Here is a 115343-nt window from a genome sequence, read left to right as displayed (position 1 = left end):
ATTGGCCTTTATCGGAGTTCAGGCACAAACCAACACAGAAACAAGAACGCTCAGTGCTTTTGATCAATTGGATGTAAGCGATGCCATAGAGGTTGAGCTCCAAAAAGGGGAAAAGCAAGAAATTACTATCACAGCTTCGGGAATAGGTCTTGATCAAATCATTTCTGAAGTAGATAAAAGACGATTACAACTAGAAGTGGATGGAAGTAAACCCAAGTCAAGTGCTGTCAAAGTTGTAGTTACTTATCTTCAAATAAGCGAAATAGAAGTGTCTTCAGGAGCAAAGGTTTTTGTAAAAGAACCAATCGAAAATAAAGACATAAACCTTACAGTTGCCAGCAATGGCTACCTTGAAATTGAAGTGAAAGCAGAAAATTTGATGTTGGAAGCAGAAACCAACGCCAAGATGTTTGTCAAAGGAGCTGCTGTTAACCTTGACTATAACGCATTTACAAATGCAGAAATTGATGGAGAAGAGTTGGTAGTTGATCATGCAGAGATTAGAACAAATACAAATGCAAGTGGTGTATTTGAGGTGAAAGAATCTCTCAAAGGAACAGCAGCTACCAGGGGTAGAATAAATTATAAAGGAGAGCCGAATATCATTGATGTCAAAGAAAGTATTGGTGGTTCCATCGAGAAACTTTAATATTTGGATTTGATATTGAAAAATAGCTCCTCCTTTTTATTGCTATTTTTCAATGCCAATCTCGGAAAACCTATCCATTACCGATTTTGAAAAGGTTGTTTTGCTTTGTTATTGGTAATTCGGTTTAAAGAAACATTCAAGTCTTTGCTTTTCTGGTGCTTTACACTAGCCTAGATGAATTTATCGAGTGTTTTTGATAATATATGACTAATTCCAGACCTAATTAATTCCTTGATAAATGTCTTGAAGGAACTTGTTAGGGTGGTATTCAGTTTTTTAATCTTTATTTAATAAGGGATTTCTAATCTAAAAAACTTGTGATATATAAAATTTGTCATTAGAATTGTCCCTTCAAACGATCAATCATGGTTTTCGCAGTAAACAAAATTCAAGAAATTTCATTCGCCGAATCTTTTCGGTCAATCAACTGCAGTCTATTTTTTAGTGGCAATACCACCACAACTACAGGCATTACGGGGTAATCCCGTACTTTCCTACATATTGCCCCCGACAAAGGAGGCCTTTCACAGGCTTCTGTTAACCGTTTTAACTGATAAAGAATAGCAATGAAAATATTAAAATTTGGAGGTTCATCCATCGCAAATTTGGAAAGAATTAAGAATGTTCTTTCTATCGTAAAGCAAGCATCCACAGATGATCAGATAGCAGTCGTCTTTTCAGCTTTTGGTGGAGTTACTGAAGACCTATTAAAATGTGCAGATCTTGCCAAAGAAAATGACATGGCCTACCAAGCCCTTTTACTCTCCTTGGAAAAGCGCCATCTTCAGCTTGTCAAAGAATTAATACCTGTTAGGAAACAGTCTGTTGTACTAACTTTTGTTAAGGTCAGGTTCAATGAGTTAGAAGATTTGTTTAATGGTATTTTCTTAATAAAAGAGTTTTCTCCCAGAACGTCCGATTACGTCGTTAGTTTTGGTGAGCGGATTTCCACCTATGTGATGTCCGAAGCCTTGCGTGAAAATGAAATAGACACGCATTATTTAGATGCTCGAGAGGTTATCAGAACCAATGATCGGTTTGGAAATGCAAAGGTTAACTTTCCTACTACCAATCAATTGATTTATGACTATTATAGCAAAAATCCGGGAGTTCTTGTTGTTACGGGCTTTGTAGCTTCTACAGATAAGGGAGAAACTACTACTATTGGTAGAAGCGGATCTGATTATACCGCAGCCATTTTTGCCGCTGCACTGAAAGCGGAAAGCTTGGAAATTTGGACTGATGTTACTGGAGTAATGACTGCAGACCCAAGGTTGGTTTATTCCGCCATCACCATTCCTCAATTGAGTTATAATGAGGCAATGGAACTTTCTCACTTCGGTGCCAAAGTTGTTTTTCCGGCAACCATGCAACCGGCGATGAGAAGGAAGATTCCTATTCATATTAAAAACACTTTCCAGCCGGAGAAGGAAGGTACCCTTATTTGTGAAAAATCTGAAAACACCAAATTGATAAAAGGGATCTCCTCCTTAAATCATATCAGCCTTCTAAACGTCCAAGGATCAGGCTTGGTAGATGTAATTGGTGTAAGTAGTAGGGTATTTGGCACATTGGCAAAAGCGGATATCAATGTGGTTTTAATTAGCCAGGCATCTTCAGAACATAGTATCTGTATTGCAATAAAAAGTGAAAACTCTGACCTTGCCCGAGAAGTATTGGAAAATGAGTTTCATTATGAAATTCTTGCCGGGGAAATGGATAAGGTTCAAATAATGCCGAACATGTCTGTAATTGCTGTGGTAGGTGAAAACATGAAACACCACCCCGGAGCAAGCGGGAGGCTTTTTCAAGCCCTTGGAAGAAACAATATCAATGTTTCGGCAGTGGCGCAAGGAAGTTCAGAGTTAAATATCTCGGCGGTAATCAAACAGTCTGATCTTCAAAAAGGATTGAATGCATTGCATGAGGCCTTTTTTCTTTCAGACAATAAAGTATTGCATGTTTTCCTTATTGGAGTTGGCCTTATTGGGAAGACATTGATTTCAATGATCCAAAATCAATTGAATAAATTACAAGAAGATTATATGCTGGATATCAAGATTCATGGACTTGCCAATTCTCGCTTCATGGCTTTTGACGAAGATGGTTTTGATCTAAGTACTATCCCTGTTCCATCCAGTGAAGACCTGCCAATGGACCTTACCGTATTTCTAAATACAATGAACAGTATGAACTTCTCCAATTCTGTATTGGTAGACTGTACTGCAAGCCAAGATGTGGCAGATACTTATGAGCGAGTACTGGCTTCTAAGGTGGCGATTGTAACTCCAAATAAAAAAGCCAATTCAAGTTCATTAGAGAATTATAAGTCTTTAAAGAAACTTTCAGGCCAAAGAAATATTAAGTTTCTTTATGAAACCAATGTGGCAGCCGGATTGCCCGTTATTAGCACTTTACAAGACCTTATATTAAGTGGAGACAAGGTGATTAAAATAGAAGGAGTGCTAAGTGGATCAATGAATTATATTTTCAGTGAGTTAAGTAAAGGTACTCCATTTAGTGAAGTGGTGACACAAGCAAAGGAAAAAGGGTTTACGGAACCAGATCCTAGAGATGACCTTAGTGGGATGGATGTTGCAAGAAAAATTCTAATCCTTGGTAGAGAAGCGGAACAGGATTTACATTTTTCTGATGTGAGTATTCAGAGTATGGTTCCTGAGGACTGTCAAGAAATAGAATCAGTAGAAGAATTTTTGGACAAGCTAAAAGCGCATGATCCCCACTTCTCGAGTTTGGTAGCTGAAGCCAGGGAAAAAGAAGAAACCCTTAGGTTTATGGCTGTATTAGAGAACGGAAAGGCTGAAGTTGGATTAAAATCTGTGGACAAAAAGCATCCTTTTTATTCTTTGGAGGGGAGTGATAATATGATTTTGTTTACAACAGAAAGGTATCACGAGTTTCCGATGATCATAAGAGGCCCTGGTGCAGGAGCAGATGTGACCGCAGCAGGCGTTTTTGCAGATATTATTAGGTTAGGTAATTATTCAAGATAATATGGACAAGCAAAAAGTTACTGCATTTGCACCTGCTACTGTAGCCAATGTTTCTTGCGGATTTGATATATTAGGTTTTGCAATAGAAGATTTAGGAGACAAAGTAAGTGTTTCGCTTTCTGATCAACCGGGAATCCGAGTGATTAAAATTGAAGGTGACAATGGGAAATTACCTTATGAATCAGAAAAAAACACCTGTAGTGTTGCTGTCAAAGCAATGGTTGACAACCTTGGTTTTGAAGGTGGTTTAGAAATAGAATTGTATAAAGGTTTGCCTTTAGGCAGCGGGATGGGGTCTAGTGCGGCAAGTGCTGTTGCTGCCTTAGTTGCCACCAATACGTTACTAGGAAATCCCTATGAAAAAAAGGACCTATTGCCATTCGGTATTGAGTCTGAAAGGATCGCCTGTGGCGCAGGGCATGCAGACAATATTTCCCCTTCTCTATTGGGTGGGTTTGTATTGATTCGTGAATACAAACCTTTGGATGTAATTCCATTAAATGTACCTAGAGGGCTTTATTGTACTTTGATTCACCCTCATTTGGAATTGAACACCTCTGATTCAAGAAGTGTTTTAAGAAGAAACGTGACTTTGCAAGATGCTACTACTCAATCGGGTAATATCGCCGGTCTAGTGGCAGGCTTGTTTCAAGAAGACATGGCCTTAATCAGCCGCTCGCTGAATGATGTAATTGCAGAACCTTCCAGGTCTATTTTAATCCCAGGATATGACGAAGTTAAGGAGGGTATTGTTCCGGCAGGTGCTTTGGGCTGTGGTATTTCAGGTTCTGGGCCTACAATATTTGTTTTGTCTCCAACCGAGGAAATTGCCTGGGAAGTAAGCAGGCTTTCCCAACAAGTATTTGATAAATTGCAATTGCCCATAGACCTATATGTTTCCGCTATCAATACCAGAGGAGCTTATATTGTAGAAGAAGAAATTTAATTCCTGACAAACCTGTCACTTTCTAATGAAATATTATAGTACCAATAATCCGAATCACAAGGTAGATTTAAAAGAAGCTGTTATAAAGGGGCTGGCGCCTGATCAGGGATTGTATATGCCTGAAAAAATTCCAGTTTTAGGTTTGGATTTTTTTTCCAACATACACAAGCTTTCTTTTAAGGAGATTGGTTATAAGGTCATTTCAGCATTGTTCTCGGAAGATTTGTCCCAAGAGCAAATCAAAACCTTGGTGGACCATACTTTGGATTTTGATGCACCCGTAGTGCCGGTAGAGCAGGATGTGTTTACCCTAGAACTCTTCCATGGACCCACTCTGGCTTTTAAGGATTTTGGCGCAAGGTTTTGTTCTAAATTGATGAGCATGCTTCAGGATAAGGGAGCAATCAAGGTGCTGGTAGCCACTTCCGGTGATACAGGTAGTGCTGTGGCCAATGGTTTCTTAGGTGTGGAAGGCGTGGAAGTTGTAATCCTGTACCCGTCCGGTAAGGTAAGTGAGCTCCAAGAAAAGCAATTTACTACCCTAGGTAAAAATATTCACGCCATTGAAATAAAAGGTGTTTTTGACGATTGCCAAAAAATGGTAAAAGAGGCTTTCTTGGATCCTGAATTAAACAGCCAATTGTTATTAACTTCTGCAAACTCCATCAATATAGCAAGGTGGATTCCTCAATGCCTGTATTACTTTTATGCGTATTCTAAATTGCCTAAGGGGAGCAAGAAGCTTGTTTTTTCCGTGCCTAGTGGCAATTTTGGTAATTTAGCAGCAGGTATATTGGCGGAAAGAATGGGGTTACCGATTGATATGTTTATTGCAGCAACCAATGTGAATAAAGTGGTGCCTGATTATTTGAGTGGACAGGAATTTACTCCCAAACCTTCTATCCAAACCATTAGTAATAGTATGGATGTAGGGAACCCAAGTAATTTTTACAGGCTGTTGGCTTTGTTTGGAGGAGATGAAGAAAAATTAAAGGAAAAGGTGCAAGGTTGTTTCTACAGTGATGAAAGCACAAACGAAGCCATGGTAAAGGTGAAAACTGAAACAGGTTATACCATGGATCCGCATGGAGCTGTTGCTTACCTTGGACTAAAAGCCTTCATGGACAAGCAGCCGGGTAACTATCAAGGAGTATTTTTGGAAACCGCACATCCGGGAAAATTTAGAAGTACGGTGGAAGATGCTCTCGGAGAAGTATTGGTTTTGCCTGAAAGGTTAGCTGCATTTATGCAAGGGGAGAAAAAGGTTACCGTTATGGAAAACGATTACGAGCAGTTTAAAAAGTATTTACTCGGCTAAAAATTACCTAATCAAAATATTTTTGGAATTCGCCTTTCTTTCTTTGATAAGGATATAAAGGAATATGATGATCACTCGATACCCTGGTTTTTTTAGGAAGTGCCGGTTTTTGTCTTAACCTGCGAATCAATCCTTTTATACCCAATAGGGGGTTACTTGAGAAAAATAGCATTGAGCCCTTATTGTCTAAAGTTGATAATAGTTTGTCATAGCTGCTCATATCATAGAAATAAGCCAAATGGTTGATGTTTTTCATGAATTGAAGGTTGCTTTTTAACCCGGATTATGTAATAGAATTCGTGATGAGTGTTGCAATCGCAAGAAAATCAGGCTGTTTGGAGATTTTAGCATAGCACCGCTATGGTGAAATTGAAAACAGCAACGAAGTGGCTGGTTTTGAAGCGATTTCAGCACGTAATAGATTGTCTATTACATATTTTGGGTTTAACATTTGATCTTGCCTGTGGAAAGGAGCTTTGGCCGCTAAAATCTGTTGTTTAAAGGTTTGTTCATCAGGTAACACACCAACAGTTACTTTATCCAGTACCACTGCCGCCGGATTAAGAAAAACAGTGATGGGGCTTTCATTTTTATCATTTATCAAATAATTTGTCTTGGTATAACCTATATGAGTGATGCTAAGCAAAGTTTTTTCTTTTACCCTAATAGAAAATTTCCCCTCTTGGTCACTTACTGCCTGAGCCTTTGACCAATATATATGGGCATTATCAATAGGTTGCATGGTATGGACATCAAGCAACCTTCCTTTGAGAAGGAAGGGTTCTATTGGATCCGTTTTAGCTAGCATCGGAAACCAAGTAAATAGTAATGAAGTCAAATAAAAGAATGGGATATTCCTCATGGTTTTAAAGAAATGGGGTCTTCGAAAGTATGAGGTAAAATTTGCAATTTAGGTGTATTAACATCTGTTAACCTTTATTATAACAAAATATAAGATTGGTATTAGTAGGTGGTATAGGTGATATAATTTTTTAAAACCGAAAAACTTTCCGGATATCAATTCTATATGGAAATCCCGTACGGAACTCATCAACAGGTGGACTCTTAATTCTACTTACACCTTTAGTTTTAGTTTTCTAGCTTGTTTTATTTTCAAGGAATGTCAATGAGGCCATTAAAATTTGTAATTTTAGGTATTATACTTGTAAATGGATAATTATTAGTCAAACCAGAAAAATCAATTATGGTAAAGTTAGTTTTTACATTCGCATTGGCTCTTTTAGGAACGCTTGTTCAAGCGCAAACCTGGGAAACACTAAAGCCTAAAGATACCTGTACTGAACGGCATGAATGTTCCGGCGCAGCTGTAAATGGGAAATTTTATTTAATTGGAGGAAGGGGAGATAAGCCTGTGGAGGTTTATGACCCGGCCAATAATAACTGGACAAAGCTTAAAAACACGCCACTCGAAATGCATCATTTTCAGGCGGTAAGTTATAAAGGAAAAATATATGTCATTGGTGCTTTTACAGGTGGTTATCCACATGAAAAACCTGTAGAAAATGTCTATATATATGATCCGAAGCAGGATTCTTGGACCAAAAGTCACGAGATTCCAGCGGATAGAAGAAGGGGAGCTGCAGGCCTAGTGGTCTACAAGGATAAATTTTACCTCTTAGGTGGTGCGCAAGATGGACATTGGGCAGACAATAGAGACTATGTGGATGAATATGATCCGAAAACCGGAGTTTGGAAAACACTACCTTCCATGCCAAGGCTTAGGGATCATTTTCAAGCTGTAGTAGTTGACAACAAGCTTTATGCAGTAGGAGGAAGGCGTTCTTTTGCGAAAGAAGGACATGGGTTTGAACTTACTTATCCGGAATTGGATGTGTATGATTTTTCTACTGAAAAATGGACAACGCTAGAAAATTATCCCCTACCAACTGAAAGAGCAGGAAGTACTACCATCCCTTATAAAGAAGGTTTTTTGGTGATTGGAGGAGAGTCTGATGCCCAAGTAAAAGCACATGCTGAAGTTGAATATTTTCATCCAAAAAAAGGATGGAAATTATTGAATCAATTAAATAGAGGGAGGCATGGATTTCCTGCAGTAACTATAAGTGAAAACGTATATTTGGCTGCCGGGTGTGGAAATAGAGGAGGAAACCCTGAGTTGAATAGCATTGAAAAATTAGCTATAGATTAAGATTTTTTTTGAAAAATTATTTGGCTTATAGTACTACATTTAATTAAAACTTATGGTAAAAGGTACACATCAAGCAGTGGAGGATGCCAGAAATGATACTGTCAAGATTTTAATCAATGGAAAGTTTCATGATCGAAGTGAGGCTAAGATTTCAGTTTTTGACAGCGGCTATTTGGTAGGGGATGGCGTATGGGAGGCTTTCAGGGTGCATCAGGGAAAGCTTATATTTATTGATCAACACTTAAATAGGCTTTGGCAATCTGCCAAAGTGATAGGGATTGACATCCCATTCTCCAAAGAGGAGTTGATAACCAATGTTCATCGAACTCTTGAGATAAATGGGATGAGGGACCATGTCCATGTCCGTGTCATGATGACCCGAGGAATTAAAAAGACGCCTTCTCAAGATCCAAGACTTACTATTTCCGGACCTAATCTTGTAATTATAGCAGAGTTTAAAGCAGCAGCGGAGGAAAGTAAAAACCTAGGAATAAGCCTTTTTACCAGCACTATTAGAAGAGGTTCCCCGGATTACCTAGATCCCAGATTAAATTGTCATAGCAAACTCCATGAAGTACAAGCTTTGATCCAGGCAATAGAGGCAGGGGCAGATGAGGCTTTGATGTTGGATGTCAATGGCTTTGTTTCAACTTGTAATGCGACCAACTTTTTTATGGTGAAAGGGGAAGAAGTTTGGACATCTACAGGGGAGTACTGTATGAATGGTATCACCAGAGGTAATGTGATTAAGGTTTGTGCTCAGCATGGGATTAAATGCCTACAAAAAAACTTCTCCCTATTTGATGTGTATGGTGCGGATGAGGCTTTTGTTACAGGGACCTTTGGAGGGCTTACTCCTGTGGTTAAAATCGATGGGAAACCCATCGGTAATGGAAGTTGTGGCCCTGTTACCTCCAATTTGCGCCAATTTTATGAAGGATTGATTGTTGAAGAGTTAAAATAATTATGTCGGATACGAATGACAAGAAAGTGTTTCTATGGTCGGGACCTAGAAATATTTCCACAGCCTTGATGTATAGTTTTGCGCAGCGGCAAGATACAAACGTTGTTGATGAACCTTTGTATGCACATTATCTTAGTTGCTCTCCGGCGAAACCACTTCATCCCGGGGCCGATGATATCCTTTCGAGCATGGAAATCAAGGGGGAGAAAGTAATTGATGAAATGAAGAGACCGGGTAAAAAGCCTGTGACCTTCTATAAGCACATGAGTCACCACCTCATAGGGCTTGACTGGGGATTTATGGAATCTGGAGTAAATGTCATTCTAACACGAGATCCCAAAGAGATGTTATTGTCCTTCTCAGCGGTGATTGAGGAACCTAAAATGAGTGATATAGGATATGCCATACAATTAAAATTGCTGGAATATTTTAAATCTATGCGCCTTCCATTTGTGGTTTTAGATGCCAAGAAGGTATTAAAGGATCCGGAAGCTCAATTGCGTAAACTGTGTAATTTTATTGATATTCCATTTGATCAGGAAATGCTTCGTTGGTCAAAGGGGCCTATCCCCGAAGACGGTGTCTGGGCCAAATATTGGTATAAAAATGTACATCTTTCTACAGGTTTTCAGCCTTACCGCCAAAGGAATATTGCTTTCCCGGATCGGTTGCTTCCCATTTTAAATGAATGCTTACCTATTTATGATAGGCTGTTGCAAGAGGCCCTTTAGTTATTGCTTGGACTTTGTTTGCACTTTTTTACAAATGCTTTTTCCATTATTTGGTTTTAAATATGTACGATTTATTAAGTCGGTGTTAGTTTGATCTGAATTGTCGGCAATTCCGAATAGCTTAGAACAAATAGGTACATCCTAACTCTGTATAATTTGAAGATATTTTTTAAAAATTCTCGAAATAGTAGGGGAGAGACCAGTTATTACAAGATAATTTAAGAAACCTTAGGGTGCTTACTTGCATTGTCGTTTATTAAAACATAATTTTGATACTTATTCCTTCCGCCTGGGATTTTAGAGATGAAAGGTAATCCTCCGGGCTAGCAAATCAATAGTTTATACATAATAGGTATCACCTACTAAATTGAAATAAGTATACAAATGGAAAACGACCAGCCTGTAGAAGTAAATATTACGCCCAAAGGGTTACTTTATCTGCCAGAGACTGCCAAAGGGTTAAAGTGTGTTTCAGAAACAAAGATTGAAACCATGTTCTATACTCCTGGACAAAACCCTGAAGAAAACCTTAATTATAAGTTTTTGTTACCGGCTTTGGATCAAATAAAAGGACAGGATTATGACTATGTCATAGGTTTTGATTCGGATTTATCCAGAACCATTATTGGCTACCCCAATGCGGAGGGAAGGTTTTTGGTTTTCAATGCCCACCAGCAAGGTGCAATTTTCACCCATACCTTTCTTGCCGGAAACTCTTTTCCTTCCATGGATGAAGAAAAAACAAAATTGGTTATTAAGGGAATTGTTCTTTCACAGCAAATTGATAAAATTGTAACCAAAAATAATGGGGCATATAAAGAATCACATGCCGGATATGAAGACCTTAAAGAAAAGATTTTAGAAATAGAAGATCCTATTGAGTCCTATTTGGCTTTCGATGAAAGAAATCACGTGATTCTGGATCTTGATAAAAATAAAAACATTGAACTTCAAATTTCAATGATTGAAGAATTGGTGAAAGAATTGAAAGGCAAGGAAAAGAGCCTTTTTGATTTTCATGTTGACCTTCAAATCAGGTATAAACTGTATGGAGAAAAAACCTTCAATATTACTTCAGAAGGTGAAAACAAGAAAATATTTGATAGATTCAGGACAAAGCCTCCTTCAGACGCCATGCATGAGGAGTTGGTTAGTATTTCCGATTATAAAAAACAGCTGTTCTTTAATAAGCTTACAGGTAGAAAAAGTGAGCCGGAACTAAGGCAGATGGATATTGTCCAGCTGGATTATAGCAGTGGTTTGAAGATCAGTGTGGAACTAACCGAAGGCGGAAGCAAACTCTTTTTACATCTAAGTGACTATACCGATTGTTATAACAAAGACTCCTTTGCCAACGCCAGAAAAGGCATCAATGATAGACTGTTGAAGATTGTGGTTTCTTTAGGGAAGATGGTTATCGATGTGAATTGATAATTCTCAGTTTGATGATCCAGGAGGTTTACAAATAGGATAATATATAAAAAGGAAAATGGGCATTATTTGTTCTTGTTTTCCTTTTTTACTTTTATCAAGGAAAGCTTTGGATAAATGGACCTTTCAATGATTTAAGTTTGCATTGAGGATGTCCTAGGGTAAAGGAGTATTGAAACAGTGGAAGGCTGACACTGGTACTGTATGGAGGTAAATTTTCAGAAAAACGCCTAAATTTTTATGTTAGCTAATTCAATGTAAATCTAACGGATTGTCACAGGGAGATTTACAAGAAATCCATTAAATTATATATTAACTAGAAATTTATAAGCTATGCTTACTATAAAAAGACGTGATTTCAACTGGATGAATCCTCCAAAGCAATGGTCTGAGGAAAAAGGTATATTGTCTTTGATGACTGATGCAGAAACAGATTTTTGGAGAAAAACCCATTATGGATTTATCAAAAACTCCGGTCATTTTTTACATACGGATCAAACCGGAGACTTTGAGTTGCTGGTTCAATTTACCGGGAATTATACGGCTCTTTATGATCAAGCCGGTCTAATGATCTTATTGGATGATGAAAATTGGATCAAAGCCGGTATCGAATATGTAGATGGCATCCAAAATGCCAGTGCAGTCGTTACAAGAGATGGTTCAGATTGGTCTGTAGTAGCACTAAATGATAGCCCATCCGCTTTTTATATCAAAGCAATAAGGGGAAACGATTATGTGGAGATCAGTTACAGTTTAGATGGTAAGGATTTTCAGTTGCTAAGACAGGCTTATTTCCCACCTGCACCTTCATTGCGAATAGGTTTTATGGCTGCATCTCCGAAAGGCAAAGGCTTTGAGCTTGTAGTGAATGATTTTAAAATATCAGAAACTAAATAGGAATAATTTATTTTCCAACATCACTGCTTAGGCGATTTGGATTTGTCTTGATTTGTTCCAGTATATATTGGGCAATATTCTCTCCTTGTTTCATGCCTACTTCTATGGCATCTCTGAAATGAATGCCTCCATACAATCTTGAAATTGCAGCTTCATTGGATGCAATTAAAAAGGAGTCAAATGCACGTTCTGGTAAGCCGAAATAAACCTCTGAGGTATCAATAAACTTGAAATTATCACCAAAATAGGAGGTGAGTAGAACAGCGGAGGTTTTAGAGATTACACTATGTCCACTGGTGTATTCCGGAAAAGGAGGCGTTTGCAAGATGGGGCGCCATTCCTCATCGATAAGCCTGTTGATGGCTGTAAGAGGCCGTATCCGGTCACTCCTATACTTCTCATCCCAGCAACTAATGAAAGCATCGTGAAGGCCCAAGGCCACAAGAGTGTGTATATAGAGGCTTTCTTTAAAGTCTAGTGCTGCTTTTTGGCTGGCAATACCTGTGATCCCCATCCAGTGGCCGCCCGGAGAAATTTTCTTTAGTCCAATGGCCATGTGTCCACTGTAAGACACATTAAAGGGGTTGCAATCCCAAAAGTTTGCGATTAATTGCTGCTCCTCTGTTAAGTTGGAAGTGACTTCATAGATTTCTGTTAATTGTTTGAAGAATGAGCTATTCTCGTTTTCTGAGTAAGCTGCAGGAGGGGCTGGGCTGAAGGCGTCTGCACTGTTGATAAAAAATGGTCTGATTGTTCTCCATTCCGGATCTATGGCTGCCAAATAAGCAGGAGGTGTAGGATACCATTTACCCTTACCCTTGGTAGGGCTATATCTTTTTAAGGTGCTTAATTGCAAGTATCCATCTTTTCTGGCGTATTCCAATACTATTGAAGCAATACTCTCAGCATAGTTTATGCCTTGTCTGATTTCTCTTTTCTTTAGGAGTCTGTTTTTTGAATAGTGATGAACCAAATCCTCTTGGGCTGCACTAAGCTTTTTTCCTGAGGGCATAATCTTTTTACCCACCTCCAGCATTGCATAGGTACCGGCAAATGCCAGGCTGATATTATTTTTTTCAAGCGCCATTTCGGGCTCTAAATCAGGCAGCGGCGCATTGAAATGCTTAACCATTGGTAAGTCATTTAAATTCCCATTATTGTTATAGGCCAAATAGGCGGCCAATAAAGAGTAACTGTAAAACCTGGCCGCTCCCGGAGGGCTAGTGACATCAGTAACCATTATATCTGTTATGGAGAACAGGTGTTCGATCATCTTGTCTCGAACAAATGTTTCCTTCTCAGCAGAGGCTTTTTGTGCAAATAAATTGCTGGTAAGGCTTAGAAAAAGTAAAGAAAGAATTATAGGGTTTTGCTTTTTTGACATATTGGGTAAAATTGTGTTTTAAATATATTTAAAAAATGGTTAAAGGCAAATATCCAATTTGATCTTTGTATCTAAATTAAGAACAGAAATATTTTATAGGAAGGATTTGGGAAGTTTAGGAATGGTGCCTTTTACAGGTCTAATGTATCAGACTGATAATTATTTGTTTAGTTTGATTAAGATGTGAAAGAGGATTATTCAGATTAAGACAAAAGGTGTATCTGTTAATTAATATAAAAAAATCCCTCCGATAGGGAGGGATATGAATGCTTATTAAACGTAAACAGAAAATATTATTTTAGCTACATTCAGGTTATAAAAATCCTTAAGCAATTGGGTTGCTAGCATTTACATTATTCTGCATATTTACCAGGTATTTATTTTCTTCTACCAAAGAGATAGCGCCAAGTATGGCTGAATCATTTGAACCAGAAACGTAAACTTTTAAATTTTCCGAGATAGGTAGGTAGGGGAAAGCATCAATTATTTCTTGCATTCCTTTTTCAAAATAAGGGAAGGCTTTTCTTATTGAACCACCAAGCACTATGGCTTCAGGTGCAAAAGTTAACAACAGCCTGTAAATAAGTGCCCCAATATGTTTTCCAAAATCATAAAATATCCTGATGGCTTCTTGATCACCTTCACTGGCTTTTTTTGCTAATTTTTTAGCACTAATATGGTGTTTTTCTTTGAAAAACTTACTGCCACAATAGTCTTCAAAGGTTCCATCCAAATAAGGTATCGCTCCCCATTCGCCTGCTCCACAAAGTTTGCCCGTATACAAATGACCATTGGCTATTATCCCTGTACCGATACCTGTGCCTAAGGTGATGCCGATAACATGTTTGTGGATATTGGAAGCGCCAAATTTATACTCTCCCAAGGCAAAACAATTGGCGTCATTGTTAATGGCCACAGGAACTCCAAACTTCTCTTCCAAATATTTTTTTAGGTTAACATTATGGAAAGAAGGAATATTTGCCAAGTTATAAATAATACCATTAGTTGGGTCGACCAAACCTGGAATCCCTATCCCTATGGCCTTAAAATTAAAATGTCTATAGGCTTCGACTTGTTGGGAAATGGTTTCTAGGATTTCGTCTTTTGGGGACTTCGCAGGAGTTTTTATTTCCCTGCTATCTGTCAAGCTTCCATTTCTAAATAATCCTGAACTAATTTTAGTACCCCCGATGTCCAAACCTAGTACCATATTGTTTACTTTCATTTTACTCCCAAAATTTCAGGATATACCTGATTACCATTAATATTAACCTTCTAATTGATCTCCAATGGCGCAAAGACATTGTGTCAATCTTTTCGATATTGAGTATCAAATTCGTCCATGAAAATTTTTCACAGACGAATTTGATTAAATTAACGAAGTGTATTAAAGCATACCTTCGGTTGATTTTTCTAATTCTCTAGCTTCAACCAAGAAGTCTTCAACATCCATTTCCCTGAAAAATATCAGGCCATGGCTGGATCTAACTTTCGCAGATTGATGTTGGTAGAAATAGTTTTTACCAAGGAGAAGTTGCACATCACTTAATTGGTCTACCCAGGTGTTTTTTGCTAGGGTACTGAATTTACCATTGTGTGCATAACTTGGGAATGAGGCATTTACCTGACTCAAATAGCAATTTGAGAAGGAATCTTCCATGACCGATATGTCTCCTAAAGAAACAGGTACAATAACGTTAGATTCTGCAGCATCAAATTTAAACCAGACATTCCTGTATCCAATGATTTTGAAATCACTTAAGTCTTCTTCTAAGCTCCACTGCCTTACAGCTTCAGCAGTTGCTTGTAATACTTTATAATGCGTATCTGGGCCACTGCCTTCAGGGTCTAATGTTAAACTAAGTTTAGTAGGCTTAATTTCTCTAAGCATATTCAAAATAGGTTCAACATCCCGTTTCTTGTCCGGCTGCTCGGTAAAGATATCCCCTGTGTAGAAGCCTAATCTTAGGTGGTGGACATTTTTTACCTGAACGCCAAAATGAGCCCATACAAGTTCTTCCTCAAACTCCCTAATCATTCCTTTTAAGGTCTGTATGTTTTTAGGGTTCTTCTCTCCATCATAAGAGTTTTTAAGGACTGTTATGATCTCGTTAATTTGTTCTCTTAGTTCTTGAGTAGATTTGATACCAAAGGTGAAAACTATTGCCCTTACCAACCGGTGGCATAGGCCTCTTAGTCTTTCTTCGGCATTATCTGAGGCTACATTGGTTAAGTAATGGTACACATCTTTGTCCATCTTTAATTTATAGCCTGAGGTATAAAAATCCTCAAAGTTAACCATTTGAATCCTACCGTTGTCCAAAAATCTTTTAGTGCTTCTTAAGGTTTCTATAACAAAAGTGTTGGTCACAGCGGTGAAACCTGAGGTCAAGACAGCAAAATGAGCATCATTGCTGATCTCATGCAATTGCTTGGTGATCTGAGGTAAAATGCCTAGTGAAATATCATCATGGTGAGGACCGGTGTGGAGAAATACTTCATTCTTCTCTTCCTTCATCCCCCTATCTATTTTCTCACTAATGCTTTTGATTACATTTTTTACCGTATGCTCGTTCAAGTCAGGTATCAGACTGGTGTATTTGTCTTCTTTTAAATCTTCAAGAGTGATTCTATGACCATATTTTTGAAGTTTCTTGCAAAGTTCCAATACTGAACGTTCCGTTTTTGTATCCGTCCATTCCCCTTTAAAATAGTATTGGTCAGTACTATCTGTTAATTTTGAACCGGCACCTTTTGTAATATAGAACCTTCCATTCTTTAGTTTCTGCAATACAGTTGCCGGATAAATATTGGTCATGGATTGTTCCAAAGATTCCTTCACTATGCCCGCTTTGGCTTCCCCTGCTGCGATGATAATGGCTACAGCATCAGGATTATGAACTATGGTGTCCAAACCAATAGTAATAACCAAACGGTTTGCAGATATTTCTATCCCACCTAAATCACCTGCTGCTACGGCTTGAGTTTCAAAGTTGGTCTCTGTAAGTCTGGTAGTAGAAAAGATATCCGAACCACGGGTGTTGAAGGCAATATGACCATCCGGGCCAATCCCTCCTAAAAAGAATCCGATTCCTCCTTTTTCACGGATTTTAGCTTCATATTTCCCACACCACTGGTCAATCAAGTAGATAGATTCTTGTTGAAGTTTTTCCAAAGGAGTTTTGTATTCTCTGAAACGTAATGATAAGTCTACTTTAGAATCCGGAAATATTTCCTTGTAACTTTTGCCTTCAGCAAGTGTTATTTCATCCGAATTGATTAGTAATGCTTTTTTTGGATCCAGACCAAAGCCCTCAATATAAAACTTATTTACATAATGGTGAAAGCTATTGTTTTGTTCTGCAGAAATAGGGTAAAACTCATCAATCTGCACAAAGTGTAAGCCATTTAATACCGGCTTTTTGCAGTCAATTAAACCGTATTTTTTTCTTATTTCCAGGCCTTTCTTCTCTTCCCAGTTTTCAAGAAGAAACTTGGTCCACTTGATAAAGTATTCCGGAGTTTTTCCTGTTGGAAGACTGATGACCCCTTCAGGGTTAGTAGAGGCCCATTCCAAAAATCTGCAGGCAGTAAGGAGTCCCAATTTTGGGAAATTATCAACCGTAAGATAGGGTATTTTGGTAGTGATCTTCTCTACATCTGAATCTTTAAAGAAGGCCTCTTCGGTCTTGGAAAGTGGATAATTCGCTAACATATGCTTGTATCTATTTTGTTTTAATTTATTGTGAATTAATAGTGTCCTCAAATATATGCTCATTAACTATGGCAATAGCTCCTCTGAGCCCTACCTCCATACCTAATTGAGAAAGCTCAATTGAAGTTTTTTCTCTTAACTTGGCCATACTATAAATATTTAAGGCTTGTTGAATAGGTGTAGTAATGTACTGCTTGGCCTCTGCTATTGCCCCTCCTAATATGATCAACTCAGGGTTGAGCAACTGTATTAATATGGCAATACCGCGGCCTAAATCAAGCCCCACATCAGATAAAATACTGATGGCCCTTTGATCCCCGGCAATCGCTGCTTCTACAACAGTGGAAGGTTCTAGATTCTCTTCCTTACCATTACTTAACTTTGCCAGAATCGAGTCTTTGTCCAGTAATATGGCTTCCTTAGCCAACCGAACTACTGCCCCACCGGAAGCAACTGCTTCTAAGCAGCCCCTTTTGCCACAGGTGCAACTTATTTCTTTGGCATCAAACAAGGGAGAATGACTGAATTCACCAGCAAATCCTGAGTATCCCCGATAAAGTTTTTCGTCTATGATAATTCCAAGCCCTATTCCCCAATCAACAAAAATTCCCATCACATTTTTATTGGAACCTTTGTTGGCAAATTTAAACTCAGCAAGAGTTTTTGCTCTTGCGTCATTTTCTATGAATACTTTCCGGGAAAATTTTTCCTCCAACTGATCTTTCAAGTTCTTTTTGCCCGATTTTAGGTAGGTGTGATTTACACCCGAAACACTGTCGACTAATCCGGGCATACTAATTCCTACCGCTATTACCTTCTCCTCTGGAATTTCGGATGAATGGATGATTTTCATTGAAAAATCATAAATTGCATCCAAGGTTTCTAGTTCATTATTAAGAGACAGTTTAATGGATTTTATATCACTTACCTTTTCATTTTTGGTATTGTAGATGGCTGCCTTTGCACCAAACCTATTCAAGTCTATACCCAATATATAAAATGAATCAGGTGCAAGACCGTAAAGATCAGGTTTTCTCCCTCCCTGGGACTGCCCTCGGCCTTCCTTGATTATAATTTTCTCTTCTAATAAGTCTGTCAGTAAAAGATTTACGGTGGGTAGACTTATGCCTACCAATTGGCAGATATTACTGGCAGTATTATTGCCTAGTGTATACAGCTCTTTTACTATCTTTAATTTGTTGATATAGTTCTTAATTTCAACTACACCTTCCTTCTTATCCAGGACAATCTTCGGGTCTATTAAATTCATAGGATAAACTTTGATGCAAAATAATAAAAATTTTATTTAATTAAGGCAACTTAAATAAAAAAATCTACATTTTCTAATAAGCAATGGTTAATTTCACTTAATATTTATTCGCCTGTACCCAACAAAATAAAGGGGAAAAAGCTTGAAAATGCTATAATGGATAGGTTTCGTGGATTAATTTATTTTAAAATAAATGCCTTTTACCTGTCAATTTTTCAAAAAAAATAATCATGTTTGTTTCAAAACTTTTTCAAAAATAAGTAAGAAATAAAAAAAATCTATGAAAAGCAGACGGGAATTTCTTCATAAAGCATTACTTTCTTCATTGGTTATTAGTCCTTTTGCAAATCAGGTAAAAGCAATTGCTGATACCGCAAAAATAAATAACAATAATAAGAAGAGTGCTCAAGTATTGTCCACCTGGAATCATGGGATGGCAGCCAACGACAAAGCTTGGAGTATTTTATCCACCAATGGTGACGCATTGGATGCGGTAGAAGAAGGAGTTAAAGTTACGGAAATAGCCAAAAATGTGCTTTCAGTAGGTCTAAACGGAATTCCTGACAGGGAAGGCATCGTTACCTTGGATGCCTCTATAATGAAAGGAGACGGATCATGTGGCTCAGTTGCTTTTGTAAGGCAAGTGAAACACCCCATCACTTTAGCTCGCCTGGTTATGGAAAAAACACCTCATGTCATGTTGGTCGGTGAAGGTGCACGACAATTTGCTATACAGGAAGGAATGCCTATTGAAAAAGAGGAGTTAAGTGCCGGTGCAGAAAAAGCCTACCAAAATTGGAAAAAAAATGCCCAATACAAACCCATAATTAATGTTGAAAATCATGATACCATAGGAATGATTGGTATGGATGCCTCCGGCAAGCTGGCAGGGTCCTGTACCACAAGTGGTCTGGGGTACAAGATGCATGGCAGAGTAGGTGATAGCCCTATTATAGGAGCTGGTTTGTTTGTAGATGAAGAAGTTGGAGCTGCCACAGCCACTGGGCTGGGAGAAGAAGTTATTCGCATTTGTGGTTCGTTTTTAATTGTAGAATTGATGCGACAGGGCAGAACCCCACAAGAGGCATGTGAAGAAGCAGTGAAAAGAGCAGTCAGTAAGTGTAAAGATATAGACAATACCCAGATTGGTTTTCTCGCCTTGAATAAAGAAGGTGATTTCGGTGCTTACGCTATTAGACCCGGGTTTAATTTTGCTCGGCACCATGCCTCTGAACAAGCCATGATTGATTCAAAAAGTTGGTTTAAATAATTAGGAACCTAAGCATGAAGAATATTTTATTAGAGTCTCCCGTATATACGTTGGAAGCAGCTTTACTTGCCGTAGAAAATGGCGTAGACAGACTTGAGCTATGTGCTGATTTTGGAGAAGGGGGGACTACCCCAAGCCTGGGATTGTTAAAGGTGTTAAAGAGTAAGGTTAATGTCCCCATTTTTGTTATGATCAGACCAAGAGGAGGTGATTTTGTGTATTCTGAGTTGGAAATAACGGTCATGAAAGAAGACGTTAAATCTTTTTTGTCACAAGGAGCTGATGGATTTGTTTTCGGTATTTTGAATAAATCCGGAAAGGTAAACCAAGCGGCTTGCTTGCAATTGATCCAAGCCGCTGAAGGCAAGCCTTGTACCTTTCATAGGGCTTTTGATGTGCTGGAAGACAAGAAATGTGCCTTAGAAGAGATCATCCAGTTGGGGTTTTCTAGAATATTGACATCCGGAGGAGAAAACAGTGTGATGGAAGGGATGCCTTTAATTTTAGATTTGTTAATGCAAGCCAGAGATAGGGTTGTAATTTTGCCCGGTGGAGGTTTAATGCTTCAGGACATAGCTGATTTAAATATGACAGGATTACTTAAAGAAATACATGCTTCCTGTAAGCAATTCAGGCCCTCAGCTATGGAGGGTGTCAATGACCATTTAAGACTCTCTCAAATGGAGGAGACGGAAGGGATGGTGTTGACTGTAGCTCCCCAATTGGTGGAGGAGCTGGTGGTTTATCTGAAAAAGTTGTAAGATTTTTATTGTTCTTCTGGGTTTAAAGTGGAGTACGGTGAGCTTATCGTTATAGATCATAATCTAAAATAACAATTGTTTTTTGGTGGATAACATTATAAAAAGGTTAATTGAATCGTCGTTTTACTTTTGATTGACCTTATTTTTATTTTATAGTTTTAATTTTTTTGGTGTCAAAGTTTGTTTTTATGAGGTAAATTTAATATATTATTCCCTCACAATAAACCCTATAAAGATGGTAAAAAGTTTTCAGGGGGTAAGACAAGCCCCACCAAAAATTAGTGATCAACCTATTTTGGTCAAGGATTTCATGACCACAAATTTGATCACCTTTAGAGCAGAGGATACCATAGATCATGTCATAACGGTGCTTACAAGAAAGAGAATTTCAGGGGCGCCGGTAGTGGATGATAATGGTGGACTTGTAGGTATGATTTCCGAAGGAGATTGTCTTAAAGAAATCATTAAAGGTCAATACACCAATACGCCTAAGTTTCCTGCATCGGTAGCGGAGCATATGACTAAAGAGGTTTATACCTTGCCACCGGAAATTTCAATATTTGATGCAGCAGATCGGTTTTTAACCATGAAGATTAGAAGATTCCCTGTGGTAAAAGACGGAAAGTTAATAGGTCAGATAAGCGTTAGTGACATTGTTAGAGCCATGCCTAAGTTAAAGGCATCCACTTGGTAAGTTAAGTGAATAACCAGCATTTTTTAAATATACCCTACAAGGGAGTAAACAGCTAATCCCACCCATTCTTTGGTTAGTTTATGCCAAGCTACCAGTGAGCCTACATCAGGTTGAACGATTGATTTAAAATTCAGCCTCGGTACTTTTCCATAAAAATCTACAGGGAAAGTATCGGGGTTTAATCCAACCTTTAAAAAACAGGCTTTGGCTCTTTTCATGTGAAAAGCGGAGGTAATCAAGAGCATCTTATCTGTGGGCTCCAGTCGGATTTTATTTGATCTAATGATTTCCTCACTAAATAAAGCGTTTTCCCTTGTATTTACTGCTTTTGTTTCTGTAATAATGTCCGATTCTTTCACTCCTGCCCAGATCATGAAATCCCTTAAGGATTCTGCTTCTGATAGAGGGTGAACCGGATCATAGCCCAAACCTCCCGAAATCAATATTTTCTTTATTTTCCCCATTTTATACAGTTGTACGGTATGGGTGGCTCTGTCGGCTCCCCTTGTAAAATAGGTCCGGTCTTTTGGGAGCATATTAAGGTTGGTGACTCCGGTCAGGACTATGCCCAGTTCATAGCTTGGCAAAGAAGAAAGCGCTTTGGGTTGGGGTTCCCATTTATATATCGCCCAATTGGCTAAATAGCCATTGGAAAAGAATAGAAGCAATATTATCCCGGTAGGTAATAGGGTTTTACCCCAAGATTTTTGTTTAAAAACAAAGCCTATAAGAATGAGCATTAAGCAAATATTAAAAGGCATTATCAAAAAACTAAATAATTGTGAGATATAAAAAAACATTGACGCTTATTTTTTTTAGTTTGCTTAAGGGCTTTTATTGACAGCCATTTTCAAAATTATTCAATAATTGGTTATTGTCTGACAGTTTTCTTCATAACTTCACTTTGTAGGAAAATTTTAAGCTTATATTTTTCTCATTTTAATTCCTTAAATGATTGGTTTAAATGATTACTGAAGCTCCTTTACAAATCTATAAATCCTCTGCAGGTTCGGGGAAAACCTATACCCTCACCACTGCCTACCTAAAGTTGGCCCTTGAATCCCCCACTGCTTTTACCCGGATTCTAGCGGTGACCTTTACCAATAAGGCTACTCAAGAAATGAAGGACAGGATTATCAAAGAACTAAAAAGGCTTAAGGAAGGGGTGGACCCCGATGAAACCATGCACAAAGAGCTCTTAGAAAAATGGCAATTGTCCCCCAAAGAATTGTCTGCAAGGGCTGCTAAGGTTTTGACCACTATCCTTCATGATTTTGGATCTTTTTCTGTGAGTACAATTGATAGTTTTTTCCAAAAAGTCATTCGAGCATTTGCCAGAGAAATTGACCTACAAGCCAAATTTGATGTTGAGCTAGACCTGGATGGTGTCATGACGCGTATGGTAGACAGGCTGATGTTGCGGGTAGCAGAAGACACGGATCTACACAAATGGATGGTGGAGTTTTCTATCAGCAAGATTACAGAAGGGAAATCTTGGGACCTGAGAAAATCTATTGAGGATTTGGGAAAAAAGATCTTCTTAGAAGACTTTAAAATTGTTCAAAAAGAAGTGGGAGCCTTTTTGGAGAATCCGGATACTTATAAAGAATTCAAAGAATTTATATTTGGGCAGAAGCAGGTTATTATTGATAAAGCCTTGGAACTAAGGGGTACGGCTCAGGCCATCCGTGATAAGAACGGTCTTTCTTGGGAAGATTTTTCCGGAGGATCTAAATCCTTCAGTAAAAAATTTGATCATTTGGGTAAAAAGGAAGATCCGATTCCAACGCTTACAGATGCCCAGGAAAAATTACTCCTTGGACCGGAAAAGTGGTACACCAAAACAAGTAAACTTAAAACTGCGATTGAATCGGCCTATGCAGAAGGATTAGGTGATATTTTGCATCAGTTTGAACCCCTGAAACGCAGCTGGAATACCTTGGACTCAATATCCAAGAACTTGTATACCTTTGGTTTATTTGGCTATTTATTAAGGGAGTTGAAGGAATTGAAAGAAGAGGAGAATTTGCTGCTGATTTCAGAAACAAATGATTTTCTAAAATCCATTACAAGTGACAATGACACCCCGTTTATTTATGAAAAAGTAGGCAATCGTTATCAACATTTTTTGCTGGATGAATTTCAAGACACTTCCGGCTTTCAGTGGGCGAGTTTTCGTCCGCTTTTACTGAATACGCTTTCTATGGGTAAAACCAATTTGGTGGTAGGAGATGTCAAGCAATCCATTTATCGATGGAGAGGTGGTGAGATGCGTTTGCTAATGGAGCAAGTAGAGAATGACCTTGGAGGTTTTGGCATAGATGTTAAAAAGTTGGATACCAATTTTAGGAGTTTACCCAATATTGTAGCCTTTAACAATACTTTGTTTTCAAATTTATCAAAACTGCTTAGCGATCATTTAAGAACAGTCTTGGATGATGCCTCTATGGATCGAATAGAAAAGGCCTATGGCGATGTATTGCAGAAAATTGCCCCGAGGCAAAAAGCCAAAGGAGTAGAGGGTAAGGTTTCACTGTCTTTTATTGAGACAGATAAGGAAACCAAATACGACGATGTAATATTGAATATATTACCGGAGAAGATTGAGAAATTATTAGATCAGGGCTATCAATTGAAGGACATCGCCATTTTGGTGAGAAAAAATAACCAGGCGGCTCAAATTGCAGATGCCTTGATGTCTTATGCAGAAGAAAACGGAGATAACGGCTACAGGTATGATGTATTATCAGATGAGGCATTGTTTCTTACCAAGGCATCTGTTGTAAAATGCCTTCTGGCGGCTTTAGGAATGGTAAATGATGCGGAAGACTCACTGGCTGAAAAGACCTTTTGGATACAATTGGCCAGAATAAGAACTCTCCCATTTAACCATGTTTTGTTTAGAAAAGATAGTTTGCCGGAGGAATTTAAGGGCTTAAAGGAAAGTTTTTGTCAACAACTACCGGTTTTCAGGAAGTTGCCACTCATGGACTTGGTGGAGGCAATCATCGATTTTGTAGATTTGAATGAAGGAGCAGGGGAACTTGCTTACTTGTCCGGTTTCAAAGAAGCGGTATATGATTTTATTGGCAAAAATAGGGCTGATTTAAGTGGCTTCCTTAATTGGTGGGAGCTAAAGGGCTATAAAAGAACGGTGAAAATTCCTGAGGAGTTTGATGCTATCCGTATTCAAACCATCCATAAATCTAAAGGTTTACAATACAAGGTGGTGCTATTGCCCTACTTGGATTGGAAGTTGTTCGATACGGGCAAAGAAAACATTATTTGGACCAAGTACGATTGGGATGCAGCCTTACCTCCGGCGATAGTGCCTTTGTCGGTGAGATCGCAATTAAAAGATTCGGCATTTTCAACCGCATATTTAGAGGAGAATTTAATGAATCATCTCGATAGCCTAAATATGCTGTATGTGGGATTTACCAGAGCAGAAGAGGTGCTAATGGCAATGGCACCTTTTAGTAATCCAAATAAAAAGGATAAGTTAACGACAGTTGCTGACCTACTTCGCGAAGTGATGCAATTTGGAGCCCAAGAAAATGAATTATTGGCTTTTAATAACTACTATAACAATGAGGAAAAAGAATTTGATTTAGGGGCTTGGCACCGGAATGAATCCAAAAAAGAAGCCTCGGCTCCTTCTCAACCCATGGTATGGAAATACAAACCTTGGGAAAAATCTCTGGAAGTCAAGCAGGCTTTTGGAGAATTTGAAGCCTCAGAAATTGTAACAAAAAGAGCTTTTGGAGTTCTCGTTCATCGGATTATTGAAAAATCCCGGACCAAGAAAGAGTTTTTTCTTGAATTACAAAGTATGTTTTTTGATGGGGCTATTACTGAAGAGGAAAGACAATTGTTGGAAAGTCAATTCCACAACCTTTGCCAAATAGAAATGTTTAATTCTTGGTTTGATGGCTCTGGAAAGGTACTTACCGAACAAGGCATATTCCTTTCGAGTGGTGAGCACAAGCGGCCTGATAGAATTATTTATTATAAAGAGAAAATCGTAGTTGTGGATTTTAAGACCGGTGAAAAGAGAGTTGCTCATGCTTCACAAGTTTTGGAGTATGTTAAGCTTGTAAAAGACATTGAAAAAGGAATGCCAATACATGGATATATCTGTTACATAGAAAGTAGCACAATAGAAAAAGTTGTTTAAATGGAAGGGTTTTTAAAGCGAACTGCGGCTGAATTACTGAAGAGAAGCGTAGATATTAAAAATATTCGGGTGGTCTTGCCTAACCGTAGGGCAGGTTTGTTTTTCACAAAGTATCTTGGGCAGTTGGTTTCTCGACCTACGTATATGCCTAAGGTGATCACTATAGAAGATTTTTTCTATGATATTATTGGGAAAAGGCCTGCAGATAAATTAAGCTTGATTTATGAACTGTACAAGGTTTATAAAACCCTTTCCGGTAATGAAGAGGGTTTTGATAGGTTTTACTTTTGGGGTGAAATGATTCTTAAAGATTTTAATGATCTGGATCAATTTTTGGTCAACCCTGAAAAACTTTTTGTCAATTTAAAGGAACAAAAAATACTAGAAAGCGACTGGAGTTTCCTTTCTCCGGACCAAATCGAATTGATTCAGGCCTTTTGGGCTTCATTTGAAAGTAGAGATAGGTTTCACCAAGAGAAATTCCTTAGATTTTGGGATGTTCTATTTCCCTTGTATCAAGGCTTTAATTCTTCCTTAAAAACATTGGGCTTAGCCTACGGGGGGAGTATTTATCGGGAGGTAGTAGAAACTTTGGACAATGTTCCTCCCTCTGAAATGAAGACTGTCTTTGTAGGTTTCAATGCTTTTACAGGGGCAGAGGAAAAACTCATCAAGCATTTTGTTAAAAATTTTGGAGCAGAGATCTATTGGGATATTGACCAATATTACCTAAATGCGAGCAGCCAGGAAGCAGGTATGTTTTTTAGGGATTATAAAAAAGATAAAATCCTAGGGCCTACTTTTCCTGAAATTACTCCAAACAAAATTGTTGAGAAAGAAAGACAAGTTAAAACCTATGCCGTTCCTTTAAAAATTAACCAGGCCAATATGGTGGGGGCGATATTGGAAGCCATACCCCAGAAGGAAGAAAACTGGGAAGAGACAGTGGTCATTCTACCTGATGAACAACTTCTTTTTCCTGTCCTAAACCTTTTGCCCGATAATGTGAATAAGGTGAATGTCACGATGGGTTATCCGGTCAAGCATACCCCCATTTTTACATTTTTGGAAGCTGTGGTTGATTTGCAGAGGTATAGTAAAATAGTGAATGAGGAGTTGATGTTTTATTACAAGCCTGTCAAGGAATTATTGTCCACTGTTTATTTATATGATCTTGCACCGGAATTTTCTCAACATTTAATTGATGAATTTTCCAGAAACAACACCTTGTACGTGTCTTCGAAGGTCTTAAAGGAAGGTGGGGCATTGTTTGCCCAAGTTTTTCAGCCAATGACTACGGCTACCTTGATGGATGATATATTAGGTTTAATTAAGATGTTGGCTGATTCCTTGGAGGAAAATACCATGGAGCGAACCTACCTATTTCAGTGTTTCAAACAAATGAATAGGTTAAAGGTGATAGTGGATAAAGAGATCAAAGAGGAGGTTAATATTGCCTTTTTATTAAGGATTTTTAAACAAGTCTTCGGAGAAATCAAACTTCCGTTTAAAGGCGAACCATTGCAAGGTTTGCAGTTGATGGGAGTGCTGGAGTCTAGAAACTTGGATTTTAAAAGGGTTATCATTTGTAATATGAATGAGGGAAGTTTTCCTCCATCCAATTCCATGAACTCCATGATTCCTTTTAATTTGCGCAAAGCTTTTGGTATGCCTATCCAAGAGCAAAATGATGCCATATATGCTTACACCTTTTATCGACTTTTGCATGAAGCCCAAGAGGTTCATTTGCTTTATACCACTGCGGGAGAGCAAGGTAAGGTCAATGAGAAAAGTCGGTACATTCATCAGCTTCAAATAGAGATGAATCAGGATGGCGTCCAGAAGGAAGATACCATCACCCATATTCCTGTTAATTTATCACCAACCAGAGCCATTGTAATTGAGAAGGACAAGTCAATCATGGATCACCTTAGGAGGTATACCAAGCCTTTATATGGTGAATGGGAACCCCTGTCTTTCTCACCCTCTGCCCTTAATGTTTGGCTGGATTGTAGATTAAAATTTTACCTTAGCTATATAGCAGGGATTGATGTTCCTGAAGAGGTGCAAGAAGAAGTGGATCCGGCTATATTTGGTAATCTTGTTCACAAGTCATTGGAGAACTTGTACATGGGATATATAGAAAGGAAAAAGCGTAAGGTGCTTCAGGTAAGTGATATTGAGGAGTTGAATGACTTTGTTTATCCTGCCGTGATGAAAGCAATCATGGAACAATATTTCCTAGAAGGAGAAAACCCTCAGCTTACAGGGCAGCTTGTGATAGCCAGAGATGTTTTGCAGAAATATTTACAGGGGGTATTATTGAAAGATAGACTGTCTGCTCCCTTTGAAATAATCTCACTTGAAGCCGATAAAAAATACCGTGCATTTGTCCCAATAAACTCCAATGGGGAAGAACTAACTATCGCACTGGGCGGAATCATAGATCGGGTGGATAGGATTGGTGATACGGTACGATTAATAGACTATAAATCCGGACAAGATAAAAAGACTTTTAAGTCGGTAGAAAGTATGTTTGACAGGGACAGTTCTGATAGAAATAAGGCGGCCATGCAGACCTTCTTTTATGGATTGCTGTATGAGGCCAACTTTCCGGACAATCAATATTTTCTAAAACCGGCCTTGTTTAACCTGCGTGATATATTCAAGGAGGATTTTAACCCCTATCTTCAAGAGAATTACGGGTACAGAAAATACAGTGAAGTGAAGGACTATGCAGCTTATAGGGAGGATTATGTTTCAAGTTTGAAAAGCACACTTGAAGAGATTTTTGATCAGGATCAGGTATTTGATCAAACCAATGACTTAAAAAAATGTGATTACTGCCCTTATGCAGAAATTTGTTCGCGTTGAGAGTAAGTAAAGCTATGGGTTTATTTCTTTCATCCCTATAAAAGTTTTTAGGTTTTGCTAGGAAATTATTCCCTAGAATAGTTTTATACTAAGTCAAATTATTTATCAATTTCCTTATTTTTGCGGAATAGGATCAATTTGACAAAATGTAAAAACCATCTTGCCTTTATTCAAATCCAAAAAGGTAATTCGACATAGGTTAAAAAAAACTGGATATTGGATTAAAAAGTAGCCTATGGATGTAATCGCAAATGAATTAAATTATCAATATTTTTAGGTTGAAATTGAAGTATTGGCAGGGTTTTTTCTTGATTACAACAAGTGATAACATTTATTTTGGCACGTTTTTCTATTATTTGCTGCCAATAAAAAATAAATCATGGAATATCTTTTTGGAAAAAGGGAACAAGGGGCCCTCGGTATGGGTTTAATGGTAGAATAATTTTGAGTTTAGCTTGTTAAGCGAAAATTTTATTATTAAAACTTGATGTTAATATGTTTCGTAATTGAAGAACAAAAAGGATAGAAACAAGATTTTAAGTGAAGAAAATTAAAAATACAGTAGTAGTATTTGTTGATGATGATAAGGTCCAACTCATGATCAACAAGCGCGTATTGGGAAAGTTGAATTTAAAGTTGGACGTGTATTTTTTTCAAAATCCTTTGGAGGCTTTGCATTGGCTGGGTGAAAACGATGTAGACGTTCTTATGCTGGATATAAATATGCCTGAAATGGATGGTTGGAGTTTTTTGGAGCAAATGAAACTCAAAGGGATAAAAGGAGATGTCAAAATGCTCACCGCATCCCTGGACCCTGAAGATTTGAAAAAAAGTGAAAAATTTGATCAGATAAGTGGTATTTTGATTAAGCCGATTAAAGAAGAGGATTATTTAAAAATTTTGACCAATTAAGTAGATTGGTTGACTTGATAATTTATTAACACTGAATAGATGTACAAACAATATGGCTGAAAAATTAAAAAGAAATGATAAGGTATTTAGTAGGCGAATAGATAATTTTTTTATTGGGCTGGAAAGAGCCTTTCAGTTTGTTAAGAAGTTTTTTATTGAGGTTTGGGTACCTCCCTATGAGTTTAAGGAGGTTATTCGACAATGTTACCGCATTGGATATAATTCTCTCCCTTTAATTTCCCTTACAGGTTTCATAGTTGGTATTGTGTTTACCAACCAGTCTAGACCTTCACTATCGGAATTTGGGGCAACTTCTTGGTTGCCGGCACTAATTTCTATAGCTGTGGTTAGGGCGATGGGGCCATTGGTAACTGCATTAATAGCCGCGGGGAAAGTAGGTTCTAGTATAGGCGCTGAAATCGGTTCTATGAAAGTTACCGAACAAATTGATGCTATGGAAGTTTCGGCCACCAACCCTTTCAAATTTCTGGTTGTTACCAGGGTATTGGCCAGTACATTCATGATCCCAGTGTTGGTTTTATACACAGACTTTGTTGCTTTAATGGGAGCATTTTTGAATGTTCACGTTAACGAAATGGTTAGTATAAGCACTTTCTTTGTTCAGGTGTTTGATTCAATATCTTTTCTGGACATCAGTTCTTCTATGATAAAGTCATTGGTGTTTGGATTTACCATTGGTATGGTAGGATGCTACAAGGGTTACAATTCTACGAAAGGTACAGAAGGTGTAGGTAAAGCAGCAAATTCAGCTGTAGTTATGGCCATGTTTTTAATATTTATAGAGGAATTGTTATCCTTGCAGATCACCAATTTCTTTAGGCAATTATAATATGAAAGATACAGTAATTCAAATAAAAAACCTTTCCAAATCTTTTGGGGACATGGACGTTCTTAAAGACGTAAATTTGGACCTTTATAGTGGAGAGAATTTAGTGGTTTTAGGTAAATCCGGAAGTGGGAAGTCGGTGTTGATCAAAATCATGGTTGGCTTGCTTAAACAGGACAGTGGATCTGCTATTGTCTTGGGGCAGGAGGTGAGTCAATTAAATCAGAAAAAGCTCAATGAATTAAGGTTGAAAATCGGATTTTCGTTTCAGGCAAGTGCTCTGTATGATAGCATGACGGTGAGGGAAAATTTAGAATTCCCTTTGGTAAGGAATGTTAAAAATTTGAGTAAAAAAGATAAAGATAAATTGGTAGAAGAAGTGCTGGAGGGGGTGGGGCTTATTCAAGCCATTAATCAAATGCCATCAGAATTATCAGGTGGTCAACGCAAAAGAATAGGTATAGCGCGCACCCTTATCTTAAAGCCCGACATAATGCTTTACGATGAACCCACCGCCGGCCTGGACCCAATTACCTGCATGGACATTAACAACTTGATCAATCAAGTGAATGAAGAGTACAAGACAACCTCAATTATTATTACCCATGATTTAACCTGTGCCAAAGTTACAGGTGACAGGATGGCCGTATTACTGGATGGGCATTTTGGCAATACCGGAAAATTTGAAGAGGTTTTTGAACATGCCGTTGATGGCAGAGTAAAATCATTTTATGACTATAATTTCATCGAACAATGAAGAATGATAATAAAAGATCGGTTACAGTTGGCATTTTTGTGCTAATAGGAATCGCAATACTTGTTGTAGGTATCCTTACCCTAGGTGCGCAACAAAAGGCGTTTGTGAAAAGTATACGTGTTACATCCGTATTCGACGATGTGGGAGGTTTGCAAACAGGAAATAATGTATGGTTTTCGGGTGTAAAGATTGGAACAGTAAAAAAGATAAATTTTTACGGTGAATCTCAGGTAGAAATTGAAATGAATATAGAATCGTCTGCCAAAGAATATATCAAAAAGAACTCCAAAGCCACGATCAGTTCTGATGGCCTTATAGGTAATAAAATAATTGTGATATATGGTGGCACAGGTCAGGGACCTGCCATTGAGGATGGTGACGTTTTAACTGCCGAAATGCCACTGGATACAGATGAAATGATGGAAACATTGCAAGTGAATAATAACAACTTGGTATCCATTACAGAAGATTTAAAAATTCTAACACATAAAATATCCAGTGGTGAAGGAATAGTGGGAGCTGTTCTAACAGACAGTACTTTGGTGAAAACTTTTAAAGCTACCATGCAAAATTTGGAAAGAACTGCGGCGAATAGTAATAGAATGACCGCTGAGTTGGCAAAGTTTTCGAATGGGCTTAATCAAAAGGGCGGATTTGTAGATAAAATGCTCAATGATACCACTCTCTTTGCAAGCCTACAAACTACTGCAGCGCAGTTGGAGACTACCTCTGCAGAGGCGAGCGATGCCGCGCAAAATTTTAGTAGTGTAAGTGAAAACCTAAGTGATACAGACAATGCTATAGGGATGTTGTTAAATGATAAGGAGTTTGCAGCATATTTGAAAGGAACCATGAGTAGTTTGGATACTGGAACAATTAGAATGAACGAAACACTCGAAGCGCTACGGTACCATTGGTTTTTCAGGAAATCTTTTAGAAAACGTGATAAAGCTGATGCAGCATCGGAATAAATTGAATAAAAAAAAGCGGAACTTGTTTCCGCTTTTTTTTATGGCCTTATAATTGATAGGAATAGGTTATATTAGTATATTAGGTAATATATTAAACCGAAATTAATATCCACTTTATAAATAAACCAGTTTATTTTATGACAAAAGATCCATATAAAATTATTAAGAAGCTTCCATCCGCTCAAGGTGATCTTAGTTACTGGAGTCTGGAAGAGTTAAAGAAGCAAGGATACCCTATAAATAAACTTCCTTTTTCAATCAGGATCCTTTTAGAGAATACCCTCAGAAATTTTGATGACTTTGCCATTACTAAGGAAAATATTGAGACCCTTCTCAATTGGAAACCGGAGCCATCAGAGAAGGATATTCCTTATAAACCCGCAAGAGTATTGATGCAGGATTTTACAGGAGTGCCTGCAGTAGTAGACATTGCCTCTCTTCGAGCCGAAGCAGTTAGAAAAGGCAAAAATCCCGAGAAGATAAACCCATTGATACCGGTAGACTTAGTGGTGGACCACTCGGTTCAGGTTGATTATTTTGGTACCAACTACTCCTACAAGAAGAATGTAGATGTGGAGTATAAAAGAAACGGAGAAAGATATGAGTTCTTGAAATGGGCTCAAAAATCTTTTAATAACTTTTCAGTTGTACCTCCTGGGATGGGGATTTGTCATCAAGTAAATTTAGAATACCTTGCTCAAGGCGTGATTTCAAGAGATGGAAATGTATTCCCTGACACCTTGGTAGGAACAGACTCACACACACCAATGGTCAATGGAATTGGAGTTGTTGGCTGGGGTGTTGGAGGAATTGAAGCTGAGGCGGCAGTATTAGGACAACCCATCAATTTTATAATGCCTGAGGTGGTTGGGTTGAGGTTAACAGGAGAATTGCCTCTGGGTACAACCGCTACAGATATGGTATTAACCATTACTGAGCTTCTTAGAAGGCAGAGTGTGGTAGGTAAATTTGTAGAAGTTTTTGGTCCGGGATTGGATGGACTATCTGTACCGGATAGGGCCACAATATCTAACATGTCTCCTGAATTTGGATGTACGGTTACTTATTTCCCTATAGATGATCGGACCTTGGATTATATGAAAAGGACCAATAGGGATGAAGAGCAAATCAAGCTCGTGGAGAGCTACGCCAAGGCCAATATGTTATGGAGGGAAAATGAGGATGAGATCAATTACTCTACCGTAGTGGAGTTGGATTTGAGCACTGTGGAACCAACGGTTTCAGGCCCAAAGAGACCTCAGGATAAAATTCTTTTAAGAGAGTTTAAGGATAAATTCGGTTCCCTTTTGAAAGAAGTACACGGCAGAGAATACATTCCAATTGAGAAAAGAGAAGTAGGTAGATGGCTCGGTGAAGGCGGTGGCAATCAGCCAGTGGAAAATAGTAATAAAAGTGTAGAGGAAGACTTGGAGATAAAGACCAAAGTTAAGAATGGCTTAAAGTCTGTAGGGGTAAAATTGAATAATGAAGAATTTGCGCTTTATGATGGCTCAATTGTAATTGCTGCCATTACCTCTTGTACCAACACCTCCAATCCAAGTGTAATGATAGGAGCTGGTTTGATAGCGAAAAAGGCAAGAGAGAGAGGTTTGGATGTCAAACCCTGGGTAAAAACTTCCCTGGCTCCGGGATCTAAAGTTGTTACTGATTACCTTCATCATGCAGGATTACTCGAGGATTTAGAAGCTTTGCGTTTTCATGTTGTAGGGTACGGCTGTACCAGTTGCATTGGAAATTCCGGTCCTTTACCTTCGCATATTGCCAAAGCGGTAGAGGAAAATGATTTGGTAGTAGCTTCAGTACTTTCAGGAAACAGAAATTTTGAAGCAAGGGTGCATCCTCAGGTAAAAATGAATTATTTGATGTCTCCAATGCTCGTGGTTGCCTTCGCATTAGCAGGTAGGGTGGATGTTGATTTGAATAATGAACCTTTAGGCTACGACCCGAATTTGGAGCCTGTATACCTCAAAGACCTGTGGCCTAGTAATGAGGAGATTTTTGAAGTTTCTCAAAAAGTTTTGTCTCCCGGGGATTATAAAAAAAGTTACGGGGAGATATTTGAAGGTAATGAACAGTGGAAAGAATTAAAAGCTCCTGAAGATAAAGTTTATCAATGGTCCGATCAATCTACTTATATTAAGGAAGCTCCATTTTTTAATGGGATATCTGAAGAAGTTGATGAGCCGGAAGAGATTCTCGAAGCTCGAGTTTTATTAAAATTGGGAGATTCTATTACAACGGATCACATCTCACCTGCAGGTTCTTTTTCTCCAAAATCGCCAGCAGGTAAATACTTGCTTGATAAAGGTGTAGAACAATCGATGTTCAATTCTTACGGTTCCAGAAGGGGTAATGATGAAGTGATGGTACGGGGAACTTTTGCCAATGTTAGGATTAAGAATCAACTGGCCGCCCAAGAAGGTGGTTATACCACGCATATGCCATCCGGAGATGAAATGACGGTATTCGATGCCTCCCGTAAATACATGGCTGATGAGGTGCCTTTATTGGTGTTGGCAGGAAAAGAATATGGAAGTGGCTCCTCCAGAGACTGGGCTGCTAAAGGAACCACTCTTTTGGGGATTAAAGGAGTAATAGCTGAAAGTTACGAAAGAATTCACCGCTCCAACTTAGTAGGGATGGGTGTATTACCTATGCAATATGCCAAAGGGCAGTCTGCCGAAACGCTAGGACTTACCGGTAAAGAATTGATTTCTATAGAAGGAATCAATGAAGGTTTGACACCATTGAAGGTTTTGAAGGCCAAGGCTAAAAAAGAAGATGGAAGCACTGTAAGTTTTGACGTTGTTGCCCGCCTTGACTCTTTGATTGAAATAGAGTATTACAAAAATGGAGGTATTTTACATTATGTTTTAAGGCAGTTTCTGAAAGCCTAAATTCTAAGGTTGGGAAGAATTCCAAACGTTGAAAAATAAAAAAGCCTGTTTAAAATAAACAGGCTTTTTTTGGTGATCCCGCTGGGGTTCGAACCCAGGACCCTAACATTAAAAGTGTTATGCTCTACCAGCTGAGCTACAGAATCGGAAATAAAATAGAAGTAAATTTTTTCTTCTAAAACTCTTGAATTTTAACAATGTGATCCTGTCAGGACTCGAACCTGAAACCTACTGCTTAGAAGGCAGTTGCTCTATCCAGTTGAGCTACAGGACCTTTTTTGTTAAAAAGAAAATGGCTTTTCAGCCCTTTTCTCTGTGCTTTTTCAAAAGCTTGTGCAAATGTAAGGGAGAATTTTTTAATTGCAAACACTTAACCTAAAATACTTTTTATTTCTTCAAAATGAATGGTGATCTTTGCAAAAAAATAATGTCTTTATGGTACCGGTGCACTTGACTCCCATTGATGATTTCTATATTAAAACATTAAGTGAAATACCTCTTAAAAAGGTGCTCTATTGTGGTCCTGAAACTGCTGTTTCAAAAGCTGCCCAAATCATGCGGGATGAAAAATCAAGTTGTTTGTTTGTCGGAAACAATGTGGATAATATCCTGGGGGTGATTACAGACATAACCCTAAGGGATAATGTGCTGGCAAGAGAATTATCTCCCCAAAGTCCGGTCAGTGAAATTATGGATGACAAACTAGTGGCGATTTCCAAGGAGGCACCGGTATATGAAGCTTTGTTGCTTATGTTTCGAACCAAAACCCGATACTTACTAGTGGAGGAAAGGGGGCATTATATTGGTGTAACCAGTAGAAATAAAATATTGACGGTTCAATCACTTTCTCCTTTTGTATTTATTCAATCTGTGAAGCAAGCACTCGATGAGGTGGAATTAAAAACAAAATGGAGGCAAGTGCCGGGCATAGTAGATCAACTGATTCAAAGAGGTGTTAGGGCAGAAATAATTAACCAGATAATTTCAACAATTGCAGATATTATTACTTTGAGGGTCATTGAGCAGGTGATCAAGAAAAAAGGAGAGCCTCCTGCTAAATTTGTTTTTTTTGTTTTGGGAAGTGAGGGAAGAAAAGAACAAACCTTAAAAACAGATCAGGATAATGCCATTATTTATGAAGACAAGGCAAATGAGCAAAGAGAAATGGTCCGTGAGTATTTTCTTGATTTTGCTAAAACGGTATCAGATAAATTGAATGAAATTGGTTTCGATTACTGTCAAGGAGGTTTTATGGCCAGTAATCCAAAGTGGACCCATTCGCTTTCTCATTGGAAAAATAATTATGCTAGCTGGTTTAAGGAATCCTCTATGGAGACGGTATTGAGTTATGGTACTTTTTTCGATTGTAGACCTATTTATGGAGATTTTTCCTTGTTAGATGATTTAAAAGCGTTCATGGATGAGCAATTACATTACCCTCTGGAACGATTTTTCTATAATATGGCTCAAAATTCCTTGCAATATGATACACAGCTGACTTGGCTGAAGAATATTAAAACTTTTAAAGTAGACAAGGAAGAAGTTTTTGATATCAAAAGAGCGATGACGCCAATAGTCAATGCAATGAGGCTTTATGCTTTGGCCAATAGGGTATTTGAAACCAATACAGGTAAAAGGTTGGAAATTCTCACCAAACGGGAAGTCTTTAAATCTAAAGAGTCAATAGAATTATTTCAGGCTTATTATTACCTAATGGGGCTTAGATTAGAGAAACAGGCAGGGGCTATTATAAATGAAAATAAAAAGCCCGTAAACTATATAAAAATCAGTCAACTTACCCAAGTTCAATTGGTGACCATCAAAGAAATATTTAAAGTAATTAGAGATCTTCAGCTGAAGATAAGAATACAGTTTACCAAATCATTTTGAGTGCTTTGAAGAGAATGGTGGCATTGATAGGGTATTGATATAATAATTAAAGATTTAATGTAAACAAACATTTTTTTCTGTAAGCCGTACCAAGATGTACCCTTATTTTTATGCAAAACAAAAACGACTTATTCGGTCAAGCCCCAATTGGTAATCTATTACTTAAACAAGCCCTACCTGCCGCCGTTGGCATTTTGGTTTTGTCTATTTATGGGATTGTCGATACTATTTTTGTGGGACGTTATGTAGGTGCATTAGGAATAGCCACCATAACTGTGGTTTTGCCCATCTCTTTTTTAATTTCAAGTATAGGTATGTCGATTGGTGTTGGTGGGGCTTCCATTATTTCTCGATCCTTTGGGGATGGAAATAATGAAAAAGCATACAATACTTTTGGGAATCAAATTGGCATGACATTGACTTTGGCTCTGCTGTTTGTTGGGATAGGTTATGTTTTTGCAGAAGATATTCTAAAGTTGTTTGGGGGTAAGGGGGATGTATTACAGCCGGCAAAAGATTACTTTACAATCATTCTCATAGGAATCCCATTTATGGCCTGGGCCATGATGGGAAATAATGTGATAAGAGCAGAAGGATATCCCAGAGTTGCCATGTACACCCTGATTGTGCCGGCAGTATTTAATATCATATTGGACCCTATATTTATCAATTGGTTTGATATGGGATTAAAAGGGGCTGCATGGGCCACGACGATTTCTTACATGGCCAGTGCTATCTATTCTTTGTGGTTTTTTATCATTGGAAAGTCAAGCATGAAGATGCGTGTAGAATGGTTTAAGCCGAACCTTAAAATCTCCACTGAAATTGCTTCATTGGGTGCTGTAACTTTAGCCCGACAAGGAACCGTGAGTCTATTGGCCATAGTACTAAATAATGAGCTTTTTAAATACGGAGGGGAGCAGGGCTTGTCCACCTATGGTGTCATTAACAGGGTGATGATGTTTGCCAATTTTCCGGTATTGGGCATCACTCAGGGCTTTGTCCCAATAGCCGGGTATAACCATGGGGCAAAATTAAGAAACAGGGTACAAGAGAGTATCAAATTGGCAATAAAGTCATCAACCCTGGTGGCTTTATTGATATTTATTCTGATTTTGACCTTTGCAGGAGCCATAGTTTCTGTTTTTACTGAAGATCAGAATTTGATAAATGTAAGTGTTCCAGCCATGCGAAAATCTTTTTTGGCTACCCCGTTGCTTGCCTTTAGTTTGATAGGGAGTGCCTACTTTCAAGCCATTGGAAAAGCCAAGCCTGCTTTGTTGCTTGCCTTAAGTAAGCAAGGGATATTTCTCATTCCTTTGGTGATGATCATGCCGGCCTTGTTTGGATTAGAAGGTATTTGGTATGCCTTTCCCCTTGCGGATACGGGGGCAGCCATTATCTCATATTACTTCCTCAGAAAGGAAACCAAGACATTGTAAATTATTTGCCGGGATTGTATATAAAAGTGGCATATACAGGGTAGTGGTCAGATAAAAGGTCGGGTTTTCCATGATTCAGGATCTCAGCACTGATAAGCTGACCTTCTAAATTTGGACTGACCAGAATATAATCTATCCTTTGCTGGTTTTTTTCGAAATCTGACTTTGAAAGATCTTGGCCGAGTACCAAAGTGGGGAATGACTTTTTATTCTGATCAGCATGTTTTTTTTGTACAACGTCTATCAAAGGCAGTGAAAGAAATTTAGAAATTACACTATAATCTATGGTTCCCAACCGTAAATTTTGATAAGCATCGGGGCCGTTTTTTGCCCTCCGAAGGCTATCTGAATGCTGCTTTCTTTTCAAAGATACTGTATTTTGAGCGTCATAATTTACATCGAAAGGAGATTGTGAGTTAAAATCCCCTAAAATCACCATCTTGCTATGCTCCTCCATAATGACGCTTTTTTGAGCATAATCACTTATAATTTCAGCCTCCTTTCTCCTAAATGCCCAATCGTGGGGGCTTAAATGAACCACAATAAAATCAATGCCATATGATTTTACATGAAGCATTCCATGCCATAAGCCTCCAAGCATTTTTGTTTTTAACTGAATAGGTTGTTTGGAGGTGATGCCAATTGGATAGCCATCTTCTTTGAGTAAAATCGAATACTCATGGCCAAATTCTTTTGCCCAAGCCTCTAGCTTATCTGAGGTAAAGTCGTTCAGCTCTTGAAAACCTATAACATCTGCATCTATCTCTTTTAGCCATTCGGTCATTTTTGTTTTCCTATCCAAGTCTTTCCCCCAATCAAACCCATTCCATATATTATAACTAAGAATTTTTAGGCTGTCATTTTGGGCCATAGTAGGTTGGTTTAATAGGCCTAGCATGAGAAACAGAGGGCTTAATTTGAAAATAAAATTACACATTTGGTTACTGATTAAACTGATAAATAAGACATCCTAAAAGTAGCATTTAAATTAATTGGGTTGTAATTTTGCCCTATTAATAAAAAAAGAATTTTGACTCAAGCATTGTTTTGAGTTAAGACATTGGATTAATTTTTATTAGAAAATAAATGTTAAATGGTAGGCCTATCAATTGAAAAACATGGATTGAGTTTAAGAAAAGAAATACTTTTTTGTTAGATGAGAAAAGTAGTAAGGATTGTTTAGTAATTTGCACCCTTCAAAGTGGGAGAAAAAGGAAGTTTTTTAGTAGATAGACATGAAAGCAAGCTTAAGAATTTCATTAATCTATATTGTAGCTGGCATTTTTTGGATTGTCTGGGGTGATAATTTAGTTGAATTTATTTTTTCCAATAAAAGCAATGAAACAATTCAATTACTTAAAGTATCAGCTAATATTTTATACTTTTTATTGACAGGTATTCTACTATATATTTTAATTCAAAAGCAATTCAATTATTTGGATGATAAAGTTAAAGAGCTTGAGCATGTGGAGCAAATATTTGATAATGAGCGTCTAAAGTCTGACCATTCAAAAAAACAATTGGATCAATTTATTATTGTAGCCTCCCATGACTTGGCAGGACCTGTTCGTCAAAGTCAAGGTTTTTTGGAGCTTTTTATCCGAAAGAATCAAAACCAATTATCTCAGAATTCTCTTAATTTTTTACAGCTTACTTTAGATAATTTTATAAAAATTAAAGCCATAATTAATGATATTACAACTTTTTCCCAGCTCTCCGGCTTAGAGTCTAAGCAGGAATTAGTGAGTTTGGATGAGGTTTTTGAAAAAGTATTACACCTTAACTCCAAAAAAATATTGGAGCAAAAAATTAAACTCAAAGTTGATAAGTTGCCACAGGTAAAGGGTGATTACAAACCTCTTATCCAATTGTTTGATAACTTAATTTCCAATGCAATTAAATTCAAAGATGTCAATAGGCCACTAATTATTGAGGTTTTAGCAAATTCCAAAGAGGGTTTTTGTACGATAGAGATTAGAGATAATGGCCGAGGAATACCTGTTGAAAATTTAGAGAATATCTTTTATATCTTAAAACGATACGATTATGGCTTTATTAAACGGGGGACAGGTATGGGTTTGGCTATTTGTAAAAGGATTGCAGAAGGATTGGGTGGGCAGATTTGGGCAAACTCAACAATAGGAAAAGGAAGCGTTTTTTATGTAAAACTTAGAGTTTAGGGTAGCTTTTTCAAGGAATTCAATTGATTATAAGTTTCCCTTTTAATATTAACTTTGAAAATCCCCATGTTTCTGATGTGCTGGATGTAGCGATATCAAATAAAAATTAGCACAAATTCTTATCATTAATCATTCGTAATGCATTGATTTTCTGGATTAATAAGGGAGTGATAGTTTAGTGGTGTGACTTTTTAAAATGTTTTCCACCTCTCTAGCGAAGAATTTTTGTTTTTTAGAAATGCATATTGGGGAAAATTCAAAATATGAAAAAGCCTGCATAACGTATTAATATTTAATTCTTCTGTGTCTTTGCGAAAAATAGCGTATTTTTGATTAAAATTACAGTGATGAAGGAGGAGCTTACGTTTTAGGTAAGGGTATATAAAGGGGGGATTAAGAAATTAGATTATGGAGAGTTTAAATATTCTTTTAGTTGAAGACAATGAAGGGGATATCTTCTTAATTTCAGAGGCTCTGGAAGAGTTAGATTTGCCCTTACATATTAGCCTTGCAAAAGATGGTAGGGAGGCAGTGGAATTTTTAAATTCATGTCTCCGACTGAGAAGTAAACATATTCCAGATTTGGTTTTATTGGATATCAACTTGCCTTTTAAAAATGGTCAGGAAGTCTTGAAATTTATCAAAAATTCTGATGATTTAAAACGTTTACCTGTGATTATGCTCACCACCTCATCCAATCAAAAAGATATTAATGATTCCTACGATAATCACGCCAATAGTTATATCATAAAACCTTTCGGTTCTGGAGGTTACCAGGAAATCCTTAATAGGATTCGAACTTTTTGGTTTTCACTAGTGGAATTACCTTCAAAAATTTAAATGGATGAGTTCAGTTAATGAGGCTTTAAATTTTTTAATTATCGAAGATAACGAAGGGGATTTCGTTTTAATTTCAGATTCGATAGAAGAAAATTTCCCCTTCGCAAAAGTGGATTGGGCACCTACTTACGAGGAAGCCTTACATCGGGTATTTGACGATTACGATGTTATTTTACTTGATTTAAGTCTTGATAATATTAGTGGTGAACCCCTGATTAAGGATATAAAGAATAGGGCTCCTAAAATCCCCATTGTGGTATTGACTGGTTATTCCAATAAAGCTTTTGCCTTAAAATCGATCGGTTTAGGAATGTCCGATTATTTGATTAAGGATCAGATGCATCCTGAGATCTTATACAGAAGTGTAATCTATAGCATAGAAAGAAAGAAAATTTTTAATAGATTAGAAGAATCCGAGGTCAGGTATAAAGAACTTTTTCAATTTAACCCGCTTCCTATGTGGGTTTTGGATCAAAAAACCTATAATATTTTAAGTGTAAATGAAGCAGCCATTAGAAGTTACGGTTTTACATTTGAGGAATTTCTTGAAAAATCGTTTTGTGATATTCAGATAAAAAAGGTTAAGTCTACTTCCCCCTCACGAGAAAATGAAATCAATTTTTGTAAAAATATTTCCGGACTCCATTTACATAAAAAAAAGAATGGTGATACCATCACTGTAGAGACTAGTGTAAATAATATTAACATTAATGGAGAGGATGTTAAATTAGTGCTTTCAAATGATGTGACCCATAAATACATTCATTTAAGAACCATAGAGAAGCAGAATAAGCAGTTAAAAGAAATTTCATGGGTGCAATCGCATATTGTTAGGGCGCCTCTCGCAAGACTTATGGGGTTGGTTAATCTCTTAAAAATGACCAAAATTGAATTGCCTGATGAAGAAAAAGAAATGTTAAATCACATTGAAATTTCAGCGGAAGAACTGGATGGTGTGATTAGGGATATCAATGAAAAGGCTTCCAAGGTAAAAAAATCGGGTATGTAGTTTTTGCTATTGAATATTTTTAGTAAATACATAATCATCCATAATATACCCTTTCCCAATGGGGATAATAACATCTTCGATCTTGCTAAAACCTTGTTTTGTATAGAATCTTATCGCAGAATGATTGTATTTGTTTACATTTAATGTGAGTAGTTTAAAGGCATTTAAGCGCCCATATACTTCCAACTTCTTCAATAATATTTGGCCTATTCCTTGACCTTGAGAAGACGGGTTAATGTATAATTTGTGGATTTTTACCTTGTCTTTTAATTCTAGATTAGGTTCAAAAGCCATAAACCCCAAAGTTAAATCGTTTCTCTTGGCCAGCCAAAAAACGATTTCTTTTCCGGAAATTTGTGAGTGGAGGGTATCTGTGTTGTACATCAACTCCATCATGTATTCCAATTGAGCTGAGCTGAGAATATCTCTAAAAGCAATGGGCCAAGTGGTTTTCGCGATGCTTTGAATCTGGGGAATGTCTTTTGTTGTCGCTTTTTGGATACTGATCATCTTTGGGACTTTAAATGAGGCAGTAGTATCGAGGATTGCTTACCTTATACCCAATACAGCGCTATTTGTAAAGGGCTAATTAAGGTAAGCTGGTTTGAAATATCATTCCCCCAATTCAAGCATAAGGAGGAATGATACATTCATTTTTAAGTTTTCACTGTATTATTTATTACAAATTAAAACCTCTCAGTTTTACTTGTGTTAGTTTTCTCTTGGTGTCAAGCGGGAAGTCTCCCTTCATCATCCAATCATAGTATCCCGGTTCTTCCTTAAGAACCTGGGCGATGGGTTTGCCTTTTTGCTTACCAAAATTAAAACACTCTTCTCCTTTGTCATTAAAAACAAACCTACCGGCAAGGTCCACCATTTTCTCATTGATCATGTTGTGAATTTTCTTCATGTCATTTTCAATAATTCCTATTTTATTGCCTTGAAGATCTTCAAGCTCTTGACCCTGATACCTTTCAATTTGAGATTTAAAAACTTCATAGGTAGCAATGGTATCGGCTTCAGCACTGTGGGCATTTTCCAAGGTTTTGCCACAGTAAAATTTGTAGGCAGAAGACAAATTTCTTTTTTCCATCATAAAAAATATCTTTTGGGCGTCCAAAAGATTTCTTTTTTCAATGTCAAAATCTATTCCTACCCTTAAAAATTCTTCAACCAATAGAGGGATATCGTATTTAAGAACATTGAAACCTGCTAAGTCAGCACCTTCAAAGAAACGAAACAATTCTTTGGCCACATCTTTGAAAGTTGGTGCATCTGCCACATCCTTGTCATATATCCCATGGATTAATGAGGTTTCTAAAGGAATAGGAACTGTGGGATTAATTTTTAGGGTTTTTAGTTCTTGGCTTGAATCAGGGAATATTTTTAATATTGATATTTCAACAATTCTATCTGTGGAAATATTAATGCCTGTAGCCTCAAGATCAAAAAATGCAATGGGCGTTTTGATATTCAAATCCATTTGTTTTTTTATTTAGTAAAATGAAAAATTAATAATTTTTAAAAATGTTAAGGAAAGCCACTGATGAAACATTGGATGATTTGTAATTTAATAGGTGAAACTTTCCCGGATAATTTTAACGCAAATATAGTGATTTTCCTTTGCTAAATTCGGATTTTGCCTAAGTGAAATCTCCTAACTAGATAGGTGACTGGAATTATAAAATTGAAGGTTTTTGTTAAAATACATTTCAATACATTGTACTTAGCTAATCTTAATGATTAAAAAAATTGTTTTTTTCTTTGTCAAGCCAATAAAAAAAATGACTCGGTGTTGGGGTCAAATTGACAAAAAGAGGCATTAGAATGATTGTAGTCGGAGTTGTAGCAGCTACTTTTTTATCATTTAGGACAAGATATTTATTGTTTGATCATCCGATAGTTGCTGTTAAGCAGGAACTTTTTTAGTAAAGATTTAATTGATGTTTTCAATTTCCGAAAGGCCATGGATAATGATTTCAAGGTCAATTAAGGAGGGTTTTCATTTTTTGAATAATTTATCATCCCCTCATAATTGATTGTTTAAGTTGTCGTTAGGTAAATGTGGATAAGATAGTGTATAAATTGTTTAAAATCTTTGATTTTAATAGGGTACTTTTGTTATTATGTCAGACAACAACAGCGATAGAAAAGAACGTAAAGGAAATACAAGGAGGCGACCCAATGAATCCTTACCTGCCTTAGGGAAATTACCACCTCAGGCCATTGATATGGAAGAAGCTGTATTAGGAGCGCTGATGTTGGAAAAAGATGCCTTGACTGCCGTTGTGGATATACTTTCTCCGGGCAGCTTTTATAAAGATGCTCATGGCTTAATCTATGAAGCAATCCTTGATTTGTTCAATGCTGGAGAGCCCATAGATCTGTTGACTGTAGTCAATCAACTTAGAAAAAATGGGAGCTTGGAGTTGGCTGGTGGAGTTATCTTTATCACGGAACTAACCTCAAAAGTATCCTCTGCTTCAAATATTGAATACCACGCACGTATTATTACCGAACAGGCAATGAAACGTGATATGATAAAGATTTCTTCTGAAATTCAGAAAGAGGCTTTTGAGGATACCACAGATGTATTTGAATTACTCGACAAGATGGAGCAGTCTCTATTTGAGATTTCCGAAAACAATATCAAAAAGAATTATGTGGACATGCGTTCAATTATGCGAGAAGCCATAACTGAACTTGAAGGAAAAAAAGGGCAAAAGGATGGGCTAACAGGAGTGCCTTCTGGCTTTACGGCTTTGGATAGGGTCACCTCAGGGTGGCAAAAATCCGATTTGGTGATCATTGCAGCAAGACCTGCCATGGGTAAAACTGCTTTTGTGCTTTCCGTACTGCGAAACGCCGCAGTGGATCATGACAGGCCGGTAGCTATATTCTCCCTTGAGATGTCTTCCATTCAGCTGGTCAATCGTTTGATCAGTTCTGAGGCTGAGTTGGATTCTGAAAAAATTAAAAAGGGAAACCTCGCCGATTATGAATGGCAGCAATTGATACATAAAACAGGAAAGTTAACCTCCGCTCCATTGTTTGTGGATGATACCCCGGCTTTGTCGATTCTTGAATTAAGGGCGAAATGCCGAAGATTAAAAGCGCAAAATGACGTACAATTAATCGTGATTGATTATCTTCAACTAATGTCTGGAGACAGCAAAGGTGGAAATGGGGGAAATCGTGAGCAAGAAATTTCAAGTATTTCTAGGGCTTTGAAAAAAATCGCAAAGGAATTGAGTGTACCGGTAATTGCACTTTCCCAGTTGTCTAGGGCAGTGGAAACCAGGGGAGGAGACAAAAGACCCCAGCTTTCAGATTTAAGGGAATCTGGTGCGATTGAACAAGATGCGGATATTGTAATGTTTCTGTATCGACCTGAGTATTATGGAATAACAGAAGATGAGGATGGCAATAACACTGCTGGTGTAGGTGAAGTTATCATTGCCAAGCATAGAAATGGTTCTTTGGAAAATGTTAAATTGAGGTTCATTGGTAAATACACCAAGTTTACCGATTTGGAAATGAATGTTCCTTATCAGCAACAGCCCCAAGAAGCCCTATATGGGAGTCGTTTCCCAAGTGGAGCTGGTGGTAAAGATTTTGATGATGAAGGAATGGTTCGTATGGGCAGTAAAGCCAACGGTGATTCGGGAGGTGAAAATCCTTTTCCGGGAGGAAACGAGCCCGCACCATTTTAGTCATTTTCAAACTGAAAATTCAAGTAGGCATTTTCCAATTCTTTTTTAGCATGTAAGTTGTTTTGAGCTTTGGCTAATTCGATGCCATCAGAAAAAATTTTATCAGCTTTTTCCAATTCTTCCTCGTTGGCATAAAACATGGCAGCATGATAATAAGTAGCCAGATAGTCTTTATGTTCTATTAATAGTTTGTTAAAATAAAAAGAAGCCTTTTCTTTGTCTTGATATTGGTATTCCAAAGCCAAAGCATAAAGGTTGAAAGGATTTTCGGGTTCTTCTTCAATATAATTCAGGAGTTCTTTTATCCTGTCTAGATGTTTCATGCTCATGGAATTAATTTGCTTAGTTGTTTATTTTAATGACAAATTTAAATAAAAATACATGAAAATATTGGTTTGTATCACACATGTACCTGATACCACTTCAAAGATTCAATTTACTGAAAATAATACCCAGTTAGATAAAAAAGGGGTTCAATTTATTATAGGTCCTTACGATGACTATGCTTTGGCCAGGGCTGTAGAATTAAAAGCAGAGACCAATGGGAGCATCACCGTGCTCAATGTAGGGGAGGCAGAAACTGAACCTACACTTCGTAAAGCATTGGCCATAGGAGCGGATGAGGCAGTAAGAATAAATGCTGCTCCTACAGATGCCTTTTTTGTGGCCAAACAAATTGCCAATTATGCAAAAGACAAGGCCTTTGATTTAATTCTTATGGGTAGGGAGTCTATTGATTTTAATGGAGGCATGGTTCATGGTATGGTAGGAGAGTTGTTGGGCATGCCTTCTATGTCTCCGGTTATGAAATTGGAGATCGAGGGTGGCAAAGGAAAACTGTCAAGAGAAATCGAAGGAGGAAAAGAGTTTATTGAAGTAGATTTGCCATTTATCGCCGGTTGTCAAGAACCTATTGCAGAGTGGAAAATTCCAAATATGCGTGGAATAATGTCTGCAAGGACAAAACCACTCTCGGTGATTGAACCTGTGGAAGAGGCTCAAAGAACAGCAGTCAATTCCTATGAAATGCCTCCTGCAAAAGGAGCGGTTAAACTGGTTGATAGTGTAGATCAACTGGTTGATTTATTAAAAAATGACGCCAAAATTCTTTAAATAAAACGAGCATGTCGATATTAGTATATATAGAACAAGATCAGGGTAAAATTAAAGGGTCTTCTTTGGAGGCAGTGTCTTATGCAGCAGGGCTCTCAGAATTGCAAGGTGGCGAGGTCAATGTTTTAGGCCTTGGATCTATAGCAGATGGAGAATGGAGTAAGGTAGGAGCAGCAGGTGCCAATGCCATTTATCATATTGGAGATGAGCGATTGGATCAAGGGGTTATTTTGGCTCATGCTGATGCCATCGCTAATGTTTTTGAGAAAGTTGGAGCGGCCACACTTGTTTTGGCTAAGTCTTCGCTAGGGGATGCTGTAGCAGCCAGATTAGCAGTAAAGCTGGAAGCTGGCCTTGTCTCCAACGTGGTAGGATTGCCTGATCTGTCCAATGGCTTTGTAGTAAGAAGAAGTATTTTTACAGGTAAAGCTTTTGCAGACACTTCAATAGACACAGAAAAGAAAATTCTTGCTGTAAAAAAGAATATTCATCCCATTAAAACTGATGGTGGTGAAGCGAAGGTTGAATCTTTGGATTTAACGATTTCAGAAGAGAATTTTGTTGCAAAAATAACGGGAGCAGAAAAAGCTGAAGGAGAAATTTTGTTACCGGAAGCAGACGTGGTCGTTTCCGGAGGAAGAGGACTGAAGGGGCCTGAAAACTGGAATATGATTGAAGAACTAGCCGATAGCTTGAATGCAGCAAAGGGATGTTCAAAGCCGGTTTCCGATTTAGGATGGCGTCCGCATCATGAACACGTGGGCCAAACTGGAGTAAAGGTTGCCCCAACCTTATATGTTGCCGTTGCTATATCGGGAGCGATCCAACATCTTGCAGGAGTAAATGCTTCGAAGTATATTGTAGTCATTAACAATGACCCGGATGCTCCTTTCTTTAAGGCCGCAGATTACGGGATCGTAGGTGATGCTTTTGATGTGGTCCCTAAATTGACACAAGCAATTAAAGCATTAAAATAATTAAACGTGGACAATACAGTTGAGTTAGAAATTTTGGGGTTATCCTCCAATAGCACACAATCAGGTTCCTTTACTTTAGTATTGGGAGAATCTGAAGGGAAACGAAAGTTACCCATTGTGATAGGTATGTTTGAAGCCCAAGCCATTGCTATCGAAATAGAGAAGATCATTCCTAACAGGCCCATGACCCATGATTTGTTCAAGGCTTTCTCCTCCAATTTTCAGTTTACAATTGATCATATCTTGATATCAGATATGCGGGAAGGAGTCTTTTACGCCAAAATTATGTGTCAAAGCTCCTATAAAAAAGTAGAAATTGATGCCAGACCTTCCGATGCAATTGCCATTGCTGTCAGGTTTGATGCTCCAATTTATTGTACAAATGCTGTAATGTCTGAAGCTGCCATTGAGTTTACCGAGGAAGATGAAAAACGTGAGCAAGAAGCTTCCGGAATTACTAAAACAAGAAAGGGTAAATCTTCAGGAAAAGGAAAATCTCAGGAAGCGTCGCTTAAGGACTTTAGTTTGGATAAACTCAATCAGTTGCTTGAAAAAGCCATAGGTAATGAAGATTATGAAAAAGCTGCACGGTTAAGGGATGAGATCAATCGAAGAAATTAATATGCTAAATGCTGACAATCGGCTGCCTTATGGTAGCTTTTTTCTATAAAAGCCTTGGCTAAAAGGATGAAAATAAATAATAAATGATAAACCAGAAAACCATTGCGCTTCTATGGGAAGATTCTGTTGAGGCGTTCCGGAAAACCTAATATTTAATAAAAATATGTTTTAATGGACTATATAAGAGGGGTTTTAGGGATCTTGGTTCTGGTTATATTCGCTAGTATTTTTTCAACAAACAGGAAAAATATCGATTGGCGATTGGTAGGGATAGGGATTTTATTACAGGCTATTTTTGGTGTTCTTATTACCAAAGTTGCCTTTGTGGCAGCAATCTTCACAAAAGTAAGTGCCGGATTTGTTAAGTTTCTTAGTTTTTCGGAACAAGGTGCCCAATTTATATTTGGTGACCTGGCTACAAGTTCTTTTGGATTTATTTTTGCTTTTCAGGTTTTGCCTACCATTATCTTTTTTTCTACGGTATCAGCGGGATTGTATTATTTGGGCGTTTTGCAAAAAGTTGTTTTTGTTATCGCATGGGTAATGGCCCGAACCATGCGGCTTTCTGGTCCGGAAAGCCTTTCGGCTGCAGGGAATATATTTCTGGGACAAACAGAGGCACCATTGCTTGTAAAGCCTTTTATACCTATGATGTCAAGATCAGAACTTATGTGCTTGATGACAGGAGGTATGGCTACCATTGCTGGAGGAGTGTTGGCAGGATATGTGGCCTTTTTGGGTGGGGATGACCCGGTAGAGAAAACACGCTTTGCCACCTATCTTTTGGGGGCCAGCATTATGAATGCGCCTGCGGCAATTGTTATCTCTAAAATCATTATACCCGAAGAAAAAGAAAGAAAATTGGATGAGCATTTGGATATCAGTGGGCAGGTACCTGATGTCAACCTTATTGATGCCATGTCTCGTGGAGCTTCCGAAGGATTGCGATTAGCACTTAATGTAGGCGCCATGCTATTGGCTTTTATTGCTGTTATTGCAGCGTTAAATTATTTATTATCCGGAATTATTGGAGAGTTATTAGGACTAAACAACTTTGTGATAAGTTCCACCAATGGGACATTCTCCGGTTTTTCACTGGAATATTTATTGGGACAAGTGTTTCGGGTTTTTGCTTGGGTAATAGGGGTGGAATGGAAGGATACCCTTGAGGTTGGTTCACTATTGGGACAAAAGACGGTAATCAATGAATTTGTAGCTTACCTGGGCTTGGCAGAAATGAAAGAAGCAGGAAGTCTTTCACCAAAATCAATTGTTATTGCAACCTATGCCCTTTGTGGCTTTTCTAACTTTAGCTCCATTGCTATTCAAGTTGGAGGAATAGGAAGTATAGCGCCCGAGCAACAGGGGAACCTGTCAAAGTTAGGCATGCATGCACTACTGGCTGCTACCATTGCCTGTCTGATGACAGCCACTATTGCCGGGGCACTCTTTTAAATTTTAAGGAGTAATTGAATTAATCGTTGATTACAACTTTAACAATTTTGTCCCCTTGCTTGATCTGGTCCACAATGTCCAGGCCTTCCACAACCTTCCCGAAACAAGTGTGGTTTCTATCGAGATGCTGGGTGTTTTCCCTGTTGTGACAAATGAAAAACTGGGATCCTCCGGTGTTTCTTCCTGCATGAGCCATTGAAAGAACACCTTTGTCATGATACTGTAATTCACCGTCTAGCTCACAATCAATGGTGTAACCCGGGCCTCCCGTACCGTTACCTTTTGGGCAACCACCTTGGATCATAAAATTTGGAATTACTCGGTGAAAGTTAAGGCCATCATAAAACCCTTTGTTGGCTAAATCAATAAAATTCGCAACTGCTTTAGGGGCGTCTTGATCGTAAAACTCAACTTTCATTATCCCTTTGTCGGTATGAATTTCTCCTGTTGTCATGAAGCTATCGTTTGTTTTTTTGCAATAATACAGAATTTATGGTAGTATCATGCAATATTTTGCCCCTTTAGGCATTAAGGAATTAAATTTTAATAAGTTTTAAATCATTCGCTTTTGAAAAAAGAAGATCAGTTTTTAGGCAAACACAATGCCCCAAACGAAAATTTAGAAATTGAAGGAGCAAAGCTGTTTGGACACCCTAAAGGGTTGATGACCCTTTTCTTTACTGAAATGTGGGAGAGGTTCAGCTACTACGGTATGCGGGCTTTACTTATATTATTTATGACGGCCCCAATTGCCACCGGTGGTCTGGGTTTTGATGACCAAACATCCGGAGCAATTTATGGCCTTTATTCCATGTTTGTATACCTCTTGGCACTTCCTGGTGGTTGGGTTGCAGATCGGCTTGTAGGGCTTAAAAAATCAGTATGGTATGGGGGGATAATCATTACAATAGGACACTTCACTATGGCATTACCGGGCTTATTTGCAGTTCTCTCAAGTGCTCCAGATCTGCCTAAAGACCAATTGACAGGTTTAGATGTGTATTCTTTTTTCCTGGGCTTAATTCTGATAGTTTTAGGTACAGGCTTACTTAAGCCCAATATTAGCTCCATAGTGGGACAACTATACCCGGAAAATAGCTCCAAGAGAGATGCCGGTTTTTCCATTTTTTATATGGGGATTAACTTGGGGGCATTTTTGGCACCAATTGCCTGTAGTACCTTGGCCATATACGATTGGCATTTGGGCTTTGGCTTGGCTGGTTTCGGGATGCTAATGGGCTTGATTCAGTATAAATTGACCAGTAAGCACCTCAAGGGTGTTGGGGATTTTGTTCTTCCTGAAAATGAAAATGAAAGCCGGAAAAGAAGAAAATTAACAAGCATCGTATGGCTTTCCCTATTGGTACTTGCGATTATTATTGCTTGTTTCTTTCTGGAAATAATTGTTATTGATCCAACCGCGATAGCTGCCATTTCCAATACAGTCATTGCCATTGTTGCCTTGCTTTTCTTTTTATACGTGCTGTTTTTGGGTGGTTTAAATAGTGATGAAAAGAAGAAAGTAGGCGTGGTGATGATATTATTTGTTTTCTCAGCCATCTTTTGGTCGGGTTTCGAGCAGGCAGGCTCTTCTTTGAATTTGTTTGCTGAAAGGTTTACCGATAGGGTGGTACTTGGATGGGAAATTCCTGCCGGATATTTTCAATCCATCAATAGTATCTTTATTATCTTGTTTGCACCTTTCTTTGGTGCCATGTGGGTAATGCTGGCCAAAAAGAACTTAGAGCCCAGCTCTCCTCTTAAGTTTGCCTTTGGCCTAGTATTATTAGGGATAGGTTTCTTGGTAATGTATTTCGCAGCAAAAATTGCTGCATCAGGTGATTTAGCAGCACCGACTTGGTTGGTGGTAACCTATCTATTCCATACTTTCGGTGAATTGAGTCTTAGTCCTGTGGGGTTAAGTTTGACGACTAAATTAGCCCCCAAGAAGTTTGTTGGGCAAATGATGGGAATGTGGTTTTTATCCATTGCCATGGGTAGCTTGATTGCTGGAAGAATTGCCGGTGGAGCAAGTGGAGGTACGGCTGAAGCTTTATCCAGAATGCCTGACCAATACCTCTTAATAGTCTATACTGTTGTGGGGGCTGGATTGGTACTAATGCTTATTGCTAAGCCTATCCGAAAATTAATGGGAAATGTGCATTGAGCACTTTTTGAAAAAGAAAAAAATATCAAGATGAATTTGTCCTGATAGTAGAAAAAAGTGATAAAAAAAGCCGGTTAGTGCTAACCGGCTTTTTTTTAGTCTTCTTTGTTCTCTTTTTTAAACACCGTGCTTCTAAAGTCAACGGCAGAAATCCCTGCTCCTAAACCAACTAAAATGGAAACAATTAACCAGAAAGTCTGTGCTCCTAATGCTATAGGGGCGCTAAATATATCTAATAACATGATAATGTGGTTTTAAATGTCAAATTTGCCTGCAATTTAGCACTCTAAAGGAGGATAACAAAGCATATTATTAAAAAGCATCAGTTAAGTCACCAATAGACCCTGTGTCAAGGTGTTTTATCAAAAGGCCTAATAAAGGATTGGCCATTTTTTCTTAGTTAGGCATAATCCTCCCTAATTGTAAGTTTAATGAGCCAATTATTGATTTCCTTCAAACCATTTAAAATTACTCGTATTGAACGAATTTAAATAAATAAGGAAAACATTGGTTTTATTTATTCAAAATCATCATCCTCATCGAATACATCATCAAGGTCAACATCATATAGATTAATTTCAAAATCCTCTTCATCATCATCTAGAAACGGGTTATCTTCAAAATCCTGGTATCCTTGCTCGAACTCATCTAGGGAATCTTCAAAATCCTCAATCATCTGCTATCTATTAAAGTTTTTTCCTGTAAACTTTTGCTAGTTAGCAATAAATAGGAATCAATACTGTCTTTGGAGATAAACTTAACGTTATCAAATGATTATTTTCATATTTTCAATGGCAAGGTCAAAAAAAATTAAGCGAAAACTTAAAATGTGTTTATAAAGATTGGAAGATGTTTAACGGCTTTAATTATTGCCTTTTCGGCTAAAAATCAACTTGATATATTGTTTGATTAAGGGTTTAGTTAGGTAGTTATTTACCTTCTCATATTTTCCGGCTCTAGTGATGTCGGTTTCGTCAATCGAGCTACTTAGAATGTATATTTCAGGATTTTTTTTTGTTGGCTGAAATTTTTCTAAAAAATCCCACCCATTCATTTCAGGCATGTTTATGTCAAGGAATAAGTAATCAGGTCGTATCGCATAAATATCCTTTAGCGCAGCAGCGGCACTACTAAAAGAAAATACTTTGAAAGGCTCAAAGACATTTCTTGAAATCAGCTTCTCAGTGACGAAAATGCTAATAGGATCATCATCTATTAATACTATTTTGATCATTTACTTACAAAAAACATGTTTTAAAAAGCATTTAAAGTATTATAAAAATAGTAAAAATAATCTCATTATTAAATTTTTCCGTCATTTATTTACCTAACAATTAGTAATTTTTTTTTAAAAAATTGAAATATGTCCATTTATGGCTTTTAAGGATGGTTTTTTTATAATAATTAATTTGATGATGAGTGGTTTTTTCTAATTATGAAAGGGTATTATTTGAGATTTTGGGTTAGTTGTGATTTCGAGGTTCCTCTAAAATAGGAGGTTATGAAAAAAAATTATAAAAGTCAAATAAACAGCTTTATAGGTTGAATAATTAATCTTTTAGGGTTAGCTAACCCTTTAAACCCTGGTTTTCTAGAGAGTTTTTGGGTTCATTTATTTCTATTTTTAAAGGATGCAATAAAGTTGATGTTTTAATTTTAGGCTGGATAAGATTGAATTTCACGTATATTTGGCGTACGAAGGCCTTGTGAAGGCTATAGGAGCAATTTTGGTAAATGCATTTATTGATGAAAGAAATAAACAAACCTGATTTTGATGATATTTTTATGGAATTAGCGGTAAGTTTGGCGCAACGGTCCCATTGTATTAAAAAACATGTAGGTGCTGTTTTAACAAAGGATACTAGGATTATCTCCATTGGTTATAATGGCCCCCCTCCCGGTACACACAATTGTGATGAAGAATTTCCGGAGGAAGGGTGCAGGAGAGACAGTAAAGGGAGCTGTTCTTTGGCATTACATGCTGAGCAAAACGCTATACTGTATGCAGTAAAAAACAAAGCCTCGGTAGAAGGTTCTACATTATTTGTAACTTTAGCTCCCTGTCTGCCTTGTGCAAGGATTATTTATTCCATGGGTATTTCCAAAGTTATTTTTTTAAATTCCTATGCAGAGTATAAAGGGATTGGGGTAGATGAAGGGCTTGAGTTTTTGAAAAAATTTGGAGTTACTGTATCTAAATATGGTAAAGTGATCAAAAATCAAGATATATTGATTTAGGGATAGATCAAGCTTTTGTCGTTGATCAGGTTAACTTCCCTTTCTAAGGAAATGTTAAATTTGGTTTGAACATCCAACTGGATTTTCCTACTTAATTCAAGAATATCATTTCCCTTACCCCCTCCATAATTCACCAAAACCAATGGTTGTTTGTCGTGAACACCCACCTTTCCTAGCTTTTTCCCTTTCCATCCTACATTTTCGATCAGGTATGCAGCGGGAATTTTTATTTGAGAAGCGTCACTGGGGTAACCGGGTAAAGTTGGGTATGCTTGTTTTAATTTTTTATATACTTCGACCGGCACCACTGGGTTCTTAAAAAAGCTTCCAGCATTTCCTACTGTTTTTGGATCCGGAAGTTTGGATTGACGAATATTGATTACTGCATCACTAATGTTTTTTGCTGTAGGTTTGGCTTGGTTCATTTCTTTCAAAACCTTTTGAATATCCCCATAACTTATATTGGGAACATGTGAGGTAGAAAGGTTAAAATTAACTTTATAAATAATATATTTTCCCTTAAGGCTTTTTTTAAAAACACTTTCCCTGTACCCGAAATTGACATCTGCCGGTAAAAATATTTGAGTACGTCCGGAGCAAATTTTTATGGCCTCTAAACTATGGAATACAGCTTTAATCTCCACGCCATAGGCACCAATATTTTGCATAGGAGCTGCGCCTACAGTGCCAGGGATTAAAGACAGGTTCTCTATGCCCGATAAATTATTCTCAATACTATATAGAACAAAATCATGCCACATTTCACCAGCTCCTGCTGCCAATATGACCTTATCTTTGTCTTGGCTAATTGGCTCTATCCCTCTAATATTAACCTTCAATACCAAGGCATCCAAATCAGAGGTAAACAGTACATTGCTACCTCCTCCCAAAATAAGTATGGGTTTTTTGGCGGTTTTGGCAAAGGTCAAGGCTTCAATAATGTCATTTTTGCTTTCCACCTCAGCAAAGAATTTAGCCTTAACATCTATTCCAAACGTATTAAAAGCCTTTAATGAAATATTTTCCTGTATCTTCATTGTCCTAATTAAATCACGAATTAAAAGATAATTTGCTCAAATTGGAAAAATTATTAGGAATATGCACTATATAATTTAATGCTAAGCTAAAGGTTGAGAAAGATTTTTAGGGGATTATTTATTGGGAATCAGCTATTGAGTGAAATAAATTTTTATTATGAAAGAAATGGTTATCAACGGCATCAGGGTTAGGCCCGGTCAATCTTTAAATATTGAAATTGCAATTGCAAGATTACCTACCCATACCCTGATTGATTTACCGGTATTTATAAGAAGTTCAAGCACACCGGGTCCAACTGTACTTATATGTGGAGGAGTGCATGGAGATGAAATCAATGGGATTGTCACCGTAAAAAGAATGTTGGAGGAAAATATTTTTCAGCCTACAAAAGGAACTTTAATATTTATCCCTTTGGTGAATGTCTATGGTTTTTTAAGTAATTCTCGAACTTTCCCTGATGGGAGAGATTTGAATAGAAGTTTTCCCGGAAACAATAAAGGTTCTTTGGCTTCCCAAATCGCCCAAATTCTCACCAAAGAAATAATTCCCCAAATAGATTATGGAATAGATTTTCATACCGGAGGGAGAATGTTATCCAATTACCCTCAAATCAGAGTGGATTTTAGGGATCAAAAAGGATTGGAACTTGCTGAAGCTTTTGGTGCCAATTTCACAGTTAATTCTATGCATATAGATAAGTCTTTTCGAAAGGAAGCCTTTAAAAACAACAAGCATTTACTGGTATTTGAAGGAGGAGAATCGATGAGGTTAGATGATCAGGTTATTCAGGAAGGGATTGCGGGAACAGGTAGGTTGTTAAAATATCTTGAAATGATTAATGGTGATTATCCATTGAATAAAACCCATAAAATTGAAGAGAGTCGTTGGGTTCGTGCAAAGGTTTCAGGCATCTTTAATGCCTCTGTATCCTTAGGTGATGAGGTGAGAAAAGGACAGATGCTAGCCAAAATATCAGATCCTTATGGGCAGGTAAAAGTGCCTATTAAAGCTTCTGCTTCAGGTTTTGTTATAGGAATCAACAACCTGCCGGTAGTAAATGCCGGAGATGCCCTTGTACATATAGGCAAATCTCAAGTTAAAGTGTAAGAAGGTATAATTGAAAAGCTGAAGCTTTCAGAATGCTCTAATATTTAGTTCAATAACCTATGGAGAATTAAACCAATAAAGCTGCAAAAGCTAGGGTTGCTTGACCATAGTCACACCTTCATCCAGTTTAATTGTGGTGGTTGTTTCACAGCCTTCAGCGTTGGAATATGTCAATTGATGGGTGACTTGTGAATTTTCACTCCTTTGAATGGTCCAGTTTTCTTCACCTGATACCGTATAAAAATTCATTTGAGAGAGGCAGGATTGACTAATAACCTTGGGTTCCAATATGACGGCTTCTATTTGGTTACCTCCCCAATTTCTACCTTTCAAGGTTCCGCTGGTTTCTATCTCCGTAAGTAAATGGTTCCGGATTTTTCCTTTGTGCTCTAAGTCTATGGCTAACCTTGTGCTGGATTCATTTTCATCTTTTAAGAGTAGGCTGTCAGAAGATTCTTGGAGTACCAACTCGGAAGTTAACTTTTTTGTCACTTGAAACAATCGGTAGCCTTCTATGGAGTTGCTGTTCGTTTGGTACTTATTATAAGTGATTTTTATGTTAGCATTGATATGGTTGTTGACCGAGCTATATTCGAGTTGCAGCTTCCCCTGTCTGTCTGTAGCCCCGTCTTCACAGCTGGGATTGTCGTAATCAATGGTTACAGAATACTGTTCATTGTCAATACTAATTGTGGGGCAGCCAGGTAAACTGTCCATAAATTCAGTATTGGAGAAAACTGAGAAATCATAAAAAGGTAAGTAAATATGCTCATCTAATATTTTTGAAACCCAATAGGCTTCTTCACCTTCAAAAGATTGGTCAATTTGTAAATCCTTATTGGTATCAAGGTTGCAGGAAAGAAGAAAAATTAAAAAAAACAGTGGGCTACATCGCTTCATTTCGTGGGCTATTTTCATTGTCCCGTTAAATTAATCAAAGTTCGATAAACTTTCATCCAAACATTTCATTCCTTTTTAAATTATGTACTTTAAGGTATATTTAGGTAACCAGAAATCGAAATTATGAAATATCAGGAAGGTATGCTCGTTCAAAATGCTTTAAAAGATCAAGTAATAATGATTTCCGGAGGCGGTACAGGTTTAGGGGCTGCAATGGGACGTTATTTTTTATCTCTTGGCGCTAAATTGGTGATTTGTAGTAGAAACATTGAGCTGTTGAAACAAGCTGCCATGGAATTAGAAAAGGAAAGTGGAGGGGAGGTTTTACCACTAGCATGTGACCTTAGAGATTATGACCAAGTTGCTAAAATGTATGCAAAAGCTTTGGCTCATTATGGCAAAGTGGATGCCGTAGTCAATAATGCAGCCGCAAATTTTATCAGCCCAACGGACAGGTTGTCACCCAATGCTTTCCATACCATAGTGGATATAGTGTTGAAAGGAACTGCGAACTTAACTCTAATTGCGGGGAAAAATTGGATAAAGGATAAGACTGCAGGTACCTTTTTAAATATTGTTACTACTTATGCTTTTACAGGATCTGCTTATGTGGTGCCTAGTGCTTCAGCAAAAGCCGGAGTCCTGGCCATGACGCGTTCTTTAGCGGTGGAGTGGGCGCCACACAATATCCGTTCAAATGCCATTGCTCCGGGGCCATTTCCCACCTCAGGTGCTTGGGAGCGATTGCTTCCCGGTGAATTGGCAAAAAAGTTTGATCCTGCGTTGAAAAATCCTCTCGGTAGGGTGGGAGAACACCAAGAGTTGGCCAACCTTGCAGCTTACCTTGTGTCGCCGTTTTCAGCTTATATCAATGGGGAAATAATAACCATTGATGGTGGTGAATGGCTTCAAGGAGCAGGGCAATTCAACGGGTTTAAGGCCATCAAGCCTGAATGGTGGGATGCCATGGAGGCAAAAAGAAAGAAAAGATAGCAATTTACTTGTACAAAATTATCCGTATCACAATATAGCTGATGCTTGTCCATTCAAGCGTAAAAATTCTTACCAATTTTAACGCCTTATTTTTGCCAAGTAAATAAAATAGAAATTGTCCCGCTTGCATAAAGCCAATTTTTGGGGAAAAATAGGTTTGGGGGATTTTAGTTCAAATTGAATTTTTTTGTCAGTGGAGGTCTTCCTTGTACACAGGCGCTTTGTTATAGGGTAATGCTAAATTGAAATCCCAATTGGGAAGAATTTTACTTATGTTCTGCTCATTGATAGAAGTAGTTTCAATAAAATACCAGTTGTCCCTACCTTCTGTCCCTACAGCTACCAGGTTACTTTCAGTTGTAATTGTGCCTCCGAGGACTTTGGTTGTGCTGATGACAGGAACTACTGCATGTACCTCAGTGGGATTGGTGCTGTATTGGATGTGCTCACCAAATGTCAATTTCACGAGCCTTTGTCCTTTATTTATTTTGGTTTCCTGAATTTGCCTGAGGATTCTTTTCATGGCCTCTCGACCTCCTGCCTTTTCGATTAGCACCGGATAAGTGAAATCCAATAGTATTTCATAATCACCGTGGATTTGGGCATAAGCATAAATTTGACCAGCTGTTTTAATTTCTTCTATAATCTGTGCTTCAGCCGTTAAGGTAAATTGACCAGCAGATAAAAAAAGAAAGTATAAAGAATTTCTTACCATAACCATTTTCATTTGATAGCTAAAATAGGCTTTAGTTAAGAAAATTCAAGTTAAAAACAAGGAAAGTTTATTGCTCAATGCTATCAGCATCGAAAGTATGTAATTCGCCATCGATAAATTGGTAGTTTACCTGAATAGGATTACAGCAAACCTCACAATCTTCAATATAACTTTGCTCGGGTATACTCGGATCCAAAAGCATAGAAATTTCGGCGAGACAATAAGGGCATTGGAAAAAATGTTCTAATTCCATGGTATTTTTATTGGTCTAATTTATTATAGCGAATATTTGCTGGCAAAGTTTTGTTTCCTTCCGGTTATCTGGCGTGAAGGTAAAGAGAGGAGGTAAGGTAATGAAGTAGCTTATACTCGGCAATATTATAGGTGCCATTTAGTCTATGTGCTAAGGCAAGTTTTGATCCGGGTAATAAACAGATTATAGATATACTATAAAGTTTGATTGGTTTGAGTCAGGGCTATTTAGGAGCAAAGTCAAAAATAACTATGAACATTTGAAGAAATGTGAAAAAGTGAAGCAGATAATAGTTGTTGTTATTACAAGCCACTACCGGACAGGGAAATAGGGGCATTTTTGCTGTCGAGTACCTCTGCGTTTTCACATTTCAATATTCGATATGGGTATTTTTTTAAAAGCTCATAATTATGAGTAGCCATTAAAATGGCTGTTCCCCGCTTATTAATCTCTTGAAAAAGCTTGAAAATACCATCTGAAACATCCGGATCGAGATTTCCTGTGGGCTCATCGGCCAAGAGTATGGATGGCTCATTGAGTAAAGCCCTTGCGATTACTACCCTTTGTTGCTCACCTCCTGAAAGCTGATGGGGCATTTTGGTTGCTGCACCTCCGAGACCTACACCCATTAAAACCTCAATCATTCGGTTTTTCATTTTGAGTTTGTCTTTCCAACCGGTGGCTCTGAGTACAAAATATAGGTTTTCAGCCACAGTTCTGTCAGGGAATAGTTGGAAATCCTGAAATACAATTCCCAGTTTCCTCCTAAGAAAAGGGATTTCTTTTTTTTTAATTTTTTCGATGGGGTAACCGGCCACGTTGGCCTCGCCCATGATCAATGGTAAATCTGCGTAGAGGGTTTTAAGTAAAGAACTCTTTCCACTACCTGTCCGTCCAATCAGGAATACAAATTCTCCCTTTTCAATGCTGAAATTTACACTTTTTAATATGGTATTGATGCCTTGAAAAATACAAGCGTTTTCTACCTTAACTACTGGCTCATTTGAAAAAACCATATCAGAGATCTAATTTTTTTAGTTTGCCGAATGGGAGTTCTTTGATCAGCTTTCCAAGCTCTTCCTCTTTACCTCCAAGTCCAAATTTTTCTATTTTTTTTAAGGGTCTGTCTGCTCTGAAGTAGGCTACAAGCACAAAATTCTCATCCCTGATCTGTATATAATCAGGGATTTTTGCTTTCCCTTTCACTTTGATAATGTACATATCCGGTTCGTTTTTAATTGTAACCTTATCGCTTGACAATGGTTTTCAAAAAGGAGCAGGTTTCTTACCTGCTCCAAAGAAAATTATTTGTTGGCCTTGGCGTGATCTGCTAGAAATTGAGCCAAGCCTTTGTCTGTAAGTGGGTGGTTCAATAAGCCTGTAATTACCTTTAAGGGGCAGGTAACCACGTCGGCACCAAGTTCAGCACACTTTACCAAGTGCATGGTGTGCCTTACAGAGGCTGCCAAAACTTCAGTTTCAAAACCATAATTTTGATAGATGTGAACAATCTGAGCAATTAAATCCAGACCATCAAAAGAGATGTCGTCTAATCTACCAATAAATGGAGAAAGGTAGGATGCTCCTGCTTTCGCTGCAAGAATGGCTTGACCCGGGGAAAACACCAATGTGCAATTGGTTCTGATCCCTTCACTTGAGAAATATTTGATGGCTTTGATGCCCTCTTTAATCATAGGGACCTTTACAACAATTTTGTCATCTATTTTTGCAAGTTCCTTTCCTTCTTTAATGATTCCTTCAAAATCTGTGGAGATTACTTCAGCACTTACGTTTGCATCTACTATATCGCAAATAGCTTTGTAATGGTTGATGACATTTTCATCACCGCTGATGCCTTCCTTGGCCATTAAAGATGGATTGGTGGTAACGCCATCCAACACGCCTAGGTCATAGGCTTCTTTTATTTCATTAAGATTCGCAGTATCAATAAAGAATTTCATGCTTGTTTTTAGGTTTGTTGATTTGTACCGGTAAATTTAAACCAAAATTAACAAAAAGAAGGGGCTTGTGTAGGAAAAGGACAAAAAAATAAGCGGCATCGCACCGCTACGACCGCCTACCCTTGCTTCCTTCCGGACCTGGGGGATTCAGCGGGAGCTGGTCGTGCCGCTTGCAACAAAGGTAACTATTTTCGGTTCACTCACAAAATAATTTTTCAAGGATTGCCTAACCCCTTTATAATCAAAGAAAAAAAAATTGGCAATATTATTGATTAATATAGCCTAGAGATTACCATACATTTTTGGTGCTTTGTAAGCATAACATTTATTAGCTATGAAAAAAACAATAAGTATTTTGAGTTTGGTCCTTTTGATGAGTTCTTGTACACTTTTGCAGCCAAGAATACCATATCAATTGGGAATGTCTGAAAGCAAATTTCTGAGGCAGAATAAAGATGCTGTCATCAGTCAAATAAGTGAGGGTAAAAAAGTGTATCGGGTCAATAATGGGGATAGGTTTTATTTATTGGTCACCTTTGAGAATGATGAATTGACCAATTTAGAAGAGTTAGAATTGACACCACAATGGCCGGGACAAAGATATATGGATGAAAATAACCCAAACTACAATAATTCCAATAACCCGAACTACCAGCCTCAGCAGAGCAATCCCAATAGATAACCCTAACTTAGGAATCTATATTAATTAAGAAAAGCACAAGCCTCTAAATAGGCTTTGTGAAAACAATAAGAAAAGGTCGTCTTTTTATGAGATGACCTTTTTTTTGGTTTTAGAGAGGAGGTGAATTTAGAATTAAACAAAAAAATGTATTAAGTTTATCCTGTTACTTAAAAATATGAATTAATAATTCCTTATATTTAATCCTTATTTAGGAGATTAATACACCAACACATGAACAATAAAAGGCGTACGTTTTTAAAGAAAATGAGTATGGCTGGAGCCGCTTCAGCTATTGTCCCTGCAGCATTGGCCAATGCGGATCAAAAGTCCATGGTCAAATTAAAAAGAACTTCTGAAGTTCCTGCAGATAAGGAATTGAAGATTGCGCTTATTGGCGCAGGAATTATGGGGTCTCAGGACATGAACACGGCGCTCAAGCATGATAATGTAAGCATCGTTGCTGTTTGTGATTTATATGATGGTAGATTGGATGATGCGAAAGAAAAATGGGGTCAACATCTATTTTTAACAAAAGATTATAAAGAAATCCTTAATAGAAAGGACATAGATGCTGTATTGATAGGAACTCCTGATCATTGGCACAAGCAAATCAGCATTGATGCCATGAAAGCAGGAAAGCACGTTTACTGCGAAAAACCTATGGTGCATAGTGTGGATGAAGGAAAGGATGTAATTGATGCTTGGAAAAAATCCGGAAAGATAATGATGGTAGGAAGTCAAGGGATATCAAGCCTTGGCAATGAGAAAGCCAAAGAACTATTGGCTGAAGGGGTGATTGGAGACATTAATTATGCGGAAGGATTTTGGGCTAGACATTCTCCTCCGGGAGCTTGGCAGTACAATGTACCGGCAGATGGAACTCCAGAAACTGTGGATTGGGAAAGGTATATTTCGAATACTACTGACAGGCCATTTGATCCACTGAGATTTTTCAGGTGGAGAAATTATTTGGATTATGGTACAGGGATGTCCGGAGATCTTTTTGTACATTTATTTACCAGTTTACATTTTATTACCAATTCCTTAGGGCCAAATAAGGTTTCTGCCATGGGTGGATTGAGGTATTGGAAAGATGGTAGAGAGGTACCTGATGTATTGTTGGGGATGTTTCAATATCCCGACAGTGAGCAACACCCGGGTTTTAATTTATCCTTGCGTTGTAATTTTGTGGATGGCACCAGTGGTTCTACCTATTTGAAAATTGTTGGTAGCAAAGGTTCTATGGATGTGAAATGGGACGAGGTGGTTGTGAAAACAAACAAGCAGACTTCCAGTGATGATCCGTTCTTAGAAGCGCAGGCTAAAATGAGTGGAGAAGTTTCAGACCGTAAGAAAATATTGCCTCCCAATGAAGTGGTTTATAAAGTGGAGCCCGGTTATAAAGGCGCACATTATGATCATTTCGGTAATTTCTTTAGGGCCATTAGAGAAAACGGGCAAGTTGAAGAAAACCCTGTATTTGCCTTCCGTGCCGCAGCACCGGCTTTATTATGTAATGACAGTTATTTTCAGGATGAATTTATCAAATGGGATCCTGTAAATATGAAATTAGTATAATTAAATCTAATATTTAAAAGCAATGATGAAATCACTAATTAAAACTAGCGCCATGATGTTGGCCGCAGTCCTTGTAATGTCATGCGCATCTGATGGCACAGACTTGTTTAATGGTAAAGACCTCAGTGGCTGGACCGTTTATGGTACCGAAAAATGGTATGTAGAAGATGGGATTTTGGTCTCTGAAAGTGGTCCTGATGGTGAGTATGGTTATTTAGGTACTGAAAAAAACTATAAAAACTTTGAATTGACCGCTAAATTCAAGCAAGACGAAGATGGCAACAGTGGTATTTTCTTTCGTTCAACTTTCGAAGGAACAAAAGTTTCAGGTTGGCAGGTAGAAGTTGCCCCTCCAGGAAATGATACCGGTGGAGTTTACGAATCTTATGGCCGTGGATGGTTGATCAAACCTGATCCGGAAAAAGATAAAAACTTGAAATTCGGTGAGTGGAATGACATCAAAATACGTGTAGTTGATGATCACGTAACCACTTGGTTAAATGGGGTTGAAATGATTGATTATACAGATGAGAAAATTGGAGAAGGCGAAGGTCAGCTAGCCCTTCAAATCCATAGCGGTGGAGGCCTCAAAATTTCATGGAAAGACATTAAAGTAAAAGAATTGTAAGATAAGGCTTTTTAAAATACGCCGTTTTACAATTTTTGTTTGAATAAATTCACTATAAAAAAGCCCCATACAAGGGGCTTTTTTATGTTCCATTACTATTGTTTGATAAAAGGAACTATCCTTTGAGGCATTTTTAGTAATTTGCGCCCTAGAAAATAATATTATATGTCCAAATTTGATCCGATAAGACCTTTTTATGATAATGAAGTCAATCAGGCATTGAAAGAATATGGCCAGCATCCCATGATGAAGGCCATACTAAATTTCACTTTTCCTGACAGATCAGAGGCAGAATGGGCCGAAATGTTATCCGATATCCACTCTATCAGAGACTTTCAAACTAAGATTATATACGATGCTGTACTCAAAGTTTTAAAAATAAGTTCTGATGGGCTGTCTACTTCGGGCTTTGAAAACCTAGAACCTAATACTGCCTATTTATTTATATCTAACCATAGAGACATTATCCTTGATACCTCTTTGCTGAATGCCACCTTATTTGAACATGGATTGGTCATGACAACCTCGGCAATAGGGGATAACCTTGTTAAGAAACCTTTCTTAAAAGCCTTGTCAAGGATTACCCGTAATTTTGTTGTTTTCAGAGGACTTAGCCCTAAGGCCATGTTTGAAAATTCTAAATTGAATTCTGAATACATTAGAGAAGCACTGTTCCATGAGAATCGTTCTGTATGGATTGCTCAAAGAGAGGGGCGTACCAAGGATGGCATGGATTTGACTCATAAAGGAATGTTGAAGATGCTCACCATGGCAAGTGGAACCACACCACTAAAAGACTATTTTCAAAAATTGAAAATTGTTCCCGTCTCCATTTCCTACGAAAATGACCCTACCGATGTGCTTAAAATGCCTGAATTAATGGCCAAAGCAAGAGAAGAGATATATGTAAAGCAAAAGAACGAAGATTTCAGAACCCTGGTAAGTGGGATAATGGGTCAAAAGAAACGCATTCATATTTCTGTAGGCAAAGTCTTGGATGAGGAGATTACCGGGGTTTTTGGAACTGATGGTCCTTTAAACAAACAACTGCAGATGCTTGCTGAGGAACTAGACAGGATAATTGTTCACAATTATCAGCTTTGGCCTTCCAATTACATTGCCCTAGATTTGATGCACAATACCAATAAATACAAGGCTCATTATTCCCAAGAGGAAAAAGTAGCCTTTGAGGAGAGAATGGCTAATGGAATTGACATGAATGATAAGGTGGCGGTACATAATTTTTTAGCCATGTATGCCAATCCCGTTACTCATAAACAAAATATAGCCGAGCCAACCACTTGATTGGGCTTCACAAAAATAAAAACCACCTATGATAGACTTTCATAGGTGGTTTTTGCTTTTTTCAACTGCTGCGGAGCTTAGAGATCCTAGAAGCATTCAATTTCGCTAATGACTTTGAAAAAAAAGGAAGTTAGACTTTTTACATCTTTAGAAAGTTTCAAAGTGATTGATGATCATGTTTTGAAGGATGCCTTCTTCGAAATTCAGTTTGACAACATCCATTTTATCATCAGCTAAAGTATATCCAAAATACCATTGGGGAGATTTGGACATTTGAGAGTCATAGGGTTTTGACAAATCTTTGGTTAATAAATTGATCGCCTCAAATTTCTTTTTGTATTTTTCATTTTGGCTTATCGTTTCCAGTTTGTCAAATAAGGAAGCCACCTCATCGCCTTTCCGAATAGCAGATTGTGATAAATCTGTTGGCCATTTCTCTAATTCTTCCCCGTTTCCTAAGAAAATGGTGGCAATACGGTCCTCGGAAATTCCCAATTGGACACCTGTTGAGGTACCTTTTTCTTCATCCATAAAGATATAATGGTAAAGTGGAAGCTTGTCCTCCAACTCAGCCATACCTGAATAAATATTTGCCACTACATTTATATAATCCAAGCCTATATCTTCTTTTAGTAGGTTGACTGCAGCATAGGCGTTTTCAGCATTTGTTCCTATACTGAAATGTTTATAATCTCCTGAAGTGATGGTATCTGTACCAATTAAAGAACTATAAGGAGGCTCAATGATAATTTCCGGCTCAGGTTCGCTGGCACTCAAACAGCCAAACAAAAGAAAGGGGCTTAGCAACAAGGCCCAAAGGCCGGAAGAATTCCCGACCCCTTTAGCGGGCCAAATTTCACTGTAATGATTCGTTCTGGTAAATTTTTTCATGGTTCAGCGTTTTTAGTTTGTGCCAGAAATGCTTTCGTATCTTTTTTACATTTCTGGGTTTAGTACAATCACAATAATTGTTGCATAAACAGTACGAAATAAATAAGGAATCTGTCTCGTTAAAATTATTTATTTCTAACCAGGCATGAAACCATGTCCAAATTAACCTTTCAAGACCTCAGGAAGAGTTGCCAGACTAGATAAAATATAATCCGGTGCAGCCGTTTTTAGTTGGTCTTCATTTTGCGCCCCTGTCAATACACCAACCGTCAAGCCACATTTAGCATTTTTTCCTTCTTCTATATCAATGGTGGAATCACCGGCCTTAAGCACTTCCTGAGACTCCGTTATGTTACATAAATCCATGGCTTTGTAAATCATATCCGGTTGAGGACGGCCATTTGAGACATCGTCAGCAGTTACCAATCCATCGATGTCCTTACTTGTTTCCCAGCCTAGCTTCAGTAATAAAGAGGAGGCTGTTTTCCTGTCATAACCGGTATTTAATACCACAAATACGCCCTTACTCCTCAGGTTTTCCATCATTTCTTTTACTCCCGGAAAAGTTTTAACATTGAGCTGCTCGTAAGCGAGTTTCAGCGTTGGCTTAAAGTTAGCAAAGGCCTCACCTGCAATGGTAGCGATGTCTGTGGCATCAGTGCAGGCTTTCAGGACATCTGTAATTGCCTGGTGCTTTTCTTTTCCTGCGCCATGGGCTAAAACCTCTTCAAGACTAACGTTAAAGCCTTTGTCATTGATTACCTTTTGGACGGTTTTGTAAACTACATTGTCCTCATCCACAGTAGTTCCTGCCATGTCCAGTACTACTAGTTTAATGTTTTTCATTGTTATAGATTAAATAGTTTAAAAATATTTTCTTTGGCGAATGCAGGACTCCCTGTCATTCCCTTACCACCTATGCCGGTGACAATATGAATATGATTATCAATGGTTTCTTCAAACAATTCTCCATTTTTGCACTGAGAATACATTCCATACCAGCGGTAGGCTATTTCGTAGCTTGGGAGCTGGAAAATTTGTCTGGCCATTTTCAACATTAATTCATCAATTTCCATCTTTAAGTCAAAGCCCAGGCTGTCTCTATTTTCTACAGAAGCATATTCATGAGAATCACCAAGAATTACAGAACCGTCCATGGCTTGCTTGAATAAAATATGAATGCCCCATTTTTTTTCAGGCCTGTCTTTTCTTTCTTTATCCTTAATGGTCTTGTATGAGGGGCATTCCTGAAAGGCCTCATACCTGCGAATAGAAGTCCCGGTTAGTATAGATCCGGGAAGTTGATAAGATTTAGGCTGGACTATGGTTTGCATCATCTGCAATTTAGAAATTTCCATATTGCTTCCGGCAAAAATTGTCGGATACAAGGTTTTAAATTCACTACCATTGCAAATAATGACCTTTGAAGACGCAAGCTTTTGACCACAGGCTGTTGTTGTTTTCACTACCGAACCGGTATTTTCACAGGAAAGAACCGAAGTAAAAGGTTGATAAGTTAAGCCCATTTCCTGAACCATTGCCTGCAACAGACGATTGATCATTAGCCTTGGCTCCACAGTAAGTTCTTGCGGAAAATACAAACCGCCTTTGATATAGTCAGGCCTTAATCCGGGGTATTTTTTAAGGCAATTTTCCTTTGAAATCAAGGTAGAAGTATAGTCTTTGGTAGAATTAATCCCCCTCAATTCTTCTAACAGTTGCAATTCTTCGGGATCCGAAGCCAGGTAAACAGTGCCTTGATTCCTGAGGCTTAGGTCTACCCGTGCATGTATTTCTTTGTAAATCTCCAGACTTTCTCTTCCATAGGCCTGCCACTTTTCATTCATTCCGGAAGGAACTACCTGCCCAAAATTACGAACCGTGGCACCTTGAGGAGCCTTGTCTTTTTCAATCAAGGCTACCTTTAATCCGTTTTTTAGGGCATGGTAGGCATGGAAGCCTCCCAATACCCCTCCTCCTACTACAATTAAATCAAACATGAGTGTTTTCTGAATATGATGTCAATAATATTAAGTTTAAACTTTGGTGGTGCAATTTTTTCAAACTAAGCCTAGGGAAGGATGCCTATTCTGTAATATCCCCCATTTTGGGCGGTAGCAAATGCTTCATCCAAATCCTGAAGATTAAATGTTTTACCCACAAGGTTTTCAAAAGGATACTTAAGATGAGCTTTTTTTATGAAATTTATGGCAGTGGCCAGGTCTTCAGGAATGTAATTGTGAAGTCCTTTGATGGAAAGGAGATTTCTCACCAAATACTCTCCATTGATGGAAAGGTCTCGCTGGGGAAAGACTGAACCTACCAAAACAAGTGTTCCACCAATCGCCAAAAGTTTTAAACAATGCTCAATGGCTTCCGGATTACCGGATGTTTCAATAATTATGTCTATTCCTCCATCAGGATCAGAGGAAGAACGAATCTCATCTTCACCATAGATAAAGGCTTTTTTTGCTCCAAATTTCAAGGAATAGAAAGCCTTTTTAGGGTCGATATCCTGGCTCCAAACATTTTTTGCACCTCCTTCTTTGGCCATAGCACAGGCCGAAAGCCCGAGCATACCCACTCCATTTACCAAAATATTTTTGTTTTTCAATTCCCCTGCCAATCTTAAAGCACCAGCAATGGTGGCATGGGTGCAATTCAATGGAGCGGCTTCTAAATTGCTCAGGTTTACAGGGAGCTTAAAAAGGGTTGTGTTTTTTCTCAGATGGCAATGGCTTGCAAAACCACCATTGAGCTGGTATGCATCATTCATTTGCTCATGGCCATATTTATATAGCGCTTTGGATTTTTGAGGGTATCCCTTTTTGGCATTTATTGAGTTGGGGTCATGGGCGTAGATGGTCCAAGTAATTCTGTCTCCAATATTGAGCTGATTTCCATAATAGTCACACATGTCCTCGGTTGACATTTTTTCAATAACGCCAATAATTTCATGCCCCAAAACACTGTGGCTGCAAGATTGCCTTCTTCCGTAAAAGGTATGCAAATCACTGGTGCAGATCGTTGAAAAATTGATTTTAACCAATAATTCTCCTTCTGCCAAAGAAGGGAATCCAATTGATCGCGTAGTAAAAGGGGACTCGGGTTCCATAAAAACCTTTGCAATAGCTTCTTTTTCCATCCTGTAGGTTGATTATCTGATTTCTATAAAGTAAATGACCAAAAGTTGGGCATCTGTACGGTTATGGTTTTTCGGTAGATGTGGAATGTTTCCATTGAATAATAAAGAATCCCCTTCTTCCAAATCAAAAACTTTGTCTCCCAATTCATAGTTAAGGCTTCCGCTGATTACATACAGGTATTGAATACCATCTGTGGTTACCGGTTCTCTTTTGGAGTTCTTAGAGATGGTTAGCAAGGAGATCTCCATCGAAGAACGTTCAATTTTATGATTGAGAATCAATTGGTAGTCAAATCCTATGGCTTCCTCCTCTTTTTTTACTGAGCGGTACTCCCTTTTTCTTTTCAATAGGTAACCCGGAAACTCTTTTTCAGTCTGTAGGTCTGCAAAAAACACATTCAAATCTACATTGAGAGTACTGAGTACCTGAATCAAGGAAGGCAAGGTAGGGAATACCCTACCGTTTTCGATTTTTGAAAGCATGGCAATGCTAATTCCCGATTTATCTGCAAGGTCACCTAACTTCAGGTGTTGTGATTTTCGGATGTCTTTTATTTTGGAGCCAATCCAAGTGGTGAGGTAAGCTGAATTATCCATTCAATTTTATTTGTCACTTTATTAATTCGCTTTTCTAGTCCATTTCAAAAATTAAAGTTCCGGAAATTTTCCTAATAAGAAAAATTAATTTCACTTAATGAAAAATTATTGTTTTGATAACATTTGAATTTGGTCTCAAATTCAGGTTTGGCGTTACTTTTACCAGCGATAAAATATATATAAAGCATTTCAACAATAGATAAGATCTTCAAATTTTATGGGCAAACTCAATAAGGTTTCAATTTCCAAGACTGATGTTTTACTGGTTTGCACAGCTTTTATGGCATATACAGGAATGTATGCAGTAAGGAAATCATTTTTAGCGGGACAGTTTGAGGGGGTAGAAGCCGTATCCGGATTTCATTTTAAAACCTTATTGATCATAGGTCAGGTACTGGGGTATATGCTTTCAAAGTTTATTGGGATTCGACTGGTTCCTGAAATCCCACCTTATAAACGTTTTGGCGCCATTGTAGGGCTTGTAGGGTTTGGCCTGTTAATGCTTTTGGCTTTTGCCTATGTTCCGATTCCCCTCAAGCCGGTAACCATGTTCTTAAATGGATTGCCGTTAGGGATGATTTTTGGGCTGGTATTGGTGTATTTAGAGGGTAGAAAAAATTCAGAGCTATTGGCTGCAGGCTTAAGTGCAACATTTATTTTTTCCACAGGGCTGGTTAAATCGACCGGTATTTGGTTAATGCAGGATTTTCAAATTAATGAATGGATGATGCCATTTGTTACCGGGGCAGTTTTTTTTCCGATGCTTCTTATTGCTGCCTATGGCTTAAATAAAAGCAAACCACCCACAGCTACAGATAAAGAGCTTCGAACGGAGCGGGTGCCAATGGATAAGAAAGCGCGTTTGGATTTTATAAAAAAGCATGGAGGCGTGTTTTTTGTTCTTGTATTGGTGTATGTGTTGTTGACAGTAGTAAGAGATTTTAGAGATAATTTCATCGTGGAATTTTGGGCTGCTTTTAATATGTCCCAACAGCCTGAATTGATAACTTTGACCGAGCTACCTATAGCAATATTGGTTTTGATCATAAGCGCTTTAGGTATATTGGTGATTGATAACAAAAAGGCTTTTCTATTAGGTATTTTGGCTACAATCATCAGTGCGATTCTAATGATTATCGTAACTTTCCTTTTTAAACAAGGTGAAATTGGCCCTGTAATCTGGATGATAGGTTCGGGTTTTAGTGTATACCTGCCTTACATCCTTTTCCATTGCCTATTGTTCGAAAGATTGCTGGCCTTTTTGAAATACAAGGGTACGGTAGGCTTCTTATTTTATGTAGCAGATGCGCTTGGGTATTTGGGCAGTGTGGGGATATTGATTTATAAAGAGTTTTTTCACACCCAATCTTCTTGGGTTGAGTTTTTCACTTGGTTAAATTTTGGCAGTGGTGCTTTAATTGTGGTCTTGGTATTTGTATTGTTATGGAATATCAAAGAAGTTTCGCCCAAAATTCAACTTAAATAGTAGGAGATTACTTGTTCTCAATTTATCAATTGCATCATCCACTAGAAAGTTTAGAGGTTATTTTCAGGGGCTTTTGATTTTGAAAAAAGGAATGAATTATTGTTCACTCCTTTTAACCTGAAATAGGCAAAAGGGCCTATTACCTGTCCTATTGCCTAACTTTGATTTCTTTCCGGAGCCATGTAAACCAAAATCTAGCTTATAGGGTATCAAATTTCATCAATCATTGCCACTAAATATTCCTGAGGGAACTTTCGCAATCCAGGATTCAGGTGTGTCCTCGATCCCAAATAATTTGGCCACTACAGCAGTGGTGTTGGCATTTGAATTGGGAGATTTCAATTCAACAGCTTTATTAATTTCGGGGCCTTTGATCATCCAAGGAACGATCATTTCCTGAACTGAGGTACCTCCATGGCTTTTACCAATACCCCCGTGGTCTGTGAAGAGTAAAAAGTTGCTGTCTTCATATAAGCCTTCGTTTTTTAGCTGATTTACAAATTCCCCGATTTTCACATCGATTTCTTCAATGGCTGTTATAAATTCAGGAGACATCCACTCGTGTCCATGCCCGGCATGGTCTACATGCACAGAATAAAGAAAAATCAATGTCGGCACATCTTGGTGGCTGACAAGAAAATCCATGGCTGCCTGATAATTTTGATCGTAACGATCGTCTTCTTCATACCTATATTCATCGAGGTAATGCTTATTGAAAGGCTTAATAAGGCTTTTCCAATTAAAATAGAAAGCGGTCCTTATGTTGGGGACATGGTCTTTTACAATCTTAAATATTGAAGGGTAGTACCCCTCTTTATCCATTTCTTGGGGAGCAATGGAATGGTCTTCCTTTTCCCAGCCATTACCAAATACACCATGTTGCTCCGGTCCACCTCCGGTTAAGTGACTGGTCCAGTTGGGCATGGTAACAGATGGCATTACTGTTCTGGTCTCGATAGAAATCACTCCATCAGCAAATAAAGCATCAATATTTGGCGTCTTTGCTTGTTGGTAACCTTCTAGAGAAAAGCCGTCAATACCCAACATAATTACTCGTTTTGCCACAGGGGCTTTTTCATTACATCCTATGGTAAACAGGAATGAAAATAGTAGAAGGGAAAGGGCTGATTTTACTTTTACCATGATTGGAGAATATTTTTTTTAAGATTTCTTTTATAAAAGAGGGGATTCAACGGATAAATATATAAAAATAAAATGAGCCGAAGCCCATTTGTTCTTTCATAAAATGTTGTCTTTTTGTTAAATGGTTAGCTATTATTATTCAAGCAAAGGTGAAGACATTTAAAGAGGTAGTTATTAGGGTTAACGCTCGAAAGCCCTTTTGCCTTCGAAAAGTACAGGCATGGACCTTTGAAGGCTTCAGGCAAGGGCCATAGATTCTTGAAGAAAAAACAATTAACAATTAACAATTAACAATTAACAATTAACAATTAATCATTACCAAACACCTCATTAATCTCAACAATTGAAATCCCCAATACTTGGCGGGTAATTTCATCTAAAGCATTTTCGCTTCCGGTAAAGTGGTATACATTATGGAAATGCTCCATGCTTTGGCCGGGGGAAAGAAACGCTCCGGGAGAAACACTCTCTAATTCGTAAAAAGGCCCCATCTGGCTACCATCCTCCAAAGGGCCATCATTATAAGCGTTTACCGCATCCCCTTTAAAAGGATCAGCATCGGTATTCCATTCTTGATTTAGGTAAGGTATTTCAGGTGATATATTGAAAGTAGTGATGGTCAATACTTTGTTGATAGGGTCATAGCTGGCAGCCATAGGCACTCCTCTTTCGGGAGATACACCCACTTTTCCTCTGCTTTGGCCATCGGCTTTTAAGAAGAGGTAATTATTGGTGGTGGCTATCCTTTCCTCCGGAATTTCCCCAAAATAATTGGTGGTAAGTCCTTCTTTGGTTTTATTTGGCTTTAGAGGCAATATAATGGTGGTTTCTGCACTGGGCTTGAACATATCCAAAACCCAAAGGCAAGGGGCTCCTGTTTCTTGAGTCCATGGGAAATCGCCGGTGTTTTGAATGGAATTGATGGTGGTATAGCCTACCATTTTGATGGTAGAGACATCGGCTGTCAAAGCAGTGTTTTTTAAGATTTCCTCCTTCTCCAGAAGCGCAACAGTTCGTTGAAGCTGTAACTTAAACTCGGTTCCCTGATAATTGGTAATGGAAGTTGATTTGGCCATGGCTATTTCCCTCGGGCCAGCCTTGACTTTTTCCCAAGGTTCATGGTCAATCGCTGCAGGAGTGTGCCAGTTCTCGAACTCCATATTTTTGCCCGGTTCAAAGTACAGGGAAAACTTGTTTCCTTCCGGTCCAAGCCATAGGCGACTTTCACCTCCATAGGCATTCATGTGCTTGTCTAATGGGCCTTCAAATGCTTCATAGTTTATCCATCCAAAGCTTTCTCCATTTTCTCCTGCTGCAGTAGAGGTGAAAACTTTGCCCTGATACTTAGGAGATACCAGGATATTGGCCTGCTTGTCTTCCGTACTTAGCTCTACAAGATTTGGATCAAATTTTTCTAAAAACTTTTTGTCCTGCAAAAAATTATTTGGACTCTCTTCCGTAGCCTGATTATCTTTTTGGCGCTCTGAGCAGGAAAAAGTAAAGGTTAAATTGCTGAGAAGGGTTAAAACAAGGATGTATTTGTTCATTTTGGGTTAATTCTTGTATGTTTTAACCACAATTATAGCATTAAACGGGGATTATCCAATAGAATACCGAATAGCCTGTGTAAACTTTTTTGGAAGAGGTGTAGAAACAACAAAATCAATCCAGTCTTAACTGAATGAGCCAGTATGTTTTAAAATATTAATTAATAGAGTCTTTTAAAGGATTTCTCTCCCCAGTAGAAATACCCACTTGGTCCAGTGTTTTTCAATCTATCCATATCCCAAGGCATCAAAGGAAGATTTATAATAAGATCTTCAGGTGTTTTTAATTGTTCTACATCCATCCATGACGTACTAATTCAGTTCTAAGAGATTCCTCTTCTGAATTCCTAAGCGAGTCCTCACAATTAAAAAAAGCAGTTAGTTTTTTTCTTTTACACCACACTTGTTAGAAATCTCTAAAAGAGAAGTTCCCAATACTCTTACTTGTAAATGTAACCTATATTCACAACTCCCCAAACACCTCATTTAAATCTAAGACAAAACCAGCAAGTGCCAGTGATTTTACCCGATCTCCCAAAGTTAATAATCGAGAGGGTTGGTATGTTCCTCTTTCCAAGGTATAGATCAACAAGGTACGCTCGTCAGGATGGATTACCCAGTATTCCTTTACGCCTGAGGCTTCGTATACCTCGTATTTCAATTGCAATTCTTTTTTATTGTTTCCGGGAGAGAGGATTTCGATGATCAGGTCCGGGGCACCTACACAGCCCAATTCATCCAGTTTTTCCGGATCGCAAACCACACAGAGGTCCGGCTGCACTACGGTATCGATTTTGTCAAGGTCTTTGGAAGAAACGGGTAAGCGAACATCAAAAGGAGCAGTAAATACTTCGCAATTTTTTCCTTGAAGAAAAGTATAGATTTGATGAAAAATTTTCCCGGAGATCCGTTGGTGAATTAATCGGGGAGCGGCTGCCTGTTTAAACACACTTCCGCGAATCAGCTCCACCATTTCATCGAGCTGCCAGGAGAGGTAATCTGCATAGGAATAGCTTCCATAGGCAGAAAAGGGCTCTTTGACTTTATCTTTTGTTTTTTCCATCTTTCGCGCAATCCGAAGTGAATAATAAAGATAACAATATACGAGCGAATCTGCCGGTAGTTAATTTGGGAATTGTATGTTATCCTCAATTAACAATTTTACATTAACCAATTAATAATTATATAGTTCTAATTCATTTTTCTCAGATATAAAGAGCGCTTATTGTTATCGTTTGAACTTACAATTCCTCAAACACCTCATCCAAATCCAACTCAAAACCAGCAAGTGCCTGAGAATTTATACAGTCTCCCATGGTGTACAACCTAGAAGGACGGTATTTTCCTGCTTCCAAGGTATAGATCAACAAGGTGCGCTCATCTGGATGAATGATCCAGTATTCTTTTACGCCTGAGGCTTCGTATACCTCGTATTTCAATTGCAATTCTTTTTTATTGTTTCCGGGAGAGAGGATTTCGATGATCAGGTCCGGGGCACCTACACAGCCCAATTCATCCAGTTTTTCCGGATCGCAAACCACACAGAGGTCCGGCTGCACTACGGTGTCGATTTTGTCAAGGTCTTTGGAAGAAATGGGTAAGCGAACATCAAAGGGGGCGGTATACACCTTACAGCTTCCTCCTTTTAAAAATCCATGAATTCGCGTAACCAAGGCTACCGTAAGCTCTTGATGAATTCGACGAGGGGCTGCTGCAGCTTGCCTGAATACTTTTCCCCGAATCAATTCCACCATCTCATCCAGCTGCCAGGAGAGGTAGTCTGCATAGGAATAGCTTCCATAGGCAGAAAAGGGTTCTTTGACTTTATCTTTTGACTTTTCCATCTTTTGCGTAAACCGAGGTTGACTAATAAAGATAACAAGATTTGGTTAAAATCGCTAGTGGACAAAAAGGATAGGTTGGAAAGGAAAACAAAACCGTAGGTGCCAAGGTGTGTGATTAATATTATGAATTTACATCGGCTTTTCTTTTTAAAATGGTAAAAGCCCAAAGCTTATAGACTTTGGGCTAATTTTATTTTCAAGTAATACCTTGAATCGCTTATTTTTCTGCTTTTTTCTTAACCACCAAGTTCATAACTCCCTCAGGTGAATTGGCTTTTCCAATCACTTTTTCGCCTTTTTGTTCCAGTACAGTTTTTACCATGTTTCCTTCCACGTATACCTCAAAGGATAATTTTCCTTCTTTTACATTTACATTTTTTCCCCAAACGGATTGCCCATTTTTAAAAGTAACTTTTACTGTGGTTGCTTTGTCCTTATTTGCGATAAGCACCGTGCCTTCGTGATAGGGGTAAGGAGCATCATAGCATTCGTATGCCCATGCGCCTTCATATTTAGATGGGATTTCAAAGGCCTTCACCTCCTGAGTAAATGATGTTACAGCAAATAACAACAGTAATAATGCACTTAAATTTTTCATGATATTGTGTTTTTGGTTATACATAATGAAACAAAGTTAAGTGCTGGGAAGCTGCTGTATGAAAAATAGGGTTTTAGGCCTCTATTTAGGGAGGAATGACCGATATCAGTGTAATAAATGATCAAATTCAGGGGTGAATCTGCGTGATACAGGGACGATTGACGTGCTGCCTTCTAGGTGCAGGCTGACTTTACCTGAAGCTTTTTTTGCCAATTTTACATTTTGCACATTGACCAGATATGACCTATGACATCTTTTAATGGCGTGATCTTTTAATTGTTCCGCAAGGGCTTTTAAAGAACTTCTAAGCATTTCTTTTTTGATTACACCACTGTCTTTATAGTAGATGACGGAATAGTTATCTGCAGCTTCGATAAATAAGATGTCGGATGATTTTAAAGATAACCTGTGGTTTCCGTATTCATCTCGTAAGCTTATAATCTTTTGGGTGGAATTGAACGATTCCGGTGAGTTTTGACTTTCATTTTGTTTGCGAAAAATGAAGATAAAACATAAAGCCAATGTATAGGGGATCAATAAGCCCAGAAAGGTATATTTCAGGCTAATCAAATATTCAGAAAAGAAGTTGGAACCATGGCTGCCATATAATCCATAGAAAACAAGGGCAAGTGCCAAAACTTCTAGCGTTGTCCAGTAAATAAAATAAATCACTTTAGATTCTCCTTTGAGTAAAGGTTTTAAGACAAACTGGGAAAGACTCAAAACAATTCCGCCGATAATTCCAAACCCTGAAAGCCTAATAAATTGGGACAGTCCTTGGTCCGCTTCCCATTGATCTATCCTGAAAGGGGTGTATAGATTTATGAAAAGGATTGAAAATAAGGTGCAAAAACCTATTAAAACCAGTTTTTCCCAGTTATGCTTGAGTAGGTTGAATTCAGCGTTTAAAAGATTATTTTTCTTTTTCATCGCCTTAAATTTAAACAATGGAAAGTTGAAAAGCTTAATAAGCTACAAGACAATTTTCCTAAAAATGAAGTATTGGGGATTTGTTAAAAAAAGTTAATTGCTTGTATTTTTTTTTCTGTGATTTTATAATTGGAGCCGCTATCAGGATAGCTATCATAGGATAAATAGACTAAGATTTTACTTTATTAATTTAATTTATAAACTTCATTTATTTATTATTATGTCAGCCGTTTATTTACAGAAAAAAGGCCTCAGAAGGGGCAAGAAATGGTTTTCTCCATTATCATTAGCCCTTTTGTTTACCCTTATATCAATTACAGTTTCAGCCCAAAATTCAGCATCTGAATCCTCTTTTACTGCACGTCTGTTTAATATTGAAGCTCCTGTTAATGAGACTTTTCGTTTTCAGACTACCCTAAAAAACAACGCTAACAAGATCCAAGTTTATGAACTCAGCGCTGAAGCTCCGAAGGGCTGGAGGCTGGTTTTCAAGGCCAGAGGAAGTCAAGTCACCTCCATTAATTTGGAACCCGGGAAATCCGAAAGTATCAATGTTGAGGTGAAACCTGCTCATGATGCAGCTCCAGAAAAGTATATCTTCCCTATCGAGGCAAAATCTGAAAATGACTCAATGAAACTGGAGCTTGAGGCTGTTGTAGAAGGAGCCTATGATATTGAGCTTACTACCCCTTCCGGACGTTTGAGTGGGGAGATTACAGAGGGAAAAAACACTGAAATTCACTTAAAAGTTATCAATACAGGATCACTTCCTTTAAATGAAATTACGCTTACTTCGAATACCCCCTCAAAATGGGAGGTAAGCTTTTCCCCCTCTGAATTGGAAGAGCTTGAGCCTGGCAAAAGTGCAGATGTGATTGCTACTTTATCAGTTCCTAATAAAACTTTGGCAGGAGATTATGTAAGTAAGTTTACTGCCAAAAACTCAGATAGTACAAGTACAGCAACCTATAGGGTGACAGTGAAAACATCTCTTTTGTCCGGTGGAATTGGTATTTTGATAATATTGATTGCAGTTGGTTTTGTTTATGTATTGATTCGAAAGTTCGGAAGAAGATAAATAGGTCATGGATAAGCAGGTAATAGCACTGAAAGGCCTGACAAAGAAATATGGCACTTTCACTGCGGTTAATGAATTAGATCTCACCATTAACAAAGGGGAAATATTTGGCTTATTGGGCCCAAATGGTGCCGGAAAGACCACCACTATATTGATGATGATGGGGCTAACGGAGCCGAGTGCGGGAACAGCCCATGTTTGTGGGGTGAATTCAACCAAAAATCCCCTAGCTGTAAAGAAAGTGGTGGGTTATATGCCGGATAATGTAGGCTTTTATGACAATATGTCTGCTTTGGAAAACCTGATGTATATCGGTGAATTGAACGGTATTCCTCGTAGTGAAGTCCGAAAAGATGCGATAGCGGTAATGGATATGGTCGGCTTGCCGGAAGAGGCCATTCATAAGAAAACAGCGGCCTATTCAAGAGGAATGAAGCAACGCCTGGGGTTGGCAGAAGTGTTGATTAAAAAACCTCAGGTGGTAATATTGGACGAGCCTACTTTAGGTATTGACCCGAGTGGGGTTAAGGAATTTCTGTCCTTGATTTTACGGTTAAGTAGGGAAAAGGGACTTACGGTATTGCTTTCATCACACCACCTTCACCAAGTGCAGCAGGTTTGTGATAGGGTTGGGATTTTTGTGGATGGGGAGCTTTTGATAGAAGGGGATATTGCTTCGCTTTCTAGCCGCCTTTTTACAGGAAAATCCTTTGAGGTAAATGTAACTTTTAAAAACCCCATTGACCTACCTTGGAAGCATGAGAGGGAATTACTACAGTTTCCCTCAATAAAGGAAATTTCAGTAGAAGCTCATGATGCATGGATCTCAGGGAGTGAGGATGTCACCCCTGATATTGTCCGGTTTTTGGTGGAAAAAGGGTATCCTATCATGGGAGTCCAAAAGAAAGAATATGGACTGGAGGATATTTATCAAAAGTATTTTGAAAACACAATAAAGGAGAATATAGATCAATGAAAGGAATCATAAATGCGTTGGATTTTAATGCTTCTGTGCGCGATGAAAAGCAGCAGAACCCTTTTTGGATATTGGTAAAAAAGGAGATAGCCGGTCATATTCGCAGTTGGAGGTTTATCATACTATTGGTGCTCGTTGTCCTTACCTTTTGGGGGGCAACTGCAGTGGCCATGAACAATATAAAAGACACAGTAGCCAAGGTTAAAGATTTGGAAACCCTTTTCTTGTACCTTAAATTGTTGACCACCACTGAGGGAACCTTGCCACCGTTTCATGTTTTTCTTAATTTTTTAGGCCCCCTATTGGGAATCAGTCTTGGCTTTGATGCCATTAATTCAGAACAACAAAACGGAACCCTGACGAGGATAATGGCCCAGCCTATTTATCGAGACAATTTGCTCTTGTCAAAATTTGTAAGTTCACTTTTACTGGTAGGAACATTATTGCTCTCGCTCTCTTTATTAATGATCGGAGGAGGAATCCTCATTACAGGTGTAATGATAGAAATCGAAGAGCTGATAAGAATACTATGTTTTATGGTGCTCTGTACTGTTTATGTGGGTTTTTGGCTAGGCCTTTCTATTTTACTTTCCATTGTCTTTAAGCAGGCATCCACTTCTGCGCTAACAGCAATTGGTATCTGGTTATTTTTCACCGTTTTCTATCAGATTGTTGTCAATATGGTGGTTACCATGCTTACCTCAGGTGCCGGTGAATTGTCTCAGATGCAAGTCATGCATCTCAATGAAATGATATTGAATATTCTTCGATTGGCTCCAAGTCAACTATACGCAGATGCAACAACAACCTTATTGATGCCCTCTGTGAGAAGCTTGGGACCGGTTACCATGGAACAAATGGCCGGGGCCATTCCTTCACCACTTTCCATTAGGGACAGTCTGCTGATCGTTTGGCCTCAATTAACCGGTCTGATAGCAGCTACCTTGCTTTGTTTTGCATTTTCCTATTACCTTTTTATGAGAAGAGAAATAAGGACATGATTCTTTTTCCTGGTTTAATATAAATAAAGCTGTTTGGAGGTTATGGCTTTGCTTTGCAAAGAGGAAATCTTCAAACAGCACTTTTACTTTAAAAATATCAACTTGTTTGATCCTAGTATTGATAGCGTAGGTCCTGTGTTAGGTTTCAAGTGCAGACCGGGCTAAAGGTATTAAGGACAATCCAATGTTGCTGGAGGCTATTGATTATCGGTCATTATATCAAAGTGTTTATCTCATAATACTTTTTTAAAGAAATAGAATTGGATAACTTTGGCAGGCAAAATAAATTATGTGAAAGTATTTATTTTCAATAGTTGGCAACCCATAAAATGGAAAAAAAGAACAAAAAGCAATTTTTTATCAGAAGGCTATTTATAGCTCTTATGATCCCTATTGTGCTTTCTCTATCCATTCTTCCTTGTTGCCCTCCTTCAGAAAGTTGTGTGGATGAGGTAGGTTCTTGTGCTGATGAACCTGTACAAGGAGCTTTTCCTGGATCGGGATTATGTTCCCCTTTCTTTACCTGTGGCCATTGTCCGGGTATTATACTTCAGCAAGTTGAATTTCCAGCTTTAACTTTTCAGGAGATCAATGGAACAATTTCCGGAATTAGGTCGGAATTCAAGCCTTTTATTCTCGTCAAATCCTTTTTCAAGCCACCAAAGGCTTAATCTACCTACGTACATTGAGGTAATTTAAACCGGAATACTGACTTTTATTGGTAAAGATTTTGTCATTATTGTTGCCAAAAGTGACGCAACAAAACGGCCTAAATCATTTTGTTCCAGTGATTTTTTTTTGTACCCTTGGCTACAAAAAAAAACCACATGGAAGAACAGTATAGGATTTTAGTTAAAGCTAAATGAGTCAGATGGTGTTCCCATTCCTTGTTTCCGGTTTAATTACACACCATTATTTTTCAATCAATCAACTATTAATTAATTACCGTGAAACACATTGTCACAGTACTGATAATACTTTGCCTATACGGCACTGCCATGTCACAAAATACATTTAAAGTCACGATCAAGGATGAGGAATCGAAGGAAGCGCTATTTGGTGTGTCCGTCTATTTTCCACAATTGGAGAAAGGAACTTCCAGTGATGTTTTAGGAAAAGTTTCCATAGATGAAATTCCAAATGGAAAATATACTGTTTTAATGACCCATTTAGGATATGAATCCATGGAATTGGAGCAGTCTTTTCCAATGGAAGGTGAGCTGAACTTATTGATGGGGCATGCCCATGAGGAGATGGAAGAGGTGCTGGTCACTTCCACCAGGAGTGGCAGAACCATAGAAGATGTTCCTTCGCGGGTAGAAGTTATTGCCGGGGAGGAACTGGCGGAAAAAGGAAACATGAAACCGGGTGATATCCGTATGCTATTGAATGAAAGCACAGGGATTCAGACCCAACAAACTTCAGCCACCAGTTATAATTCAAGCATCAGGATCCAAGGCCTGGATGGGAAGTACACCCAGTTACTAAGAGACGGCCTTCCCTTGTATTCCGGTTATTCGGGAGGCTTAAGCCTGATGCAAATTGCCCCTCTTGATCTCAAGCAGGTAGAAGTAATCAAAGGGGCTTCTTCTACCTTGTATGGTGGAGGAGCCATTGCCGGTTTGGTCAACTTAATATCCAAAACCCCCGGAGAAGACAGAGAATTAAATTTTATGGTCAATGGGACCTCGGCTTTAGGATTGGATCTCAGTGGGTTTTACTCGGAAAGATACGGTAAAATTGGAACCACGGTTTTTGCCTCTTATAATAAAGGCACAGCCTATGATCCGGCAGGCATAGGGCTCACCGCTATTCCTGAATTTGAACGCTATACCATCAACCCTCGCATGTTTTGGTACCTTGATGAAGCAACAGAAATAAATCTTGGCTTTAATTTTACTACCGAAGATAGGCTGGGAGGCAATATGGATTATATCGAAGGCAAAACAGCCTCCGGTTATTTTGAATCCAATGAAACGGATCGCCTGTCTACCCAGTTTGATGCAACCCATCGTTTTTCTGATCATTCTCGCATTCAGGTAAAAAACAGTATCAGTTTTTTTGACAGGTCTATAGCGATACCGGATTATATTTTCAGCGGAAAGCAAGTTTCCTCTTTCTCGGAAATAAACTATGTCACTTTTGGTAAAAGGATGGAGTGGATTGTAGGGGGGAATCTTTGGACTGAAAAATTTGATCAAAGGCAGGGGGATCCCGACAATGACCTGGGGTTTTCCAATACCACTACCGGAGCTTTTGTCCAAAACACCTGGAATATGGCTAGGCAATGGACCTTAGAAACAGGCTTGCGGGGGGATTATCAAAGTCGATATGGAGCATATCTGCTTCCTCGTTTTTCTTTATTGTATGAGCCCAATGAGCGAATTACCTTTAGGACGGGGGGAGGCCTTGGTTACAAAACACCCACCCAGTTTACCGAAGACACAGAAAGGCTGCACTTCCGAAATATTCTACCCATAGACTTTTCTGAAACCAGTGCAGAACGTTCTACAGGGGTTAATTTGGATGTCAATTACAAATGGCCGGTGACAGATGATCTAAGCCTAAGTACAAATGCACTTTTGTTTTACACACAGATCGAAGATCCGATGTTATTGCAGTCAAACGGAAATGGCATGTATGCCTTCACCCAGCCAAGTGGGTATATCAATACCCAAGGTTTGGAAGCCAATATGAAATGGACTTACCATGATTTTAAACTGTTCGTAGGGTATACCTATGCCGATGTAAAGGAACATTATGACAAGGAAGCAACCGAATACCCTTTGGTGGCCAAACACCGACTGAACAATGTATTGATGTATGAGAAACATGGAGATTTCTGGATCGGTCTGGAAGCGTATTATTTCAGTCCCCAAAAGCTTTCTGATGGCAGTACGGGGGAGTCTTATTGGATCATGGGTATCATGTCCGAAAAGAAAATCGGAAAGTATTTTTCCCTTTTCTTGAATTTTGAAAACATGTTGGATACCCGTCAGACCAGGTTTGATACCATTTACACCGGCAATATTAACGACCCTCAATTCAGAGATATTTATGCCCCGGTAGATGGTTTTGTGGTCAATGGAGGCTTTAAGCTTAGTCTGTAAATGTGTTTGTTTATTCAAAGTAGGCTTGTCACAAACATTTGACAAGCCTACTTTATTTGTTGGGCAGCTATGCTTATATATTCGCCCATTCCACTCTATACCCTCTTGAAACCTTCTCTAATTAACAATTAACAATTCAAAAATTAACCATTACCGTCCCCCTTTGCCTTCGACAAGCTCAGGCACCGGTAGTCCATCTCCCCAATTAACCATTAACCAATTAACCATTAACCAATTAACAATTAACAATTCAAAAATTAACCATTACCGTCCCCCTTTGCCTTCGACAAGCTCAGGCACCGGTAATCCATCTCCCCAATTAACCAATTAACAATTAACAATTAATCAATTAACCATTATCTACTGATTATCAGGTACGATTTTAAATGATTTTTTTGAAGTATAGGTTCTACCTAACCAATCCTTGGCTTGGACTTCTACTGTATGCTCTCCCAAAGGAAGTTGGGAAGGAATTCTGCCACTCCATATATGGGAAGAGATTAAAGGAGTGGAGGGCCTGATTCCCCATGGAAGTTCTTCTGCATGATCCCATTCATGAAGAATGTCCAGCAAAAACTTATCATATTCGGGTACAAGTTTTAAGGCTGTCCATTCACCGTCATCTACACGGTATTTTACACTGTCCCTAGGAGTTCCCTGAAAAAAGTTCACAGAAATTTCTCCTCTGTATTTTTTTGCCTGGGGTACAATTTTGGGCATATGAATACTCATTTTCCAGTCATTGTCTCCGGAAGGGACGTATTCATAGCTGTAGGTATTGTCCGTAATATTTAGAAAGGCATATCCCTTAGGAGTGCCATCACGCATTATGCCTGAAGGTGTTCCGTAGCTGTCCTTGGGACCTATATAAATACCCCCTGAAGTAGCTCCCGGGTTATAGTGGTGGTGAAACCCTGCATTGGGCCAGCCTTCTTCGGTGGTGAAAAAATGATGGTTTTGAGAATGTGTGTGTCCGGATAGAGAAAGGGTGTATTGGTAGCCTTTTAATAGGTCGAAGAGTTTTTGTCTGTCTCCTTCTCTAAATTGATCCGGCCCTTTTTCAAACTCATAGATAGGAATATGAAAGGCCAATACGATTAGTTTGTCCTTTGATACATGCTTAAGGTCGTTTTTAATAAATTCCAAAATATCTGCTCGAAAGCCTCCTATATAACTTCCCTGACCGAAAGGGTTGGGCGTGATCACATCATCCAATACGATAAAATGGGCATTGGCATAATTTAATGCATAATTGGTAGGGCCGAAGCTGGCTTCATAGGTCTCATCAGAAAGTTGGTCTTCCTTATAGCTGTTGGTATCGTGATTGCCTAGCAAATTGTACCAGGGGATACCTATTTTCCCCAGGGATTGGATATAGGTATCAAATAAATTTCTAGCACCCAAATCCCCCAGACTTATGCCAAAGGCAGCTCCTTTGCCTCCAATAACTTCCGAAACAATGGCTTTTTCGAAGTACCCTGCGTTGGTCAGGTCATCTGCTTGTGGGTCTCCAAATACGAGTACCGAGAAATTTGACGCTTCGTCCTGTTCAATCAATGGAAAATCTACTGATTTGGGAAGTTTGCCTGTAGGAAGAACCCTTTTTTCACCGGTATCCGGTGAGCCATTGGGTTTGTGGATATAAAAAAATTGCGGTTGATTATTGGCATCTACAGGTACAGCGTAGCCTGTGGGTTTAATAACAGAAACAATCATATCATCATTAGCGGGTAAGCTATAACTTCCATCTTCCTTGGTTAGCCTAACCTCTTTTCCGTTGGTGACCGCTACACCTTTGATTCCTTTCTCGTTTTTGTCCTTAATTGAATTGTTGTTGCGGTCGTCATAAACATAACCGGTGACGGTTTCTTGAGCAAGTACTGAAGTAGCACTAAAAAATTGGGTAGAAAGGAAGGCCATGAATATGCCTAAATGTAGTGTGTGGTTTAATTTGGACATGATTTTAAAATGGATCTGTATAAAAGAAATTGAATTCAATTGTAAAACAGTTGGCTATTAAAGGCTTGCTTCTGCAATAAGTAAACAATCTTAAAGAAGTATCGGCTAACCTATTTCAGCAACTACAAATCTATTGTTTTTTTTATTTTAACCCCACTTTAAAAAATCAGGATTGTGGAAAAAATAGCGATAGGGGGAATTAATTATTGCCATTCCCTTAATTATGAATATTTTATAGGGGGGAAGCGGTTGATTAATTAATCATTAAGCTTTCTTCTCGCGGGCTTAATTTAGGCAGAAGCATATAATTAGCAAGGTTAAGTATTAGCTGTAAAGGAGCCTGATGGCAATTCATTGACTGATAAAAAGATTTTCTGGCACTGAATAGGAATGGAGCCAAAGAATGACAAAGAGGACAGTGGGGCAGAGAATAAAGGTAGATTCTCAAGGGGTTAACATAAAAAAAGCCCCAAGCTGAATATTTCAACTTGGGACTTGGACTGTTGGCCGACCAGGGCTCGAACCTGGACTCTTCTGGACCAAAACCAGACGTGTTGCCAGTTACACCATCGGCCAATCATTAAACTTCAAAAGACTTGCTCTTTTTTAGTGTGACAAATGTAACAGGTCTTTTTTTTTAATGCAAATCCCATTTCGAAGAATTTTCTTCCAAAACCTTTAAATCGCTAATTCTCAGAAACAAATTTTATCTTTTTAGATATGATAAAAGCATATTTTTTTTCATTAGAGCGTTTTTGATGCAATTATCACCTGTGAAGGAACATCTCCGATAAACGAGGTCAATAATTATCTAGTTAATTTGCCTTACAAACCTGTCAGATTCACTTTGGCATAATTGTCATTTGAATGTTATGGATGTATTGTCAATTTGCTGGCGATTTAAAACAAGCCAATTGCTATTTCCATAATTTATTTATTCATGTCATTCAAATCCCCCTTATTAATAGTATTTCTTTTCTTCTCCACCATTTCCGGAATTTTTGCTCAGCAACAGTTTACAGGAACCATTGTAGACAGTCAATCAAAGGAGCCATTATTTGGAGCATATGTTTTTATAAAAAACCAAGATGGAGAAACCCTTCAATCTTCTTACACTGATTTTGATGGAAAATTTAAAATAAACCGACCCGTAGTTAAGGAATTTTTATTAGAACTTTCCTTTATAGGTTACCAGACCTTTCAACAAAAAATGACCTCCCCTGAAGGAAGTGATTTGGGGGTTTTTGAAATTGTAAGTGATGGACAGGAATTAGAAGCATTTGAATTGTCAGCAGATGCCCTCACCGGGGAGGTCAGAGGCGATACAGTAGCTTTTAATGCCAATGCCTTCAAAACCAGACCACAAGCAGATGCGGATGAACTGGTTCGGAAAATGCCCGGAGTGGTAATCCAGAATGGTGTTATTGAGGTGCAAGGTGAAGAGGTAAAAGAGGTTTTGGTGGACGGTAGGCCTTTCTTTGGTGACAACCCAGCCGCGGCCTTAAAAAATCTTCCGGCACAAGTTGTACTTAAAATTGAGTTTCTGGACCAAGGAAGTGAAGAAGCAAAATTAACAGGCTTTGATGATGGTGAAACCATTAAAACGATTAATATCATAACCAAGCCGGATATGCGTGCCGGTAGGTTTGGTAAATTTTATGGAGGCTATGGTACAGACAATAATTATATTGGAGGAGGAAATATGAACTTCTTCAATGGTGCCAAAAGGTTATCCATTTTAGGACTGAGCAATAATATCAATCAGCAAAATTTTGGAGGAGATGAGTTAGGAAGCTTGGAAAGCAGTAGTGGAGGAAGTAGTGACGGACTAACTGTAGGTGAGTTGCCCGGAATTACGAATACCAATGCCTTGGGGGCTAATTTCTCTGATGAATACTTGGATGAAAAATTAAAAGTTTCAGGAAATTACCTGTTTAATGACAGAGATAATGTGCTGAATAGGACTTCATCCAGAGAGTATATATTACCTGATGATAGTCTTCAGCTTTATAATGAAGATAGAAACTACCATACAAAAACGCAAAGTCACAGGTTTAGTGCGAGGATAGATTATAAGATCAACGAAAAACATGCTTTGGTTCTTCGGCCAAGAATAGGATTGGATTATAGAAATTCTGTAAACCTTTTGGATGCCTATAATCTTTATGATGAAAATACTTTCATCAATAGAAATCAGAACGAGACCACCTCTTCTCGAGAATCCATGAGTTTTGCCAACTCCTTGAATTACAGGTATAAATTTAACAAAGAGGGAAGGGCTTTTTCTACCTTTGTCTATACCAGTAAATACAATAGTGATAGTAATTCTGATCTGGTATCGGTGGCCACTAGTTTTCAAGATAGCAGCATTGATTCCCTGATCCAATTCAAGGAAAATAAATACAATAGTTTTTATTACAATGCGGGAGTTAGGTTTTATGAGCCGCTTAGTGAGAAATCGCGTCTTCGTTTTGGATACCGGGTATCAAACAATAGCTCGAATACAAGACAGGACGTAGAAATTCAGGAGGCAGAAACAGGGCTTATCCAGATAGATAGTGCTTTGACCAATAGGTTTGAGAATAGTTATATTACCCATAGAGGAGGCGTGGGTTATAGTTTTAATACAGAAAAGCTTTCATTTTATAGCAACGTTAATTACGAATCTGCTCATATAGACAGTGATAGGCTGTTTCCGGGGTTTGAAAATACAAAAAAATCATTTTCCAATTTTCTACCTAGAGCAGTTATCAATTATGAAACGGGAGAGTTCAGTTCCTTGAGAATTGATTACAATACGGATACCGACGCCCCATCCATCGGTCAGTTGCAGGATGTGATCAGCAATGCCAATCCATTGCAACTTTCCTCAGGTAACCCTGAATTAGATCAAGAGTACAGTCATAGGCTTTTTACACGTTTTAGGATTATAAACCCCGAGACCAATAGGTCATGGATGTTTTTTCTTTATGGAAATATAAGAAACAATTATATAGGCAATGAAACCTTTATAGCCTCTCAGGATACGCTCATACAAAACGATATAACCTTGGCTCAAGGAGGACAATTTAGAAAACCGGTAAACCTTGACAATTATTATGTTTTTAGGGTTTATGGTAGTTATGGTTTCCCTCTTAAATTCATGAAAAGTAACCTGAGTATTAATTCAAGCTTTACCACAAGAAACAGACCGGGCATAATTAATGGCCAATTGAATAACAATAACAATACTTCTTACAGGCAAGGGATTAACCTAAGTAGTAATATCAGTGAAAGCGTGGATTTCAACCTTTCCTCCCGTGGGACTTTTAACTGGGTGAGAAGTAGTTTACAAGAAAGTTTGGAGAACAATTATTACACCCATAGCACCAAAGCGGATCTATTCTGGAATTTTGTTGGAGGTGTATTTGTAGGCACAAGTCTCAATCACCAGCTTTATACAGGCCTGGGTGATGCGTTTGATAGAAGTATTCTGCTTGCAAATATGGATATAGGCTATAGAATTCCACCTAGCAATAAAACTGAAATTAAGCTTACCGTTTTTGATTTGTTCAATCAAAACGCAAGTATTAATAGAAATGTTACGGATGTGTACATAGAAGATGTCAGGACACAGGTTTTAAAACAGTTTTTTATGCTTACAGTTACCTATAACCTCAGAAGGTTTGGAGGTTATGACATGGCTTTATAGATCCACACATAAGGTTTAACCTGGCTAAGGCCTAATAGGTGACTCAGAAATGGGTCACCTATTTTTCTATGATTTCCACCTTGTAAATTTTCACAAAGTCCTCTTCCTTATCCGTATTGAATTTGGATAGCCACCAAAGCGACCCGTTGCGTACCAAGAATTGACGGTGATCCAATTTGTCCGGAAGCGCTAAACTTTGTAACGCTTCTCCCTGGTGATTCATTAGGAATAAGGCTGGTTGGTATTTATTTTTTATTTTATTCTTAAAATCGCTGTAATCTTCTCTGTTCTTGATGGCTTTATAGGCTTCTCTATCTGCCGGTTCATATCCGGTAGAAAAAGAGGTGATAAGGTAATCTTTGTAAACTTTTAAGGTGTAGGTGCGCCCTGCAGATTCATCGAAGGCGATGGCCTTTGGATCTGCCTTTGACCGGTCTGCACCTTCGCCCATATGGTAATTGGGATAGGCGATCCGTTTTCTATTCAACAATTGGTGAGATGAATCAATGTCGTAGAAATTAAGGTATGGATCTGTTCCGGCAATGACCAACAACTGATCACCCAAAATGGTTAAGGATGGGTTCATCTCGGAAATTTCATAGGCCCTTCCGGTACTTCGGAAAGGGCTGTCTTCTTCAAGGTTAATGATTCGTTCTGCAGTACCTTTTTCAGGGTCAAATTTCACCAAAAGTTGAAATTGATTGTAATACTCATCTTCTGTTTTATTGTACTTTCCCCATGCAACCAATCCTTTTTGGTAAAATAGCCCCTTATGTTCCATTAATTCAGTATCTGCAGCTGCACGGCCGGCCAATAATGGAGGATCTTTTGAAAAGGCTCGGTGCGAGATTAAGTTTCCATTAGCATCATATTCAAAAAAACCATTTTGTGAAACCAGAGAAATGTCCTCACGATCTTTAATTTTGGCAGCGCTGTATAAAAAACCTCCGTAGCTGTCCTTTTGGTCACCACCTTTTTCCATTCTAAGCAACAGATTTCCTTTGAAATCTGTCATTAAAATAATACCTCTTTGTCTGTCGTGAAACAATATCCGCTCACTCTTGGGTTGGATGTCCATGAAATCAAGTAATCCTAAATAATCGATGCGAATGCTGTCTGTAATTGCAAGTGATAGCTTGGTTGTTGCTGCTTTTTCCTTTTCGCAAGAAATAAGAAAAAGAGAGAAGATGGCAAAGGATAAGAAGGCAATATTTAGAGAATGCTTCATTGTATTTTTAACTAAATAAATAATTATAATTTTTAAAAACAAGATATTAGTTAAATTTCTTATCGTGACAAACATTATAAAATTTTATATTTCTGGAGTTTTATTGTTCTTACATATTTGAATATTCTGCTATACTTACATAAATCCATATTTTGTTTCCGGGGAGTTTTGACTTTTGGATTCTGTTTTTGGTTTTGTTATTCACCGAGTAGCATTCAGTACAAATGCCCCTAAGGGATGCTTTATTGATTAGAGCATTTGACTTTAAATGGTTAGGTTTGTAATTTATAAATGAACCACATTTATGGAAGCACTGCTTAAAGAAATTCGCGCTTGTACCCTATGCGAGAAATTTCTTCCTTTAGGTCCAAGACCAGTATTGTCTGCCCATGCAAATAGTAAAATCCTGATCGTTGGGCAGGCACCTGGGACCAAAGTGCATGCAAGTGGTCTGCCTTGGGACGATGTAAGTGGAAAAAACTTACGCGCTTGGATGGATGTAGACAAGGATCTATTTTATAATCCTGAAATTTTTGGAATTGTGCCGATGGGATTTTGTTACCCCGGAAGGGGCAAAGGAGGGGATCTTCCGCCTAGACCTGAATGTGCCCCAAAGTGGCATACTGACTTGATGCGTGAAATGCCGAAAATTCAATTGGTATTACTTATCGGGCAGTATGCCCAACGTTATTATTTGGGAAAAGAAAAGAAGAAAAACTTAACCGAAACCGTTAAAAATTACCAAGATTATCTTCCTAAATTTTTCCCCCTAGTGCATCCCTCACCCAGGAATAGAATCTGGCAAATGAAAAATCCATGGTTTGAAGAAGAGGTTGTGCCTGCTTTACAACTTGCTGTGCATGCCCTCTTATGACCGGAAGTTTTATAGATAAACCTATCTATTATTGCCTTATTAGAATTTTATTTCTCTATGTTTTATAGCAATTTGGTATGGTTTCTTGTCGTTTTTTTAGAATATAATTTGTCTATTTTTTTAAATAACATTATTTTGAGGCATGAAAAACCCAAGACGTGAATTTTTAAAAAAATCGACTTTATTAGCAGGAAGCCTGCTTTCCATTCCAACCATTATTCCCGGATCTGCTTTGGGTAAAAATGGTTTTGTCTCACCTTCTGATAGAATAAATTTGGGTTTTATCGGTGCGGGCAATCAAGCTGGAAATGATGTTAAAGACTTTTTGAAAGACAAGCGTGTTCAGGTTACTGCCATTTGTGATGTCAACAAGAAAAGTCCGGGTTATTGGAATGGCAAAGTAGCCGGACGAGATTATATCATGCAGGTAGTAAATGATTATTATTCAGAAAAAAACAATAAGCGTTATCAGTCTGCAAGCGGTTACACAGATTTTAGGGAATTATTGGCAAATAAAGACATAGATGCAGTGGAGGTGGTTACACCTGACCACTGGCATTCTATCCCAGTGATGATGGCTGCAGCTGCAGGAAAGCACATTTACTGTCAAAAGCCATTGTCTCTGACGGTAGAAGAAGGTAGGGCCATGAGTGATGCCGTTAAAAAGTACGGTGTAACTTTTCAAACGGGAAGCCAGCAAAGATCCAGTTATCATTTTAGAAGAGTTTGTGAGCTGGCGAGAAATGGTAGGTTAGGGGAGTTGCATACCGTATCTTGCGGGTTACCCGGAGGCACTCCTGATTTTGGTAAGACGGGTCACTTGACAGAGACCATTCCGGTTCCCAAAGACTTCGACTATGACATGTGGTTAGGGCCTGCACCGGAAGCAGCTTATAGTCCTTGCAGAACCCATGTAAATTTTCGTTGGAATTTGGATTATTCCGGAGGAAATGTAACAGATTGGGGAGGGCATCATCCGGATATTGCCCAGTGGGGAATGGGTACTGAGCTCACAGGCCCTGTGAAAATTCAAAATGCCCAAGCGGTCTGGTCAGATCATCCGGTATGGAATACAGCTACCAGGTTTTATTTTGAGTGCATCTATGACAATGGTATAAAATTAATTATCCAAAGTGACAAAGATTTTGGTGTAACCTTCCAAGGAACAGAAGGGTCTGCTTGGGCCACAAGAGGAGATCATAAAATAAACCCTGAAAGTCTAAAAGACACAGTAATTGGTTCTGATGAAACCCAACTGTATGTTAGTGACAATCATTTTACGAACTTTATAGATTGTATCTATTCCGGAGAGGAAACCATTGCACCTGCAGAGATAGGTCACCGATCGATTACCCTTGCACATCTGGGGAATATTGCCATGATGCTGGAGCAAGATTTATTGTGGGACCCTGAAAAAGAACAGTTCAAGGGTAATTTTGCAGCCAACCAATTGCTTAGCAGAAAAATGAGGGAACCATGGGGTGCAGTCTATCAAAGCCTGAAAGGCTGATTTTTTTATCCTAAAAGAACTTTTATCAAAATACCTGATAAAAGTCAGTCAATGAACTGAGCAAGCTAAGCATTTTGGGGAAGGAATGAGGGTAATTTTGTATTCATTCAAACGGTCTTTTATACGTCTGAAGAAATTAATCAAATTTACCAATATGCCTCAAATTCATAATTTCCATATCCCTGTAATGGGTTTGGGTTTTACTGTAGATACCCCATTAAAAGTTGCACGTTTTGGCATTTCCTCCGTAGTCTCGATAATGGATGATCAGCTGCTGGAAGATATGCGTAGCCATTATACGCCTGGAAAGGAGTTTGAACCAATTTCTGAAAAGGTTCCTGACTCCAGGGCAAAAAGGATCAAAGCGTACCTAAATTTTTTGCAGCGGACAGTTGATCGGCAGGTTGAGGAATTGAAAAGGCAAAATTTTGGAGAAGGGCAGGAAATAGACAAATACTTTGATTTGTTGCCCTTTGATCATCCCCTTAGTTCCCTTTACTTAAATATGAAGCTTGCTACAGGTAATAAAAAATTGAACCTTCAAGAAGCACTTAGGGAGGCGATTGAGCCGGGTAGTATAGATGTCAATATAATGACCAAAGTGGACAAGCTCAATTATGACAAAGAAGGAAACGTTTTGCCTAGGGAGTATTCAGATGCTTTATTGGCTTTAAAAGGCTTTGCAGAAAGTGATGTTAGAGGTGGAGTGGTTTTTTCTGCAGGCATGAACCCTGCTTTATATGGCTATGCGGAGCAATTTGAAGATTTCTTTCCAGATGAAAATGGACACATTAGAAAGCCCATTATTTTGAAAGTCTCTGATTACCGCTCAGCACTAGTTCAAGGGAAATTTTTAGCAAAAAAAGGATTATGGGTAAACGAGTATCGAATAGAATCCGGTTTGAATTGTGGTGGACATGCTTTTGCCACAGATGGATTCCTTGCAGGCCCAATTCTTGATCAATTTAAAACTAATAGGGAAAACCTTTGCAATGATGTATTGACGATCTGTCAGGCCGCTCTAATAAAAAAGAACAGGCCATTATTGAATTCAAGAGCTCAGCCTAGAATCACTTATCAGGGAGGTATTGGTAATTCAGATGAAAACCGGATGCTTTTGGAGAAATATGCATTGGATGGCACTGGTTGGGGGAGTCCATTTTTGCTTGTTCCTGAAGCAACGAGTGTAGATAAGAATACTTTCGAAAAGCTGCTTAAGGCCAAAAAGTCAGACTTTTATTTGAGCAGGGCCTCACCTTTGGGTGTTCCATTCAACAACTTAAGGACGAGCACTGCGGAAGCACAGCGGAAGGAGAGAATTGCCAAAGGAAGGCCGGGAAGTCCTTGCTATAAAAAACTGCTATCGTCTAATGTGGAGTTTACAGACAAGCCTATCTGTACAGCCTCTAGACAATATCAAAACCTGAAAATCAAACAGAGGGAAGCAGGAGAGATTGCTGATTCGGAACTAAACGAGGTGTTGGAGAAAGATTGTCTTTGTGAAGGCTTGGGGGCTCCCGCCCTTTTAAGTGCTGGGGAAACTCCTCGGAGAAACCTCAATGCCGTAACCATTTGCCCCGGTCCGAATTTGGCCTATTTCAAAGGCTCTTTCAGCTTAAAAGAAATGGTCGATCATATTTATGGAAAGGTGAACTTGAGATTGGACCCTGAACGACCTCATGTGTTTGTAAAAGAACTACAACTTTATATTAAGCATCTAAGGTCAGACTTAGAAAATGCCATGCCTGAAAATGGTAAGAAAATGGAGGCTTATATTATTAAATTTAAGAAGAATTTATCTGATGGCATTGCTTATTACCAAGAATTTAAAGACAGTTGGACCAAGGAAAACACCTTAGTTCTGGAAAGGGTAAAAACCCAGTTGGCTGAAATGAAACTAAATTTTCAATTGGTATAAAATTTTTTTCTAATCTCAATTTTTTAATTTAGGGGCCCCTTACCAATATAAGTTTATTGGAAAGGGGCTTTTTGTTATGCAATATTTGAATTAATTGCTTTGATGAATTTTTATAACTACAATAAATTATTTGTTCAATAAATATAGTTTCATGGAAAATTGCAAGGCTGTTATTTTTGACATGGATGGCGTGTTGGTCGATTCAGAAGGTTACTGGAAGCAAGCTGAATATGAGGTATTTACATCACTGGGGGTGGAGGTTACAGAAGAAGGTACTAAGCTGACCAAATCCATGACTACTTTTGAGGTTACCCGCTTTTGGTATGAGCGATTCCCTTGGGGAGGTGTTTCTTTAGAAGTTGTCGAACAGTTGGTTGTCTCAAGGGTTATTGCTTTCATTGAGTCTGAAGACTGTTTGGTTAAAGGGGTAAAATCCTTTATCGAAAAATTAAAAGGGAAAAAGTATAAAATTGGTTTGGCAACAAACTCCCCACAAAGAATTATTCCTGTTGTTTTAAAAAAATTAGATGCATTACATTTATTCGATGTAGCCCTATCTGCTGACGCTGAAATTAAAGGGAAACCGGATCCTTCCATTTATTTTAGTGCTGCTAAAAAGTTGGGTGCAAACCCTGATGCATGCTTAGTAATTGAAGATTCCTATTCAGGAATGTTGGCCGCAAAAAATGCAGGAATGCAGGTCATTGCTTTTACCAATGGGGGTAAAGTCAGAAATTTTGAAATTTCAGACCATCAAATAGACAGCTTTGAAATGGATGCGATACCATTTTAACTGGTAATTAGCAACTTTAATTATTGAGCCAAAATTTACTACTTGGATTTTCTGAGCAATCAAATTCACAGTTAATCTCAAAAAATTCGAATTAATCCCTGCTTTAATAATTCATTTTTCTCAAGATTGAGCTCTTGACCAAATAGGGTTCTGATGAGTGGTATGAGTTCAATTGCCAATTCCTGTAGGTGTATTGATAACATTAAAGAGGAGTTGTCTTATGATCTTGGACGGGAATTGGTGGGAAATAAATACAAATTTAATTTTTAATGCAATTCTAATTTCTGTCCGGTAGGATGCTATATATAAAAATTGCAATTGGGTTGCGAATGATTTTACGGCAAAAATCGAATGATTAAACCCTTATGTGAGGAAAGGGTAAGGGTTTATATTATGTGCCCAAATAATATATATGATCAGAGAGACACTATAATGAATGTGAAATGACAAAAAGAATATTAATCTTAATCCTATTTTTGAGTAGCTATCAGTACTCTTCAGCTCAGGATGACAATTTGAGATGGTTAGATATTGAGCTTTCAAATTACCAATATCCCTATGCGGTTTCTTACTTGCCATTGAACATTCAAGAACAAGATTTGAAAATGGCCTATATGGATGTGAAGCCTGACCAATACAATGGGAAAAATATTGTTTTATTCCATGGAAAAAATTTTAATGGGGCTTATTGGGAAACAACGATTGAAGCCCTAACTAAGGAGGGGTTTCGGGTGATCGTTCCGGATCAAATCGGGTTTGGGAAGTCTTCTAAGCCGGCTAATTTCCATTATACCTTTCAACAACTTGCCCGAAACACCAAGGCAATATTGGATGCATTACAAATTGAGAAATCGGCCATTTTAGGCCACTCCATGGGAGGGATGTTGGCTACCCGATTCACTTTGATGTATCCTAATTTTACGGAAAAACTTATTCTAGAGAATCCCATAGGCCTTGAAGACTGGAAACTCAAAGTTCCCTATAAGCCAGTTGAATGGTGGTATCAGAATGAATTGAAAAAGAATTATGAGGGAATAAAAAAATACCAGCTTACTAATTATTATGACAATAAGTGGAAAGCTGAATACGATCAGTGGGTTAACTTGTTGGCAGGTTGGACGCTTAATTCATCCTATGAAACCATAGCTTGGAATTCGGCGCTAACATACGATATGATTTTTACCCAGCCCGTGGTGTACGAATTCAAAAATATCTCTGCGCCTACCTTGTTAATTATCGGTACCAGAGATAGAACGGCATTGGGAAAAAATCTGGTATCGGAGAAAGTAAGTAAAACCATGGGTTTATATGATGAATTAGGCAAAATTACTAAGAACCGGATACCAAATGCTGAGTTGGAGGAACTTTCTGATGTTGGTCATTTGCCCCATATTGAGCGTTTCGAAGGTTTTATCACTCCTTTGATTAATTTCTTAAAAAAATAATTTGTTTTTTTAGGGTAAGCTGAGCTCTGCATAAATTAGTTAATTTTATATCAATATGAAAGATGCTATGGTTGGCCTTTGTACATAATTCTTAATTGACTTTAGCTGTACTATTCCGGATTAATTGGAACTTATTGATACCAATTTTGGGTTGAATTACTAAGCTTGCTTGCCCAATTTGTGCTTACATTCTAATTTATTGGTGACTACATTCACCGCTTATTGCAATTCCCGCTAGGTTTCATTTGCCAATGGCTATTTGAGAAAATTTATGTAAGAATAGGGAGATTTGTGAATTAAAAGACTGTTTAATCCTTTATTTTGCTATAAACTGCTTACTTTTGATTTGTTTCATTAAAAATGGGCTTTTCAGGCCCAATATGTTAAGTTAACCTTATATGGGAAAACCTTTAAAGAGACATCCCGCTTTTGTACCGGTTTCTAGAGACCATCATTTTGGGCTACTATTAGTATGGAAAATACGCCAAGGTCGAGAAAAAGGAATTGCACCGGATCGACTTTTCAATTATGTGAAGTATTTTTACGCTACGCATATGGAACCCCACTTTTCTTTGGAAGAATCGGTTATTTTTTCTTACATGGCCAAGAATGATTTACTAAGGAAAGAAGTAGAAAGCCAACATCGGGATATTCGGGAGGCGTACAAGGAGTTGAGTGGATTTCAAAAAGATGATTTGTTGAATAAATTGGATGAGTTTTGTCAAATGGTAGAAGCTCATATCCGTTTTGAAGAAAGAAAGCTTTTTCAGTATATGCAAGTAGAATTGTTAAAAAAGGAATTGGAAGAAATGGAAGAAAAGGTAGCTGCTATTCACAAGCCTGTTACTGAAGATTGGGAGGATAAATTTTGGGTTAAATAAGCAAACATTATGTTTTCAAAAGCTTGTGAATATGGCATCAGAGCAGTGATTTACATTTGGGCTAAAAGTACTCATGGGGTTAAACTAGGAGTGAAGGATATCAGTAAAGGGATTGATGCCCCTGAATTCTTTACGGCGAAGATTTTGCAATCTCTGGCAAAACAAGATTTAGTAAGTTCTACCAAAGGACCAAATGGAGGGTTTTATATTAGCAAGGAGCAGGAGAACATGAGGTTGCTTGCGCTGGTTGAAGCGATCGATGGGGATAAACTTTTTAGAGGCTGCGGGTTAGGTCTAAAACATTGTTCTGAAAAACATCCTTGTCCGATTCATGATGACTATAAAAATATTAGAGAAAATTTAGCTAAATTGCTCTCAGAGAAAACGATAAAAGAACTGGCAAAGGAAGTGATCACAGGAAAAGCTACTTTGACCACTATCGGGGTATAAATTTTAATAGCACTGCAAATTGGAGAATGAAAAAGGGGATTTAAAATCCTTGGCCCAAATAAAAGAATTGGTGGACTTATTTTATGGAAAAGTTAGAATGGATCCATTGATCGGGCCTATTTTTGAAGGGAAACTAAAAGGCAACTGGGACAAGCATTTAGAAAAAATGTATCAATTTTGGCAGACGGTTTTACTCAGCCAACATACCTATTATGGAAGTCCTTTTCCTCCCCATGCCAATCTTCCTATAGATCAGAACCATTTTGAGCGTTGGTTGATGTTGTTTCAGGAGACGCTTCGAGAGAATTTTTTCGGTGACAAGGCCAATGAAGCGATGTGGCGAGCTTCTAAAATGGCTGAAATGTTTCAGTTGAAAATAGCCTATTACCAAAACAAAAATATTAGCCCTTTGGGTTAAGCTCAATTTATTTAACCTTTGATAATAGAGCTAAAATTGTTGTTTGGCCACTAGTGGCTCCCTCTTTTTTCGTGATTTTTTTATTTTGTGGAAGGATTCCTATATTACTTATTTTTAGAATTTGTTGAATTATTTTATTAATTTTCATACCCAAACTTTCTTTCTAGTAGTGCCTTACACCTTCTTCGTCAAAAACACTATTGGTGCTTGAATGTAAAAAATCCACGGGATTTATTTTATTCTATTTTACCGACAATACATTGGCGAAATCTTTTAAGCATTCAGAGGTAATCCAAAGATTTCTGATATATTAAATTACCGTCCAAGAACTCCAGCGATCATACCGGACATAGAAATAGGGCTTCTATTACTTGCAAAAATCGATTCGAAATTGGTCCCTTCTCTGATGTTTTCAATTATACCATAGGGGCAGTAAACTCCGGGAAAAAATTGCGAATCGTATTATATTATCAGGGTTAATAATAGCATAGGGAATAATTTCATATGTTGCCTTTTTCGGATTCACTGATTATCTGTAGAGGTGGTTTATATAACAGCATATAAATAAAAAAAGGTTAACTGCTCTTGAGCAATTAACCTTAAAAAGTCTAAAACAACTATTGGTATAAGTGCTTATTTTATGCTGAATTTTATTTTTGTTTTATCTTTTCAGTAGTATATCCTGTGAAACTAATCAAAATAGGGGAAGGAGATTTAGTTTTTAAAATAAAATGACCTTCAATATCAGTAACAGTACCAATGTTAGTTCCTTCTATCTTAATTAATGCTCCCGGCAGTGAATTACCATCAATATCTTTAACAGTACCCTTCCAAACGCCGTTGATATAGTCTGCTTCAACTTTCAAGCCCTCCGTATTTGGGGTCATTTCTCCCAAGTTTACCTCACCAAAGGGTAGCTTGTCTGTAGGAGACAAATCCTTGCTTAAAGAAAAAATCAATGGGATGGTCAATTCCACCCTTACCGGACGACCATTTTGAATACCGGGATGGAAGGCAGGTGCATTTTGAATTATTCTTTCTGCCAAAAACTCAAAACCATTACCAGCTCCTTTGGTTGCCTTCACATGGGAAACCGAACCATCTTTTTCTACTACAAACTGGACCAATACTTGCCCCTCCTTACCATTTTTTCTGGCATGTAAGGGGAATTCAGCTTCCTTTTTAACGTAATTGGAAAATGCTGCCATACCCCCCTTGAATTCAGGAAGTTTATCTAATAGGTTGTTTTGCTTTGCTTGCGCATACAATTGGCTGTTTGGTGAAATACTTTCGGATGGATAGGCAGTGATTTTTAACGAAAATCCTGCCAAAATTACTAGTGCTAAAAAGCTAAAGTAGCCGATACTTAGGTGCTTAGCTTTTTTGTTTTGCGGTTTATTTAACATGATTAATCTTTGTTTTAGGGTGGAAGATGAAATAGCACTTGTCCATACCATAGGATTTTTCCCCATCGTAAGATTTAACAAAAGCTTTTTGTATGCTAATGGATGTACGATCTCTTTTACTCCTTGATCAGCCAAATATTCATGGTTTAATACCATGGCTTTCTTTACCATAAATACAATAGGGTTGAACCAGCATAGCACTGATAAAAATTCAATCATTGCCAAATCAATATGGTGCTTTTGACTGATATGGACAAGTTCATGCGCAATGATTATTTTGGTTGTTTCAGATCCTTCCTGATAAGTAGAAGGATGTAAAAAAATATAATTTCCAAAGCTAAAGGGAGTAGAGACTTTATTGGAAAGGATCAATCTTGCAGTATTTAATGGTCTGACCGATCCTTCTTTTGTCCAGCTGATTAACTTGATTAATGCATTAAGTTTTTTGGCAAATAAAAGGCTGGTAATGGTTAAATAGCCTAACAAAAGCCAAATTTCCGTAGGAATAGTTTGTGGTACCGGCGATGAGTCTATCGCAGGACTGGGGCTGCTGTGGATCAATACAGGATAGCTAAGATTGACAGCGCTTTCCTGAGGAAACCATAATGGAAGGCTAATAAACGGTACAGCCATGGCAATGGGAAGTAGTAGCAATAGCGCCCAACGATTTAGAGTAAATGCTTTTTCTTTGGCTAGAAAAAACTGAAAAAGAAATAGCAGGATTGCTGAGCAACCGATAAATTTTAGTAGGACTATCATCATTCTTTTCTACGTTTAATTTCGGTTTCTACAAGTCCTTTCAATTCCTCTAATTCTTCTGTTGTTAAATCGGCCTTCTTGGTAAAAAAAGAAGCAAATTGAAGGGGAGAATTAGAGAAAAAATCTTTTATGATGGTTTTTACTTGTCCTGAAAAATATTCAGGCTTTTCCACCAATGCATGGTACTGCCTTGAATTGCCATACAATTTGAACCCAACGTATCCTTTTTGTTGCATACGCTTCAATAGTGTTGCCACTGTGCTTGGAGCAGGTTTCGGTGCCGGGATAATCTCCAATAGCTCCTTCATGAATATGGGTTGGTTGGACCAGATCAGCTCCATTAACTTTTCTTCGGACTTAGATAACTTCATTCTACATGTTTGAAATGTGTTCTACAAATGTAAACAAATAAATTTTAATTTCCAATACTATTATGAATGGTTATTTAGTATTCAGGTCCGTTTTTCTAAGATGTAAAGTTTTATAAGCGAATGTAAATGGGCGATTTATATAGGGTAATAGGTGTACAGATGTTTCTTTTCTAGCATCAATGCTGCATTTACAACCTAATAAAAGATAAAATTATCCTAAAATATGGGTGGCTTTGTTTATAGAATAGCTTGGGAATTAGGGAGGGGATACGAACACTATTCCCAAACTCATAGAATAAAATCAAGAGGTAAATGAGAAAATCTTGGCTGCTAATATTTCCGGATATTGCTGATCTTGCTGTTTCCTTACGCACAACAATTATTGGTTTTATCCACCTGAATATGTTGGGTTTATTTTCTTCTTATTTATGGTATTCTTTTTTCAAAAATCAAACCTTAGTTACCTTTGATCAGCAATTTAAATGCGCAGTTATTCCCTTTTTTATTGGCTTTATAGGTTCCGAGTTGATCTTATTTTCCCAAGGATTTCCCACATAGCGTTCTTGGCATGTATTGCCTTATTACTATGAGAGTTTGTTAGCCTTTAGTGGATTTATTCCCCTTGGTATTGCGGTTTATATTTGCTTATTTCTAAAGCATTATTCACGTCGATCAGCAATATCGCAATAGAGTGAAATTATTGGATGTTAATTGGTAGCAACGGTTTTTTGCACTGTCTAGATGCTATTTAAGATCCACTGATAAATTAGGCCTATACCTACACCCAGGACGATGATTAGCGGAGAAGGGATTTTACTATATCTCAAAAGAATATAGGTACCGATAATGATCATTATATTGATGAAATTGTTTTCCATGGGTTCGAATAAAAGGTAGGCAGCAGCGATCAACATGCCACAACTCACCGCATTGATGCCTTCCAAGGCAGCCCTTACTGGCCTGTATTTTTTTAACCCATCCCAAAATCGAATCACAAAGAAGATAAGAAAAGTTCCGGGGAGGAAGATTCCTGCAGCAGCTACCAAGCCACCTGTAATCATTCCTGCTGCTCCCCATTCCCGCATGGACAATGCACCGATGTAGGAGCTAATACTAAAAGTTGGTCCCGGGATACTTTGGGATATTGCATAGCCGGTAAGGAATTCTTCAGAGCTCAAGTAGTTTTTAAACTCAACAAACTCAGTGTATAAATAGGGGACCAATACCTGCCCTCCTCCAAATATCAGGGAACCGTTTCTATAAAAGTTTTCAAACAGCCTTATGGGTAAAATTCTTGTATAATGGCCCAATACAGCCGCGACAATTAACACCGTTGCCCAGACAATAAAATTGTCCCAAGAGATCTTTATCTCAGATTTTTCTTCAATGACCGGTTGTTTGTTGTAATTATGGGTAGTGATTAGGCCTCCGATAACCAGCATGACCGGAAAAATAAAGGGAGAATTATAAAAGAAAGCGATGAAAGCTGAAATCATCATTAAAATTGCAGCCTCCACAGAGTGGATCATTTTTTTAATGGTGATTTGGGAGGCATAAATGATATAGCCTATGGCCATGGGCTGAATGAATTTTGCAAAACTTAATTCACCTTCTGTATGGGACTGCAGGTATTCTATTAAGAAGGCCGTACTGATCATCAGCAGGGTGGCTGGAAGTATCCATACCAATAAAGAAAGGTAGGCAAGATTGGGTCCACCCACCCTAAAACCAATGGCTGAGATGGTCTGGGTGGAAGTGGGGCCGGGCAAGACAAGGCAGAGTGCATTCAGTTCCAGCAAGTCCTTTTCGGTGATGTACCTCCTTTTCTTTACCATTATATCGATGACCATGGCCAAAAATACCTGCGGCCCCCCAAAGGCTGTCAGAGAAAGTATGAGCACATCTTTTAGATATATATAATACCTTACCTTCCTGATGGTGGTCATAAGTAAGTTTTATTTTTTCAGGCCTAATTCTTTTAGTCTTTCATCCAAAAACTCCCCGGCAGTACAGTCTTCAAATGCTTTTGGGTGGTCTTGATCCACACAAGAATCCAGGCAACTAAGATCCATTTCTGATCTGGGATGTAGAAAAAACGGAATGGAATACCTACTAGTATTCATCAGTTCACGTGGTGGGTTCACCACCCTGTGAATGGTTGACTTGAGTTTTTTATTGGTCAGCCTTTCCAGCATGTCCCCAACATTTACTACCAATTGATCCGGCAAAGCAGTTATTGGAATCCATTTGCCGTCTTTCCTTAGGACTTGAAGTCCATCTGCACTGGCTCCCATCAGCAAGGTGATTAGGTTGATATCCCCGTGCTCTGCTGCCCTGACAGCATCTGCCGGTACAGCTTCGGGGTTGGTGATAGGGAAATAATGGATCGAGCGAAGGATAGAATTACCATTTTCTATTTTACTGTCAAAGTAGTTCTCTTTAAGTCCTAAATTCAATGCGATGGCTTGAAGCATAATCCTTCCTGCGGCTTCAAGGGTTTGGAAAACCTTTAAAGAAATGTCCTTGTATTCGGGAATTTCTTTTGGCCAAATATTGGCCACATACTCCTCTTTTACCGGATCATCATTGGATATTTGGTCAAGAGGTTGGCCCACATGATAAAATTCTTTTAAATCACCTGTATTTCTGCCTTTGGCATGCTCTTTTCCTTTGCCGGTATAGCCCCTTTGAAAGCCTATTTCAGGTTTTTCATACTTGGATTTTTTGTCGTCAGGTAGGGAGAAAAAGCTTTGGATGGCCGCATACAATTCATCTTGCATGGCCTGGTCAAGCCCATGGTTTTTTATTGAAACAAAACCTATGTTTTCATAGGCTTCTCCCAATTTGCTAACAAATGCAGCTTTTTTACTCTTATTACCGGAGGTAAAATCGGCCAAGTCTAGGCAGGGAACTTCTTCAAATAAAATATCGCTCATTTGATTTTTAAGTTTAATGCAAGGTAATTTTTTTATTGTTAAAAATAAATACCTTTGATTCTTTAATAGAAACTCAAATGGGACTTTATTTGTAAAATAACCATGGTTTCTGCTTTCGAGACAAAGCCCGGGATCAAAAGTAAGGTTTCTTCATAGTAATTTCCAATAAATTAAAATAGAAAAGGTGACAAACTCGTTTGCCTTGTATAAACAATCAAGTATGAATTATTGGTTTAAGTTTTTAGGTGCAGCTTTCGGATTGGTTTTGATGGTATCATGCGATTCTTCAACCAACAAGACGGAAAGCTCAACTGTACAGCAAAATGAAGGGCAATTGTCAGCAGAAGAACCATCGGCGGAATCTCCGATTTTTGAGAAATTTCAGCCTGAAATGAATCCGGATGCCATGCTTGATATTTACAATCCTTTTGGGAATGAAGATTTTGAAATTGGCAAAGTGGCTTTTTCTTTTAACATCCGAAACCACGGTTTGGGCCAGAAAAATCCTTTGATGCTGTCTTTAAACGGGGGCACGTCTAAACCTTATACCCAACCAAATTTCCAGTTGGAACTGAATAAAGGAACCTACCGTGCTGTAGCTTATTTACTTAATGAGGAGGGTTTTGCTTTAAAGGAATACGGGAATTATTCAGCCCGTGATTTTACTGTTGGAGGTTCCAAGCCATTTCCCGAGGAGGATGCACCTTATTTAATTCTTCACCTTCCCAATGAGGCCCAGGTTTATCCTTCAAATGAGCCGGTGATTGTAGACTTTCTATACTTGGGAGGAGGGCCTGAAAGTGATGGAGTGGAAGTCCATGTTGAGGTAGGTGATGCTGTTTTTACCTTAAAGGAGATTGCAAGTGTGAAAATTGAAAACCTCTCAAAAGGAGCCTATCGGTTAAGGGTTAGTTTAAGAGATGCCAATACCGGAAAAGAGCTAGATGGAATATTTTCAAGTTATACGCGTAACATCGAAATTCAATAACTTTGCTCAATCTGATTTAAGAGAGAAGCGTTCTCAAAACTGACAGGGATTTTATTTCTCCAAACCCCTCAATATGAATTTTATAAAACAAAATCCAGTCGTCTAACAACTGCCTTTTGATGATTCCCGGGATCATTGGAGCAGGCTGAACCTCTTCATCCAACAGTTGATTTAAGCACTGGATTTTACTGTTATAATTACTCCCTGTTTGATCAACAGGCAATTGTAAAAAAAAATCATTGGCATCCTCCGGTTCAAAACCCAAATAGCGGGAAGTGCTTATCAGAAAGTAAAGCGCAAAAAGTCCGGGTTGGTATTGTTCGGCATCAAGGGATAAAATTTTCACCTTTAAATGATCAAAAAGCAACTCATTTTGATAGTTGTCAAAGACAACTTTACCGAGTACCTCGGCCATAAACATGCTGATGCCAGATCGGATAAAATCAAATGGAATGCGCTGGAAACTTAAGTCTGATTTTATTTCCGATATTCTGTGGATGTTTGCATTTTCTTTGTCATAAACCACCATATCAACCAGTGATAATGGTTGAAAAAGGGCAACTTTTGAAGAAGATTTGCTCGACCTAACGCCATTCACTACATAGGATTTCAGACCCAATTCACGGGTGAAAATCTTTGTGATAATCGAAGTTTCCCTGTATTTGGTGTATCCGATTACAATTCCTGTAGTTTTTTTTAGCATTAGCCGGCTATTTACAGGTTATAAAAACACTTTCGGCAGCGGGCTTCATAGCTTTCTTTTTCCCCCAACATAACTTTGGACTTGTCTCCTGAAAGTCGGTAACTATAAGAAGCAAGGTCTCCACATTTCATGCAGATCGCATGGACTTTGGTGACATATTCTGCTATGGATAATAATTGAGGCATGGGCTCAAACGGGTTGCCTTCAAAATCCATATCCAGGCCGGCGACTATTACCCTAATGCCGTTTTTTGCCAATTGCTCCACCACCGGTATTATTTGTTCATCAAAAAACTGAACCTCATCAATACCTACTACATCACAATTTCCTGCAAGGAGTAAAATGTCATCGGCAAATTGCACAGGGGTGGAACGGATTATATTTTCATTGTGAGAAACCACATTGTTCTCATCGTACCTTTTGTCTATAGCCGGTTTGAAAATCTCCACCCTTTGTTTGGCAATTAATGCCCTGTTTAGCCTTCTGATCAACTCCTCAGTTTTACCTGAAAACATTGAGCCACAGATAACTTCTAGCTGTCCTTTTGGTCCGGATTTGCCGGTTTTTCCTAGCGATGGCTCAATAAACATAATTTCTGGATAAGGTAAAAAGTCAATTCTTCAAAAGGTGCCTACAGTATAGATTGAATAAGGCCTCCTTAAATTTAAGCATACGAAATTAATGGATTTATATTTATTAATAAAATTATGCCAGGTAAATGCCTTTTCAAACAAATCAACCTTGCTTGATTGTGGGATTACCCAAATGGAGCTAATTGTAGATAAAATGCTGAACTAAAATAATTCGATTAAAGCTAAGAATATTTGAGATTGCTCTTAGAGAAAAAATTCCAACAATGGATTAAACTATTGGATATGAGTAGGCTATAGGGTGGGATTGATTGCTGGCGATTTATTGGAATTTTGAGCGCTTAATTTTGAGCTTCACAATTTACGCTGCGACTTTCTTTAAAGAATAAATTACATAACTTTACCCTAGTGAATTAGGGGGAAAACAAATAACATGGCAAAACAAATGACATTAGATCAGGATTATATTGACAGTTATTCTAAAGATTTTTCAAAAAAAATCTGTGACAATCATTTTAACCATCAAAAAAGAATCAGTGGGCAAGAAATTATAGAATTAAGTGCTTCTACCCAACTTAATTTAATGGTAATTAGGGAGCTTTTTGTGGATTGGCAAAAACAAGTTGACTCCTTTTCCCATAACCCTTATTTTGATTACAGTGACAGTAAGGTACAAGAAGCTTTGGCTACTTTTATGAATGTGCTTTCAAGGGCCATAAGTATTGAAAAATCAAATTTTGAGCCTTTGTTGACCAAAGCTGTTAGCAAAACACTTCATTTGGCCATAGAACCTGTTTCATTTATGGAACAAACGCTAGAAGAAGTGACCAAAGATCATGCCTCTCAGATAAAGGAATTAAAGAAGTATATCAAATGGCATCGGACAGCGTGGGAGCCTGCAGCGGATGATCTGGCTGCTAATCCGGGCAATCTTTTTTGGAAGCAAAAACTGTATGAGGGTTTTGAAAAGGAAGCAGATGAGTCCATGCAACCTGTGGTTTTGCTTGACCCTTTCCAAGAAATCCTGCCACTGGATTTTAATCGCTTGGTAACAGAGGCACCGGAGACCATTGAAGCCCAAGTGAAGCCCGAAGTCATTGAAGAAGAAAAAGTAGTTTCTCCGCATTATATCATCGAAGATAAGGAAACTGAAGGGGAGCAACAGGCAAGGGATGCTACTGAAAAAGAATCCATGGAAACCATAGACCCGGCTATTGTTTGGGCCAAGTTTGATGCTGAGGAAAACCCCTATATGAAAGGAAGTATTGCGCAACTGAAAGAGGGGATGGGGATCAATCAGCGAATTATGTTCACAAAAAGGTTATTCCAAGGCAACCCTGATTTGATGGAACAAGCCATCATTGAACTGGATGAAACCGAAAGCTTTTATGAGGCCATTGATTTGCTGAATCATAGTTTTGTGAAAAGCCTAAACTGGGACATTCATTCCGAGGAGGTAATGGAGTTGTTACAATTGATTTTTAGAAAATATGATTCAGAATAATGGGACTTAAAAACCATTATGCCTCTTTGCATGAATCAGCTCTTTCCATTATCAGGAAGGAGGGTTTTTCTTTAGATGCTGAACTGAATAATCCAACTGACCTGCGGAGAGGGCTTACCTTATTGCTAAGGCCTAATTTCGAGATTGTGGAGGCCTTTAACCAATTTATTTCCAAAGGTAGAGCAGTACTTCCAGGCCAATATTTTTATCCGCCTTCAGATCTCCACCTGACCATAATGCCCATTATTTCCTGTTATGAAGGCTTCTCTTTGGAAAAATTGGACTTGAGTGTCTATGATCAACTGATCAAAAATTCATTGAAGGATATCCGTAAGATGGAAATTGAATTTGAAGGAGTATTTTCTTCTCCATCATGCTTGATGGTTAAAGGTTTTCCCCTGAATGAATATTTAAAGAATTTTAGGCAAAATTTGAGGGAATCCTTTGCCAGCTCAAATGTTGAGCAATCCTTGGACAAGCGTTATAAATTGGTTGCGGCCCACAGTACTTTGGTCAGGTTTGTAAAACCAATTGAAGACATCGAAAAGGTATTTGCCTTAATTGATGCTTACAAAAATTTCAATTTCGGAACCCAGTATTTTGACCAAGTATCCTTTGTTTACAATGATTGGTATCAAAGGAAATCAATTGTCAAAACTTTAAATACTTACCCTCTTCTCTGATTTAGCCTAAGGAATCTACTTCCTCATCGCCTTTTACCTTTTTGGTAAAGCAAAAACCTTGTCGATATAAAATTTACCCATAGCTACTTTAGCATCTGATCCCGGCAATGGGGGTTCGGGGTCTTCATTGGGAGTTTTTCTATTGGGGAGATCCCTGTAGGGGCCGGTTCTGAAAGAAATTCTTTCTACTGATTTTACTGCCACAGTTAGGGGTAGCTTTTTTGCAACCAACACATCGTTCCAATACAAGTCATAGTGTCCATTAATCCCTGCATGTAGGTCCAATTTTAGGCTATGCCATTTGTTATGGCCGAATGGTCCGAGATTAACCTCTTGATGTCCTTCGTGGTATATTAAATCTCCGGATGCTGTCAGTTTTAAGCGGATAGGTCGGTTGCCAAATTGATCTGTAATGTCCATCTCCATCATGCCTTTGTTAGTATCCGGCACCATAAAATCCCAACCGATTTCAATATTTTGGCTGGTTTCAAATACCCTGATGGCCCTGGCATAATCATAAGGGTCTTCATCAGCGAGTGATAAGGCCATGCCTGAGTTTATAGGGGATTTGACAACATTTACCGGTGCCCATCGAGGAGAATAAATGTTCCAATTGGGAATGGATCCATTGTCAGTGAGTTGGTCGAAGTCATCCTTTACCGGACCATGTACCGCATACCTTATGGGAGTTGGTACTTTACTTACCCACATGTCTTCTTTATTCATGCTGTAGGTAAGCCACATGTCATCACCCGGTGGGTTACCGTTTCCCTCAACGATACCCCTGACATAACATGGGCCAAAATCTTTCCATCTACCATAGAATCTTCGAGGAGGAACTTCCCCTTGAACCAAAACCATGTCATCAAAAATAATTCCGTCATCAGAGCTGACGACAATAAGCGGGTACCTGTATTCATCAATTTTTATGGGATTATAGATTAAGGCATAGCGATTGTCTTCGGTTTGCTGGGCCCATATTTTGCCACCTGCCATGGTAAGCGTTTCGGCCTTGACAGGGGTAGAAAAGTGTTTACCTCCATCTGTTGACAAGGCGGTGGCGGACCTTTTCCAAAAACCTACGATGGCACCATCCTTTCTTGAATAATAAGAAAATGCTTCCCCTCCACGTTTGCCTGTATAGAAGCCATCTACGCCATTGTCTTCATCTCTCCATTGAAGGGTAATGAGGGTATTGTCTAGCAATTCCTCACAGGCGGCAACAAAAGCTCTGTCATTGGATGTTTTATAAAATGGATAAGAGGTGTTAGTTTCATTCCATTGGGTATGGCTATTGTACCGAATAAAATAAATGGGCCCATAACTGCCATTCTCTTTGACCTCTCTCACCACTCTTCCGATACCACCCTTTTCAAATGGATCTTCTGTGTGCCCATAAAAAGCAAGGGTCAGTAATTTTCCATTTTTACTTACATAGAACCCCATCCGTTGGTGCATCATATAGCCATCATAACCTTCAGGAATTTGGACACCTTCAGGTGGAGTATATGGAGGGAAAATTACTTCCGGCTTGGACCACTTCCTACCATCTTTGGACCTGATCATTAAGGTTTGCCCGGGGGCTATGTGTTCATCTACAGGATTGCTTAGGTATTGTTGATAAAACGTACCCTTCCAATAAGCCAAATTAGAAGCATGATTGTAAGTCCAGCCATGGTCATCGGCCAGGTTGGGATTGGTTCTGTTTACCCGTAATGTTTGTCTGCTGTCCACACCAATAGCATACCTTAGCCTTCCTTCATGGAGGTCAGGATCAATGCTGTTTCCTCCAATATACCGCACTGGTTCATGAATGCTGCCGGTTTGGCTAAAGACGGTTAGCGGCAAACAAATGAAGAATAATAGTCGACAATAAAAACAAAGGTGACGGGTAATCATTGAATTATAGTTTAATAAAGATTTTTTTCTTGTACAGGAGGTATGCAGGAATAAAATTGATCATTACAAACAAAATTGCATAAAGCATACTTACCAAATTTACAGGTAGTCCAATGCCTGTGAATAGGTCTAGAAAGTGTGCGTTAAGTGATTGACCTCCGATTTCAAATCCATAAAAGAATAAGGATAATACATCGGCTAAAACGTACACAGAAATAGCATTGGCCCCAAAAATAATTCCAACAGAGGTGCCTTTCTTTTTACCAAGAATATCTACCAAGAAATAGCTTGCTCCCAAACCTATAAAGCCTGCCCCACCCGTAATGAGTGTAAAAGAACTGGTCCAAAGGTGCTTGTTAATAGGGAAAACTTGAGCCCAAAGTAAACCGATCAGAACGAGTACAAGTCCAATTGACATAAGGTAATTTGATTTTAAATTTTCATGGAAATTGGACAATAGAATCCTTCCTGCCAAAAGTCCCAAAATACCTGTTACTATGGCAGGAAGAGTAGAGAAAAACCCCTCAGGATCCCAGCTTCCTTCCCACATCTTACCCGGTAAAAATATGCGGTCGATCCAAGCGGCAAGGTTTCTTCCCGGTTCTAGCATAACAATGCCCTCGTCCGGTGTTGGTATCAAGGTCATGCAGAGCCAGTAAAATACAAGTATACCTCCACCTAGGTATGCTTGCTTTTTCCAACCTACATTCAAAAAAAGAAATGAACTTGCCAAAAAGACAATAGAAATCCTTTGTAAAACCCCTGCGATGCGCATATGGGAAAAATCAAAGTCCGGAATAAGGTTTAGAAATATTCCTAAAACAAAAAGCTTAATGGCACGAATAATTATTTTTTTGTACATGCCGGCTTTTGGCACGCCTTCATCTAGTCTTTTAGAATAAGCGAAAGCCACAGAAACACCTACCATAAAAATAAAGAATGGAAAAATAAAATCTGTCATTGTCATGCCATGCCATTCTGCATGAAGTAAGGGTGGATATACATGGCTCCATGACCCGGGGTAATTCACTAGAATCATGGCTGCAATGGTAAACCCCCGGAGAGCATCCAGAGATATCAATCTTGTAATTGTAGGCTTCATACAATATATTTTTTTTATTTAATAGTCAATTTAATACCATAAGGTGTAATAATAAGGCTACTTAAACATTTTAATTATGAATAAAATCACTCAGATCTTTACCTTTTTAATTATTATAAATGGTTTTATTTCCTGCCAAACATCTCCTAATTGGAATGAGGCGGTAGAAAATATTTATATCGATTGGGAATTAAAAACCAACTTCACAGCAGAGGAGGGACAGTTTGAAGCTGTTTTTGGAATTGAAAATCAAAGCAATTATTTACTCGGTGAGAAAGACTGGGCATTATTTTTTAGCATGTCGCCCAGAGGTATTGTTTCTACCGAAAATGCAGACATCACCCATATCAATGGAGATTGGTATAAAATAAGTCCTATCAAAGGTTTCTCTTTGGCCCCAGGTGAGCGCATAGAAATTCCTTATGTGGGTATTGAAGGTGTGATCAAAGAAACAGATGCTCCTATGGGGATGTATTTTGTTTTTTATGAAGAGGACGGGGAATCTGAAGAAATTGTAGCTGTGAATAATGTGAAGGTCAAGCCGTTTTTGGAGGATAGGCAGCGTTTGAGAGGAACCATGGATAAGGAAGTACCTTATTCTGCAGAGAGTCAATTCGAAAGCAATTCCCAATTGGTGAAATTAGAAAATGAAGATTTGTTACCTATTATCCCTACTCCCTTTCAAGTAAATAAAGGAGAGGGCAATTATACGATAGAGGAAGCCTTGTCAATTGGTTTTGAGAAGGGATTATCCAATGAGGCGAAATACCTCAGAGATAAACTAAGTGACCTGACAGGAGAAAAGTTTTCAATGGAAGAGGTAAGTGGGGATCATTCAGGGATTGTTTTAAAGCTTTCAAATATAGAGGTGAATGAAAAAAAAGAAGAAGCTTATCAATTGGCAATTGACCCAAGTGGCATATCCATTTCAGGAAGTGATCCTGCAGGTGTATTTTATGGATTACAAAGTTTATTGGCTCTCATAGGCAATGAAGCTTATCTAAACCAAAAATTGCCGTTGACTTTACCGAACATAATGATTGCAGATGCACCAAGGTTTGGTTTCAGAAGTTTACACATGGATGTGGCGAGAAATTTCCAATCCAAAGAGACGATTAAGAAGACTTTGGACATCATGTCCCATTATAAGTTAAATCATTTCCTGTTTTATACCACAGAGGATGAAGGGTGGAGAGTGGAAATCCCCGGCTTGCCTGAGCTGACTGAAGTGGGTGGACAAAGAGAACACACCCAAAGCATGGATGATCCTGTTGTTCATCCGGGCTATGGGTCCGGGCCTTTTGCTTATACTGAAGGAAAGAATGGAAGTGGGTTTTATACCAGAGAAGAATTTGTAGACATTCTAGAATACGCAAAAGCGCGTCATATAACGGTGATTCCTGTGCTTAACTTTCCTGGACATGCTCGAGCAGCCATCAAATCCATGGAAAAAAGGTATTTGAAGTTGATGGAAGAGGGGAAGAAAGAAGAGGCTGAAGCATACCGCTTGGTAGATCCGGAAGACCAATCAGAATACATGTCTGCACAGTCATTCAAAGACAATGTGGTCAACGTGGCTAGTGCCTCAACCTACGATTTTTATCTTAAGGTAGTGGATGAGTTGTCGAAAATGTATGATGATGCCGGCTTGAAACTCAAAAAAATGCATTCAGGAGGAGATGAAGTGGCGGAAGGAGCTTGGACAGCTTCACCTCAAGCCAAAAAGCTTCTAGAAAGCTTGCCTGAGATCAGTGATCCAAAAAACCTTCAAACCTACTTTTTTAGCACCTTATTGGATAAACTGGCGGATAGAGATTTGGAAATGCATGTATGGGAAGAGATGGTTCTGTTAAAAGACGAATCAGGCGTCTACAAACCTAACCCGGAGTTTGCGGATAGAAATGTTGTACCTTATATATGGAACAATATGTTTGATTACCCGGATCTTGGGTACCAGCTGGCCAATATGGGCTATGAAGTCGTGCTATGTAATGTGTCAAACTTTTATTTTGACTTGGCCTATAGCAATGATCCAGAAGAACCGGGCTTGTATTGGGCAGGGTTTGTTAACACCAAGAATGCCTGGGCTTTTGCACCTTATGATTGGTTCAAGACCACTTATAAGACCAGCATGGGTGAGGTTATTGATAGAGAGAAGGATTTCAATGACATGGTCAGGATTGACCCTGCTGCGAAAAAGAATATTATAGGACTAGAGGCACAGCTTTGGTCGGAAACAGTTAAAGGTCCTGAAATGGCTGAATATTACATGTTTCCTAAGATGCTTGGTTTTGCAGAGAGTGCTTGGGCAGCTGAACGAGATTGGGAAAAAGAACCTGATTTGAAAAAAATGGACCAAAAAATAATGAAGGGATGGAATGAATTTGCCAATAGAGTAGGACAAACAGCTTTTCCAAAACTGAAATGGTGGAATGGAGGGCTAAATTATCGTGTGGCTCCTCCTGGGGCAAAAGTTTTGGATGGTAAATTATATGCCAATGTAAATTTCCCTGGCTTGGAGATCAGGTATACTACCGATGGAACAGAACCTACTTTGACTTCAGCAGCTTATACAGGGCCTATAGAGATCGATAAAGAAGTAAAATTGAAGGTATTTGATAATACAGGCAAAGGTAGTAGGTCCATTGTGGTGAATCCAAAAGTATGGGAGTTGCGGGAATCGAAATAAAAAATAAAATTTATTTTAATTTTTAAAGTTAAGCTTGTGTTTTGTTTGGTTGCTGGCGTTTGGAAGAATTGAAAAAGAATTTTATTTTTCAAAGGTTTAAAATTTCAAAATATTTGTGTTTTTGAAAGCCTTTGGCAATTGTAAATTCCTCGATTTAATAATTCCGTAATCCATAAAAAAGATAGAATAAAAACTTAATGTATAATAATATAACACAATTTTAATTTTAGGGTAATATATAGACAAATTTTGTAATCAATTCATTAAATTTTTATAAAAAAAATCATAAAGCATTCATTTACAATTATTAGCGATTTCTCATTTTTCGCAAAATGAAGATTTAAATACGTGATTTGCGCAGAAATTACCAATTTATTCCTTGATATTCATGAATAATTAGAAGGCCAAATAGGATTTACATATTCTATTTGGTCTCTAGATACTTTATCAAAACATAAATAATTGGAATATGGAGCAGCCTGACAAAAAAACAATGGATGGTTTTCGAAATGGCGATAGAAAAGCCTTTGAAAAAATTTACCAATATTACAGAATACCTGTAATCCGCTTCAGTGTTTCCATAATTAAGGATGAACAGGAAGCTGAGAATATCTACCATGAGGTGTTCATGAAAATTCTTAAAAGGAGGAAAAACATTAAACCTGAATTAAATTTTAATTCTTATGTTTTTACTTCAGTAAAAAATGAAATTTTTGACTACCTCA

Annotated in this window: 101 protein-coding genes, 3 tRNA genes and 1 other RNA gene (2 of these 105 cut by a window edge); 57 read left to right on the top strand and 48 right to left on the bottom strand. The window is 38.2% G+C overall.

Annotated features, from left to right (window positions below):
- The 4 genes from ACYVHJ_RS03105 to thrC all read left to right on the top strand — a co-directional run.
- A protein-coding gene (locus ACYVHJ_RS03105) for a head GIN domain-containing protein (protein WP_460512464.1) crosses the window boundary here: on the top strand, nt 1–649 show its 3' portion. It extends 32 nt beyond the left edge of the window; only the last 649 of its 681 coding nucleotides appear in the window; its start codon lies beyond the left edge, outside the window; the stop codon is at nt 647–649.
- Between the two features lie 566 nt (nt 650–1215).
- The gene (gene thrA, locus ACYVHJ_RS03100; RefSeq protein ID WP_339903162.1) at nt 1216–3663 is read left to right on the top strand and encodes a bifunctional aspartate kinase/homoserine dehydrogenase I; all 2448 of its coding nucleotides are present in this window, start codon (nt 1216–1218) and stop codon (nt 3661–3663) included.
- 1 nt (nt 3664) lies between these two features.
- Nucleotides 3665–4609: a homoserine kinase gene (locus ACYVHJ_RS03095; protein ID WP_339903163.1), complete on the top strand. Its 945-nt coding sequence runs from the start codon at nt 3665–3667 to the stop codon at nt 4607–4609.
- A 25-nt stretch (nt 4610–4634) separates the two neighbouring features.
- Nucleotides 4635–5927: a PALP domain-containing protein gene (thrC, locus tag ACYVHJ_RS03090; protein ID WP_460512460.1), complete on the top strand. Its 1293-nt coding sequence runs from the start codon at nt 4635–4637 to the stop codon at nt 5925–5927.
- Nucleotides 5928–5934: 7 nt separating this feature from the next.
- Here the strand turns inward: thrC and ACYVHJ_RS03085 are convergent, their stop codons facing one another.
- Both ACYVHJ_RS03085 and ACYVHJ_RS03080 read right to left on the bottom strand, forming a co-directional pair.
- A complete protein-coding gene (locus ACYVHJ_RS03085; protein WP_460512457.1) occupies nt 5935–6183 on the bottom strand; it encodes a hypothetical protein in 249 nt (82 codons plus the stop codon).
- 102 nt (nt 6184–6285) lie between these two features.
- Entirely contained in the window at nt 6286–6735 is a 450-nt protein-coding gene (locus ACYVHJ_RS03080; RefSeq protein WP_460512454.1) for a carboxypeptidase-like regulatory domain-containing protein, read from the bottom strand.
- A 396-nt stretch (nt 6736–7131) separates the two neighbouring features.
- On the opposite strand from ACYVHJ_RS03080, the gene ACYVHJ_RS03075 reads away from it, so the two are divergent.
- The 5 genes from ACYVHJ_RS03075 (at nt 7132) to ACYVHJ_RS03055 (ending at nt 12120) form a co-directional block, all read left to right on the top strand.
- Nucleotides 7132–8097 carry a Kelch repeat-containing protein gene (locus ACYVHJ_RS03075; protein ID WP_460512451.1) on the top strand — a complete coding sequence of 322 codons (966 nt, stop codon included), beginning with the start codon at nt 7132–7134 and terminating at the stop codon, nt 8095–8097.
- A gap of 52 nt (nt 8098–8149) precedes the next feature.
- Complete coding sequence (locus tag ACYVHJ_RS03070; RefSeq protein ID WP_460512448.1) at nt 8150–9061, top strand: aminotransferase class IV; 912 nt, start codon at nt 8150–8152, stop codon at nt 9059–9061.
- Nucleotides 9062–9063: 2 nt separating this feature from the next.
- A complete protein-coding gene (locus tag ACYVHJ_RS03065; RefSeq protein WP_460512444.1) occupies nt 9064–9792 on the top strand; it encodes a sulfotransferase-like domain-containing protein in 729 nt (242 codons plus the stop codon).
- Nucleotides 9793–10176: 384 nt separating this feature from the next.
- Entirely contained in the window at nt 10177–11223 is a 1047-nt protein-coding gene (locus ACYVHJ_RS03060) for a hypothetical protein (protein ID WP_339902027.1), read from the top strand.
- Between the two features lie 333 nt (nt 11224–11556).
- Nucleotides 11557–12120 carry a DUF1349 domain-containing protein gene (locus ACYVHJ_RS03055; protein WP_339902026.1) on the top strand — a complete coding sequence of 188 codons (564 nt, stop codon included), beginning with the start codon at nt 11557–11559 and terminating at the stop codon, nt 12118–12120.
- A gap of 7 nt (nt 12121–12127) precedes the next feature.
- On the opposite strand, the gene ACYVHJ_RS03050 is transcribed toward ACYVHJ_RS03055, so the two are convergent.
- From ACYVHJ_RS03050 to ACYVHJ_RS03035, 4 genes are all read right to left on the bottom strand, one after another.
- On the bottom strand, nt 12128–13504 hold the full coding sequence (locus tag ACYVHJ_RS03050; protein WP_460512441.1) for a vanadium-dependent haloperoxidase: 1377 nt from the start codon (nt 13502–13504) through the stop codon (nt 12128–12130).
- A gap of 325 nt (nt 13505–13829) precedes the next feature.
- Nucleotides 13830–14729 (bottom strand): ROK family protein, encoded by a 900-nt coding sequence (locus ACYVHJ_RS03045; RefSeq protein WP_339902023.1) that lies wholly within the window; start codon nt 14727–14729, stop codon nt 13830–13832.
- Between the two features lie 162 nt (nt 14730–14891).
- On the bottom strand, nt 14892–17219 hold the full coding sequence (locus tag ACYVHJ_RS03040) for a glucosamine-6-phosphate isomerase (protein ID WP_460512437.1): 2328 nt from the start codon (nt 17217–17219) through the stop codon (nt 14892–14894).
- A gap of 25 nt (nt 17220–17244) precedes the next feature.
- On the bottom strand, nt 17245–18489 hold the full coding sequence (locus ACYVHJ_RS03035) for an ROK family protein (RefSeq protein WP_339902021.1): 1245 nt from the start codon (nt 18487–18489) through the stop codon (nt 17245–17247).
- Nucleotides 18490–18769: 280 nt separating this feature from the next.
- Here ACYVHJ_RS03035 and ACYVHJ_RS03030 point away from each other — a divergent pair, with 280 nt between their 5' ends.
- The 3 genes from ACYVHJ_RS03030 (at nt 18770) to ACYVHJ_RS03020 (ending at nt 21214) form a co-directional block, all read left to right on the top strand.
- Nucleotides 18770–19759 (top strand): isoaspartyl peptidase/L-asparaginase family protein, encoded by a 990-nt coding sequence (locus tag ACYVHJ_RS03030; protein ID WP_460512434.1) that lies wholly within the window; start codon nt 18770–18772, stop codon nt 19757–19759.
- 14 nt (nt 19760–19773) lie between these two features.
- The gene (locus tag ACYVHJ_RS03025) at nt 19774–20520 is read left to right on the top strand and encodes a copper homeostasis protein CutC (protein WP_460512432.1); all 747 of its coding nucleotides are present in this window, start codon (nt 19774–19776) and stop codon (nt 20518–20520) included.
- Nucleotides 20521–20755: 235 nt separating this feature from the next.
- Nucleotides 20756–21214, top strand: coding sequence for a CBS domain-containing protein (locus ACYVHJ_RS03020; protein WP_339902019.1), 459 nt, complete (start codon nt 20756–20758; stop codon nt 21212–21214).
- A gap of 23 nt (nt 21215–21237) precedes the next feature.
- On the opposite strand, the gene ACYVHJ_RS03015 is transcribed toward ACYVHJ_RS03020, so the two are convergent.
- The gene (locus ACYVHJ_RS03015; RefSeq protein WP_339902018.1) at nt 21238–21954 is read right to left on the bottom strand and encodes a YdcF family protein; all 717 of its coding nucleotides are present in this window, start codon (nt 21952–21954) and stop codon (nt 21238–21240) included.
- 224 nt (nt 21955–22178) lie between these two features.
- On the opposite strand from ACYVHJ_RS03015, the gene ACYVHJ_RS03010 reads away from it, so the two are divergent.
- The 7 genes from ACYVHJ_RS03010 (at nt 22179) to acnA (ending at nt 34670) form a co-directional block, all read left to right on the top strand.
- Nucleotides 22179–25391 carry a UvrD-helicase domain-containing protein gene (locus ACYVHJ_RS03010; protein WP_460512429.1) on the top strand — a complete coding sequence of 1071 codons (3213 nt, stop codon included), beginning with the start codon at nt 22179–22181 and terminating at the stop codon, nt 25389–25391.
- Complete coding sequence (locus ACYVHJ_RS03005; protein ID WP_460512426.1) at nt 25392–28265, top strand: PD-(D/E)XK nuclease family protein; 2874 nt, start codon at nt 25392–25394, stop codon at nt 28263–28265.
- Between the two features lie 540 nt (nt 28266–28805).
- On the top strand, nt 28806–29177 hold the full coding sequence (locus ACYVHJ_RS03000; protein ID WP_460512424.1) for a response regulator: 372 nt from the start codon (nt 28806–28808) through the stop codon (nt 29175–29177).
- A gap of 52 nt (nt 29178–29229) precedes the next feature.
- Nucleotides 29230–30027 carry an MlaE family ABC transporter permease gene (locus ACYVHJ_RS02995; protein WP_460512421.1) on the top strand — a complete coding sequence of 266 codons (798 nt, stop codon included), beginning with the start codon at nt 29230–29232 and terminating at the stop codon, nt 30025–30027.
- A gap of 1 nt (nt 30028) precedes the next feature.
- Nucleotides 30029–30781, top strand: coding sequence for an ABC transporter ATP-binding protein (locus ACYVHJ_RS02990; RefSeq protein ID WP_460512419.1), 753 nt, complete (start codon nt 30029–30031; stop codon nt 30779–30781).
- Nucleotides 30778–31752, top strand: coding sequence for an MlaD family protein (locus ACYVHJ_RS02985; protein WP_460512417.1), 975 nt, complete (start codon nt 30778–30780; stop codon nt 31750–31752). The genes ACYVHJ_RS02990 and ACYVHJ_RS02985 overlap by 4 nt, the downstream gene beginning before the upstream one ends.
- A gap of 137 nt (nt 31753–31889) precedes the next feature.
- Complete coding sequence (gene acnA / locus ACYVHJ_RS02980; RefSeq protein WP_339902010.1) at nt 31890–34670, top strand: aconitate hydratase AcnA; 2781 nt, start codon at nt 31890–31892, stop codon at nt 34668–34670.
- A gap of 70 nt (nt 34671–34740) precedes the next feature.
- Here the strand turns inward: acnA and ACYVHJ_RS02975 are convergent.
- Together ACYVHJ_RS02975 and ACYVHJ_RS02970 are read right to left on the bottom strand one after the other, a co-directional pair.
- A tRNA-Lys gene (locus ACYVHJ_RS02975) sits at nt 34741–34816 on the bottom strand.
- A 54-nt stretch (nt 34817–34870) separates the two neighbouring features.
- Nucleotides 34871–34944, bottom strand: a tRNA-Arg gene (locus ACYVHJ_RS02970).
- Nucleotides 34945–35105: 161 nt separating this feature from the next.
- Between ACYVHJ_RS02970 and ACYVHJ_RS02965 the strand changes: the two genes are divergently transcribed.
- Nucleotides 35106–36560 carry a DUF294 nucleotidyltransferase-like domain-containing protein gene (locus tag ACYVHJ_RS02965; protein ID WP_460513692.1) on the top strand — a complete coding sequence of 485 codons (1455 nt, stop codon included), beginning with the start codon at nt 35106–35108 and terminating at the stop codon, nt 36558–36560.
- Nucleotides 36561–36670: 110 nt separating this feature from the next.
- Complete coding sequence (locus ACYVHJ_RS02960; protein ID WP_460512414.1) at nt 36671–38002, top strand: MATE family efflux transporter; 1332 nt, start codon at nt 36671–36673, stop codon at nt 38000–38002.
- Nucleotide 38003: 1 nt separating this feature from the next.
- Here the strand turns inward: ACYVHJ_RS02960 and ACYVHJ_RS02955 are convergent, their stop codons facing one another.
- The gene (locus ACYVHJ_RS02955; protein WP_460512412.1) at nt 38004–38873 is read right to left on the bottom strand and encodes an endonuclease/exonuclease/phosphatase family protein; all 870 of its coding nucleotides are present in this window, start codon (nt 38871–38873) and stop codon (nt 38004–38006) included.
- Nucleotides 38874–39237: 364 nt separating this feature from the next.
- On the opposite strand from ACYVHJ_RS02955, the gene ACYVHJ_RS02950 reads away from it, so the two are divergent.
- The 3 genes from ACYVHJ_RS02950 (at nt 39238) to ACYVHJ_RS02940 (ending at nt 42031) form a co-directional block, all read left to right on the top strand.
- Entirely contained in the window at nt 39238–40182 is a 945-nt protein-coding gene (locus ACYVHJ_RS02950) for a sensor histidine kinase (RefSeq protein WP_460512410.1), read from the top strand.
- Between the two features lie 408 nt (nt 40183–40590).
- On the top strand, nt 40591–41022 hold the full coding sequence (locus ACYVHJ_RS02945) for a response regulator (RefSeq protein WP_339903225.1): 432 nt from the start codon (nt 40591–40593) through the stop codon (nt 41020–41022).
- Between the two features lie 4 nt (nt 41023–41026).
- A complete protein-coding gene (locus ACYVHJ_RS02940; RefSeq protein ID WP_460512408.1) occupies nt 41027–42031 on the top strand; it encodes a response regulator in 1005 nt (334 codons plus the stop codon).
- A gap of 6 nt (nt 42032–42037) precedes the next feature.
- Here ACYVHJ_RS02940 and ACYVHJ_RS02935 read toward each other — a convergent pair whose 3' ends face one another.
- Both ACYVHJ_RS02935 and ACYVHJ_RS02930 read right to left on the bottom strand, forming a co-directional pair.
- Nucleotides 42038–42541, bottom strand: coding sequence for a GNAT family N-acetyltransferase (locus tag ACYVHJ_RS02935; protein WP_339903223.1), 504 nt, complete (start codon nt 42539–42541; stop codon nt 42038–42040).
- A 169-nt stretch (nt 42542–42710) separates the two neighbouring features.
- Nucleotides 42711–43514, bottom strand: a complete 804-nt coding sequence (locus ACYVHJ_RS02930) for a 3'-5' exonuclease (protein WP_339903222.1) — start codon at nt 43512–43514, stop codon at nt 42711–42713.
- A gap of 643 nt (nt 43515–44157) precedes the next feature.
- On the opposite strand from ACYVHJ_RS02930, the gene dnaB reads away from it, so the two are divergent.
- Complete coding sequence (gene dnaB, locus ACYVHJ_RS02925) at nt 44158–45744, top strand: replicative DNA helicase (RefSeq protein ID WP_339903221.1); 1587 nt, start codon at nt 44158–44160, stop codon at nt 45742–45744.
- On the opposite strand, the gene ACYVHJ_RS02920 is transcribed toward dnaB, so the two are convergent.
- Complete coding sequence (locus ACYVHJ_RS02920) at nt 45741–46067, bottom strand: tetratricopeptide repeat protein (RefSeq protein ID WP_460512405.1); 327 nt, start codon at nt 46065–46067, stop codon at nt 45741–45743. The genes dnaB and ACYVHJ_RS02920 overlap by 4 nt on opposite strands.
- A gap of 58 nt (nt 46068–46125) precedes the next feature.
- Between ACYVHJ_RS02920 and ACYVHJ_RS02915 the strand changes: the two genes are divergently transcribed.
- From ACYVHJ_RS02915 to ACYVHJ_RS02900, 4 genes are all read left to right on the top strand, one after another.
- Nucleotides 46126–46857 carry an electron transfer flavoprotein subunit beta/FixA family protein gene (locus tag ACYVHJ_RS02915; RefSeq protein WP_339903219.1) on the top strand — a complete coding sequence of 244 codons (732 nt, stop codon included), beginning with the start codon at nt 46126–46128 and terminating at the stop codon, nt 46855–46857.
- Between the two features lie 11 nt (nt 46858–46868).
- Complete coding sequence (locus ACYVHJ_RS02910; protein WP_460512403.1) at nt 46869–47834, top strand: electron transfer flavoprotein subunit alpha/FixB family protein; 966 nt, start codon at nt 46869–46871, stop codon at nt 47832–47834.
- Nucleotides 47835–47840: 6 nt separating this feature from the next.
- Nucleotides 47841–48455: a bifunctional nuclease family protein gene (locus ACYVHJ_RS02905; protein WP_339902827.1), complete on the top strand. Its 615-nt coding sequence runs from the start codon at nt 47841–47843 to the stop codon at nt 48453–48455.
- A 171-nt stretch (nt 48456–48626) separates the two neighbouring features.
- Nucleotides 48627–49910, top strand: coding sequence for a NupC/NupG family nucleoside CNT transporter (locus tag ACYVHJ_RS02900; RefSeq protein ID WP_339902826.1), 1284 nt, complete (start codon nt 48627–48629; stop codon nt 49908–49910).
- Nucleotides 49911–49929: 19 nt separating this feature from the next.
- Here the strand turns inward: ACYVHJ_RS02900 and ACYVHJ_RS02895 are convergent, their stop codons facing one another.
- Nucleotides 49930–50364: a peptidylprolyl isomerase gene (locus ACYVHJ_RS02895; protein ID WP_339902825.1), complete on the bottom strand. Its 435-nt coding sequence runs from the start codon at nt 50362–50364 to the stop codon at nt 49930–49932.
- Between the two features lie 114 nt (nt 50365–50478).
- Between ACYVHJ_RS02895 and ACYVHJ_RS02890 the strand changes: the two genes are divergently transcribed.
- Nucleotides 50479–52077: a peptide MFS transporter gene (locus ACYVHJ_RS02890; RefSeq protein WP_460512400.1), complete on the top strand. Its 1599-nt coding sequence runs from the start codon at nt 50479–50481 to the stop codon at nt 52075–52077.
- A 95-nt stretch (nt 52078–52172) separates the two neighbouring features.
- On the opposite strand, the gene ACYVHJ_RS02885 is transcribed toward ACYVHJ_RS02890, so the two are convergent.
- The 3 genes from ACYVHJ_RS02885 to ACYVHJ_RS02875 form a co-directional block, all read right to left on the bottom strand.
- Nucleotides 52173–52319, bottom strand: a complete 147-nt coding sequence (locus ACYVHJ_RS02885) for a hypothetical protein (protein WP_339902823.1) — start codon at nt 52317–52319, stop codon at nt 52173–52175.
- A gap of 275 nt (nt 52320–52594) precedes the next feature.
- A complete protein-coding gene (locus ACYVHJ_RS02880; RefSeq protein ID WP_460512397.1) occupies nt 52595–52753 on the bottom strand; it encodes a hypothetical protein in 159 nt (52 codons plus the stop codon).
- Nucleotides 52754–52939: 186 nt separating this feature from the next.
- A complete protein-coding gene (locus ACYVHJ_RS02875) occupies nt 52940–53311 on the bottom strand; it encodes a response regulator (protein ID WP_460512395.1) in 372 nt (123 codons plus the stop codon).
- A 521-nt stretch (nt 53312–53832) separates the two neighbouring features.
- Between ACYVHJ_RS02875 and ACYVHJ_RS02870 the strand changes: the two genes are divergently transcribed.
- Complete coding sequence (locus tag ACYVHJ_RS02870; RefSeq protein WP_460513690.1) at nt 53833–54315, top strand: deoxycytidylate deaminase; 483 nt, start codon at nt 53833–53835, stop codon at nt 54313–54315.
- Here ACYVHJ_RS02870 and murB read toward each other — a convergent pair.
- Entirely contained in the window at nt 54312–55352 is a 1041-nt protein-coding gene (gene murB, locus ACYVHJ_RS02865) for a UDP-N-acetylmuramate dehydrogenase (protein ID WP_460512393.1), read from the bottom strand. The genes ACYVHJ_RS02870 and murB overlap by 4 nt on opposite strands.
- Nucleotides 55353–55509: 157 nt before the next feature.
- Between murB and ACYVHJ_RS02860 the strand changes: the two genes are divergently transcribed.
- Nucleotides 55510–56460, top strand: coding sequence for a succinylglutamate desuccinylase/aspartoacylase family protein (locus ACYVHJ_RS02860; protein ID WP_339902819.1), 951 nt, complete (start codon nt 55510–55512; stop codon nt 56458–56460).
- A 90-nt stretch (nt 56461–56550) separates the two neighbouring features.
- On the opposite strand, the gene ACYVHJ_RS02855 is transcribed toward ACYVHJ_RS02860, so the two are convergent.
- On the bottom strand, nt 56551–57378 hold the full coding sequence (locus tag ACYVHJ_RS02855) for a hypothetical protein (RefSeq protein ID WP_460512391.1): 828 nt from the start codon (nt 57376–57378) through the stop codon (nt 56551–56553).
- A 105-nt stretch (nt 57379–57483) separates the two neighbouring features.
- On the opposite strand from ACYVHJ_RS02855, the gene ACYVHJ_RS02850 reads away from it, so the two are divergent.
- The gene (locus ACYVHJ_RS02850; RefSeq protein ID WP_460512389.1) at nt 57484–58353 is read left to right on the top strand and encodes an SDR family oxidoreductase; all 870 of its coding nucleotides are present in this window, start codon (nt 57484–57486) and stop codon (nt 58351–58353) included.
- Nucleotides 58354–58543: 190 nt separating this feature from the next.
- Here the strand turns inward: ACYVHJ_RS02850 and ACYVHJ_RS02845 are convergent, their stop codons facing one another.
- The 6 genes from ACYVHJ_RS02845 to ffs form a co-directional block, all read right to left on the bottom strand.
- Entirely contained in the window at nt 58544–59068 is a 525-nt protein-coding gene (locus tag ACYVHJ_RS02845; protein ID WP_460512387.1) for a hypothetical protein, read from the bottom strand.
- Between the two features lie 67 nt (nt 59069–59135).
- Nucleotides 59136–59321 (bottom strand): CPXCG motif-containing cysteine-rich protein, encoded by a 186-nt coding sequence (locus tag ACYVHJ_RS02840; RefSeq protein ID WP_460512385.1) that lies wholly within the window; start codon nt 59319–59321, stop codon nt 59136–59138.
- A gap of 302 nt (nt 59322–59623) precedes the next feature.
- Entirely contained in the window at nt 59624–60337 is a 714-nt protein-coding gene (locus tag ACYVHJ_RS02835; protein WP_460512383.1) for a cell division ATP-binding protein FtsE, read from the bottom strand.
- A 1-nt stretch (nt 60338) separates the two neighbouring features.
- Complete coding sequence (locus ACYVHJ_RS02830; RefSeq protein ID WP_303611932.1) at nt 60339–60542, bottom strand: fructose-6-phosphate aldolase; 204 nt, start codon at nt 60540–60542, stop codon at nt 60339–60341.
- 83 nt (nt 60543–60625) lie between these two features.
- On the bottom strand, nt 60626–61282 hold the full coding sequence (gene fsa, locus ACYVHJ_RS02825; protein ID WP_339902185.1) for a fructose-6-phosphate aldolase: 657 nt from the start codon (nt 61280–61282) through the stop codon (nt 60626–60628).
- An 84-nt stretch (nt 61283–61366) separates the two neighbouring features.
- Nucleotides 61367–61457, bottom strand: an RNA gene (gene ffs, locus ACYVHJ_RS02820) — signal recognition particle sRNA small type.
- 159 nt (nt 61458–61616) lie between these two features.
- On the opposite strand from ffs, the gene ACYVHJ_RS02815 reads away from it, so the two are divergent.
- The 4 genes from ACYVHJ_RS02815 (at nt 61617) to ACYVHJ_RS02800 (ending at nt 65475) form a co-directional block, all read left to right on the top strand.
- Nucleotides 61617–61964 (top strand): hypothetical protein, encoded by a 348-nt coding sequence (locus ACYVHJ_RS02815; protein ID WP_339902184.1) that lies wholly within the window; start codon nt 61617–61619, stop codon nt 61962–61964.
- A 231-nt stretch (nt 61965–62195) separates the two neighbouring features.
- Complete coding sequence (locus ACYVHJ_RS02810) at nt 62196–63542, top strand: Gfo/Idh/MocA family protein (protein ID WP_460512380.1); 1347 nt, start codon at nt 62196–62198, stop codon at nt 63540–63542.
- 25 nt (nt 63543–63567) lie between these two features.
- Entirely contained in the window at nt 63568–64170 is a 603-nt protein-coding gene (locus tag ACYVHJ_RS02805; protein WP_460513688.1) for a 3-keto-disaccharide hydrolase, read from the top strand.
- Nucleotides 64171–64335: 165 nt separating this feature from the next.
- Nucleotides 64336–65475 carry a 1-acyl-sn-glycerol-3-phosphate acyltransferase gene (locus ACYVHJ_RS02800; RefSeq protein ID WP_339902181.1) on the top strand — a complete coding sequence of 380 codons (1140 nt, stop codon included), beginning with the start codon at nt 64336–64338 and terminating at the stop codon, nt 65473–65475.
- Nucleotides 65476–65622: 147 nt separating this feature from the next.
- Here ACYVHJ_RS02800 and ACYVHJ_RS02795 read toward each other — a convergent pair whose 3' ends face one another.
- The 5 genes from ACYVHJ_RS02795 to ACYVHJ_RS02775 form a co-directional block, all read right to left on the bottom strand.
- Complete coding sequence (locus ACYVHJ_RS02795) at nt 65623–66366, bottom strand: hypothetical protein (protein WP_460512377.1); 744 nt, start codon at nt 66364–66366, stop codon at nt 65623–65625.
- 162 nt (nt 66367–66528) lie between these two features.
- Nucleotides 66529–67212 carry a phosphonatase-like hydrolase gene (locus tag ACYVHJ_RS02790; protein WP_339902179.1) on the bottom strand — a complete coding sequence of 228 codons (684 nt, stop codon included), beginning with the start codon at nt 67210–67212 and terminating at the stop codon, nt 66529–66531.
- Nucleotides 67213–67214: 2 nt separating this feature from the next.
- Entirely contained in the window at nt 67215–68366 is a 1152-nt protein-coding gene (locus ACYVHJ_RS02785; RefSeq protein ID WP_460512374.1) for a TIGR03364 family FAD-dependent oxidoreductase, read from the bottom strand.
- Nucleotides 68367–68437: 71 nt separating this feature from the next.
- Nucleotides 68438–69511, bottom strand: a complete 1074-nt coding sequence (locus tag ACYVHJ_RS02780; protein ID WP_460512372.1) for an MDR/zinc-dependent alcohol dehydrogenase-like family protein — start codon at nt 69509–69511, stop codon at nt 68438–68440.
- Nucleotides 69512–69523: 12 nt separating this feature from the next.
- Nucleotides 69524–70108, bottom strand: coding sequence for a helix-turn-helix domain-containing protein (locus ACYVHJ_RS02775; protein WP_460512370.1), 585 nt, complete (start codon nt 70106–70108; stop codon nt 69524–69526).
- A 217-nt stretch (nt 70109–70325) separates the two neighbouring features.
- Between ACYVHJ_RS02775 and ACYVHJ_RS02770 the strand changes: the two genes are divergently transcribed.
- Complete coding sequence (locus tag ACYVHJ_RS02770; RefSeq protein WP_460512368.1) at nt 70326–71594, top strand: DUF5690 family protein; 1269 nt, start codon at nt 70326–70328, stop codon at nt 71592–71594.
- A 219-nt stretch (nt 71595–71813) separates the two neighbouring features.
- Here ACYVHJ_RS02770 and ACYVHJ_RS02765 read toward each other — a convergent pair whose 3' ends face one another.
- From ACYVHJ_RS02765 to ACYVHJ_RS02735, 7 genes are all read right to left on the bottom strand, one after another.
- The gene (locus tag ACYVHJ_RS02765; RefSeq protein WP_460512366.1) at nt 71814–72737 is read right to left on the bottom strand and encodes an alkaline phosphatase family protein; all 924 of its coding nucleotides are present in this window, start codon (nt 72735–72737) and stop codon (nt 71814–71816) included.
- 308 nt (nt 72738–73045) lie between these two features.
- Nucleotides 73046–74284, bottom strand: coding sequence for a DUF6786 family protein (locus ACYVHJ_RS02760; protein WP_460512364.1), 1239 nt, complete (start codon nt 74282–74284; stop codon nt 73046–73048).
- 161 nt (nt 74285–74445) lie between these two features.
- Nucleotides 74446–74586, bottom strand: a complete 141-nt coding sequence (locus tag ACYVHJ_RS02755) for a hypothetical protein (RefSeq protein WP_460512362.1) — start codon at nt 74584–74586, stop codon at nt 74446–74448.
- Between the two features lie 161 nt (nt 74587–74747).
- Nucleotides 74748–75347 (bottom strand): Uma2 family endonuclease, encoded by a 600-nt coding sequence (locus ACYVHJ_RS02750; RefSeq protein WP_460512360.1) that lies wholly within the window; start codon nt 75345–75347, stop codon nt 74748–74750.
- A 178-nt stretch (nt 75348–75525) separates the two neighbouring features.
- Nucleotides 75526–76128, bottom strand: a complete 603-nt coding sequence (locus tag ACYVHJ_RS02745) for a Uma2 family endonuclease (RefSeq protein WP_460512358.1) — start codon at nt 76126–76128, stop codon at nt 75526–75528.
- A 217-nt stretch (nt 76129–76345) separates the two neighbouring features.
- Nucleotides 76346–76726, bottom strand: coding sequence for a hypothetical protein (locus tag ACYVHJ_RS02740; protein WP_460512356.1), 381 nt, complete (start codon nt 76724–76726; stop codon nt 76346–76348).
- Between the two features lie 105 nt (nt 76727–76831).
- Complete coding sequence (locus tag ACYVHJ_RS02735) at nt 76832–77656, bottom strand: LytR/AlgR family response regulator transcription factor (protein WP_460512354.1); 825 nt, start codon at nt 77654–77656, stop codon at nt 76832–76834.
- A gap of 220 nt (nt 77657–77876) precedes the next feature.
- Between ACYVHJ_RS02735 and ACYVHJ_RS02730 the strand changes: the two genes are divergently transcribed.
- From ACYVHJ_RS02730 to ACYVHJ_RS02710, 5 genes are all read left to right on the top strand, one after another.
- Nucleotides 77877–78734, top strand: coding sequence for a COG1470 family protein (locus ACYVHJ_RS02730; protein ID WP_460512352.1), 858 nt, complete (start codon nt 77877–77879; stop codon nt 78732–78734).
- A 7-nt stretch (nt 78735–78741) separates the two neighbouring features.
- Nucleotides 78742–79710, top strand: a complete 969-nt coding sequence (locus ACYVHJ_RS02725) for an ABC transporter ATP-binding protein (protein WP_460512350.1) — start codon at nt 78742–78744, stop codon at nt 79708–79710.
- A complete protein-coding gene (locus ACYVHJ_RS02720) occupies nt 79707–80711 on the top strand; it encodes an ABC transporter permease (protein ID WP_460512348.1) in 1005 nt (334 codons plus the stop codon). The genes ACYVHJ_RS02725 and ACYVHJ_RS02720 overlap by 4 nt, the downstream gene beginning before the upstream one ends.
- Before the next feature lie 329 nt (nt 80712–81040).
- Entirely contained in the window at nt 81041–81382 is a 342-nt protein-coding gene (locus ACYVHJ_RS02715) for a hypothetical protein (protein ID WP_339904077.1), read from the top strand.
- Nucleotides 81383–81709: 327 nt separating this feature from the next.
- A complete protein-coding gene (locus ACYVHJ_RS02710) occupies nt 81710–83821 on the top strand; it encodes a TonB-dependent receptor (protein WP_460512345.1) in 2112 nt (703 codons plus the stop codon).
- A 360-nt stretch (nt 83822–84181) separates the two neighbouring features.
- Here the strand turns inward: ACYVHJ_RS02710 and ACYVHJ_RS02705 are convergent, their stop codons facing one another.
- Entirely contained in the window at nt 84182–85780 is a 1599-nt protein-coding gene (locus ACYVHJ_RS02705) for a calcineurin-like phosphoesterase C-terminal domain-containing protein (RefSeq protein WP_460512343.1), read from the bottom strand.
- Nucleotides 85781–86283: 503 nt separating this feature from the next.
- Nucleotides 86284–86356 (bottom strand) — tRNA-Gln (locus tag ACYVHJ_RS02700).
- A 364-nt stretch (nt 86357–86720) separates the two neighbouring features.
- Here ACYVHJ_RS02700 and ACYVHJ_RS02695 point away from each other — a divergent pair.
- Complete coding sequence (locus tag ACYVHJ_RS02695) at nt 86721–89471, top strand: TonB-dependent receptor (RefSeq protein ID WP_460512342.1); 2751 nt, start codon at nt 86721–86723, stop codon at nt 89469–89471.
- A 58-nt stretch (nt 89472–89529) separates the two neighbouring features.
- On the opposite strand, the gene ACYVHJ_RS02690 is transcribed toward ACYVHJ_RS02695, so the two are convergent.
- A complete protein-coding gene (locus ACYVHJ_RS02690; protein WP_460512339.1) occupies nt 89530–90699 on the bottom strand; it encodes a hypothetical protein in 1170 nt (389 codons plus the stop codon).
- Nucleotides 90700–91003: 304 nt separating this feature from the next.
- On the opposite strand from ACYVHJ_RS02690, the gene ACYVHJ_RS02685 reads away from it, so the two are divergent.
- The 8 genes from ACYVHJ_RS02685 (at nt 91004) to ACYVHJ_RS02650 (ending at nt 98988) form a co-directional block, all read left to right on the top strand.
- Complete coding sequence (locus tag ACYVHJ_RS02685; protein ID WP_460512337.1) at nt 91004–91573, top strand: uracil-DNA glycosylase family protein; 570 nt, start codon at nt 91004–91006, stop codon at nt 91571–91573.
- Between the two features lie 142 nt (nt 91574–91715).
- Entirely contained in the window at nt 91716–93083 is a 1368-nt protein-coding gene (locus ACYVHJ_RS02680) for a Gfo/Idh/MocA family protein (protein ID WP_339902833.1), read from the top strand.
- Between the two features lie 154 nt (nt 93084–93237).
- Nucleotides 93238–95001 carry a hypothetical protein gene (locus ACYVHJ_RS02675; RefSeq protein ID WP_460512335.1) on the top strand — a complete coding sequence of 588 codons (1764 nt, stop codon included), beginning with the start codon at nt 93238–93240 and terminating at the stop codon, nt 94999–95001.
- Nucleotides 95002–95152: 151 nt separating this feature from the next.
- A complete protein-coding gene (gene hxpB / locus ACYVHJ_RS02670; protein WP_460512333.1) occupies nt 95153–95794 on the top strand; it encodes an HAD family hydrolase in 642 nt (213 codons plus the stop codon).
- Nucleotides 95795–96237: 443 nt separating this feature from the next.
- Nucleotides 96238–97239 carry an alpha/beta fold hydrolase gene (locus ACYVHJ_RS02665; protein WP_460512331.1) on the top strand — a complete coding sequence of 334 codons (1002 nt, stop codon included), beginning with the start codon at nt 96238–96240 and terminating at the stop codon, nt 97237–97239.
- A gap of 398 nt (nt 97240–97637) precedes the next feature.
- A complete protein-coding gene (locus ACYVHJ_RS02660; RefSeq protein WP_339904401.1) occupies nt 97638–98120 on the top strand; it encodes a hemerythrin domain-containing protein in 483 nt (160 codons plus the stop codon).
- A gap of 9 nt (nt 98121–98129) precedes the next feature.
- Nucleotides 98130–98570, top strand: coding sequence for an RrF2 family transcriptional regulator (locus ACYVHJ_RS02655; RefSeq protein ID WP_460512329.1), 441 nt, complete (start codon nt 98130–98132; stop codon nt 98568–98570).
- 19 nt (nt 98571–98589) lie between these two features.
- Nucleotides 98590–98988 carry a group III truncated hemoglobin gene (locus tag ACYVHJ_RS02650; RefSeq protein WP_339904403.1) on the top strand — a complete coding sequence of 133 codons (399 nt, stop codon included), beginning with the start codon at nt 98590–98592 and terminating at the stop codon, nt 98986–98988.
- A gap of 650 nt (nt 98989–99638) precedes the next feature.
- Here ACYVHJ_RS02650 and ACYVHJ_RS02645 read toward each other — a convergent pair.
- The 4 genes from ACYVHJ_RS02645 to ACYVHJ_RS02630 all read right to left on the bottom strand — a co-directional run bounded on the left by ACYVHJ_RS02645 (nt 99639) and on the right by ACYVHJ_RS02630 (nt 104460).
- Nucleotides 99639–101156 carry a TonB family protein gene (locus ACYVHJ_RS02645; protein ID WP_460512327.1) on the bottom strand — a complete coding sequence of 506 codons (1518 nt, stop codon included), beginning with the start codon at nt 101154–101156 and terminating at the stop codon, nt 99639–99641.
- A complete protein-coding gene (locus tag ACYVHJ_RS02640; protein WP_339904406.1) occupies nt 101153–101524 on the bottom strand; it encodes a BlaI/MecI/CopY family transcriptional regulator in 372 nt (123 codons plus the stop codon). Before ACYVHJ_RS02640 ends, ACYVHJ_RS02645 begins: the two co-directional genes overlap by 4 nt.
- A 737-nt stretch (nt 101525–102261) precedes the next feature.
- A complete protein-coding gene (chrA, locus tag ACYVHJ_RS02635; protein WP_460512325.1) occupies nt 102262–103470 on the bottom strand; it encodes a chromate transporter in 1209 nt (402 codons plus the stop codon).
- A 9-nt stretch (nt 103471–103479) separates the two neighbouring features.
- Nucleotides 103480–104460 carry an isopenicillin N synthase family dioxygenase gene (locus tag ACYVHJ_RS02630; RefSeq protein ID WP_460512323.1) on the bottom strand — a complete coding sequence of 327 codons (981 nt, stop codon included), beginning with the start codon at nt 104458–104460 and terminating at the stop codon, nt 103480–103482.
- Nucleotides 104461–104680: 220 nt separating this feature from the next.
- On the opposite strand from ACYVHJ_RS02630, the gene ACYVHJ_RS02625 reads away from it, so the two are divergent.
- Nucleotides 104681–105448, top strand: coding sequence for a hypothetical protein (locus tag ACYVHJ_RS02625; RefSeq protein ID WP_339904503.1), 768 nt, complete (start codon nt 104681–104683; stop codon nt 105446–105448).
- Between the two features lie 16 nt (nt 105449–105464).
- Here the strand turns inward: ACYVHJ_RS02625 and recO are convergent, their stop codons facing one another.
- On the bottom strand, nt 105465–106151 hold the full coding sequence (recO, locus tag ACYVHJ_RS02620; protein ID WP_460512321.1) for a DNA repair protein RecO: 687 nt from the start codon (nt 106149–106151) through the stop codon (nt 105465–105467).
- An 11-nt stretch (nt 106152–106162) separates the two neighbouring features.
- Nucleotides 106163–106741 (bottom strand): thymidine kinase, encoded by a 579-nt coding sequence (locus tag ACYVHJ_RS02615; protein ID WP_339904506.1) that lies wholly within the window; start codon nt 106739–106741, stop codon nt 106163–106165.
- A gap of 445 nt (nt 106742–107186) precedes the next feature.
- Between ACYVHJ_RS02615 and ACYVHJ_RS02610 the strand changes: the two genes are divergently transcribed.
- Both ACYVHJ_RS02610 and ACYVHJ_RS02605 read left to right on the top strand, forming a co-directional pair.
- The gene (locus ACYVHJ_RS02610) at nt 107187–108245 is read left to right on the top strand and encodes a hypothetical protein (RefSeq protein ID WP_460512319.1); all 1059 of its coding nucleotides are present in this window, start codon (nt 107187–107189) and stop codon (nt 108243–108245) included.
- A complete protein-coding gene (locus tag ACYVHJ_RS02605) occupies nt 108245–108928 on the top strand; it encodes a 2'-5' RNA ligase family protein (RefSeq protein ID WP_460512317.1) in 684 nt (227 codons plus the stop codon). Before ACYVHJ_RS02610 ends, ACYVHJ_RS02605 begins: the two co-directional genes overlap by 1 nt.
- A gap of 33 nt (nt 108929–108961) precedes the next feature.
- Here the strand turns inward: ACYVHJ_RS02605 and ACYVHJ_RS02600 are convergent, their stop codons facing one another.
- Together ACYVHJ_RS02600 and ACYVHJ_RS02595 are read right to left on the bottom strand one after the other, a co-directional pair.
- The gene (locus tag ACYVHJ_RS02600; RefSeq protein WP_460512315.1) at nt 108962–110827 is read right to left on the bottom strand and encodes a hypothetical protein; all 1866 of its coding nucleotides are present in this window, start codon (nt 110825–110827) and stop codon (nt 108962–108964) included.
- 4 nt (nt 110828–110831) lie between these two features.
- Nucleotides 110832–111929 (bottom strand): acyltransferase family protein, encoded by a 1098-nt coding sequence (locus tag ACYVHJ_RS02595; RefSeq protein ID WP_339903354.1) that lies wholly within the window; start codon nt 111927–111929, stop codon nt 110832–110834.
- 76 nt (nt 111930–112005) lie between these two features.
- Between ACYVHJ_RS02595 and ACYVHJ_RS02590 the strand changes: the two genes are divergently transcribed.
- Complete coding sequence (locus ACYVHJ_RS02590; RefSeq protein WP_460512313.1) at nt 112006–114618, top strand: family 20 glycosylhydrolase; 2613 nt, start codon at nt 112006–112008, stop codon at nt 114616–114618.
- A gap of 469 nt (nt 114619–115087) precedes the next feature.
- On the top strand, nt 115088–115343 hold the start of the coding sequence (locus ACYVHJ_RS02585; protein ID WP_339903356.1) for an RNA polymerase sigma factor. Its footprint extends 272 nt past the window's final position; 256 of the gene's 528 nt are visible here — the first part of the coding sequence; its start codon is at nt 115088–115090; the stop codon falls past the right edge of the window.

Source organism: Cyclobacterium sediminis, from assembly GCF_054781075.1.
Note: the sequence above shows the minus strand (reverse complement) of the source record. Positions and strands in the feature narration are given on the sequence as shown.

What these genes read in the sequence shown, in the direction of transcription:
- thrA (WP_339903162.1), top strand. Translation starts at nt 1,216, where the DNA reads ATGAAAATATTAAAATTTGGAGGTTCATCCATCGCAAATTTGGAAAGA.
- ACYVHJ_RS03095 (WP_339903163.1), top strand. Translation starts at nt 3,665, where the DNA reads ATGGACAAGCAAAAAGTTACTGCATTTGCACCTGCTACTGTAGCCAAT.
- thrC (WP_460512460.1), top strand. Translation starts at nt 4,635, where the DNA reads ATGAAATATTATAGTACCAATAATCCGAATCACAAGGTAGATTTAAAA.
- ACYVHJ_RS03085 (WP_460512457.1), bottom strand. Translation starts at nt 6,183, where the DNA reads ATGAAAAACATCAACCATTTGGCTTATTTCTATGATATGAGCAGCTAT.
- ACYVHJ_RS03080 (WP_460512454.1), bottom strand. Translation starts at nt 6,735, where the DNA reads ATGCTAGCTAAAACGGATCCAATAGAACCCTTCCTTCTCAAAGGAAGG.
- ACYVHJ_RS03075 (WP_460512451.1), top strand. Translation starts at nt 7,132, where the DNA reads ATGGTAAAGTTAGTTTTTACATTCGCATTGGCTCTTTTAGGAACGCTT.
- ACYVHJ_RS03070 (WP_460512448.1), top strand. Translation starts at nt 8,150, where the DNA reads ATGGTAAAAGGTACACATCAAGCAGTGGAGGATGCCAGAAATGATACT.
- ACYVHJ_RS03065 (WP_460512444.1), top strand. Translation starts at nt 9,064, where the DNA reads ATGTCGGATACGAATGACAAGAAAGTGTTTCTATGGTCGGGACCTAGA.
- ACYVHJ_RS03060 (WP_339902027.1), top strand. Translation starts at nt 10,177, where the DNA reads ATGGAAAACGACCAGCCTGTAGAAGTAAATATTACGCCCAAAGGGTTA.
- ACYVHJ_RS03055 (WP_339902026.1), top strand. Translation starts at nt 11,557, where the DNA reads ATGCTTACTATAAAAAGACGTGATTTCAACTGGATGAATCCTCCAAAG.
- ACYVHJ_RS03050 (WP_460512441.1), bottom strand. Translation starts at nt 13,504, where the DNA reads ATGTCAAAAAAGCAAAACCCTATAATTCTTTCTTTACTTTTTCTAAGC.
- ACYVHJ_RS03045 (WP_339902023.1), bottom strand. Translation starts at nt 14,729, where the DNA reads ATGAAAGTAAACAATATGGTACTAGGTTTGGACATCGGGGGTACTAAA.
- ACYVHJ_RS03040 (WP_460512437.1), bottom strand. Translation starts at nt 17,219, where the DNA reads ATGTTAGCGAATTATCCACTTTCCAAGACCGAAGAGGCCTTCTTTAAA.
- ACYVHJ_RS03035 (WP_339902021.1), bottom strand. Translation starts at nt 18,489, where the DNA reads ATGAATTTAATAGACCCGAAGATTGTCCTGGATAAGAAGGAAGGTGTA.
- ACYVHJ_RS03030 (WP_460512434.1), top strand. Translation starts at nt 18,770, where the DNA reads ATGAAAAGCAGACGGGAATTTCTTCATAAAGCATTACTTTCTTCATTG.
- ACYVHJ_RS03025 (WP_460512432.1), top strand. Translation starts at nt 19,774, where the DNA reads ATGAAGAATATTTTATTAGAGTCTCCCGTATATACGTTGGAAGCAGCT.
- ACYVHJ_RS03020 (WP_339902019.1), top strand. Translation starts at nt 20,756, where the DNA reads ATGGTAAAAAGTTTTCAGGGGGTAAGACAAGCCCCACCAAAAATTAGT.
- ACYVHJ_RS03015 (WP_339902018.1), bottom strand. Translation starts at nt 21,954, where the DNA reads ATGCTCATTCTTATAGGCTTTGTTTTTAAACAAAAATCTTGGGGTAAA.
- ACYVHJ_RS03010 (WP_460512429.1), top strand. Translation starts at nt 22,179, where the DNA reads ATGATTACTGAAGCTCCTTTACAAATCTATAAATCCTCTGCAGGTTCG.
- ACYVHJ_RS03005 (WP_460512426.1), top strand. Translation starts at nt 25,392, where the DNA reads ATGGAAGGGTTTTTAAAGCGAACTGCGGCTGAATTACTGAAGAGAAGC.
- ACYVHJ_RS02995 (WP_460512421.1), top strand. Translation starts at nt 29,230, where the DNA reads ATGGCTGAAAAATTAAAAAGAAATGATAAGGTATTTAGTAGGCGAATA.
- ACYVHJ_RS02990 (WP_460512419.1), top strand. Translation starts at nt 30,029, where the DNA reads ATGAAAGATACAGTAATTCAAATAAAAAACCTTTCCAAATCTTTTGGG.
- ACYVHJ_RS02985 (WP_460512417.1), top strand. Translation starts at nt 30,778, where the DNA reads ATGAAGAATGATAATAAAAGATCGGTTACAGTTGGCATTTTTGTGCTA.
- acnA (WP_339902010.1), top strand. Translation starts at nt 31,890, where the DNA reads ATGACAAAAGATCCATATAAAATTATTAAGAAGCTTCCATCCGCTCAA.
- ACYVHJ_RS02965 (WP_460513692.1), top strand. Translation starts at nt 35,106, where the DNA reads ATGGTACCGGTGCACTTGACTCCCATTGATGATTTCTATATTAAAACA.
- ACYVHJ_RS02960 (WP_460512414.1), top strand. Translation starts at nt 36,671, where the DNA reads ATGCAAAACAAAAACGACTTATTCGGTCAAGCCCCAATTGGTAATCTA.
- ACYVHJ_RS02955 (WP_460512412.1), bottom strand. Translation starts at nt 38,873, where the DNA reads ATGGCCCAAAATGACAGCCTAAAAATTCTTAGTTATAATATATGGAAT.
- ACYVHJ_RS02950 (WP_460512410.1), top strand. Translation starts at nt 39,238, where the DNA reads ATGAAAGCAAGCTTAAGAATTTCATTAATCTATATTGTAGCTGGCATT.
- ACYVHJ_RS02945 (WP_339903225.1), top strand. Translation starts at nt 40,591, where the DNA reads ATGGAGAGTTTAAATATTCTTTTAGTTGAAGACAATGAAGGGGATATC.
- ACYVHJ_RS02940 (WP_460512408.1), top strand. Translation starts at nt 41,027, where the DNA reads ATGAGTTCAGTTAATGAGGCTTTAAATTTTTTAATTATCGAAGATAAC.
- ACYVHJ_RS02935 (WP_339903223.1), bottom strand. Translation starts at nt 42,541, where the DNA reads ATGATCAGTATCCAAAAAGCGACAACAAAAGACATTCCCCAGATTCAA.
- ACYVHJ_RS02930 (WP_339903222.1), bottom strand. Translation starts at nt 43,514, where the DNA reads ATGGATTTGAATATCAAAACGCCCATTGCATTTTTTGATCTTGAGGCT.
- dnaB (WP_339903221.1), top strand. Translation starts at nt 44,158, where the DNA reads ATGTCAGACAACAACAGCGATAGAAAAGAACGTAAAGGAAATACAAGG.
- ACYVHJ_RS02920 (WP_460512405.1), bottom strand. Translation starts at nt 46,067, where the DNA reads ATGAAACATCTAGACAGGATAAAAGAACTCCTGAATTATATTGAAGAA.
- ACYVHJ_RS02915 (WP_339903219.1), top strand. Translation starts at nt 46,126, where the DNA reads ATGAAAATATTGGTTTGTATCACACATGTACCTGATACCACTTCAAAG.
- ACYVHJ_RS02910 (WP_460512403.1), top strand. Translation starts at nt 46,869, where the DNA reads ATGTCGATATTAGTATATATAGAACAAGATCAGGGTAAAATTAAAGGG.
- ACYVHJ_RS02900 (WP_339902826.1), top strand. Translation starts at nt 48,627, where the DNA reads ATGGACTATATAAGAGGGGTTTTAGGGATCTTGGTTCTGGTTATATTC.
- ACYVHJ_RS02895 (WP_339902825.1), bottom strand. Translation starts at nt 50,364, where the DNA reads ATGACAACAGGAGAAATTCATACCGACAAAGGGATAATGAAAGTTGAG.
- ACYVHJ_RS02885 (WP_339902823.1), bottom strand. Translation starts at nt 52,319, where the DNA reads ATGTTATTAGATATATTTAGCGCCCCTATAGCATTAGGAGCACAGACT.
- ACYVHJ_RS02880 (WP_460512397.1), bottom strand. Translation starts at nt 52,753, where the DNA reads ATGATTGAGGATTTTGAAGATTCCCTAGATGAGTTCGAGCAAGGATAC.
- ACYVHJ_RS02875 (WP_460512395.1), bottom strand. Translation starts at nt 53,311, where the DNA reads ATGATCAAAATAGTATTAATAGATGATGATCCTATTAGCATTTTCGTC.
- murB (WP_460512393.1), bottom strand. Translation starts at nt 55,352, where the DNA reads ATGAAGATACAGGAAAATATTTCATTAAAGGCTTTTAATACGTTTGGA.
- ACYVHJ_RS02860 (WP_339902819.1), top strand. Translation starts at nt 55,510, where the DNA reads ATGAAAGAAATGGTTATCAACGGCATCAGGGTTAGGCCCGGTCAATCT.
- ACYVHJ_RS02855 (WP_460512391.1), bottom strand. Translation starts at nt 57,378, where the DNA reads ATGAAAATAGCCCACGAAATGAAGCGATGTAGCCCACTGTTTTTTTTA.
- ACYVHJ_RS02850 (WP_460512389.1), top strand. Translation starts at nt 57,484, where the DNA reads ATGAAATATCAGGAAGGTATGCTCGTTCAAAATGCTTTAAAAGATCAA.
- ACYVHJ_RS02845 (WP_460512387.1), bottom strand. Translation starts at nt 59,068, where the DNA reads ATGGTAAGAAATTCTTTATACTTTCTTTTTTTATCTGCTGGTCAATTT.
- ACYVHJ_RS02840 (WP_460512385.1), bottom strand. Translation starts at nt 59,321, where the DNA reads ATGGAATTAGAACATTTTTTCCAATGCCCTTATTGTCTCGCCGAAATT.
- ACYVHJ_RS02835 (WP_460512383.1), bottom strand. Translation starts at nt 60,337, where the DNA reads ATGGTTTTTTCAAATGAGCCAGTAGTTAAGGTAGAAAACGCTTGTATT.
- ACYVHJ_RS02830 (WP_303611932.1), bottom strand. Translation starts at nt 60,542, where the DNA reads ATGTACATTATCAAAGTGAAAGGGAAAGCAAAAATCCCTGATTATATA.
- fsa (WP_339902185.1), bottom strand. Translation starts at nt 61,282, where the DNA reads ATGAAATTCTTTATTGATACTGCGAATCTTAATGAAATAAAAGAAGCC.
- ACYVHJ_RS02815 (WP_339902184.1), top strand. Translation starts at nt 61,617, where the DNA reads ATGAAAAAAACAATAAGTATTTTGAGTTTGGTCCTTTTGATGAGTTCT.
- ACYVHJ_RS02810 (WP_460512380.1), top strand. Translation starts at nt 62,196, where the DNA reads ATGAACAATAAAAGGCGTACGTTTTTAAAGAAAATGAGTATGGCTGGA.
- ACYVHJ_RS02805 (WP_460513688.1), top strand. Translation starts at nt 63,568, where the DNA reads ATGAAATCACTAATTAAAACTAGCGCCATGATGTTGGCCGCAGTCCTT.
- ACYVHJ_RS02800 (WP_339902181.1), top strand. Translation starts at nt 64,336, where the DNA reads ATGTCCAAATTTGATCCGATAAGACCTTTTTATGATAATGAAGTCAAT.
- ACYVHJ_RS02795 (WP_460512377.1), bottom strand. Translation starts at nt 66,366, where the DNA reads ATGAAAAAATTTACCAGAACGAATCATTACAGTGAAATTTGGCCCGCT.
- ACYVHJ_RS02790 (WP_339902179.1), bottom strand. Translation starts at nt 67,212, where the DNA reads ATGAAAAACATTAAACTAGTAGTACTGGACATGGCAGGAACTACTGTG.
- ACYVHJ_RS02785 (WP_460512374.1), bottom strand. Translation starts at nt 68,366, where the DNA reads ATGTTTGATTTAATTGTAGTAGGAGGAGGGGTATTGGGAGGCTTCCAT.
- ACYVHJ_RS02780 (WP_460512372.1), bottom strand. Translation starts at nt 69,511, where the DNA reads ATGGAAAAAGAAGCTATTGCAAAGGTTTTTATGGAACCCGAGTCCCCT.
- ACYVHJ_RS02775 (WP_460512370.1), bottom strand. Translation starts at nt 70,108, where the DNA reads ATGGATAATTCAGCTTACCTCACCACTTGGATTGGCTCCAAAATAAAA.
- ACYVHJ_RS02770 (WP_460512368.1), top strand. Translation starts at nt 70,326, where the DNA reads ATGGGCAAACTCAATAAGGTTTCAATTTCCAAGACTGATGTTTTACTG.
- ACYVHJ_RS02765 (WP_460512366.1), bottom strand. Translation starts at nt 72,737, where the DNA reads ATGGTAAAAGTAAAATCAGCCCTTTCCCTTCTACTATTTTCATTCCTG.
- ACYVHJ_RS02760 (WP_460512364.1), bottom strand. Translation starts at nt 74,284, where the DNA reads ATGAACAAATACATCCTTGTTTTAACCCTTCTCAGCAATTTAACCTTT.
- ACYVHJ_RS02755 (WP_460512362.1), bottom strand. Translation starts at nt 74,586, where the DNA reads ATGGATGTAGAACAATTAAAAACACCTGAAGATCTTATTATAAATCTT.
- ACYVHJ_RS02750 (WP_460512360.1), bottom strand. Translation starts at nt 75,347, where the DNA reads ATGGAAAAAACAAAAGATAAAGTCAAAGAGCCCTTTTCTGCCTATGGA.
- ACYVHJ_RS02745 (WP_460512358.1), bottom strand. Translation starts at nt 76,128, where the DNA reads ATGGAAAAGTCAAAAGATAAAGTCAAAGAACCCTTTTCTGCCTATGGA.
- ACYVHJ_RS02740 (WP_460512356.1), bottom strand. Translation starts at nt 76,726, where the DNA reads ATGAAAAATTTAAGTGCATTATTACTGTTGTTATTTGCTGTAACATCA.
- ACYVHJ_RS02735 (WP_460512354.1), bottom strand. Translation starts at nt 77,656, where the DNA reads ATGAAAAAGAAAAATAATCTTTTAAACGCTGAATTCAACCTACTCAAG.
- ACYVHJ_RS02730 (WP_460512352.1), top strand. Translation starts at nt 77,877, where the DNA reads ATGTCAGCCGTTTATTTACAGAAAAAAGGCCTCAGAAGGGGCAAGAAA.
- ACYVHJ_RS02725 (WP_460512350.1), top strand. Translation starts at nt 78,742, where the DNA reads ATGGATAAGCAGGTAATAGCACTGAAAGGCCTGACAAAGAAATATGGC.
- ACYVHJ_RS02720 (WP_460512348.1), top strand. Translation starts at nt 79,707, where the DNA reads ATGAAAGGAATCATAAATGCGTTGGATTTTAATGCTTCTGTGCGCGAT.
- ACYVHJ_RS02715 (WP_339904077.1), top strand. Translation starts at nt 81,041, where the DNA reads ATGGAAAAAAAGAACAAAAAGCAATTTTTTATCAGAAGGCTATTTATA.
- ACYVHJ_RS02710 (WP_460512345.1), top strand. Translation starts at nt 81,710, where the DNA reads ATGTCACAAAATACATTTAAAGTCACGATCAAGGATGAGGAATCGAAG.
- ACYVHJ_RS02705 (WP_460512343.1), bottom strand. Translation starts at nt 85,780, where the DNA reads ATGTCCAAATTAAACCACACACTACATTTAGGCATATTCATGGCCTTC.
- ACYVHJ_RS02695 (WP_460512342.1), top strand. Translation starts at nt 86,721, where the DNA reads ATGTCATTCAAATCCCCCTTATTAATAGTATTTCTTTTCTTCTCCACC.
- ACYVHJ_RS02690 (WP_460512339.1), bottom strand. Translation starts at nt 90,699, where the DNA reads ATGAAGCATTCTCTAAATATTGCCTTCTTATCCTTTGCCATCTTCTCT.
- ACYVHJ_RS02685 (WP_460512337.1), top strand. Translation starts at nt 91,004, where the DNA reads ATGGAAGCACTGCTTAAAGAAATTCGCGCTTGTACCCTATGCGAGAAA.
- ACYVHJ_RS02680 (WP_339902833.1), top strand. Translation starts at nt 91,716, where the DNA reads ATGAAAAACCCAAGACGTGAATTTTTAAAAAAATCGACTTTATTAGCA.
- ACYVHJ_RS02675 (WP_460512335.1), top strand. Translation starts at nt 93,238, where the DNA reads ATGCCTCAAATTCATAATTTCCATATCCCTGTAATGGGTTTGGGTTTT.
- hxpB (WP_460512333.1), top strand. Translation starts at nt 95,153, where the DNA reads ATGGAAAATTGCAAGGCTGTTATTTTTGACATGGATGGCGTGTTGGTC.
- ACYVHJ_RS02665 (WP_460512331.1), top strand. Translation starts at nt 96,238, where the DNA reads ATGACAAAAAGAATATTAATCTTAATCCTATTTTTGAGTAGCTATCAG.
- ACYVHJ_RS02660 (WP_339904401.1), top strand. Translation starts at nt 97,638, where the DNA reads ATGGGAAAACCTTTAAAGAGACATCCCGCTTTTGTACCGGTTTCTAGA.
- ACYVHJ_RS02655 (WP_460512329.1), top strand. Translation starts at nt 98,130, where the DNA reads ATGTTTTCAAAAGCTTGTGAATATGGCATCAGAGCAGTGATTTACATT.
- ACYVHJ_RS02645 (WP_460512327.1), bottom strand. Translation starts at nt 101,156, where the DNA reads ATGATGATAGTCCTACTAAAATTTATCGGTTGCTCAGCAATCCTGCTA.
- ACYVHJ_RS02640 (WP_339904406.1), bottom strand. Translation starts at nt 101,524, where the DNA reads ATGAAGTTATCTAAGTCCGAAGAAAAGTTAATGGAGCTGATCTGGTCC.
- chrA (WP_460512325.1), bottom strand. Translation starts at nt 103,470, where the DNA reads ATGACCACCATCAGGAAGGTAAGGTATTATATATATCTAAAAGATGTG.
- ACYVHJ_RS02630 (WP_460512323.1), bottom strand. Translation starts at nt 104,460, where the DNA reads ATGAGCGATATTTTATTTGAAGAAGTTCCCTGCCTAGACTTGGCCGAT.
- ACYVHJ_RS02625 (WP_339904503.1), top strand. Translation starts at nt 104,681, where the DNA reads ATGAATTATTGGTTTAAGTTTTTAGGTGCAGCTTTCGGATTGGTTTTG.
- recO (WP_460512321.1), bottom strand. Translation starts at nt 106,151, where the DNA reads ATGCTAAAAAAAACTACAGGAATTGTAATCGGATACACCAAATACAGG.
- ACYVHJ_RS02615 (WP_339904506.1), bottom strand. Translation starts at nt 106,741, where the DNA reads ATGTTTATTGAGCCATCGCTAGGAAAAACCGGCAAATCCGGACCAAAA.
- ACYVHJ_RS02610 (WP_460512319.1), top strand. Translation starts at nt 107,187, where the DNA reads ATGACATTAGATCAGGATTATATTGACAGTTATTCTAAAGATTTTTCA.
- ACYVHJ_RS02605 (WP_460512317.1), top strand. Translation starts at nt 108,245, where the DNA reads ATGGGACTTAAAAACCATTATGCCTCTTTGCATGAATCAGCTCTTTCC.
- ACYVHJ_RS02600 (WP_460512315.1), bottom strand. Translation starts at nt 110,827, where the DNA reads ATGATTACCCGTCACCTTTGTTTTTATTGTCGACTATTATTCTTCATT.
- ACYVHJ_RS02595 (WP_339903354.1), bottom strand. Translation starts at nt 111,929, where the DNA reads ATGAAGCCTACAATTACAAGATTGATATCTCTGGATGCTCTCCGGGGG.
- ACYVHJ_RS02590 (WP_460512313.1), top strand. Translation starts at nt 112,006, where the DNA reads ATGAATAAAATCACTCAGATCTTTACCTTTTTAATTATTATAAATGGT.